The organism is Streptomyces sp. NBC_01454, from assembly GCF_036227565.1.
GTDB lineage: Bacteria > Actinomycetota > Actinomycetes > Streptomycetales > Streptomycetaceae > Streptomyces.
The window spans coordinates 1,532,944-1,646,661 of the sequence record NZ_CP109460.1 but is presented as its reverse complement, the minus strand read 5'-3'; the positions used below and the strand labels follow the sequence as shown (position 1 = coordinate 1,646,661).

The window sequence follows — 113,718 nt, the reverse complement described above, 5'->3', positions numbered from 1 at the left end:
TACGCCGTGCTGACCTACGACGATCTCCCCACCGGCGTGAAGAACTACGGCCTGGAGATCCAGGACACGCCGGTGCTCGCACACGGCAAGGTGCGCCACCACGGCGAGCCGGTGGCGCTGGTCGCCGCCGACCACCCGGAGACCGCGCGCCGCGCCGCCGCCAAGATCAGGATCGAGTACCGCGAACTGCCGGTCGTCACCGACGAGGCCTCCGCCACCGCCGAGGGCGCACCGCTGATCCACGAGAACCGCACCGACCACCACATCGGCCACGTACCGCACCCCAACATCGTGCACCGCCAGCCGATCATCCGCGGCAACGCCGACGAGGCCGCGAAGCGGGCCGATGTCATCGTCTCCGGCGAGTACGTCTTCGGCATGCAGGACCAGGCCTTCCTCGGCCCGGAGTCCGGCCTCGCGGTGCCCGGCGAGGACGGCGGCGTCGATCTGTACGTCGCCACCCAGTGGCTGCACTCCGACCTGCGCCAGATCGCCCCGGTCCTCGGCCTGCCCGAGGAGAAGGTGCGGATGACGCTCTCCGGCGTCGGGGGCGCGTTCGGCGGCCGGGAGGATCTGTCGATGCAGATCCACGCCTGCCTGCTGGCGCTGCGCACCGGCAAGCCCGTCAAGATCGTCTACAACCGGTTCGAGTCCTTCTTCGGCCACGTCCACCGGCACCCGGCCAGGCTCTGGTACGAGCACGGTGCCACCAAGGACGGCAAGCTCACGCACATGAAGTGCCGGATCGTGTTGGACGGCGGCGCCTACGCCTCCGCCTCCCCGGCCGTCGTCGGCAACGCCTCGTCCCTCTCGGTCGGCCCCTATGTCGTCGACGACGTCGACATCGAGGCCATCGCGCTGTACTCCAACAACCCGCCCTGCGGGGCGATGCGCGGCTTCGGCGCGGTCCAGGCGTGCTTCGCCTACGAGGCGCAGATGGACAAGCTCGCCGCGAAGCTGGGGCTGGACCCGGTCGCGTTCCGGCAGCTCAACGCCATGGAACAGGGCACGCTGCTGCCGACCGGCCAGCCGGTCGACTCGCCCGCGCCGGTCGCCGAACTGCTGCGCAGGGTCAAGGCGATGCCGCTGCCGCCCGAGCAGCAGTGGCTCACGGCCGGCGCGGGCGCCGATGTCCGCGCGCTGCCCGGCGGGCTGTCCAACACCACTCACGGCGAGGGCGTGGTCCGCGGGATCGGCTATGCCGTCGGCATCAAGAACGTCGGCTTCTCCGAGGGCTTCGACGACTACTCCACCGCCCGGGTGCGGATGGAGGTCATCGGCGGCGAACCGGTCGCCACCGTCCACACCGCGATGGCGGAGGTCGGCCAGGGCGGCATCACCGTGCACGCCCAGATCGCCCGTACGGAGCTGGGCGTTCAGCAGGTCACCATCCACCCGGCCGACACCCAGGTCGGCTCGGCCGGCTCCACCTCCGCCTCCCGGCAGACGTATGTGACCGGCGGCGCGGTGAAGCACTGCTGCGAGGCGGTGCGGGAGAAGGTCCTGCAGAAGGGCCGCGCCAAGTTCGGCACGTACCACCCCGCCTGGGCCACCGCCGAACTCCTGCTGGAGGGCGGCAAGGTCACCACCGACGGGGGCGAGGTCCTGGCCGATATCGCGGACGTCCTTCAGGACGAGGCGATCGACCTGGAGCTGGAGTGGCGGCACCGCCCGACCGAGGCGTTCGACCTGCACACCGGGCAGGGCAACGGCCACGTCCAGTACTCCTTCGCCGCCCACCGCGCGGTCGTCGAGGTGGACACCGAACTCGGCCTGGTCAAGGTCATCGAGCTGGCCGTCGCCCAGGACGTCGGCAAGGCGCTCAACCCGCTGTCCGTCGTCGGCCAGATCCAGGGCGGCACCACCCAGGGCCTGGGCGTGGCCGTCATGGAGGAGATCATCGTCGACCCCAAGACCGCGAAGGTGCGCAACCCGTCCTTCACGGACTACCTCATCCCCACGATCCTCGACACCCCGACCATCCCGGTCGATGTGCTCGAACTCGCCGACGAGCACGCCCCTTACGGGCTGCGCGGCATCGGCGAGGCCCCCACCCTGTCGTCCACCCCGGCCGTCCTCGCGGCGATCCGGAACGCGACCGGGCTGGAGCTCAACAAGACGCCGGTGCGCCCCGAGCACCTCACCGGCACCTAGGACTGTCTCCGGGCGGCGCGTGGCAGGGGATCCTGTCCGACTCCTGCGCGCACCGTCCGGGGCCCGCACCACGCAGTCACTGCTCCGCCCGCACGGAGTCAGTACCCGTTCGTCTCGGGCCGTCCCCCGGGTCGTGCAGCCGACGTTTCATCCCAAATCTCGCATCCGATGCGAGGGCCCCTGTGAACCTTGGGAGTAAGGCATCATGACCCAGCAGTCCACCGAGCCGCGGACCACGGCGGAAGACGCGGGCGCCGGCTCGCGCCAGCCCGCCGGCCGTTCCTGGCTCGACCGGTACTTCCACATATCCGACAGAGAATCGACGCTCGCGCGCGAGCTGCGCGGCGGCATCACCACCTTCATGGCGATGTGCTACATCCTCCTGCTCAACCCGCTGATCCTGTCGACCCCGGACGTCGAGAAGAACACCCTCGCGCACGCCGGCGTGGTCACCGCGACCGCGTTCGCCGCCGCGGTCTCCACCCTGCTGATGGGCTTCATCGGGAAGGTGCCGCTGGCGCTGGCGGCCGGCCTCAACGTCTCCGCCGCGCTGACCGCCCAGGTGGTCCCGCACATGACCTGGCCGCAGGCGATGGGCATGTGCGTGATCTACGGCGTGATCATCTGTCTGCTGGTGGTCACCGGCCTCCGCGAGATGATCATGAACGCCATCCCGCTGGCGCTCAAGCACGCGATCACCATGGGCATCGGGATGTTCGTCGCCCTGCTCGGGCTGGTGAAGGCCGGGTTCGTGGGCAAGGGCGAGGGCGGCCCGGTCACCCTCGGCCTGAACGGGCAGCTCTCCGGCTGGCCGGTCCTGTTCTTCTGTGTCACGCTGTTGTTGATCTTCATGTTGCAGGCGCGCAAGGTGTCCGGTGCCATCCTCTACGGCATCGTGGCCGGCAGCGTCCTGGCCATCGCCGCCACCAGGATCGGCGGGCTGACGGCCAAGGACTGGGGCGGGACGCCCCCGGAACTGAGCGGCAGTGCGGTGTCGATGCCCGACTTCGGCCTCTTCGGCCATGTGGAATTCGGCGGCTGGGGCTCGATCGGTGCCCTCGGCGTAGGCATGATCGTGTTCACGCTGGTGCTGGCCGGCTTCTTCGACGCGATGGCCACCATCATCGGCGTCGGCACCGAAGCCGGGCTGGCCGACGACAAGGGCCGGATGCCGGGGCTCTCCAAGGCGCTGTTCGTGGACGGCGCGGGCGGGGCGATCGGCGGTCTGGCCGGGGCCTCCGGCCAGACCGTGTTCATCGAATCGGCGAGCGGCGTCGGCGAGGGCGCACGGACCGGCCTGTCGTCCGTCGTCACCGGTCTGCTCTTCGCGGCCTGCCTGTTCTTCACCCCCGTCACCCAGCTGGTACCGGCCCAGGTGGCCTCGGCCGCCCTCGTCGTCATCGGCTCGATGATGATGAGCGCCGCCGCGCACGTGGACTGGCGCGACCGCGCGGTGTCCATCCCGGTCTTCCTGACCGTGGTCCTGATGCCGTTCACCTACAGCATCACCGCGGGTGTCGGTGGCGGCGTCCTCGCCTACACCGCCATCAAGGCCGCCCAGGGCAAGTGGCGCGAGGTCGGCGGCTTCATGTGGGTGCTGTCCGCGATCTTCCTCGGCTACTTCTCGCTCCATCCGATCGAGGAGTGGCTGGGCGTCAAGTAACCGCCCCGCCCTCCCCCCTCCGTCCGTTAGGAGACCGACATGCTGGACATCGCCGACGAGCTGCACCGGTGGGTCGAGCAGGGCCGCGACTTCGCGGTGGCCACCGTCGTGGCCACCCACGGCAGCGCGCCCCGCCAGCCCGGAGCCGCCCTCGCCGTCGACGGCGCCGGCACGGCGATCGGGTCGGTCTCCGGCGGATGCGTGGAGGGGGCGGTCTACGAACTCTGCCAGGAGGCGCTGCGGACCGGCCGGCCGGTCCTGGAGCGCTTCGGATACAGCGACGAGGACGCCTTCGCCGTGGGCCTGACCTGCGGCGGCATCATCGACATCCTCGTCGAGCCGATACGGGCTGTGCCGTCGCCGGCGGCGCACCCCGCCGGCGACGGCACAGCGGCGGGGGAGCCGGCGGACCGCACCGCCGGCACGCTCGCCACCGGGCTGGCCGCCGCCGCCGCGGGGGAGCCGGCGGCCCTCGCCCGGGTCGTCCGGGGTCCCGACGGATTCCTCGGCCGTGCCCTGCTCGTCCGGCCCGACGGCAGCCACACCGGCACCCTCGGCGGCCACCCCGCCCTGGACCGCACCGCGCTCGCCGAGGCCCGTGCCCTGCTGGACGCCGGGCGCACCACGACGGTCGCCCTCGGTACGGGGGCCGACGGCGCACCGGAGGGCGGCGGGGCGCAGCCGGCGGGCTCGCGCTGCGGCGCGACGATCGAGCTGCTCGTGGAGTCCTCCGTCCCGGCCCCCCGCCTGATCGTCTTCGGCGCCATCGACTTCGCCGCCGCGCTGGTGAAGGTCGGCAAGTTCCTCAACTACCACGTCACGGTCTGCGATGCCCGCCCCGTCTTCGCCACCCGCAGCCGCTTCCCGGACGCCGACGAGATCGTCGTCGACTGGCCGCACCGCTACCTGGACTCCCAGGAACTCGACGCCCGCACGGTGTTGTGCGTGCTGACCCATGACGCGAAGTTCGACGTGCCGCTGCTGGAGCGCGCCCTTCGGCTCCCGGTCGCCTACGTCGGCGCGATGGGCTCCCGCCGCACCCATCTGGACCGTCAGCGGCGGCTGCGCGAAGTCGGCCTGAGCGAGCTGGAGTTGAACCGGCTGCGCTCACCCATCGGGCTCGATCTCGGCGCGCGCACCCCGGAGGAGACCGCGTTGTCCATCGCGGCCGAGATCGTTGCCAACCGCCGCGGCGGCACCGGCACCCCGCTGACCGGCGCACACACCCCGATCCACCACGACACGGCCCGACGGGTGGGGCGGATCGGCTCGGTGGCCTGAGGGCGCGGGCCCGGCGGAGGGCGGCGGGGCCGGTGGAGGGCGTCGTGGGCGTACGGCGCCTTTCCACAAGCGGCGCACCATGCCGGGAGCGGCGCAGATCACACCGCGCCACGGCCCTGTTCGGCCGAAAGAATGAGGGGGCACTCCCGGGGATATGGCAGCATAGGCAAATGACGGCGCCCGTGCTGAGGGTGCCGGTATGTGTCCGCGCGAGCAAGGAGGTGATCGGGATGAGTCCCGAAGGAAGTCCTTGCCGCAGCGTTGCAGCGTACTGACCGCTGCTTTCTCCGAGCCGTTGACGGTGCGCCCGTAGGGCCTTCGTGCCGGCTTCGCGGTATGCCTTCACCCTGACACCAGGGCGCTTCCGGCTGTGCCCCAGCTGCCCTGTTCCCCTTCTTCGACGTTCCTCGAATTCCCTCGACCTCCCCTCGGAGTTTTCCGGGGTTTCCGGATTTCCCGGGTTGCTGAGTTCATCGGGTTCATCGAGTTCATCAGGTTCATCGAGTTTTTCTCATTCTTCGCGCGGAGGCCATCTCGGCCTGCCCGAAAACGGCCGGTCATTCGCCCGGCCGGAACGCTGAGACGCGCCCGCATCGCCTTTCGCCGTGCCATGCGCCGATTCCGCGTTGTCCGGTCCGCCGGTGTGCCCCTTCGCGCAGGGAGGTTTTGTCATGACCAATCTGCTCACCCCTCAAAAGCTCGCTCCGCCGGGCCGCAGGCTTCGCCGGGAGCGGCAGGCCGCCGAATCGGCGGCCCGTACCCGGCAGGTCGCCGACCAGCTGGCCGAGGCCAGTGGCCGCCCCGCCGCCCAGCTCCTCCAGGAGCTGGAGACCACCCCCGCCGGGCTGTCCTACGGCCTGGCCCAGCACCGTCTGGAGCGCGACGGCGCCAACGTCCTCACCCCGACGTCCGCCCCGCGCTGGTACACCCAGCTCGCCAAGGCCTTCTGGAACCCCTTCATCCTGGTGCTGGCGGTGCTGGTCACCGTCATGTACGCGCAGTGGCTCCAAGTGGCCGGCGAGGAGCCGTTCGACCCGAAGATCGCGATCCTGGGCGCGATGGTGCTGATCAGCGTGGGGCTGCGGTTCTGGCAGGAGTACCGCTCCAACAGCTCCGCCGCCGCCCTGCAGGCCCTGGTCACCACGACCACCGCCGTACAGCGGCTGGCCGGCAACGGGCGGCTGCCCACCACCGTCGAGATCCCGATGGACGGCGTGGTCAAGGGCGACCTCATCAAGCTGGCCGCCGGCGATCTCGTCCCCGCCGACCTGCGGCTGCTGACCGCCAAGGACCTGATGATCAGTCAGGCGGCGCTGTCCGGTGAGTCGCTGCCCGCGGCCAAGGCCGACACCCGCTTCCCCGACGACGGCCAGCGGCTGACCCGCGACCCGGTCGAGGCCGACAACCTCGCCCTCGCCGGCACCTCGGTGACCTCCGGCACCGCGACCGGCGTGGTCGTGGCGACCGGCGCGGACACCTACTTCGGCTCCATGGCGGACGTGCTGACCGGCGAGCGTCCGGAGACCGGCTTCGACACCGGCGTGAAGAAGGTCAGCATGCTGCTGATCCGCTTCATGCTGGTGATGGTCCCCATCGTCTTCCTGATCAACGGTGTGACCAAGGGTGATTGGGCCGAGGCCTTCACCTTCGCGGTGGCCGTCGCCGTCGGGCTCACACCCGAGATGCTGCCGATGGTCGTCACCACCAACCTGGCGCGCGGCGCGGTCGCACTGTCCCGCCGCAAGGTCGTCGTCAAGCGCCTGAACGCGATCCAGAATCTGGGCGCGATGGACGTGCTGTGCACGGACAAGACCGGCACCCTCACCGAGGACCGGATCGTCCTGGACAGCTACCTCGACATCCACGGCGAGCCCGACGACGAGGTGCTGGAGTACGCCTACCTCAACAGCCACTTCCAGACCGGGCTGCGCAACCTGCTGGACCAGGCCGTCATCGACCGGATGCACGAGGCCGAGGAGGTTGTCGTCGACGCCCGCTTCACGCTGGTCGACGAGATCCCCTTCGACTTCGCACGGCGACGGATGTCGGTGGTACTGCGCCGCAACGACGCGGACGGGCCGGCCGGCGAGCACATCCTGATCACCAAGGGCGCCGTCGAGGAAGTGCTCGACCGGTGCAGCCATCTGGCCGGCGGAGGCCGCCGCGCCGAGCTGACCGACACCCTGCGCCGCCAGGTCCTGCACACCGCCGCGTACCACCAGCGGCAGGGCATGCGGGTGCTGGCCGTGGCCACCCGCACCCTGCCCGGCGAGGCCGACGGCGGCCGGGGGGACGCCCGCGCCACCTACGGCGTCGAGGACGAGACCGGGCTGACCCTGATCGGCTTCCTGGCCTTCCTCGACCCGCCGAAGCAGGACGCCGCCCGGGCGCTGGCGGCCCTCGCCGACAGCGGGATCGCGGTCAAGGTCATCACCGGCGACAACGAGCTGGTCGCCGCCCGGGTCTGCGCGGACGTGGGCCTGGACGTCGGCACCGTGGTCACCGGCGCCGAGCTCGACGGCCTCGACGAGGCGCAACTGCGCGCACTCACCCGCACCACCACGGTCTTCGCCAAGGCCGACCCCACCCAGAAGGCCCGGATCGTCCGGGCGCTGCAGGCCGACGGGCACACCGTCGGATTCCTGGGCGACGGCATCAACGACGCGGCCGCGCTGCGCGACGCGGACGTCGGCATCTCCGTCGACACCGCCGTCGACATCGCCAAGGAGTCCGCCGACATCATCCTGCTGGAGAAGGACCTGATGGTTCTGGAGCAGGGGGTGCTGCGCGGCCGGCTGACCTTCGGCAACACCATCAAGTACCTCAAGATGACGGCCTCCTCGAACTTCGGGAACGTCTTCTCGGTACTGGCCGCGTCCGCGTTCCTCCCCTTCCAGCCGATGCTGGCCATGCAACTGCTCGTACAGAACCTGCTGTACGACATCTCCCAGCTGGCCACCCCGTGGGACCGGATGGACCGCGAATACGTGCGCACCCCGCGCACCTGGGACGCCCGGGGCATCGGCCGCTTCATGCTCGTCCTCGGGCCGACCAGCTCGGTCTTCGACATCACCACCTTCCTGCTGATGTGGCACGTCTTCGGGGCCAACAGCGAGGTCCACCAGGCGCTGTTCCAGTCCGGCTGGTTCGTCGAGGGCCTGCTGACCCAGACGCTGGTCGTGCACATGCTGCGCACTCGTCGGATCCCCTTCGTGCAGTCGCGGGCGACCCTCCCGGTGATGGTGATGACGGCGGCGGTGACGGCGATCGGCCTGTATCTGCCGTTCTCGCCGCTGGCCGGTGTGCTCGGGATGCAGGCGCTGCCGATGGCCTACTTCCCGTGGCTGGTCGCGACGCTGGGGGCCTACTGCCTGCTCACCCAGGGAGTGAAGACCTGGTACATCCGCCGGTTCGGCAGCTGGCTGTAACCGGACACGGGGCTCGGGGACGCCGGCCCGGCGCGCGCGATAACGGGATGAGGATCCCGGCGCGCCGGGTTAGCGTCCCCGGGTGACCCACGACGACACCCGCACCGCCCCCCACCTCGGGGACATCCCCGAAGAGGACCTCGACCAGGCCCTGGACCTCGTCTATCTCGCGTTCCACCTGACGCTCCCCGACAAGACCCGCACTTACCACCGCCAACTGCTGCGGGAGAGCACCCGCATCGGCGCCCGGCACGAGGGACGGCTGACCGGGGTGGCCGGGGCCCATCGCCTCACCCTCTCCGTCCCAGGCGGTAAACTCCCGTGCGCTGCCCTCGACTTCGTCTCCGTGGCGCCCACCCACCGGCGCCGCGGGGTGCTGACGTCGGTGATCGACGAGCTGTGGCGCCGCTGCGCCGCCGACGGACAGCCGCTGGCCTGCCTGTGGGCGTCGGAGAGCGCCATCTACGGCCGCTTCGGCTTCGCCGCGGCCACCGAGACCTGCCGCGTGGAGATCGACTCCTCCCGGCCGCTCGCGCTGCGGATCGCGGCCGACCGGCGTCCGCTGCGGCTGATCGACCCGGCCGCGGCACCCGCGCTTCTCGCCGCGCGCTACGACGCGAGCCTGGCCGACCGCGCGGGCCGGTTCACCCGCGACGAGACCTGGTGGCGCACCCAGGTGCTGGACCTCGACGGCGCCCGCAACGGCGACGACCGGGACGGCTTCGGGGCAGTGCGGGTGGTGGTGCTGGGCGCGGACGGTGAGACGCCCGGCGGCTACGCGGTCTACCGCACCCGCTCCGCGAACGACAGCCGCCCCGGCGCGGTCGCGGTGACGGAGCTGGAGGCGGAGTCCGCACCGGCCGCTGCCGCCCTGTGGTCATACCTCGCCGCGATCGACCTCACCTCGGCCGTACGGATCCACGCCCGCCCCGCCGACGACCTGCTGTTCAGCCTCGCCGCCGACCGCGACCAGGTACGCGTCACCGGCCAGGATCCCGCTCTGTGGCTCCGGCTCGTGGATGTCCGCGCCGCGCTGACCGCCCGTTCCTGGGCGGCGCCCGTCGACCTCGTCCTCGACCTGAGCGACCGCGCGCTGCCCGCCAACGCGGGCCGCTTCCGGCTGACCGCCACCCCCGCCGGTGCCACCTGGACTCCCACCACGGACGACCCCGATCTCGCCCTGGACGTACGGGAGTTGAGCGCCTGCTATCTGGGCGGCACCCCGCTCCGGCGCTTGGCGCACGCCGGTCTGGTCACCGAGCACACCCCGGGGGCGGTCCGCCGGCTGGACGCCGCCCTGGAGACCGAGTGGCTGCCGTTCACGGCGGACAACGACTGAGCTGGACGCCACCTCGGCCCTGCCTAGACGGCAATGCCGTACAGGGCTGCCGCGTTGGCCGACGAGAACTGCTTGCGTTCCGCGTCCGACGAGAAGTGCTTCAGGAAGGAATCGATGTCTTCTCTGGTTGGTCGTTGGAACGGGTAGTCGGTCGAGAAGATCAAGCGGTCGACGGAGGTGACGGACAGGGCGTGCTGCAGGAAGGCCGGATCGAGCATGCCGGAGGTCGTGACATAGAGGTTTGACCGGACGTAGTCCGATATGGATCGCTCCAACCCGGCGATACGGGCAAGGCTGTCAGCTCGGTCGAGCCAGAAGAGCAGCATCTCTCCCCAGTGGCCGAGCACCACTTGCAGGCCGGGATGACGGTCGAACGTTCCTCGCAGCATCAGCCGGAGTACCGCAATTGCGGCGTCCAGGTGCCACCCCCACCCGAAAGTGGCCAGGGCGAGGTCCGTCATGGGGTCGAATCCGCGATATGAGGCGTCTCGGACTGCGGTCGAGGGCAGCTGCGGATGGATGAACACGGGCTGGCCGAGTTCTGATGCGGCGGAGAAAGAGTCGTCATAGGCGGGGTCGTCGAGGAACAGGTCGCCCGATCGGCCATAGACCATGGTGCCTACATGCCCCATGCCCGCAGCTCTTTCCAGCTCGCCCCCGACGTCCTTTGGCGACGACATGGGAGAGTGGACAGCGATCGAAAACGGGTCGGGTGCCGGGCGACGGCCGCTGCGGCCATATCGTTCGCGGCGCGGCTCAGAGCCAGTGCCTCCCTGGGCGGCAGCGGCTGGACTCCCGGCGGTGTCAGGGCGAGGACGGACACGTCGATTCCCTGAGCATCCATGGCCGCGATGCGGCCGGCCCCCAGGTCCTCCAGACGTTCCTGGTTGTCGCCCATCTCGTGGAAGACAAGGCTTTCGTCAGGCTGCGGCACAGCTCGGAGGCCGGACGTCACGTCCGGCATGCTCCAGTGTTCTTCGATGGCGATGAGAGGCACAGCCGTCAATCCTTTGCGCTCTCCTGCGTGTTGGCCACGTCAGCCGCGGGTGAGGGGGCGTTTCGAGTGAGAAGACCGCTTGCGGTGCCTGCTGGTCGTCAGGCCACCCGCAAGGGTCGCTCGGTGGGGCTTACCAGGGCACTGTCCGACCCGAGCGGTCCAGATACGCCAGGCCGGGAGTGCCCAGTTGGGACAGCAGGACGTCCACCAGCAGCGGGGCGCTCTCTTCGACGGTGAACGGCGCGTCGGGCCCCCCGAGCGCGGTGCGGATCCAGCCCGGTGCCAGGAGGGCGAAGCCGCGCTGTGTCCCCGCCTGCCGGATCGCGAAGCTGCGCATAAACATGTTCAAGGCCGCTTTGCTTCCCCGGTAGACCTCACGGCCTGCGGTCGTGTTGTTCGTGATGCTGCCCTGCCCGGACGACATCGCTCCGATGAGGCCGGTGTGGGACACCAGGTCTTCGAGCGCCTCGATGACGCGTATGGGGCTGAGAGCGTTGGTGATCATCACCTCGACGAAATCGTCTGTCGCCACCTTGCCGATGGGTGTCTGCTCATTTTTCGTGGTGCCGGCGTTGACGAAGAGCAGGTCGAGCCGGCGTTCCGCAAGACGCTCGTGCAGGGGCGCAAGGTGGTCGGGCTCGTTGATGTCGAGATGCTCGATGGTGACGCGACCCTCGGCCCGGTCGGCGAGATCGTGCAGGGGCGTTTGCGCAGAGGTGTCGCGGACCGTGCCGATGACGTTCCATCCTCGGCCGAGGAATTCAGCCGCCATCGCGTGGCCGAGGCCGCGCGAGGCCCCGACGATGAGGGCGGTCGACATGTGCTGCCCTGTGTCAGTCGATGACATGGAGCGTCATCTCCGTTCCTTTACGTCGCAAGCTCACTTCGTGCGTCCTCGACCGAGACCGCCTTGGGGCGACACCGGAATACGCACTGCTGTGGCTCTTCATCGGTACGGAACAAGTCTGCTTGCCGTGCTGCCGCAGGCGAGATCCCGGCAGATCGATTTGTAGGATTCCCGCTATGGCAGGTGCACCCACGTATGAATCCCTCGCAATCCAGCACGACGATGTGCGAATCATTCGGGCGCTGCAGGTTGCCCCGAGAGCCTCCTTCGCCTCGATAGCGGCCGCGCTCGGCCTCACCGAAGGCACCGTCAATCGCCGATATCGACGCCTGCACGCCGACGGCGTCATCCGCGTCATCGGCGTGGTCAACCCGGGAACGTTGGGGCAAAGCAGATGGCTGGTACGACTACGCTGCCGGCCCGGCAGCGTCGGGGCGATCGCGGGCGCACTCGCCAAGCGGGACGATGTCAATTGGGTAGCTCTTGGCGCAGCGGGCTCCGAAGTCACGTGCGCGACGCAGTCACGGGATCAGGCGCAGCGCGAAGAACTGCTCGGCCAACGACTTCCGCGCACCGCGGCGGTGCTCGACATCAGTGCCTTCGCCATGCTCCGCCAGTTCATGGGAGGCCGCGGTCACTACTGGGCGGCACTCCACGGCGCGCTGTCCCCGAAGCAGGAAGCCATGCTCGGGAGCGACGGCCCCCCGTTCACGGAGTCTCCGGTGGTCACTGACGACCCCGTACACCTCACCGCCGAAGACGAGAAGATTCTTGACGCGCTCGCTGCGGACGGTCGGGCCAGTCTCGTCACCCTCGCCACAGCGGCGGATTCCACACCAGGCCGGGTATCCCGCCGCCTCCGCGTCCTGCTCGAGGAACGTGTCGTCCACATCGACGTCGAGATCGCCCCAGCAGCTTTGGGCTATCACGCGCGGGCCAACCTGTGGTTGCGAGTGCATCCGTCAGAGGTGAAGAACGTCGGACGCTCGCTGGCACGAGAACCCGAGATCGCTTTCGCGGCGGCCATCTCCGGCCCCTACAACGTCCATGCCGTTGCCCACTGCCGAGACCTCGACGAACTTTTCGAATTCACGTCGGATCGCATCGGTGCCCTGCCTGGTCTGCAAAGTATGGAAGTGTCACCCGTCCTACGGCACGTCAAGCAAGCAGGCACGCTACTGTCCGGCGATCGCCTCATCGGGACCACCACTCAAGCGTGACGTAGGCAGGCCCGCGGCGTCGCGACGCGTGACGACAACTCGCCGTCCGCTGCGAGGCGACCGTCCAGCTCGTCCTGGGCCGGTTCTTCTACGTCCTGGGGCAGCACGCCTAGCCCGCGTCCGGCCGCCGCCGCGTCCGCAGCGCCGCCATCACCAGCACGTCGTGCCACTCGCCGTCCCAGTGGAGGGCCTCGCGCAGCCGGCCTTCCACCTCGAAGCCGCACTTCTCGTAGGCCCGCCGGGCGCGCGGGTTGTAGTCGAAGACCTCCAGCTGGACGCGGTGCAGACCCACCCGGTCGAAGGCGTAGTCGAGAAGCAGCCGTATCGCCTCGCTGCCGATGCCGCGGTCGGTGGCGTGCGGGACGAGGGCGATCCGGAACATCCCGTGGGCGTTGTCCCGGTCGATCTGGCTCAGCGCGAGTTCGCCCAGGAACGCACCGCTCTCCCGGTCCTCGACCGCGAGGTCGAGCCGGTCCGCACGGTCGGCGCATCCGGCGCACCATTCCTCGATCTCCTGCCGCGTGAAGTCGTGGTGGGTACCGGTCAGCCGGCGCATCTCCGGGCGCAGACAGGCGGCGTGGAAGGCGTCCGCATGCCATGCCGACAGCGGTACGAGACGGATCCGGTCGCCCGTGAGCACGGGTTTCTCGGACAGTGCGGTGGCATCGATCATGGGGGGAGGATGTCCGGGCCGCGGACCGTGCGGCAAGGGAATTAATCCGGGCCGGACCGGGGACGGGGGAGCGGTGGAGCTTCGGCAGGTGCGGTACTTCGTCAGGGTCGCCGAGGAGCTGCATTTCGGGCGGGCGGCGGAGCGGCTGCACATCGTGCAGTCGGCGGTCAGCCAGCAGGTCCGGCGGCTGGAACGGGAGCTGACGGTCGAGCTGTTCGACCGTTCGACCGTTCGGCGCGGCAGGTGCGGCTGACGGCCGCCGGTGAACGGTTCCTTCCCGAGGCGCGGGCGCTGCTCGCCGCCGAGGAGCGTGCCCGCGCCTCCGTCGCCGAGTTGACCGCCGGCCGCACCGCCACCCTGCGTCTGGGGACGAGCACGGGCCTGGGTGCCCATCTGGACCGGGTGCTGGACGCGCTGGCCGGCCTCGCCCCCGGGACCGGGGTGGAGCTGGTGTCCGCGCGGGCCCGGGAGCGGCTCGACCGGGTGGCGTCCGGTGAGCTGGATGCCCCCGTTCGTCCGGGGCGAGCCGGACGGCGGCGGCCGTGCGGACCTGCGCTTCGTCCCGCTGTGGCAGGACCCCCTGGTGGCGGTCGTCCCGGCCCGGCACCCGCTGGCCGCCGCCCCCGGCGCCGTCGGGCTTGCCCAACTCGCCTCTGTACCCCTGGTGTTGACCGCGCGGCGCAGGAACCGGGCCCTGGTCGACCTGGTCGTCCACGCCTGCCGGGACGCCGGCTTCACCCTCGTCCCGGGCCCCGTCTTCGGCTCGCTCGACGACACCCTGACGGCCATCGGGGCCGGCGGCCCGGCGGACGGCGGCCTGTGGACCGTCGTCTACGCCGCGCACGCCCGCCGGCTGAGCGTGCCCCGTGCCGCCTTCCTGCCGTTCCACGACCCGGGCATGGAACTCACCACCTTTCTCGCGGTCCGCCGTACCGACCCGCCCGCCGGCCTGGATCTGCTGCTGCGGGCCTGCGCGGCGGGGGACGGCGGCGAGGGGTCCGATCTCGATCGGTGATCGCTGTGTGCGCATTCCGCTTCTTGGTCGCGGGGGCCGTCCGCGATGGACTGAGGGCACGCCGGGCACCACCGGGAGCCCGGGGGAAACCGGGGCCGGGCCGGGGAGATCCGGGCACCGCACCAGGTGCCGGATTCCCGGACGGCCGCCTCTGACAAGGGAGTTCCACCATGCCGATCGTCACCGTCCAGCAAGGTCCGCGCAGCGTCGAACTGAAGCGGGAGCTGGTCAAGCAGATCACCGACGCCTTCGTCGACGCGTACAAGATCCCCGCCGGCAGCGTCCAGGTCTGGATCCAGGAGGTGCCCACCGACAGCTGGGGCACGGCGGGCACCCTGACCGCCGACAAGTAGCCGACGGTCCGGGGCCGGCCCCCACGGGGGAGGGCCGGCCGCCTGACCGCTGGACCACTTGGCCCCTTGAACGCCGAACCGCTTGACCGGTGCCGCCTCCGCGGAATCTGATGTTCCCACCGCTGCCGCCGCGGCGAGACCGCTGTCGCCCGGCAACTGCCAGACTCACCTCAGCTTCCAGACGTGTTTGTCCCCGGACCCTCCGAACACAGGAGAAAGCATGCGGACACCGATGACGATCGCGGACTTCCTCGACCGCGCCGACCTGGGCTTCCGCGAGAGCACGGGCGTGATCGACGAGCCCCGTCAGCCCGCCCCGCCGGTGCCCGCCTCGACCTACGGGCGGTTCGCCGACCGGGTCCGTGCCTGGCAGGCGGGCCTGGACGCCCTCGGGGTCGGTGAGGGCGAGCGGGTGGCGGTGGTCAGCCACAACTCCGCGCGCATGCTGGAACTGCTGTTCGCGGTGCCGATGAGCGGCCGGATCTGTGTGCCGGTGAACTTCCGCCTCAAGCCGGAAGAGGTCGACTACGTGGTCCGGCAGAGCGGGGCCTCGGTCCTGCTCCTCGACCCCGAGCTGACGGACATCCTGGCCGGTGTCGAGGCGCGCCACCGTTTCGTGCTCGGTGAGCAGACCGAATCCGAGCTGATGCGGTTCGGCGTGGACCCGCGCCCGTGGTCGCGCCCCGACGAGGACGCCACCGCGACGATCAACTTCACCTCGGGCACCACCGCCCGCCCCAAGGGCGTGCAGCTGACGCACCGCAACATCTGGGTCAACGGCATGACCTTCGGCCTGCACACCCGCGCGTGGGAGCGCGATGTGTACATGCACACGCTGCCGATGTTCCACTGCAACGGCTGGGGGATGCCGTACGTGATGGCCGGACTCGGCGTCAAGCAAGTGGTGCTGCGCAAGGTCGACGGCGCGGAGATCCTGCGGCGGGTCGAGGAGCACGGCGTCAGTCTCATGTGCGGTGCGCCCGCTGTCTGGAACGCCGTGCTCCACGCTGCGGCGACCTGGCCCGGCGAGATCCCGGGGCGTGACCGGGTACGCATCGTCTGCGCGGGCGCGCCGCCGCCGACCGCGACGATCGAGCGTGTAGGGGAGGAACTGGGCTGGGAGTTCACGCAGATCTACGGGCTCACCGAGACCTCGCCCCTCCTGACCTTCAACCGGACCCTCCCCGGCGACGCGGGCCTGCCCGCCGAGGAGCGGGCACGCAAGCTGTCCCGTGCGGGTCTGCCCGCGCTCGGGGTCCAGCTGAAGGTCTCCGGCTCCGGCGAGGTCCTGGCCCGCTCGAACACGGTGCTCGACGGCTACTGGGACAAGCCGGAGGAGACCGCGGACGCGCTGGAGGACGGCTGGTTCCACACCGGCGACGGCGGCACCCTCGACCCCGCCGACGGTCACCTCACGATCTCCGACCGGAAGAAGGACGTCATCATCACCGGCGGCGAGAACGTGTCGTCCATCGAGGTGGAGGACACGATCTTCAGTCACCCGGCGGTCGCCGAGGTCGCGGTGATCGGCGTGCCGCACGAGAAATGGGGCGAGACGATCAAAGCCCTGGTGGTCCTCGCCGAGGGCGCCACGGCCGAGGAGTCCGACATCATCGCCCACTGCAAGCGGCACATGGCCGGCTTCAAGGCGCCGACATCCGTCGAATTCCGCGACGCGATCCCCCGTACGGCCACCGGCAAAATCCAGAAGTTCAAGCTCCGCCAGCCGTATTGGTCCGGGCGCGACAGGGGTGTGAACTGACGCTCGGCCCCGGTTCGGGGGGTTGGTGGCGGCGGAGAAGGTGCCGTCACCAGATTTCCACGGCCGCGGCAGGGCGCTGCCCTGCGGCGATCGCCGAACTCCTCGTGCCGGCCATCACGAGCGACGGCGTGACCTTCACCAACCGGTCGAACCGGCCCGGTACCGGCTGCGCAACGCGGGCCCGGAGCAACCGGCCGAGATTCTCGGCCGAAAGGGTAGGCGGCTGCGCGATCCTCGGCGCACGCTGGACGCCATGCTGTACACGGCGCACCTGCAGCCCATCCGGCGGCCGGAGTTCGCCGAGCTTCCCCAGCCCGTCTGCGGCAAGATCCGCCGTCTGCCGTATCGCACTGCGGGAAGGTACCGCGCAGGGCGACGGCGGCACCGAGTACCGCGAGGAGAACCACCGATGGACGAGTCGGACCAGGAACTGTCCTACGCCAGTGGCGCCGCCGGGCGGCCGCTGCTCGGCCACACCATCGGCACCGATCTGACCCGCACCCTCGCCCGGTGCGGCGACCGCGAGGCGCTGGTCGAGGTGGCGAGCGGGCGCCGCTGGACCTATACCGAGCTGGGGCGGGCGGTCGACGAGGTGGCGCTCGGGCTGCTCGCCAAGGGGGTCGGGAAGGGGGACCGGGTCGGTATCTGGGCGCCCAACTGCGCCGAGTGGGTTCTCGTGCAGTACGCGACGGCGCGGATCGGTGCGATTCTCGTCAACGTCAACCCGGCCTACCGCGTCCACGAGTTGGCCTACGTCCTGCGGCAGGCCGGCATCACGTTCCTGGTCTCCGCCACCCGGCACAAGTCGAGCGACTACCGGCGGGTGATCGAGCAGGTGCGGGCCGAGAGCCCGGCGCTGCGGGAGGTCGTGTACATCGGGGACCCTTCCTGGGACGGGCTGGTGGCCGCCGGCGCCGTCGTGCCGTCGTCCCGGCTCGCGGAGTGCGAGGCGACCCTGACCGCCGACGACCCGGTCAATATCCAGTACACCTCCGGCACCACCGGCTTCCCCAAGGGCGCCACCCTCTCCCACCACAACATCCTCAACAACGGCTACTCGGTCGCCGAGACCCTCGGCTACACCGAGCACGACCGGGTGTGTCTGCCGGTGCCCTTCTACCACTGCTTCGGCATGGTCATGGGCAACCTCGGCGCCACCTCGCACGGCGCCTGCATCGTCATCCCCGCGCCCGCGTTCGACGCCGCCACCACGCTCAAGGCCGTCCAGGACGAGCGCTGTACCTCGCTCTACGGTGTCCCCACCATGTTCATCGCCGAGCTCGACCACCCCGACTTCGGCTCCTACGACCTCACTTCGCTGCGCACCGGCGTCATGGCGGGCTCGCCGTGCCCGGAGGAGGTGATGAAGCGGGTCGTCGCCGAGATGCACATGTCCGAGATCTCCATCTGCTACGGCATGACCGAGACCTCGCCGGTCTCCACCCAGACCCGCCGCGACGACGACCTCGTCCACCGCACCGCGACCGTCGGCCGGGTGCTGCCGCACATCGAGGTGAAGGTCGCCGACCCGGCGAGCGGGGTCACCGTGCCGCGCGGCACGCCGGGCGAACTGTGCACCCGTGGCTACAGCGTGATGCTCGGCTACTGGGCGGAGCCCGAGCACACCGCCGAGGTCATCGACGCCGCCCGGTGGATGCACACCGGAGATCTCGCGGTGATGAACGACGACGGCTACGTCCGGATCGTCGGCCGCATCAAGGACATGATCATCAGGGGCGGCGAGAACGTCTCTCCGCGCGAGATCGAGGAGTTCCTCCACTCCCACCCCAAGATCGCCGATGTGCAGGTGGTGGGGGTCCCCGACGAGAAATACGGCGAGGAGATCGCGGCGTGTGTCATCCTCCGCGACCCCGACGACCCGCTCACCCTCGAGGAGCTGGCCGGCTTCTGCCGCTCCCGGCTCGCGCATTACAAGGTGCCGCGCCACCTCGACCTCGTCGACGCCTTCCCGATGACGGTGAGCGGCAAGGTCCGCAAGGTCGAACTGCGCGAGCGGCTGGCCGGGGACCTGGGGCGGGCGCCGCGACAACCGTGAGCCGCAACGACCGTGGCCGAATCCGGTTGACGCTCCGGGAGGCGCACAGTTTGCTACGGCGATGACTGATCTCCGGATCGAACGGGTGGACGGCGAGGCCGCGATCCGGGACTGGCAGCACGTCCACAACGCGATCATTCCCACGGCCGTGCTGTCCCTCGACGACGTGCGGGAGCGTGTCCGGCGCAACCAGAGACGGTGGTGCTGTCCCCCAACACCGCGGGCCTGGACAATCGCCCTGGCGCACGGCTTCGCCGAGGTGGAGAGGTATCTGCTGCCGGGCGACAGCATTCCCTGGATCACCCTGCGGCTGGCCTGAGTCGCGGGCCGCCCGGTCAGGGCCGGGGGTGTCCCGCGCCGGTCAGGGCCGGCGCTCTCCCGGCCAGTCGAGCAGCAGGCGCTGCGCGCGCGGGAGCGAGGCGACCACGAGGTCGTACGAATCCTCGATCATGTCGAGAACGAGCCGGTCGGGCAGGGCGCCGTCCAGCGACACGGTGTTCCAGTGGCGCTTGTTGAGGTGATAGCCCGGCACCACCTCCGCGTGTGCGGCACGCAGCCGCTCGGCCAGCTCGGGCTCGCACTTGAGGCTCACCGTGAGCGGTGTGTCCGTCAGCGTCGTCAGCGCGAAGATCTTGCCGCCGACCTTGAAGGTCGACACGTCCGGGTGCCGCGGGAAGGGGAACTCCTCGGCCGCCCCGTTGAAGTCCAGGCAGGTCACCCGCAGGGTGTGCGCGTCGATCATTCCGGCATTATCGCCGGGCCGCGCTCGCCGGGCTCCCGCCGCATACAGACCCGCGGCCAGCGGTCGAGCCCCAGGGCGGCCTCCCGGGCGCGGATCGCCCGCAGCCCCGGGGTGACGCCCGGACCGGACAGGACCCGGAACCCGATCCTGGCGTAGTACGGCGCGTTCCACGGCACCTCGGCGAAGGTCGTGAGGGTCACCGGGACCGGCCCGCCGTCCCGCTCCGCCCGGTCGATGAGCGCGCGGCCGATGCCACGGTGGGCATGGTCCGGCCGGACCGACACCTGCGCGACATGGGTGCATCCGTCGACCGGTTCCCACAGCAGGAACGCGACCGGCTGGTTGTCCCCGGCCGCACCGGCCCGCGCCGGATCCGGGTACGCGGCGAGCGCCCGTCCGGCGCGCCGGAACACCGTCAACTCGGCGGGCGACGGCGGCTCGTCGTCCGCCACCGAGGCCATGCCGAGTGCGTGGAACGGCTCCCCGGCGGCGCGCTCGATCTCGCGCAGCGCGGGCAGCTCGGCCGGGGACGGCAGGCGGATGATCATCCGGCCAGTGTCGCCGGTTCCGGCGGGTGCGGCGAGGGGTTTTCCGCGGGCGGCCGGGTCACCGCCCCGCCGCGCCGTACTTGATCAGCTCGTCGGCCGGGTCGTTGACCGGCTGCGGGGTGCCGGTGAGGTCCATGACGAACAGCGGCAGACGCAGCTCGTCGGCGCGCGAGCGGGCGTCACGGGCGTAGCCGGCGAGGGAGAAGAAGACCGCCAGGGCCGAGTCGTTGAGGCCGTTGAGCCAGACGCATTCGATCTCGCGCAGGGCGGTGGAGTGGGTGGTGGGGTCGACCTGGGCGACCACGCCCGTGCCGCGCAGGTCCACGCCGGAGGCGGTGCGCTCCTGGGTCCGGGCGACATCGGCGTAGCCCAGCCACTTCAGATACTGCTCGGCGGCGGTGACGCAGTCACGGGCCGTACGGATCGTCACCGGGCGAAAAGCGGGGCGCGCCAGGCCGTGCGGGGTGCGGAGGGGGAAGGCCGGGGCGGGCCGCGGCGCGGGCCGGCCGGGTGACGGGAAGTTCGGGGGCGGCAGGGCGGGGGCCGGGGCGACGGGAACCCGGACGACCGTGCCGCAGGCGCAGCCGGACTCCGGCGCCGGCCACTCGTCCTGCCGTCCACAGACCTCGCAGCGCACCTCCACCCAGGAGGACTGCCAGGTGCGGTGGAGTATCTCGACGGGCACCCCGCCGCGCAGCACGGGCAGGGTCAGCGGGGCACCGCAGGCGCACGGGAATGTGGGCGGGGTGAAGGCGTTCTCACGGCGGCACGTGGGGCACCGCACCGGCACGCTGTCGGCCATGGTGGGCTCCTGGCAGTCGGGCGGCAGACAGGTCGGATCTGCTGCTGGTTCCATGGTCTCTCCAAAACCGGCCGCCCGGGGCCGAATTGAGGGAGTGCCCCGGGCAAGGGCACGGGGCACGGCCCGCACCCGGGGCAGGCTCCGGACACGCGGCAGGGCCCGGCGTCCGTGACCGTACGGATTCCGGGCCCTGCGGTGGATCCCGCCCGACAGCGCGAGAACAGGCGCGAGGGGACATCGCGCCGCCGGACGGAGCTTTTTGGGGGGAAGAAGACGGAGCCCGTGCTCCCTTCCGTACCGGCCGGCCACCCCTCAGCCGGCCGGCCGGTACGGATGCGCGAGGATGCTGACCTCCCGTCAGTCCTCGCGCAGCTCCTGGACCCGGGCCTCGACGCGCTTGCCGTAGTCCGGGTCGGCGGCGTGGAAGTGCGCGAGGTTCTTCTCGATCACGTCGTCGCGGCCGACCTGGGAGAGACCGCCGGCGATGGTGTCCACCAGGCGCTTGCGCTCGTCCTCGGACATCAGCCGGTAGAGCTCGCCGGCCTGGAAGAAGTCGTCGTCCTTGGTGTGGGCCGGGGCCTCGTGGGTGCCGGTGTGGCCGGAGACGGCGAGCGGGGCGGAGAGCGCCTCGTTCGTCTGCACGGGGCCGCCGTAGGAGTTCGGCTCGTAGTTCTTGGCGTGCCGGTCGTAGCCGTTGGCCGCCATGAGGCCGTCCCGGCCGTAGTTGTCGGCCCGGCCGCCGGAGACGGCCTTGGGGGCGTTCACCGGCAGCTGGGTGTGGTTGACGCCCAGGCGGTAGCGGTGCGCGTCGGCGTAGGCGAACAGCCGGCCCTGGAGCATCTTGTCCGGGGACGGGCCGATGCCGGGCACGAAGTTGTTGGGGGAGAAGGCGGACTGCTCGACCTCGGCGAAGACGTTGTCGGGGTTGCGGTCCAGGACCAGCCGGCCGACCCGCTGGAGCGGGAAGTCGGCGTGCGGCCACACCTTCGTCAGGTCGAACGGGTTGAAGCGGTAGTGCGCCGCCTCCGCCGCCGGCATGATCTGCGCGTACAGCGTCCAGGAGGGGTAGATGCCCCGCTCGATGGACTGCAGCAGATCGGTCTGGTGGCTGTTGGGGTCCTTGCCGGCCAGCTCGGCGGCCTGCTCGCCGCTCAGGCAGCGGATGCCCTGGTTGGTCTTGAAGTGGTACTTGACGAAGAAGGCCTCGCCCTCGGCGTTCGTCCACTGGTAGGTGTGCGAGCCGTAGCCGTTCATGTGGCGGTAGGAGGCCGGGATGCCGCGGTCGCCCATGAGCCAGGTGATCTGGTGGGTGGCCTCGGGGGAGTGCGCCCAGAAGTCCCAGACGTTGTCCGGCTCCTGCTTGCCCGTGAAGGGGTCGCGCTTCTGCGAGTGGATGAAGTCGGGGAACTTGAGCGGGTCCTTGATGAAGAAGACCGGGGTGTTGTTGCCGACGAGGTCGTAGTTGCCCTCTTCGGTGTAGAACTTCAGGGCGAAGCCCCGCGGGTCACGGGCCGCGTCCGGGCCGCCCAGGCTGTCGGCGACGGTCGAGAAGCGGATGAACGTCTCGGTCCGCTTGCCGACGGTGTCCAGGAAGCCCGCGCGGGTGAAGGCGGTGACGTCGTCGGTCACCTCGAAGTAGCCGTACGCGCCGGAGCCGCGGGCGTGCACGACCCGCTCCGGGATGCGCTCGCGGTTGAAGCGGGCGAGCTTCTCCAGCAGATGCTGGTCCTGGAGGACGAGCGGGCCGCCGGCGCCGGCGGTGGCCGAGTTCTGGTTGTCGGCGACGGGGGCGCCAGCCTCCGTAGTGAGAAAGCGCGCCGTCAGCGTGGGCTTCGACATGGTGACCTTCCGTACGAGAGCGCGGAAGTTGGCTTCCGCTGTCGGAGCGTAAGAAGCGCTCCGACCAAACGTCAACAGTTTGTTGAAACAAACCCGGGGCGGGGGTGCGGGGCGGAATTCCGGGCGGCGGCCGCGCCTGGGCGCGACCGGACAGGTGTCGGCGCGGCCGCCGCCCGGAAGCTGAAGGGGGCCGGTGACGGGCCCCGTGGGCGCACCCGTGCACGGGTGCGAGGGCCGGGCCGGACGCCGCACGTCTCGTCCGCGCGGCGCGGCCCCGGCGACGAGGTGCCACCGTCGACGTGCGCCCGGCCCCCGGCCGGGGCCTCAGCCGGCGGTGGGCTGCCCCGAGAGGCGCTCGACGCCGCGGAGCAGGGCGGAGTGGTCGAGGCCGCCGTCGCCCTGGGCCCGCAGCGAGGCGACGAGGCTCGCGACGAGGGTGCCGACCGGGAGCGCGGCGCCGACGTTGCGGGCGGCGTCGGTGACGATGCCCATGTCCTTGTGGTGCAGGTCGATACGGAAGCCGGGCGCGAAGTCGCGGTTCTTGAAGTTGTCCTTCTTGCGGGTCAGCACGGTCGAGCCGGCCAGCCCGCCGTTGAGGACGTCGAGCGCCGCGGCCAGGTCGACGCCGGACTTCTCCAGGAAGACCACGGCCTCGGCGCAAGCCTGGATGTTGACGGCGACGATGAGCTGGTTGGCGGCCTTGACGGTCTGACCGGAGCCGTGCGGGCCGCACAGCACGATGGTCTTGCCCAGCGCCTCCAGGAGGGGGCGGGCCGCGTCGAAGTCGGCCCGGTCGCCGCCGACCATGATGGACAGCACGGCTTCGACGGCACCGGCCTCGCCGCCCGAAACGGGCGCGTCCAGGACGCGGATGCCCTTGTCGCCGGCGGCCTCGGCGAGGTCGACGGAGGTCTGCGGGGTGATCGAGGACATGTCGATCAGCAGCGCGCCGGGCCGGGCGTTCTCCAGGATGCCGTCGGGGCCGTAGGCGATGGCCTCGACCTGCGGGGAGGCCGGGACCATGGTGATGATGACGTCGGCCTCGGCGACGGCCCCGGCGATCGAGCCGGCCGCGGCGCCGCCGGCCGCGGCCAGCCGTTCCAGCTTGTCGGGCTCCAGGGTGTAGCCGGTGACCGGGTAGCCGGCCTTGAGCAGGTTCTCGGCCATCGGCGAGCCCATGATGCCCAGGCCGATCCATGCAATCGCCGGGCGGGTTGGGCGGGGGGAGTCAGCGAGGTTGCTCATGCGGGTGCCTCTTTCGGAAACGGTGCGTCGTCAGGCGGGGTGCCGCCGGGGTCCTGCGGGTCAGCCCGCCGCGCGCAGCGGGGCCGGCAGCCAGGCGAAGGCGTCCGCGCTCGGCCCGTCGCCGGGCTTGTACTCCAGGCCGGTCCAGCCGCGGTAGCCGGCCTTGGTGAGACGGCCGAGCAGGTCGGTGAAGTCGAGGCCGCCGGTGCCGGGGGCGCCGCGGCCCGGGTGGTCGGCGATCTGCACATGCGCCGTCTTCGCGGTGTAGCGGTCGATGACCTCGTGGAGGTCCTCGCCGTTCATGGACAGGTGGTAGAGGTCCATCAGGAACCGGGCGTTGTCCAGGCCGGTGGCCGCGTTCACCGCGTCCACGACCTCGATCGCCCGGGGGGCCGAGACGATCGGGCAGTGCGGCGACTCGGGTGCGTTGAGCGCCTCGATCAGCAGGGTCCCCTCGACCTCGGCGACCGCGCGGGCGGCGAAGGCCAGGTTCTCCAGGGCCAGTTCGTCCTGCTCCGCCTCGCGCACGCCCTCGACGCGGTTGCCGTACAGGGCGTTGAAGGAGGTGCAGCCCACCGAGCGGGCGAACTCGACGGCCACCGGCACATTCGCCCGGAACCGCTCCGACTCCGCGCCCGGAACCGACAGCGCGCCGCGGTCGGGACCCGGCAGCCGCCCCGCGTAGAAGTTCAGCCCCACCAGGCGGGTCCCCGCGTCGTGCAGCGCCGCACGCAGCGCGGCCGTCTCCGCCGGATCGGGAACCGGGGCGTCCACCCATGGCCACCACAGCTCCACGGCGGTGAAACCCGCCGCCCGTGCGGCCGCCGGCCGCTCCAGCAACGGAAGCTCGGTGAAAAGGATCGACAGATTGACGTCGAAGCGCGTGTCCGGGAAACCCATCAGGCCGGCACTCCTTCCGGATAGTGGAACTGTTTTTCTGCTTAATGGAACACTGCCCGGCGGTCTCGGAGGCTGTCAAGAGGGCCCCGGGGCAATTTCTGGTGGCCGGGACGAACCGCGCGTAGGTTGAGCGACGTGCGATTGCGAGTGGAGTTCACGACGGAACCGTTCGACCTGGACGAGGCGCCCGCCCATGCGGTGGTGGCGCGGGACATCGTCACCGGCGCCCACCTCGACGCCGTCGACGTCGGCCCGTTCGGCAACACGGCCGAGGGTGACGCGGACCGGGTGCTCGGCGCGGTCGGCGCCCTGCTGCGGGAGACCCTGCAGGCGGGCGCCACCCGGGTGTCCCTCCAGGTCAATGTGATCGCGGACGCCGAGCGGGGCGAGGGGGAGGCGCCGTGACGGAGCCCGCCGACCACCCGTTCGTTCAGGCCGTCAAGCCGCTGGTCGACGCGATGGGCGGCCAGCTGGTCGCACCGGGCCAGGCGCAGGGCGACGATGTCGTGCTGGCCTGGGAGGGACAGGACCGGGTGGCCGTACGCCTCCCCCATCTGTCGGAGTCCCTCGACCACATCCTCGTCGAGCTCCGGCGCCGGCACGGCAAGCCGCTGGCGGAGCTGGACCGCAAGACCAAGCAGTCGGTGGTGCGGATCCTGGAGACCCGGGGGGCCTTCTCGGTCCGCCATGGCGTCGAAACGGTCGCGACCGCCCTCGGCGTCAGCCGCTTCACCGTCTACAACTACCTGAACAGGGAGAACGCCTCGCGGGAGGGCGGGCCGCAGGCGGCAGGCGAATAGCGGGACGGTCCGGTCGGAGTTGCCGGTCGTCCGTGCTTCCCGGGTGTGCCGCCGGGGCCGCCACCCCCGGAATTCCGCCCGGAATCACCCGGCAGTGGCTTTTGTGCGGGCCAGATTTCAACAAAGTGTTGACGTGGTGTGGCCGGGGGTCTTAGCTGTTTCCAGCCAACCAGAGCTGTCCCGCACCCCCAGGCCACGGAGGCTTCCCGTGTCTTCGAGTTCACCGCGCTCGACGGGGGACACCCCCGTGCCCCCGCCGGGGCTCAGCCGGTTCAACACCGCCGACGACGAGGCGGCCCGGGCCGCCCTGCACGAGGTGTGTGCCAGCCGGACCTGGGGAGACCGGATACTCGCCCGTCGCCCCTACGCCACCACCGACGCCCTGTGCGCCGCGAGCGACGCCGCCATGGCCGAGCTGACCGCGGACGACCTGGCCGAGGCGATGGCCGGGCACCCGCCCATCGGCCGGCCGAAGCCGGGCGACCCTGCCTCGCACCGCGAGCAGAGCGGGATGGCCGGCGCCTCCGACGCGCTCAAGGCGGAGCTGCTCGCACTCAACCTCGCCTACCAGGAGAGGTTCGGGCACGTCTTCCTGATCTGCGCCACCGGCCGCACCGGTGAGCAGATGCGGGACGCCGTCCGGCACCGGATCGACAACACGCCGGAAGTGGAACGCGAGATCGTGCGGGGAGAGCTCGGCAAGATCAACCGCATTCGCCTGACCCGTATCGCGAAGCACGCAGAAGGAGACGCAGCATGAGCGGCGAGACGGCTGCACGGACGTCGGTGTCCACGCACATCCTGGACACCAGCGTGGGCCGCCCCGCGCGGGGCGTCGCCCTCACGCTCTCGGTGCGCTCCGGCAGCGACGGCGTCTGGACCGCCCACGGCGCGTCCACCACCGACCCGGACGGGCGCTGCAAGGACCTTCCGGCGCTGCCGGACGGCACCACCCATGTGCGACTCGACTTCGCCGTCGAGGAGTACTTCGTATCCAGCAAGGCACACCAGCAAGCCGAGGAACAGCAGGACGCCCCCCGCGCAAGGGACAGCGGAGTCTTCTTCCCGGAGGTGGCGATCACCTTCGCCGTCACACCGGGCGAGCACTATCACGTACCGCTGCTGCTCAACCCGTTCGGCTACTCCGTATACCGAGGGAGCTAGCACCGACATGACTGCCCATTCCCGCCCGGTGATGCTCGGCCAGAACCAGTACGGCAAAGCGGAAAACCGCGTCGTCAAGATCACCCGCGAGGGGGACACCCACCACATCAAGGACCTGAACGTCTCGGTCGCGCTCTCCGGCGACCTGGAAGAGGTCCACCTCTCCGGCTCCAACGCCCACTGCCTGCCCACCGACACGACCAAGAACACCGTCTACGCCTTCGCCAAGGAGTACGGGATCGAGTCGGCCGAGCAGTTCGGCATCCATCTGGCCCGGCACTTCGTCACCAGCCAGGAGCCGATCCACCGGGCCCGCATCCGGATCGAGGAGTACGCCTGGGAGCGGATCGCCACCTCCGACGCCAACTCCCGCTTCATCGGCTCCGACGAGGTCAACCACTCCTTCGTCCGCAAGGGCCAGGAGACCCGGCTGACCGAGGTCACCTACGACGGTGAGCGGTGGCAGGTCGTCTCCGGCCTCAAGGACCTCGTGGTGATGAACTCCACCAACTCGGAGTTCTGGGGCTACATCAAGGACAAGTACACGACCCTGAAGGAGGCCTACGACCGCATCCTGGCCACCGAGGTCTCCGCCCGCTGGCGGTTCAACTGGACCGACGACGAGCAGCGGATGCCCGGCTGGGAGCGTTCGTACGAGCAGGTCAAAAAGCATGTGCTGCAGGCCTTCGCGGAGACCTACAGCCTCTCCCTCCAGCAGACGCTGTACCAAATGGGATCGCGCGTCATCAACAACCGTTCCGAGATCGACGAGATCCGTTTCTCCCTCCCGAACAAGCACCACTTCCTGGTGGACCTGGAGCCGTTCGGGATCAAGAACGACACCCCGGACGGAGCGGTCTACTACGCGGCGGACCGCCCGTACGGCCTGATCGAGGCCACCGTCCTGCGCGACGGTGCCGAAGCCCGGATCCCCGTGGATCTGACCAACCTCTGAGCGCCCCGGCGCCACACCGTGCCCACTCCCCGTCCCGTGGCGGGGAGGGGCACGCACCCCGAGGGGAGCGAACCGTGGCACAGCAACCGCACCCGCCATCCGGCCCCGCCGTCCGTCCCCTCACTCGGCACCCGGAGCACCCCACGGGCGGCGGCCCTGGCGGCCGCCCCTCCCGGCTCCGGCACGCACCTTCCGTAGGGCCCTGCCGTGCCCTCCCCCTGCCGGAACCGAAAGAAGGAAAGCACCATGGCTGCATCGGCATCTCCTGACGGCGCGGTGACGCAGCGCCTCGTCATCGAGAACTGCGCCCTCGCGACCGTCGACGCCCAGGACACCGAGTACGCCACCGGCCATGTGGTGGTCGCCGGCAACGTCATCGAGTCGGTGGGCCCGGGCAAGGCGCCCGAGGGGCTCACGGACGTCGTCCGCCGGGTGGACGGCACCGGGCATCTGGTCACGCCCGGCCTGGTCAACACCCACCACCACTTCTACCAGTGGATCACCCGCGGGCTGGCCACCGACCACAACCTGTTCAACTGGCTGGTCGCGCTCTACCCGACCTGGGCACGGATCGACGCCCCGATGCTCGCCGCGGCCACCCAGGGCTCGCTCGGCATGATGGTCAAGGGCGGCGTCACCACCGCCTCCGACCACCACTACGTCTTCCCGCGGGGCGCCGGCGACCTCGTCGGCGCCGAACTGGCCGCCGCCGCCGAGATCGGCGCCCGCATCACCCTGGCCCGCGGCTCCATGGACCGCAGCGAGAAGGACGGCGGGCTGCCCCCGGACTTCGCCGTCGAGACCACCGAGGGCGCCCTCCTGGCGACCGAGGAGGCCATCGACACCTACCACGACGCCTCCTTCGGCTCGATGGTGCACATCGCCGCGGCCCCCTGCTCGCCGTTCTCCATCTCCACCGAACTCCTGCGGGAGGGCGCGGCGTTGGCCCGCCGCAAGGGCGTGCGGATGCACACCCACGGCTCGGAGACCGTGGAGGAGGAGAAGTTCTGCCACGAGCTGTTCGGCATGGGCCCCACCGACTACTTCGAGTCGACCGGCTGGCTCGGTGACGATGTGTGGATGGCGCACTGCGTCCACATGAACGACTCCGACATCGCCGCCTTCGCCCGCACCGGCACCGGCGTGGCACACTGCCCGTCCTCCAACGCCCGCCTCGCGGCCGGAATCGCCCGCGTCCCCGACATGCTCGCGGCCGGCGTCCCGGTCGGCCTCGGCGTGGACGGCACCGCCTCCAACGAGTCCGGCGAACTCCACACCGAGCTGCGCAACGCCCTGCTGATCAACCGCCTCGGCGCCCACCGGGAGGCCGCGCTGAACGCCCGCAAGGCGCTGCGGCTGGGCACCTACGGCGGTGCGCAGGTCCTCGGCCGGACCGCCGAGATCGGCTCGCTGGAGGCCGGCAAGCTCGCCGACCTGGTGCTGTGGAAGCTGGACGGCCTCGGCCACTCCTCCATCGCCGACCCGGTCACGGCCCTGGTCTTCGGCCCGCCCGCACCGGTCACCCTCTCCCTCGTCGGCGGCCGGCCGGTCGTCGAGGACAACCACCTCAGCAAGGTCGACGAGGACGCCCTCGCCCGCACCGCGCGGGCCGAGGCACAGCGTCTGGCCCGGATCGCCGCCGGGGACTGACCCCCACGGCGCGGTCATGCGGCCGACGCACCCTGACTCGGCCGGGAGGGACGGCTCCCGGCCGGGCGCGTGGATCCGAGCGGGATCCACGGCGCCGGACCCGGGGGTACGGGATCTGCCCGCACCCCCGGGACGGTCTGTCCCGCCGCCGTCCACGCGCCACAAGCGCACCCCCACGCAGCGCCGCTCACCAGGCGACATCTCCACCACGCACCACATGGCAAGCCCTCCGTGACAGCCTCGCGCCGCCGGCCCCGGCGGCGCAGAAAACGAAGGAGGCCCGCAGTGGCCGCAATGACCGGGCAGAAGTCGGAGGGGGACCGGAAACATCCGGTCGACGAGACCCTCCCGCCCCTGAAGATGTTCACCAGTGGCCTGCAGCACGTGGCCGCGATGTACGCGGGTGTGGTGGCCCCGCCGATGATCGTGGGACCGGCCTGCGGGCTCAGCGCCACCGAAACCGCGTTCCTGATGGGCGCCAGCCTCTTCACCGCCGGCATCGCGACGCTGCTGCAGACGCTGGGCTTCTGGAAGGTCGGCGCCAAGCTGCCGTTCGTCAACGGCGTCTCCTTCGCCGGCGTCACCCCGATGGTCGCCATCGGCAAGGCCCAGAGCCCCGGCCACGCGCTGCCGGTCATCTTCGGCGCGGTGATCGTCGCCGGTGTGCTGGGATTCCTCCTCGCCCCGTACTTCTCCAAGCTCGTACGGTTCTTCCCGCCGGTGGTCACCGGCACCGTCATCACCCTGATCGGCGTCTCGCTGCTGCCGGTGGCCTTCAACTGGTCCCAGGGCGGCAATCCGCAGGCCTCCGACTACGGTGCGCTGACCAACATCGGGATGGCCGCGCTGACCTTTGTGATCGTGCTGGTGCTGCGCCGGGTGCTGCGCGGCTTCCTCCAGCAGATCGCGATCCTGCTCGGGCTGATCGCCGGCACGCTGCTCGCGATACCCGTCGGCATCACGCACTTCTCCGCCCTGGGCGAGGCGTCCCTGTTCGGCTTCCCGACGCCGTTCCACTTCGGTGCCCCGCAGTTCGACGTCGCCGCGATCGTCTCCATGTGCATCGTGATGCTGGTCTGTATGACCGAGTCGACGGCGGACATGCTCGCCCTCGGCAGGATCGTCGGCCGCCCGGCGGACGCGCGCACCATCGAGGGCGGACTGCGCGCCGACACCCTGGGCACGGCCGTGAGCCCGCTGTTCAACGGCTTCGCCAACAGCGCCTTCGCCCAGAACATCGGCCTGGTCGCGATGACCAAGGTGCGCAGCCGCTACGTCGTGGCGACCGGCGGGCTGATCCTGATCGTGCTGGGCCTGTGTCCGGTGGCCGCCTCGGTGATCTCCCTGGTCCCGCTGCCGGTCCTCGGCGGCGCCGGCATCGTGCTCTTCGGCTCGGTGGCCGCCAGCGGTATCCAGACGCTGGCCTCGGCCGCCATGGAGAAGGGCGACAACGCCCTGATCGTCGCGGCGGCCGTCGGCATCGGGCTGATCCCGATCGCCGCCCCGGACTTCTACCACCACCTCCCCAAGGACCTGCTGGTCGTCCTGGACTCCGGCATCAGCACCGGCTGTCTGGTCGCCATCGTCCTCAACCTCGCCTTCAACCACTTCGGCAGGAAGGACGGGGATACGGCACCGGACTCCGGCGCCGTCGCCGAGGCGGCACTTCCGCCACAGCCCCGCCGCACCACCGAGGACGTCACCGGGGAGCCCGCGCCGGCCCCCGCCCACTGACGACGGCCCGCGCAACGGCCCGTACGGGAGCGGCAACTGCCCTTCCTCTGCGGGCCGTTGGGCTGCCCGCCCCCGCCCGGCGAAGGCTCAGTCCAGGAACCCTGACAACAGCTCGCGGAGCCCCGGCCCAGGGTCGAAATCCTCGTCGGGAAAGGCGAGTTGGCGGAAGACGACACCGTCCATGTAGTCGAGCAGGATCCCGCAGTGCCGCCGGGGCGCCGGCGAGCCGAAGCGCCGCAGCCACTCCGCGCCCCAGCCCGTGACGGCCTCCCGTCCGCGGGTGAGCGCCGGGCGGAGTGCGGGCCGGGCCGTGGACTCCAGGTACAGCGCGAAGCGGGCGGCGGTCCTGGCGCGCTCGGGGCCGGTCACATACCGCAGGAACCGGGCGACGGCGTCGGCGAGTTCCCCCGCGTCGGCCGGGACGGCCGCCGAGGCGAAGTCCTCCCAGTCGCGGTGCTCCCGCTCCTGGAGGTGGTCGACGATGCCGTCGATCAGGGCCGCCCGGTTGCGGAAGTAGTTGGAAGTGGTCCCGGAGGGGACCCCCGCCGCGGCGTCCACGGCCTGATAGGTCAGCCGCCGCGCGCCCTCGTCGCCCAGTACCCGGATCCCCGCGTCCAGGACCTGCTCCCGCCGTCGTGTCACCCCGTGCGCCCTTCGTGCCGTGCCCGTCCGCACCGCGTGTGCGGTGGCGAGACACTATAAACGTAGTGGCGCGGGTCGTCGGGCAGCGACGCGACGGGCCGGTACGGACCGCACCGCGGCGGTCCGTACCGGCCCTCGGGTGGGGCGGGCTCGGGGGTGTCAGCCCAGCAGTTCGTAGGCGGGCAGCGTCAGGAACTCCGTGTAGTCCGCGTCCAGGGCGACCCGCAGCAGCAGGTCATGGGCCTGCTGCCACCGGCCGGAGGTGAAGGCATCCTCGCCGACCTCGGCGCGGATCGCGGCCAGTTGCTCGGCGGCGACCCGGCGGACCAGCTCCGCGGTGGCCCGCTCCCCGTTCTCGAAGACGACACCGGCGTCGACCCACTGCCAGATCTGGGAGCGGGAGATCTCGGCGGTGGCGGCGTCCTCCATCAGGCCGAAGATGGCGACGGCGCCCAGGCCGCGCAGCCAGGCCTCGATGTAGCGGGTGCCGACCTGGACGGCGTCGATCAGGCCCTGGTAGGTGGGCTTGGCGTCGAGGGAGTCGATCGCGATCAGATCGGCGGCCTTGACGTCGACGTCCTCGCGGAGCCGGTCCTTCTGGTGCGGCCGGTCGCCGAGCACCGCGTCGAAGGAGGCGCGGGCGAGGGGGACCAGGTCGGGGTGGGCGACCCAGGAGCCGTCGAAACCGTCGCCGGCCTCGCGGTCCTTGTCGTTCTTGACCTTGGCCAGGGCCTGCTCGTTGGCCTCGGGGTCGCGGCGGTTGGGGATGAAGGCCGCCATTCCGCCGAGGGCATGGGCGCCGCGCTTGTGGCAGGTGCGGACGAGGAGTTCGGTGTAGGCGCGCATGAACGGTGCCGTCATCGTGACCGCGTTGCGGTCGGGCAGCACGAACTTGGCGCCGCCGTCCCGGAAGTTCTTGACGATGGAGAAGAGGTAGTCCCAGCGGCCGGCGTTCAGCCCCGAGGCGTGGTCGCGCAGCTCGTAGAGGATCTCCTCCATCTCGTACGCGGCGGTGATGGTCTCGATCAGGACGGTGGCGCGCACCGTGCCCTGCGGGATGCCGAGCTGGTCCTGGGCGAAGACGAAGATGTCGTTCCAGAGGCGGGCCTCCAGGTGCGACTCCGTCTTCGGCAGATAGAAGTACGGCCCCTTGCCGAGGGCCAGCAGTCGCTTGGCGTTGTGGAAGAAGTAGAGCCCGAAGTCGACCAGCGCGCCGGGGACCGGGCGGCCCTCGAACTGCAGGTGCCGCTCGTCCAGATGCCAGCCGCGCGGCCGCATCACGACGGTGGCGAGCTCCTCGGCGGGCTTGAGCGCGTAGGACTTGCCGGACGCCGGGTCGGTGAAGTCGATGCGCCGTTCGTAGGCGTCGATGAGGTTCAGCTGACCCGAGATGACGTTCTCCCAGGTCGGAGCGGAGGCGTCCTCGAAGTCGGCGAGCCAGACCTTGGCGCCCGAGTTGAGCGCGTTGATGGTCATCTTGCGGTCGGTGGGACCGGTGATCTCCACCCGGCGGTCGTTGAGCGCGGCGGGCGCCTCGGCCACCCGCCAGCTGTCATCGGCACGGATCCGCGCGGTCTGCGGCAGGAAGTCCAGCGTGCTGGTGCGGGCGATCTCGGCCCGGCGCTCGGCGCGGCGGGCGAGCAGCTCGTCACGGCGCGGGGTGAACCGTCGGTGGAGCGCGGCGACGAAGGCGAGCGCGGCGTCGGTGAGGACCTCGCCCTGCCGTTCGGGGGTGTGCGCGGGGTCGACTTCGACGATGGCCAGCGGGGACGGCGCTGGTGCGGACATGAGCTGTCACTCCATTCATCGGCGGTGCCCGGCGGCCGCGGGGACGCCTGGCGGCACGGGGTGCCGCGGGCCCCGGGGCACGGTCGCGGGCGCCGTCTGGGTTCAGGGCGCTTCTGACCAGTGGAGACTAGTTTCCTTATCGCGGAACTTCAATGGTTTGTTGATGTCGAGATTCTCCGGGTCGACACACTCATTGATCGAATGGCTCCCGGTGCCACGGCGGTCACTCTCCATTACTTCCGCATCCCCGGTCGATGTCTGGCTCCGGTGCGCGGCGTCACTCCAGACGGTGCAGATCCTCCGGGGTGTCGATGTCGTACGGCTCGGCGACATCGGCGCACTCGACCAGAGTGAGGGCGTCCGCGTGCTGCCGGAGGTAGGCGCGCGCACCGCGGTCGCCCGTTGCGGTGGCGGCGATGTCCGGCCAGCGGTCGGCGCCGAAGAGGACCGGATGGCCGCGCCGCCCGTGGTAGGCGGCGGAGGCGAGCGCACTGCCGCCGTCGTACGCCGCCACCACCCGCGCCACCGCCGCGGCGCCGATGCCCGGCTGGTCCACCAGGGACACCACCACCGCGTCCGCCCCCGAGCCGGCCAGCGCGGCCAGCCCCACCCGCAGCGACGAGCCCATGCCGTGGGCCCAGTCCGGGTTGTCCCAGAGGTGATACGCCGTCAGCTCGGCCCGCTCGCGTACCGTGTCGGCCGCCGCGCCCAGCACGATGTGGACGGGGCCGCAGCCGCCCTCCCGCAGGGCTCGTGCGGCGTGCTCGACCAGCGGCCGGCCCCGGTGGTCGAGCAGCGCCTTGGGCCGTCCCCCCAGGCGCCGCCCACCGCCCGCGGCGAGCAGCAGACCGGCCACCCGCCCTCCCGGCCGCCCGGTTGCCCCTGCCCCCTCCCTCGGGGCGTCCGGCCGGACGCGGGGCGGCTGTTCCGGATCCCTCGGGTTTGTCGGTGCTGTCGGTGCCATGGGGACTGCATACCTCATGGCGCCGTGGGGTGTGGCCCGCCGGTCAGGCGGCTCTACCTTCTTGATCGGGTTGATCGAGCCATTCGTAGGGTTGGGTCGCCCAGGGGTGCTGGGTGTGGCTGTCAGGCGGCTGCCACCTTGTGGCTTGCGAGGCTTCGCCGCCCGGCACCCCACGACGACTCGGCCGCCGATTAGGAAGTGCGAACAAGTCGCTGCGTAGAGCAATGCCGGCGAAGTCGTCCGTGGCACGAACAGTACGAACACGAACGTCAGGAGCACGATGAGCCGGATATGGGCGGGGATCGACAGCGGCAAGGGCCACCACCACGGCCTCGCCTTGGACACCGACGGCAAAACACTGCTGTCGCGGCGGGTCGCCAACGACGAGCCCGAGCTGCTGAAACTGCTCGGTGACGTCCTCGACCTGGCCGACGGGCGTCAGGTCACCTGGGCCATCGACATGACCGGCGGAGAACCCGCACTGCTGCTGGCCCTGCTGGTCAACCACGGCCAGGAGATCCTGTACATGCCCGGCCGGCTGGTGAACCGGGCCTCCGACGGCTACCGCGGCGAGGGCAAGACCGACGCCCGCGACGCCTACGTGATCGCCGACCAGGCCAGGATGCGCCGCGACCTGCGGCCCATCCGCCCCGGCGACGAAGCCGCCATCGAGCTGAAGCTGCTGACCGGACGCCGCGCCGACCTGGTCGAGGACCGCACCCGCACCGTGAACCGCCTGCGCGGCACCCTGCTGAGCATGTTCCCCGCCCTGGAACGGGCCCTGGACGTGACCAACACCGGCCCGCTCAAGCTGCTGACGGGGTACCAGAGTCCGGCCTCGATCCGCCGCGCCGGGGTCACACGGCTGACCAAGTGGCTGGCCAACCGCACCGTCCGCAACGCAAGATCCCTGGCCGAAGCAGCCGTTGAGGCAGCAGAGCGGCAGCACACCGCCATCCCCGGGGAGAAGACCATAGCCAAGCTGGTCCACACCCTGGCCGGGGAGGTGATGACCCTCAACGAGCAGATCTCCGAGATGGACAAGCTCATCGAGGGCCGGTTTCGCGAGCACGAACTCGCCGACATAGTCCAGAGCGTCCCCGGCATCGGTGCCGTGCTGGGAGCGGAATTCCTCGCCGCTGTCGGCGGCAGCCTGGACGACTTCGACTCTCCGGACGCCCTGGCGGCCTTCGCCGGCGTTGCGCCCGCGCCTCGCGACTCGGGCAAGGTCAGCGGCAACCTCCACCGGCCGGTCGCCTACCACCGAAGACTCCAGCGCGTCTTCTACACCTCCGCGCTCGTCAGCGTCCGCTGCGACCCCAACTCGCGGAAGTTCTACGACCGCAAACGCGCCGAGGGAAAGAAGCACGTCCAAGCCGTGCTCGCCCTCGCCCGCCGCCGCGTCAACGTCCTGTGGGCCCTGATCCGTGACCGACGGTGCTACGAGGTCGCACCCCCAGTGGCTACAGCGGCTTGACAACTTCATTAGGAAGCGTCGTCCGACGCGCGCGGGCGCGGGATGTGCGGCCGGAACCGCTCGCGCAGCGGGGACGTTCCCTCCTCCCCGTCCCGGTGCTCGGCGACGTAGCGGTGTATGTGCTCCAGCGTGATCTCCGAGGCGTCGGTCAGGCCGTACGCGCGGCAGATGAGCTGGACGACGCTGGCCCGACGTGGGTGAGAGCCGTTGTCGGGGCCGGAGTTGGGCTCCATGGCATTCTCCGATCCAGTGATATGCCGGATATTTCCTTGAAAGGGAGAATGCTCCATCACGTCGTGCCATACGCCTCGTCCCGGGTGTGCCCACGCCAACGGGTGCCCTGGTGAACGCATGTACTGACGCATGGTCAAGTCGAATCCGGGTACCGCGCCGCGCGCCCGTTCCGGGGCTGCCCCGGACGTCCCTCCCTGTCGCGAGCGAGGGTCCCTGCGCGGCCCCGCGGACCCGGCGGCCGTGACGGCTTTCGGCCTTCAGGTGCGGCGTAACGCGGTGCGGCCGAAGGGGGATTCCTTGAGGTCAGGGGCGTGAGCGGGCGTGCGGGCGGCGCATCCGCCGGGTACGCCGGCCGGGCCACTGCCGGGTGAATCCCGCCAGTGATCGGTTTTTTTCGCTCTCCGTATGGCGCGGGCAGCACAGGGTGGCGTTAACTGTCCCGCATCGCGGGTCGGGCAACGGCCACGGAGGACGCCGTCGTGGTGGAACAGCTGCAGAGTGACAGACGAACGACCGGGGTCGAGGGTGACCCACGGGTCCATGAGCTACGCGGGGCGGTGGCCCGGCTGCGCCGTCAACTGGCCGTCCTTCCGGGGGAGTTGCTGGACCGGGCGGCGGCAGACGACGAGCTGGCCGCCCTGGACGCGATGGTGAGCCACGGCCTGCCCGAGGTGCCCCGGCTGCGGCGCTCGCTGCTGCTGATCGCCGGGGCGGTGGGATCGGTGAGCGCGCTGTCGCCCGCGTTGACCGATGTGCGCGAGGGCATCGACCGGTTCGGCGAGCTGCCGCGCACCCGCTGACCGCGGGCGCGGGGCGGCTGGCCGCGGGCGGTTGACCGCGGGGCGGCATCCTGGCCGCCCGTCGCGCTATGCCGGCGTCTGGTTGGCCAGCGCGACCGAGAGCTGCGCCGCGACGTCCTGGAGCACCGGCACGATCTTGTCCGTCGCGGCCTCCGACACCCGGCCGGTCGGACCGGAGATGGAGATCGCCGCGGAGGTGGGGGAGTTGGGGACCGGCACCGCGAGGCAGCGGACGCCGATCTCCTGCTCGTTGTCGTCGACCGCGTAGCCCAGGCGGCGGACGTCGGCGAGCGCCTCGAGGAAGCGGTCCGGGTCGGTGAGGGTCTTCTCGGTGGCGGCGGGCATGCCCGTGCGGCCGAGCAGCGCGCGGACCTCCTCCGGCGGGTGGTCGGCCAGCAGGGCCTTGCCGACGCCGGTGGAGTGCGGCAGCACCCGCCGACCGACCTCGGTGAACATCCGTACCGCGTGCCGGGAGGGGACCTGGGCGACATAGACGACCTCGTCGCCGTCGAGCAGCGCCATGTTGGCGGTCTCGCCGGTCTCCTCGACCAGGCGGGCGAGGAACGGCCGGGCCCAGGTGCCCAGCAGCCGCGAGGCGCTCTCGCCGAGCCGGATCAGCCGGGGGCCGAGCGCATAGCGGCGGTTGGGCTGCTGGCGGACGTAGCCGCAGGAGACGAGCGTGCGCATCAGCCGGTGGATGGTGGGCAGCGGGAGTCCGCTGCTGCCGGAGAGCTCGCTCAGGCCGACCTCGCCCCCGGCGTCGGCCATCCGCTCGAGCAGGTCGAAGGCGCGCTCAAGGGACTGGACGCCGCCGCCGGCGGGCTTGGCTTCGGCGGCGGAGGTGCTGGCGCTGGACGACGGCACGTCGCGTTCCTTTCGGGGCGGGGCGGATCGGTCTCGGCAGGGCTCACGGGCGCCGGGCCCGATCGGAGCAGCCTACCGGTCCCCTTGCCCTGGCACACGGCCTCTCGCACACTCGTTCCCGCCGGTCAGGCCCCGTTCGTCCCGGGCTGCGACCCCTCGGGACGGTTCCTGGCCAGGCGCTCCCGGTGCTGCCGGTGGCCATGGCTGCGTTCTGCTGAGTGAAATCCGGTATCCATTCCATGGAATCGCCCACGGCAGTGGCGTGCTTCCGGGGGCGTGTGGCGGGTGGCGGTCGTGGGGTCTTGACGGGCCGGGGTCCGGAGTGAAGACTCATTCAACAGTCTGTTGAATCCCGTGCTCGGGGCCGGCGCGGACACGCCCTGGGGCCGTCCGGTCGGCCGCCCCGTTGGCCGTGCGCCGCACGCGCCATCGGCCAACGAGGGAAGCACGATACGAGGAGGGGACCGGGTGTCCGAACCAGAGCTGGTGCTGCGCTCCACACGCGTCGTCACCCCGCAGGGCACGCGTGCCGCGTCCGTCACCGTCCAGGGCGGCACGATCGCCGCGGTGCTGCCGTACGACGCCCCGGATCCGGCCGGAGCCCGGGTGGTGGACTGCGGCGACGACGCCCTGCTGCCCGGCCTGGTCGACACCCACGTGCACGTCAACGACCCCGGCCGCACCGAGTGGGAGGGCTTCTGGACCGCCACCCGCGCGGCCGCGGCCGGCGGGATCACCACCCTCGTCGACATGCCGCTCAACAGCCTGCCGCCCACGACCACCACGGCCCACCTCGACACCAAGCGTGCGGTGGCCCGCGGCAAGGCCCATGTCGACGTCGGCTTCTGGGGCGGCGCCATCCCCGGCAACGTCAAGGATCTGCGCCCGCTGCACGACGCCGGGGTCTTCGGCTTCAAGTGCTTTCTCTCGCCCTCCGGCGTGGACGAGTTCCCCGCCGTCGACCAGGAGCAACTGGCCGCCGCCCTGGGCGAGATCGCCGACTTCGACGGCCTGCTGATCGTGCATGCCGAGGACCCGGGCCACCTGGACGCGGCGCCCGCACCGCACGGCCCCAAGTACACCGACTTCCTCGCCTCCCGCCCCCGGATCTCCGAGAACGACGCCATCGCCGGGCTGATCGTGCTCGCCGAACGGCTCGGTGCCCGGGTGCATGTGCTGCATCTGTCCTCCGGTGACGCGCTGCCGATGATCGCCGCCGCCCGGCGCGAGGGCGTCAGGATCACCGTCGAGACCTGTCCGCACTTCCTGACCCTGACCGCGGAGGAAGTCCCGGACGGGGCCACGGAGTTCAAGTGCTGCCCGCCGATCCGCGAGGCAGGTAACCAGGACGCGCTGTGGGAGGGGCTGGCCGACGGCACCATCGACTGCGTCGTCTCCGACCATTCGCCCTCCACCGCCGACCTCAAGACCGCCGACTTCGGCGCGGCCTGGGGCGGCATCTCCTCCCTCCAACTGGGCCTGCCCGCCATCTGGACCGCGGCCCGGGCGCGCGGGCACCGTCTCGACGACGTGGTGCGCTGGATGTCCACCGCCCCGGCGGCGCTCGCCGGCCTCGGCCGGAAGGGCGCCATCGAGCCCGGCCGGGACGCGGACTTCGCGGTGCTCGCCCCCGAGGAGACCTTCACCGTCGACCCGCAGGCCCTCCAGCACCGCAACAAGATCACCGCGTACGCCGGGAAGACCCTGTACGGCGTCGTGCGGTCCACCTGGCTGCGCGGCCGGCAGATCAACGACGGCGCGACCCTCACCGAGCCCACCGGCGCGCTGCTGGAACGGCCGCGGCGCGGATAGGCGTCGGTCGCTGAACGGCCCCGCAACCCCTGCTGGGTGGCCCCGGCCCTCCGCGGTTCATCCGCAGGACGGGGTCGCTACACCCCCAGCCCGCCGACGACGGTGAGTTCCTGGCCGGTGATCTCGCCCGTCAGCAGCGGAAGGGCCTCGGTGATGGTGGCCTTCGTCTCCGGGAGGAGCAGCGAGGCGTCATGCTGCTCCTTGGTGTCCCACAGCTCGTGCACCCAGATCAGGTCCGGGTCGGTGGTGTCGGACACCCCCACCGCGTAGAGCCGGCACCCCGCGGCCCGCAGGCCGTCGACGCCGCGGAGCAGCAGGGCGATCACCTCGTCACGGTGCCCGGGCCGGGCCTTCAAGGTCGCGTGGTAACCGTAGGACACCGTGGCTCTCCTTCGGATTCCCCGGGGTGCGGGGGCGCGGGACGGATCAGTCCGCCACAGCGTCCCAGAACATGAGCTCGTACGCCTGGAGGAGGCGGCCGTAGCGGTGCGCCATGGCCGGCTGCGCCTGGCCGGTGTCGAGGCCGTGCTGCACCGCCTGGCGGGCCCGCTCCTCGACGGCCGGCGCCGGCTCGGCGAAGAACCCGAAGAAGGCCCGGGCCGACTCCGGGAAGGCGTAGTGCTCGCGCATCGCGGCCTCGACGGTCGCGCAGGTGTCGCCCCAGGCGGCGAAGTTGGCGGTCAGGGCGATCGCCACATCGGCCGGCTCGCCGCCGAGGGCGAGCCGCGCCGCGTAGGAGGGGTACGCCTGACAGCCGGGGCGCGGCCGGTAGTGCGCGATCTCCCGCTCGGTCAGCTCACACGCCTCCGCCAGCCCGGCCAGCTGTTTCAGGGCCTGCGCCTCGCCCTGGGCGAGCAGGTCGAAGAAGTCGGCCACCGGTGGGTCACCGTCCGCCCGCCGCGCCAGGTGCTGGAAGCTGAGCCGGTCGGCGGTGATCACCTGATGCTGCTCGAGGGCGAAGGTGGCGAACACCGAGCGCGGCGCCGTCCCCGCCTCGATCCGCGCGACCAGCCGGTTGGCGTCGGTGTCCGGGGCGAGCACCCGGACCGCGTCGTCGAGCACGGCGACCGCGGTCGGGCGGGGGGCGTCGGGGGCGGGTCGGGCCATGGTGTCGGTCTCCTCCGGGGCGAGGGCGGTGGCCAGAGCCTCAGATTAGGGCGCGGGAGACCGGCGGCGGGCGCGCTGACGCCGGTGCGTCCGGGGGAAGCGGGCGGCCCCCGGCACCGCCCCGGACCGACGGGGCGCGATGGTGCGGCGGGTCGCCCGGCATACCGCGTCGTCGCGGGCGTGGCCGTCCGTGCGGCCCCGCCGCTCAGTGCAGAATCACCTCATTGACCTCGGGGACCGCCCCCTGCTCCCGCCAGACCAGCCGTACGGCCTCGATCGCACCGCCGTCTGCCGCAAGCCGCGTATACGCACCGGACGAGACGCCGAGCGTGCGCCAGACACCGCCCGTACGCACCTCGATCCGCGCCGCCGGGCCGGAGGCGCCCCGCGGACGCAGCACCACCACGGACCGTGCCGTGCGGGGCGCGGCGGGGGTGAACTCCAGTGTCTCGCCGGGCTGTGGCGCCCGGGCCGCGCGGTAGGCGGTGGCCGGGTCGCCGTCGCCCGCCGACCGCAGCGTGCTGCCCCCGGCCGCCGGCGGCCCGCCGCGTACCGTCATCCGCCCGGCCCCGGCCACCGTGAACTCCCGTACCACCAGCCAGTTGTCCTGTGCCCGGGTGGCCCGCGCACGAACGTAGCGGGCGGTGGTGCCGGCCGGCGGTACGGCGGTCACCTCGGCCTTCCCGTCGAAGGCGGCCAGCTGCCGCCAGTGCTCGTGGTCCGCGGAGAACTCGACGACACCGTGGTGCAGGTAGTCGTCGGGGCTGTCGCTCTTGCCCATGGCCAGGGTGACGGTGCCCAGCGGACGCTCGGCCCCGAGATCCAGCCCGACGGAGGAACCGGCCCGCGGCGCCGCCCCGCTCCAGAAGTACGTGGCGTCCTCGCCGTCGGTCATCCGGGAGGGGGCGTTGTCCTGGTACACGGCGAGATCCGTCGACGCCCGGGGGCGGCCGGTGACCCCCAGCGCCCGGTCGTGCGCGGCCAGCGCATCCTCCACGAAGGTGTCCAGCACCCCGTCCGCCACCAGTACCGGGACCCGCTTGCCCCGCATGTCCACATAGACGAAGGACTGCGCGGTGCGCACCAACTCCGGTATCCGCTGCCGTAGTTGCCAGGCCGTCGCGCCGTCGCCCGCCCTGGTCGCCTCGATCAGCCGCAGCGCGGTACGTGCCGCGACACCCCAGGCGTGGGTGGCGTCCAGCCACGGCCCGCTGTCCCTGACGAAGCCGCGGTCGGGGAGCCGGTCGCGCAGCACGGCCGGCGCGTCCTGGAGGGTCCGCAGCACCGCGTCGAGCCGCCGGGCCGGCCCGCCGGACGTGAAGTCCTTGACGGCGGCGGCCAGTTCGGGTGCCTGCTGCGGGTTGAGCGCCGAGGAGTACCCGGCGTCGGCGAAGGCCCGTAGTGCCCGTGCCGTGAGGGCGTCGCCGCCGGACAGCTCCTCGATCGCCGCACCCCAGGAGGCCCGGGCGTCATACGCCGCGTCGTTCCAGGCGTAGTCGGCCACCGTGTGCAGGGCCAGTTTGGAGGCGGCGGGCTGGATCATCGGGTTCGCGGTGATTCCCGCCAGCTGCCCCGGCAGCCCCTTCTCCCGGCCGTTGAACGGCCCGAGCAGCAGCCGGCCGGTCACATAGTCGTTGACCGGGTAGTTGTCCCAGGTCAGGATCGGGTGCCCGAAGACTTCCCGGGCCTGCCGCGCTTGGCGGACGGTCATCGTCGGCGCGATCACCCCCACGCCCGTCCACTCCACCAGCACCTTCGCGTCCAGCTGGGTCGCCAGCGCCTTCTTGTACGGCGACGGCTGCACGTCGGCGTACTCGGTCGGCACCATCTGCAGTGGTCCGGCGCCCGGATGCGTGGCGATGAACTCCCGCTGCACACGGTTGAGCAGATGGGCCTGGGCGGCACCCGCAGCCCCGCCGCCGGTCCCGAACCGGTCCTTGTCCGCCGCGCAGTTCCAGTGTGTGTAGCTGATGTCGTCCAGCGGCACCGCGAAGCTCCGTACGCCGATGTCCCACAGCGTCTGGAACTTGGCGGTCAGCGCCTTGAGATCCGCGTCGGAGCCGTAGCAGACGGACAGCCCCGGGGAGAGGGCGTAGGTGAACTCCACATGCCGCTGCCGCGCCCGGTCCACCAGCTCCTTGAGCTGCGCGAGCCGCTCCGCCGGGTAGGGGTCACGCCACTTCTCCCGGAGGTAGGCATCGTCCTTCGGCGAGTACACAAAGAGGTTCATCTTGTGCGCGCCGTAGAAATCGAGCTGGTCGAGCCGCGCCTCGTGGGACCACGGGGTGCCGTAGAAGCCCTCGATGACCCCGCGCAGCGGCGTGGCCGGCCAGTCCCGTATGACGGTGCCCGCCACCCGGGCGCCCGGCCGGGACCGGTGCGGCAGCAGCTGCCGCAGGGTCTGCGCGGCGTAATACGTGCCGGTGGCGTCCTTGCCGGACAACGCGATCCGCCCCTCGCCGACGGCCAGCGCATAGCCTTCGGCGGGCAGCCCGCCGGGCCCCCGTGCGCCCAGCTGTGCCAGCGTCCGGGCCGCGCCCGGACCGTCCACGTACACCGTGAGCTGCCCGCCGCCCGGCGCCCGCCCGGCCCGTACGACGCGCTGCGCCCCGGCGTCGGCCAGCGCCCTCTCGACGGCCGACAGCGCGGCGGCATCGGCCTTCGGGCCCGCGACGACGGTCACGGACGGGGTGAGGGTGACCCCGCCGGGCAGGTGCCGGACGGAGTGCGGCGTGGGGGAGAGGGCAGGGGCGGCGGCCACGGGCCTGGCCCGGGCGCCGTCCCGCCCCGTGCCCTGGCCGGCGCCCGGCGGCCCCGACATGCCCGTCAGGGGGAGCACGGCCAGGCCCATGGCCAGCGCGGTGGCCGCCGCGGTGCGGGTGCGGTGCATCCTTCGGTCCTCCTCGGCACGACGAGGTGCGGGACGGGAGTGCCGCGAGCCGTGCGCCAGCAGGCTTCACCCGGCTGCCGTGTCGGGGCAATGGACTTTCGGACCGAGGAGATGGACGCCGCGCCGCCGCTCCCGGCGTCACCGTGTCACTGCGTCACCCGTCAGCGCGTCACCGTGTTTTGGCGATGACCACCAGGAGACTCATGAACGCCAGCAGCACATGTGTCGCGACCACGTAGATGAACACCCGCACATACAGCCCGCGGGGTGGCTTGTTCTCGACGTAGGTCCGGCCGGCCGCCGCCTCGGGCGGTTGCTCCGCCGACGGGGGAGTGGCAGGGGCGGTCTGATCAGGCCTCACGAATCCGGTCCTTCCGTCAGGAGCGACGCCGGGGCTCACAGCCCGCGGCGCCGCGCGTCGTCACCGAGGCAGAGTTCGGCGGCGCCGCTCTGCAGCAGGGTGTGGACGAACAGCAGCTCCACCCCGCTCTGCGAGGCGGCGGCGATCCGGTGCGGGGTCAGCGAGTCGAAGTGCGCCGCGTCCCCCGGATCCAGCACATGCACCGCCGCACCGAGCGTCAGCCGCAGCCGCCCGTCGAGGACGTAGAGCCACTCCTCGCCCGGATGCACCCGCACCAGCTCGCCCTGTGCCCGCTGCGGCACATGCACCCGCAGTGCCTGCATCGCCCGCCCGGCGCCGCCCACGGTCCAGTACGTCCAGCCGCCGGCCTGCGACGGTTCGGTGCGCCCGGCCCGCACGATCGGGTCCCGCTCCGGTGCGGTCTCGCCGAGCAGGTCGGATACCGTCGTGCCGTAGGTGCGCGCCAGCGCCAGCAGCATCGGCAGCGACGGCTGCCGCCGGCCGGTCTCCAGCCGCGACAGGTGCGCGGGCGACAGACCCACCAGCGGGGCCGCGGTCTCCAGCGTGAGTCCACTGCGTCGCCGCAGGTCACGCAGGCGCGGTGCGACGGTGGACAGCTCCTCCGGAGGAGTGCCGGAGGGCTCGTCGGGGAGCTCGGTCATGTCCCCGGTATAACGAGCTCTCGCCTCCGGGGCAAAAGATTTGCCTCTCAGGCAAAAGCTGCCGTCGCCGCCTCGTCCTCTCGTCGGGTGGCTGCCGGAGGGCCCCGGACGGGCTCACCGTCCCGCGGCCCGGCCGGTCTCACCGCCCGGCGTCCTGCGGGTACCAGCGCAGCTCGACCGTGTTTCCGTCCGGGTCCTCGACGTAGATCGACTGCGCCACGCCCCGTGCCCCGTACCGGCCGACCGGACCCTCCAGCACGGTGAACCGTCCCGAGTCGATGACCTCCTGCCAGTCCAGCGGCTCGACGACCAGGCAGATGTGGTCGACGTTGGACCCGCCGCCTGCGTTGCCGACCACCAGATCGATGATCGTGCTCGGGCTGATCCGTACCGACGGGAACGGGGCGTCGCCGGCCCGCCACTCGTCCACCCGGACCGGCTCCAGTCCGAGCGGCCCGCAGTAGAACGCCAGCGCGCGCTCCACGTCCTGCACCGCGAGCACGAGGTGATCGAAGTCCTTGACCCGCATGGGCAACCTCCAGTGATGTGAGCCGAACCGGCCCGGTCCGGCCCGGCCCGCGGCACACCGCACCCGGGCCGATCTTGTTCAACCCCTGAATTCAACCCGAAACCAGCAGGGCTGCCGTTCTTCTGACGTCGGGACGGCTCGTGACGGCCCGCCCGGCTCTGCCCTGGCCTGGGCGGGCGGTCGGCGAGGCGCCTGTTTCCCGAGAGCGAAAAGGGCTTTCCGAAAGGGCTTCTGACGCCGCATCGCATTCGCTTCAATTGCGCTGACCGTGTGAACTCCCGGAAAACTTCCGCTGTTTGGGATTGACAGGATCATGTCTACGCGCGTCATCCTGAGAGGTATGAGAATCCCCCCACGGATCACCAGGATCGGCGCCGCAGGCGCCCTCGCTTCGGCCCTTCTCATCGGCGGGACCGCGGTCGCCGCCACCCCTGCCGTCGCCACGACGCACGCGGCCACCTCGTACGCCACGACGGCGCACGCAACGGCCGCGCACGCCGCGGACATCGGCAAGGTCTGCTACTCCAAGCTGCCCTCGCAGGCCCATGACACCCTCGACCTGATCGCGAAGGGCGGGCCCTACCCCTATCCGAAGGACGGCACGGTCTTCGACAACCGGGAGCATGTCCTCCCGGACCAGAGCGCCGGCGACTACTACCACGAGTACACCGTCGTCACGCCGGGCTCGCCCGACCGCGGTGCGCGCCGCATCGTGGCCGGCGAGAAGAAGGACGAGGACTACTACACCGCCGACCACTACTCGACGTTCGAGCTCGTCGACCGCAGCTGCTGAGGCCGGTGGGCCGGTAGGCCGGAACGGACGTACGGCAGAGCGGCACCACACCACACGGCAGAAACGCCGACACCACACCACAACGCGAGTAACGGGTCCGCCGGGCCCGTTGCCCGGAGCCCGCGGCGGCCGGGGTGCATACGCACCCCGGCCGCCGCCGTGCTGTGCGCCCCCTGCGACCTGCCTCTTGTCCCCATTCTCGACAGAAGGGGCGCACGGGGCGCACCCCCGAGAGAGGATTGTCAGTGGTTCCCGGTAGCGTTTCGGCAGAAACGAGGAGTGGGCGGGCATCGGCGGAAATAGACCCTCTGTGGTCAGCTGCCGGGACACGTCCCGGAACGTGCCCTGTCCGTCGTGGGCCAGGTGCCGGACGGCATGCAGTGTCGGAGACAAGGAAGGACGGCGAACTGCCGTGTATCGCTGGGAGATCACCCGGGCCGCACTGGCGCAGCGCGTTTTCGCCATCGTCCGCAGCAGGACCTATGACGAGGCGAGCGCCACCGCCGACACCCTGCTGTCCGCCGGCATCACCAGCCTGGAGATATCTCTGACCACCCCGTTCGCGCTGGAGGCGGTCACCACGCTCTCCCGCGAGCTCGGTGACGACGCGGTCATCGGCGCGGGCACGGTCCTTGACGGCGTCTCGGCGCGGATGGCGGTCGACGCGGGCGCCCGCTACCTGGTGTCGCCCAGCCTGGACGCCGAGGTCATCAGCACCGGCCACCGCTATGGCGTGCCGGTCTTCCCCGGCGTCTCGACGCCGACCGAGATGGTCCGCGCCCTCGAACTCGGCGCGGACGCGGTCAAGCTGTTCCCCGCCTCGGCGCACGATCCGTCCTGGCTGACGGAGGTCCGGGCCGCGCTGCCGCAGGTGCCGGTGCTGCCGACGGGCGGGGTGACGGTCGACAGCGCGCCGGAGTGGATCGCCGCGGGCGCGGTCGCCGTCGGGATGGGCGCGGCCCTCTCCGAGGGGGACCGGGACACCGTCGCCAAGCGCGCCGCCGACCTCCTCGTCCGTCTCGACGAGGCCGCCCCCGGTCGTCCGACGACGAGGGGCAGCGCGGAGCTCTACGAGGACTGAAGTCCCCTCGGTTCGCCGCCGCCCGGGCCCCCGTGGCCGTTCCACCGGCCGCTCAAGGGGTGCACCGGCACCACGGCTCTGCCACGCTGAGAGCTTCGACCGAGTGCGCACGCCGCCGCGTACCGCAGTCCCAGGAGCCCTGATGAAGCGCGCCGCCATCCTCTCCGCCCTCGCCTGCCTGCTCGCCGTCAGCGCCACCGCCCCGGCGGCCTCGGGCGCTCCCGCGAGGGGCGGGGACACCGCCTCCCCGGCCGCCGGGAAGACCTCGGCCCTCGACGCCGTCCCGCGGCGCGGGGTGCTGCGGGTCTGCACCACCGGCGACTATCGGCCCTTCAGTTACCGCGACCCCAGGACGGGCAGCTACCGCGGTGTGGACATCGACATGGCCCGGGATCTCGCCAAGAGCCTCGACGCCAGGCCGCGTTATGTGGCCACCACCTGGGCACGGCTCGTCGGCGACCTGTCGGCCGGCCGCTGCGACATCGCCATGGGCGGGGTCTCCGTCACCCTCGCGCGCGCCCGCTCCGTCTACTTCAGCGCACCGACCCGCACCGACGGCAAGACGCCCCTGGTGCGCTGCAAGGACAAGGACAAGTACGCCACCCTGCGGCAGATCGACCGGCCCGGCACCCGGGTCATCGTCAACCCCGGTGGGACGAACGAGGAATTCGCCCGCTCCCATCTCCAGCACGCCGCCCTCACGGTCCATCGGGACAACACCACGATCTTCGACGAGATCATCGCGGGACGGGCGGACGTGATGATGACCGACGCCAGTGAGACCCGCTACCAGGCCAGGATCCACCCCGAACTCTGCTCGCTCCACCCGGACAAGCCCTTCACCTTCTCCGAAAAGGCCTATGCCCTGCCCCGCGGCGACAACGAGTTCAAGGCCTATGTGGACCAGTGGGTGCACCTGGCCACCCATGACGGGACGTACCGGAAGTACGAGGCCGCATGGATGACGAATTGACGAGTTGATGACGGGACGACGCGACGACGGGATCACGGGATGACGCGGCGCGGACGAGAGGCGGGAACCGGGATGGCCGGTACGGAGCAGGGGAGTGCGGCGCTCGATCTGGCGGCGGCGCAACAGGGGCTGGACGCCCAGCCGTTCAGCAGGCTGGTGCGGGCGCGGATCACCGGGTTCGGGGACGGCGGCGCGACACTGGAGATCGACATCCGCGAGGAACTCCTCCAGCAGCACGGGTTCGTGCACGGCGGCGTGCTGTCGTACGCCGCCGACAACGCCCTCACCTTCGCCGCGGCCACGGCCCTGGGCCCGGCCGTGGTCACCGGCGGCTTCACCCTCCAGTACGTGCGTCCGGCGCGGGGCCGCACGTTGCGGGCCCGCGCCGAGGTCGTCCACGCCGGGCGCCGGCAGGCGGTGTGCCGCTGCGAGCTGACGGTGATCGACGCCTCGGGCGCGGAGCGCGTGTGCGCGGTGGCGCAGGGGACGGTGCTGCCGCTCAACGGTCCCGCGGACGGCGCGGGCGCGGGCCAGGACGACCGGGCCGGCTGAGCGGAGCCCGGGTGGACCCGGCCGGCCCGCGAGCGGTCAGCCGCCGGCGCCGCTGTCACCGGCCGGCGCCCTGTGCCCGAGGAAGGTGAGCTGGGCCGTGGGCTGGGCGGGGGAGGCCAGGGTCATCACCCAGCCGTGGTTCATCACCTCCTCGAACCCCAGCAGGCCGTAGAACGTGCGGTTCTCCTCCAGGGCGTCGCACTGGAGGTCGGGGACGACGCGGCGTACGGACACCGGTGCGCTCCTTCGGGGCGGGACGGGCCGCTGCCGGGCCCCGGGGGCGGCAGCGGGGGTGCCGACCGGATTCTGCCGCGCGGCGGCCCGCACCGCCCGCACCCGCCGCCGGGCCCCCGCCCGCACGGCTCCCACCCGCCCTTGTCCGGACAATGTGACCTCCGGACTTCCCGTCATCTGCCCGGACGGATACGCTCGCGAGCGTGGGGAAACGCGAGAGTGAAGACGCCCTGGGCGCCGGGAGTACCGTCCAGTTCAGCGTGGACCGGAGCAGTCCGGTCCCGTTGTATTTCCAGCTGTCCCAGCAGCTGGAGGCCGCGATCGAGCACGGCAAGCTGGCCCCCGGCAGTCTGCTCGGCAACGAGATCGAGCTGGCCGGCCGGCTCGGGCTGTCCCGGCCGACGGTCCGGCAGGCGATCCAGTCGCTGGTCGACAAGGGCCTGCTGGTGCGCCGCCGCGGCATCGGCACCCAGGTCGTCCACAGCCAGGTCAAACGCCCGCTGGAGCTGAGCAGCCTCTACGACGACCTGGAGGCGGCCGGACAGAAGCCGGCCACCCGGGTGCTGCTCAACACCACCACCGAGGCCGATGCCGAGGTCGCCGCCGCGCTGGGGATCGCCGAGGGCGCGGAGGTCGCGCTGGTCGAGCGGCTGCGGCTGACGCACGGTGAGCCCGTCGCGCATCTGCGCAACCACCTGCCCGCGGGGCTGCTCCCGCTGGAGACCGCCGCGCTGGAGGAGACCGGCCTGTACCGCCTGATGCGGTCGGCCGGCATCACCCTGCACAGCGCCCGCCAGGCCGTCGGCGCCCGTGCCGCGACCGCGGAGGAGGGTGCCCGGCTCGACGAGCCCGAGGGCGCCCCGCTGCTCACCATGCAGCGGACGACGTTCGACGACACCGGGCGCGCGGTCGAGTTCGGCTCGCATGTCTACCGCGCGTCCCGTTACGCCTTCGAATTCCAGCTGCTGGTCCGTCCCTGAGCGGTGGGCGGGAGGGCCCCACGGCGGGTGTGCCGGAGGGGTGCTGTCCGGCTTCACGCCTCGTTCCACGGGCCGTCGGCCGGGCGATATCGCCCGTGATGCCCCACGCTGTCAGGCCACCGGCAGCCCTCCTCGTCAGAATGTTCTGACAAAGTATTGACGTGGCTCCGTGCGCGCCGTTACAAACTCCTCCAACCGCATTCCGGCGGCCGGGAGAAAAGGCGGTCCCACGATGAACGGCGTGCGTTCGGCGAGCCCCCGCACTGTCCGCGGCAGCACGGTGCGCAGGGCCGCCGCCTTACTGACCACCCTCGCGCTGGCCACCGGATGCGGCGCCGGCGCCCAGGACGGCGGCGGCGGAGCCGGCAAGGGCGGCCCGCACATGACGATCGGGATGGTCAGCCACTCCGGCGACGGCGACACCTTCTGGGACATCGTGCAGAACGGCGCGGAGCGGGCGGCCGCCAAGGACCATGTGAAGTTCCTGTACGCCCACGACAAGGAGGGCGCCCAGCAGGCCGCCCTGATCCAGTCGTACATCGACCAGAAGGTGGACGGGCTGATCGTCACCCTCGCCAAGCCGGAGGCCGTCCAGGCGGCCGTCCGCAAGGCCGTGGCGCACGGCATACCCGTCGTCACCATCAACTCCGGCGGTGAGTTCTCCCGGGCGTACGGGGCGCTGACACACATCGGCCAGGACGAGTCGGTGGCCGGCCGCGCGGTCGGTGACGAACTGAACCGGCGGCACGCCAAGAAGGTCCTGTGCGTCGTGCACGAGCAGGGCAATGTGTCCCTGGAGGACCGCTGCGCCGGTGTCCGCAAGGCGTTCCACGGGACGGTCGAGAACCTCGATGTCGACGGCACCAACGCGCCGGCCTCGCAGTCCTCGGTCGAGGCGAAGCTGCAGTCCGACAAGGCCCTCGATGCGATCGTCACGCTCGGTGCGCCGATGGCGGCGATCTCGGTCAAGGCCAAGGAGCAGGCGGGCAGCTCCGCGCAGATCGCGACCTTCGATCTGAACTCCGCCGTCGTCAAGCTGCTCAAGGCCAAGGACGTCACCTTCGCCGTCGATCAGCAGCCCTACCTCCAGGGCTACGAAGCCGTGGACCTGCTGTGGCTGCACCGGACCAACGCCGATGTGCTCGGCGGCGGCAAGCCGGTGCTCACCGGCCCCGCCCTGGTCACCGCGAAGGACGTACCGAAGCTCACCGAATACACCGGGCGGGGCACCCGGTGAGGCCCCGGCGAGGCCCCGGCGAGGAGGGGACCACCCCATGAACCGGGACAGATCACCGGTAACGGATACTTGGCCGGTTGATCCGGCCCGACCGGTGCCGTCGCACGACGTCACACCGGTACGGACCGGGCAATCCGGACAGCGAATACAACCAACGCGGCCGACACGGCAGCATCTGCGGGAAGGGCGAGTCCTCGTGGCACGGGTTCGAAGAAGGGGACGCGTCGTCAGCGCCGTGCTGGCGGCGGTGCTCGGCGCCTCCCTGGCGGGGTGCAGCAGCACCGGAGGCAAGCGCGCCGAGGACGAGCGCGCAGCTCAGGCCGCCGGCGGCAAGGCCGCGGTCAACACCCCCCGGTGGACGTTTGCGATGGTCACCCACTCGGGAGACGGCGACACCTTCTGGGACATCGTGCAGAACGGTGCCCAGCAGGCCGCCGCCAAGGACAACATCAAGTTCCTCTACGGGCACGACAAGGAGGCCCAGCGGCAGAGCGAGCTGGTGCAGTCCTACATCGATCAGAAGGTCGACGGGCTGATCGTCTCGCTGGCCAAGCCCAACGCCATGAAGGACGTGGTCGCCAAGGCCGAGAAGGCCGGCATCCCGGTGATCACGGTGAACTCCGGCGCCGAGGAGTCCAAGGCGTTCGGCGCGCTCAGCCACATCGGCCAGGACGAGACCGTCGCCGGTGAGGCGGTCGGCGAGGAGCTGAACAAGCGCGGCCGCAAGAAGGCCCTGTGCGTGCTGCACGAGCAGGGCAACGTCGGCCACGAGCAGCGCTGCGACGGCGCCAAGAAGACCTTCAAGGGCGATCTGCAGAAGCTGTACGTCGAGGGCACCAACATGCCCGATGTGCAGTCCTCCATCGAGTCCAAGCTCCAGGCGGACCGGGGCATCGACGCCGTCGTCACCCTGGGCGCCCCGTTCGCCGACACCGCCGTCAAGGCCAAGGAGCAGGCCGGCAGCAAGGCCGAGATCGACACCTTCGACCTCAACGCCCAGGTCGCGACCGGGCTCAAGGACGGCTCCCTCGGCTTCGCCGTCGACCAGCAGCCCTACCTCCAGGGTTACGAGGCCGTCGACCTGCTGTGGCTCTACAAGTACAACGCCGACGTCCTCGGCGGCGGCAAGCCGGTGCTCACCGGACCCCAGGTGATCACCAAGAAGGACGCCGCCGCACTGCAGGACTACACGAAGCGGGGGACGCGATGAGCCGGACCGAGACCTCCCCGGCGCAGCCCGCCAAGGGCGACGAACGGCTGCTGCACCGCTCCCTGGCACGCCGGCTGATGGGCCGCCCCGAACTGGGCTCGGTCGTCGGTGCCGCCGCCGTCTTCGTCTTCTTCTCGATCGTCGCCGAACCGTTCCTGCAGGCCTCCAGCCTCTCCACGGTGCTCTACGCGTCCTCGACGATCGGCATCATGGCCGTGCCGGTGGCGCTGCTGATGATCGGCGGGGAGTTCGATCTGTCGGCCGGTGTCATGGTCGTCAGCTCGGCGCTGATCTCCTCGATGTTCAGCTACCAGATGACCGCCAACACCTGGGTGGGCGTCGGGGTGTCGCTGCTGGTCACCCTCGCCATCGGGGCGTTCAACGGCCTGCTGCTGACCCGGACGAAGCTGCCCAGCTTCATCATCACGCTCGGCACCTTCTTCATGCTGACCGGCCTCAACCTCGGCTTCACCAAGCTGATCGACGGCACCGTCTCGACGAAGTCCATCGCCGACATGGAGGGCTTCGACTCGGCCCGCACGGTCTTCGCCTCGCATCTGACGCTGGGCAGCGTCGACATCCAGATCACCATCCTGTGGTGGCTCGCGCTGGTCGCCGTCGCCACCTGGATCCTGCTGCGCACCCGCGTCGGCAACTGGATCTTCGCGGTGGGCGGCAACGCCGATGCCGCGCGGGCGGTGGGCGTCCCGGTCACCAAGACCAAGATCGGCCTGTACATGGGCGTCGCGTTCGCCGCCTGGGTCTCCGGCCAGCACCTGCTGTTCTCGTACGACGCGATCCAGTCCGGCGACGGCGTGGGCAACGAATTCCTCTACATCATCGCGGCGGCGGTCGGCGGCTGTCTGATGACCGGCGGCTTCGGTTCGGCGATCGGCGCGGCCGTCGGCGCCTTCATCTTCGGCATGGCGAGCAAGGGCATCGTCTACGCGCAGTGGAACCCGGACTGGTACAAGTTCTTCCTCGGCGCGATGCTGCTGCTCGCCACACTCCTGAACGCATGGGTCCGCAAGCGGGCGGAGGAAAAGGCATGACAGCGCTGGTCGAGCTGGCCGACGTCAGCAAGTACTACGGCAACGTCCGGGCTCTGGAGGGGGTGTCCCTGGAGGTGCACGCGGGGGAGATCTCCTGTGTGCTCGGCGACAACGGCGCCGGCAAGTCCACCCTCATCAAGATCATCGCAGGGCTGCACCGGCACGACGCGGGCTCCTTCACCATCGACGGCGAGGAGACCACCCTGTCCTCCCCGCGCGAGGCCCTGGACCGCGGTATCGCCACCGTCTACCAGGACCTCGCCGTGGTTCCCCTCATGCCGGTGTGGCGGAACTTCTTCCTCGGCTCCGAGCCGACCACCGGCGTGGGCCCCTTCAAGCGGCTCGACGTCCGCACGATGCGCGAGACCACCCGCAGCGAACTGCTGCGGATGGGCATCGACCTGCGCGACGTCGACCAGCCCATCGGCACCCTCTCCGGTGGCGAGCGGCAGTGCGTCGCCATCGCCCGGGCCGTGTACTTCGGCGCGAAGGTCCTCGTGCTGGACGAGCCGACGGCGGCGCTCGGCGTCAAGCAGTCCGGCGTCGTCCTCAAGTACGTCGCGGCCGCGCGGGACGCCGGGCTCGGCGTGGTGTTGATCACCCACAACCCGCACCACGCCTACCTCGTCGGCGACCGTTTCGTGCTCCTCAAGCGCGGCACGATGGCCGGCAGCCACGCCAAATCGGAGATCACCCTGGAGGAGCTGACCCGCCAGATGGCGGGCGGCAGCGAGCTGGAACAGCTCAGCCACGAGCTGGCCCGCACCGCGACGCCGGAATTCCCAGGAGGCCACCGGCCCGACTGAGCACCCGTGGGAGATGCCACGCCCCGCACGGCCTCCGAGCTGTGCGGGGCGCATCACTGTCCGTCGCGATGCGCCGGACGCCGCCGGTGATGCACAATCGCAGCGAACCAGCACATCGAGGCCCCGGCCTCCCGAGACCCGCAGGGACGAGACGACTCTTGCGCGCACACAGCCGCCGCGACGGCGAAGAGGTGGGTCGATGAGCATGTACCGCGACCGGGTACACCGCGGATCCGCCCGCGCCACCGTGCTGCGCACGGTCGGCACCCGCGAGCGGCGCTCGCATCTGACCGCCCCCCGGGTGCCCACCGTCGGCATCGACATCGGCGGCACCAAGGTCATGGCGGGCGTGGTCGACGCCGACGGCACCATCCTGGAACGGGTGCGCACCGAGACGCCCGACAAGTCCAAGAGCCCCAAGGTCGTCGAGGACACCATCACCGAGCTGGTGCTGGACCTCTCCGACCGGCACGACGTCCACGCGGTCGGCATCGGCGCCGCCGGCTGGGTCGACGCGGACCGCAGCAAGGTCCTCTTCGCCCCGCATCTGAACTGGCGCAACGAACCGCTGCGGGACCGGCTCGCCGGCCGCCTCGCGGTGCCGGTCATGGTCGACAACGACGCCAACACCGCCGCCTGGGCGGAGTGGCGCTTCGGCGCCGGACGCGGCGAGGACCACCTCGTCATGATCACGCTCGGGACGGGCATCGGCGGCGCGATCCTGGAGGACGGCGCGGTCAAGCGCGGCAAGTACGGCGTGGCCGGTGAATTCGGCCATATGCAGGTCGTCCCCGGCGGCCACCGCTGCCCGTGCGGCAACCGCGGCTGCTGGGAGCAGTACAGCTCCGGCAACGCCCTGGTGCGCGAGGCCCGCGAGCTGGCCGCCGCCGACTCCCCGGTCGCGTACAACATCATCGAGCGGGTCGGCGGGCAGGTCGGCGACATCACCGGGCCGCTGATCACCGAGCTGGCCCGGGAGGGCGACGCGATGTGCGTCGAGCTCCTCCAGGAGATCGGCCAGTGGCTCGGCGTCGGCATCGCCAACCTCGCCGCCGCCCTCGACCCCTCCTGCTTCGTCATCGGCGGGGGCGTCAGCGCCGCCGACGACCTGCTGATCGGCCCGGCCAGGGACGCCTTCCGGCGCCAACTCACCGGCCGTGGCTACCGACCCGAAGCCACCATCGCCAAGGCCCAGTTGGGACCCGAGGCCGGCATGGTCGGCGCCGCCGACCTGGCCCGGCTGGTGGCCCGCCGCTTCCGGCGCGCCAACCGCCGCCGTGTCGAGCGGTACGAGCGCTACGAACGGACCGGCCGCCGATGACCGACACCGACCTGCACCCCCTGCACGACGACCCGCCCCCCGCCCAGCAGCCGCCCCGCGTCAAGCGCCGGCGCCCCGTGCTGATGGCACTGATCGTCTTTCTGCTGATCGCGATCCCGGCCGGCTACATCGTCATCTCCGCCGAGCAGAGCCGCAACAGCGGCGAGGGCAAGGAGTCGGAGGCCGCCGCCACCGGCCTGACCAACGCCTTCCCCTCCAAGGTCCAGCAGCGGATCTACAACGTCCCGGTCCCGATCGGCTCCACCCCGGTCTACTACTACGAGACCAACTCCTGGCAGACCAGCTCGCTGTTCGTCCAGTTCCGGACCAACGAGTGGGGGCTGGAGCACTACCTCAACGCCATCGGCACCAGCACCGCCGCGCTCAAGAAGGAGCAGCACACCATCCCGCCGGGACAGGCGTCGAAGGTCGGCTGGGCATTCGACGACGACCTGCCGTGGGCGGGCATCACCACCGCGGACCGGGCACCACGCCCCTCGCAGCGGATCATGGTCAGTTATGACGAGCCCGGGCACCCGGTCGTCTACACGGTTTCGACCGTGAAGTTCTGACCCCTTCCGGGGCGGAAGATCCCACACCGGTGGGGTACCGGTCCGTGATGGCGAGGCCGTCCGAACACGCGGGCAGGTGGTGGTGAGGATGTCCCGACGGATCCGGTCCAGCCGCAGGCTGCGTACGTAGGACATGGGTGACAGGCCGAGCCGGTCGCGGAATGCGGAGCTGATGGTCCGCGGGGCGCAGCCGGCGGCTTTGGCGATGTCGCCGAGGGTGATGCGCTCGGCGAGGTGGGCCTCGATGAGCGAGAGTCGCGCGCAAGGAGCGCGGGTGGCCAGTTTGCGGGCCGTCTCGCAACTCGCCGGTGTGCGAGTGCGGCTGGGCCAGGAGCAGCGCGGTGACGAGGCGGCGCAGTGGGCTGCGCTGGAGTTCGGCACGCTGGAACAGGGGCTCTCCCGAGTCCAGTTGCTCCAGGAGGGCGGGATCAGCAGCAGTACGGCCCGGCCCTTGGGCCTGGCCATGTCGAGCGCGAAGTCGAAGCGGACGGTGGACACAGGCGAGCGCTCGGTCAGTGCGGTGAACTCCCCTGCACTGGCCGCCCAGCGGCGTCGTGGCGATGGAGCCGCCGAACAGGCGGGCGGCGGCGTTCAAGAGGTCGACGGGGTGGGGGGCGGGTGCTCCAGGAGGCTGCTCCCACCGTGAGCCGAGGCGGTGCATGGTGGGTGGCGCTTGACGGTGCGGATGACGGGGGCGGTCTCGATGCCGTGGATCCGCGGGACCTCTGAATCGCCCGTTTCCGCGGCCCTGCGGCGTGTCTCGGATGGGTGAATCCGGGGATCCGGCCGCTCCCGGATTCCGGTAGGACCGTTGGGCCGGGAGGATAGCCGGATGATCGCTCTTCGGGTGTCCCCTGCTCATTTTCCTGTACACGTGCTTGAGGAGACGTCCCCTTGGCTACCGCTGATCTTCCTGGTCCTGATTCGCTGCTGCGCCGCACCTTGGGGGAGTGGCGGATCGGGTTGGTGGCGTGGCGGCTGCTGGTGCTGCAGACCGCGGATCCGGCGGTCGCCGCCGGTATGGCCGCCTTCTCCACCTACCGCGCGCACCCGTGGCGGCGTGTCGAGCACACCATGGACAGCGGGAAGCGGCTGTTCTTCTCCGACCGTGAAGGGCTACGCCGTGAGGTTGCCCGTCTGGAGCGCACGCACCGCCGTCTGACCGGGACCGACGAGCAGGGCAGGCAGTTCACGGCGTCGGACCCGGCGGTGCGGGTGTGGGTACTGGTCACCCTGTACGAGTGCATGACGGCGATGCGGGAACTGTCCGGACGTCCGCTGACGCCGCCTGAACTGGAGCAGATGTACGGAGAATTCCGTGCGGTGTGTGCCGAGTTCGGCCTCTGTGACGACCTGTTCCCGCCCACGGCCGCGGACGTGCCCGCGTACATGGACCGCACGATCCGCGAGCGCCTCGAATACAGCGAACCCGTGCGCTACCTGCTCTTCGACATGCTCCGTGAAGCACCCGCACCCCGCCGCCTCGGTCGCCTGAAGCCGGCCTGGCCGCTCGTGCGCACGGTGGCCGCCCACGTGATCGGTGCGCTGACCGTCGCGGACCTGCCGGAAGCCTTCCGCGAGCGCTTCCACTTGCCCCGCACCCGTCGCGCGGCCCTGCTGTCCTTCATCCTGCACCGTGGCCTGCGCGTGCTGATGAATGCGCTGCCCGAGCACCGCCGCTACCGCACCCCACCGGCGGGCAACTCCTCGACTTCGCAGCCTTCCACCGCCTCCACCGACCGTCCTTCCCCGCCGGAGGCAAGCCCCGTCCGGCTGCCCGCACCACGCCGCCGCAAGGGTGCCGATTCCCGCCCGGCGCGTCTGCGGACCTTCTTCGGCCAGGTCCTCGACCAGACCGGCGACGGCCGCATCAGCTCGGCCGATCTACAGGCCATGGCGCACAACGTGTGCTGGCCGCTCGAACTCACCCCTGAGCGCGAAGCCCGCGTCTATGCCGCCTTCGAGGCCTGGTGGCAGCACCTGCGGACCGGCATGGACGCTGACGACGACGGACAGGTGACCTGCGAGGAGTTCGTCACCGCCATGCTCACCGGGATCGACGCCGGGCCGGGCTATCTCGAGCAGGGGTTGCTTCTCGCGGTGCGGGCGATCTTCCACGCTGCGGACTCCGACGGCAGCGGACACCTGTGTGCCGATGAGTACCGCACGATCTTCGGCGGCTCCCGGGTCCACCCCGCCGAACTCAGCCACGGCTTCCGCCAGCTCGACCACGATGGAGACGGCCGCATCACCGAAGACGAATTCGTCCAGGCCTTCACCGACTACTTCACCGCCCGCACCGACAACACGGCCGGCAGCCAACTCCTCGGACGCCCATAGCGGCCGGTGCGGGCGAGGAGCCGGGGGCTGCCGCCGTCGGGTCGCGACGGCGGCAGCCCCCGCAGGTTTCAGCCCTTGCGGGGGGAGAAACCGCCGACGGCGTCGCCGTCGGCCGTGCAGTCCGTGTCGTGGTAGCGGTCGACGAAGGTGCCGGTGAGGCCGGTGAACGCGTCGTACGGGTGGTCCAGGGGCAGGTCTTTACCGACTCTGAACCGCAGCTGCACGTGGACGGACTCGCGGGGCTTCAGTGTCTTCGGGCCGGGGAGGGTGCCGCGGGCGTTTCCATCGGCCTGGCGCAGCGTCTTCCAGGCGCGCTGCGAGGTGTCCCAGTACTGCAGATCGCCGTACGGGCTCAGGTCTCGCTCGCCCTCGTTGTAGACGTAGCTGCCTAACGTGGCGCTGAGTTGGAACGACTTCAGCTCCTTCGCCGAGGCGTTGGTGAGCGTGGCGGTGTAGGTCGTCCAGTGAGTGCCGAGAGCGATCGACTTGGGTATGCCGAAGGTGCGGCCCACGAAGCTGTTGTTGGGGTATTGCCCGTTGCTGACGTCGGAGCACTTCGGGATTTCCGCGGCAGGTGCCGCCTGGGCGGCGGGCGCGGCGGCCACCGCCAAGGGGAGCAGGGCGGCCGTCGCGGCCGAGACCGACAGGGCGCGGCGCAGTTTCATGAAGTTCTCTTTCCTGAGTTCTGAGGCTGTGGATTCCTGGGTTGTCAGATTCTTGGAGGAATGGTTGGGCTTACCCGGTGACGTCCGTGGTGTCCGGACCGGCCACGCCCTTCCGGCGGCGCACGCCGATGACCGCACCCGCGCCGACCACCATCGCGGCTCCGCCGATGAGAGCGATCGCCGGGAGCGCGGACGAGGAGCCGGTCGCGGCGAGGTGGCCGCCGCCCTGCGGGCTGAGGCCACCGGTGGAATCGGAACCACCCGTACCGCCGCCGGACGCGGCGCTCTGGCCGGGCGCGGCCGCGCCGCCCGGCTTGCCCGGCTCACCCGGCTTGGCGGTCGGGGGCTGCGTCGGCTTCGCGCCCACGGGGAGGATGGTGAAGTCGTACCAGGCTTCCTTGGCCGAACCACAGGAGCCGTCGCGGCTGCGGTAGTCGCCGGCGGCGAGCGCGTACCCGGCGCCGGGCTTGGCGCCCTTGACCACGCGGGTGCGCAGTTCGAGCGTGAGGGTGCTGCGCGGACCGACGGCGAAGAAGCCGAACAGGTCCTCGGGCTCCGCGTCGTGGAAGGTCTTCCACCGCCCCGTCTTGGCGTCGCGGTACTCGGTCTCCAGCTCCCAGTATGGCCGGTCGACATTTTCGGCGGAGGACACGAGCAGGAAGGGCTGGACCTCCGCCAGGGGCTTGCCGGTGGTGTTGGCGAGCGTCATGGAGAAGGGGGTCCAGGCGCCGCCCGCGGTCAGCCGGCGCGGCAGCCCGTGGACGCCCACGTGCAACTGGTCGGACTCGAACGCGCAGGACGGACCCGCACCATCGGAATCACCGGCGTCCTTGCGTCCACCGGTGGCACCACCCGCGCCGGTGATCCCCTTGGTGGTCCCTTCGGCGGTCCCGGCGCCTTTCGGCGGCTTCCCCGGGGCGGGGCGGGCGGCCCCGTCGCGGTCCTGGGATGCCGAGCCACCGGCAGTGGCTTCGCCCGGGCGCCGCGGCTCGTCCCAGTTACCCGTTCCGCCGCCGCTCGTTGCGGAATCCGCTAACCGGTCCGCCGGTGGTGCGGCATCGGGGGAATCGGGAGAGGCGGGTGTGCGGGGACCGGCCTGGGACACCGGCTCCGTTGCGAACGCGGCGGCGGGCGCGGCCAGTACGGCGGCGGGTGCTATCACGGCAGCCGCTGCGGCGGCCGTCAGGGCGCGACGAATCTTCATCCGGCAGACCTCTCGTAGCCCAAGTGCCGCCCGGGCGGCACAGATTGACGTGCGTCATGTTCAGGCCGTGGGTGACACATGGTGTGCGTGAGTGCGCAGAACGCTTCCGTCTCCGTGGCGGTGGGGCTGACCCGCCGGAGGTGGCTGCACCGCCGCAGCCGGGCGGGTCTTCACTTGTGGGCGCTGATCACACCGCCGGCGCTGAGCACGATGTACACGCCGTTGGCGTCGACCCCCACGTCGTGCCCCTTCGTCTCCAGCGTGGCGGCCACGCCCTCGAAGCCGGTGATCTGCGCGCGGTACCGCAGCTCGCCGACCTTCGTGACCTTGGCCTGCCAGCCGCCCGCGAGCGTGAAAGTGCCCGGCCCCTGGTGCTCGCCGCCCCTCCAGGAGTGGACCTCGCCGCCCCTCGTGAGCACGACGTACATGCCGTTGGCATCGAGCCCGGCGTCGGCGTCCTGCCCCGTCGTCTCCATCGTGGCCACGACCGAACCGTCGCTGACGATCTCGGCGCGGTAGCGCTGGGAGCCGAGGTCGTAGATCTTGGCCGTGCTGCCGTCCACCAGGGTCTGAGTGCGGACCGGGGACCCCGTCTTGGCCCTGGCGGACCGCGCGCCGTCCGACTGCTTGCCCGCAGCGACCGACGTGATGCCGATCGTGGCATCGGGGCTCGCCGCGCCCTCAGAGCTCTGAATTCCGGACCAGCCCGCGGCGGTGGACGTGGCGGCGGCAGAGCTCGCGCCGGTGTGGCCCGCGGACTTCGCGTCGGCGGCGTCCGCGCCGGAGCAGGCGATCAGGATGAGGCCGGCAGCCGCAGTCAGGGCCGTGGCGGCCATGCGCAGGGTGCGGCGACGGGCGGTGCGGGCAGTGGTGCTGGAGCTCATGTCAGGTCCCCCGGGGCGGTCGGTGTCGTGGTCTTCTCGGTAGGTCACCCACTCTGGTCCGGGCCACTATCGAGAAGCTGCCGCTCCGCTAACAACCGGCTAACACGGGTGTGAGGAGGGGGAAGGAGTCCAGTCTCCGTCTCCTGCTGGGCCGCGCCGCCTGAAGCGAGCAGGAAGCCTGTCGGGACCCACAACACCGAGGAGCCGATGAACGCCGGGGCTCTTCGGCTTCGTGGGACGCGGGTTCAGAGGAAGCTGAGAGCTTCCTCTGTCAGGCTGACGCGTCCTACTGGGCGGCGCGGAGAGACCGCGCACGAGCCCGACGCCTCACGGTCGCTTTCTGGAGGAACACCTCGATGAGCCTCAACGTTGTCAACGGGCTGCCCACACACGTCCTGATCGTCCACTTCGTCGTCGTGCTCGTGCCCTTGAGCGCACTGGCGGTCGTGGTCGGCGCGATGTGGCCCAGTGCCGCCCGGCGCATGGGGATGGTGCTGCCGCTGCTGGCCCTGGTGACGCTGGCGAGCGTGCCTCTGGCCACGCAGGCCGGGGAATGGCTGGAGAAGCACGTCGACAGCAACGCCCTGGTACGCAGGCACACCGAACTCGGCGACGGGATGCTCCCCTGGGCTGCGGGCCTGGTCGTGCTGGCGACGGTGATCTGGTGGACGAACCGCGGGCCGGCCGCGGCGGAGGCCGCCCCCGGGGAACGGACCCGGTCCGCCTCCTCCCGGTCCGTGCTGGTCTTCCGCGTCGTGGCAGCGGTACTGGCCGTGGGCGTGGCATCGGGCGCCGTCGTGGAGGTGTACCGGATCGGCGACTCCGGGGCGAAGGCTGCCTGGCATGACGGCTTCTCCAAGACCGCCACGGGCGACAGGGGCGACAACGGCTGACGCACTCGGCTCCGTCGCCGGGGCAGACACGCAGGCGTCGGAAGCCGTGCAGCCACGCTCTCCTGCCATCCGGTTCGAGGGCGGAGGCCGGCCCGTCGTCGGGCGCTCGGGTGCGAGCGGCGGGCGGCCCGGTCGCTCGGGTGGCGGAGCAGGAGCGCGGCGCAGGGGTGCTGTGAGAGCTGAGACCGTGGAGCGCGTGAGTGAGATGTCGGCGCGCACCCTGCAACGCCGCTTCTCCGGGCTGGAGGGCACCTGGTCCTGGTCACGAGCGTGGCACCGCATCCGTACGAGCGGGTCATGGTGAGCTATGACGAGCCGGGCACGCGATCGTCTACGTAGTCTCCACAGTGAGGCTCTGACCTGGGCGTAGCACCGGATCGATGGTCCTGACGACGCCCCCGTCCTCGTACTGGGCGCCGCGCTCGGTACCACCTGGCACAGGTCGTAACCCGTGTCTTGGGGCGTCCAGCCGAACCAGGGAATGGTCCCCAAGGTCATGTCGGAGCCCTGAGTCCGGGGGCGTCCACCCAGTCCGTGAGACGCGTGTGAGAGCACGTGAGACGAGAAGCCCCGCCGGTCTGCGGTGGCGCAGCCCAGAGCATCGGCGAGTCGCCGCACGTTCCTGGCTTCAGGCACATACCTGCCCTCCTCCCAGTACACGACGACGCGGTACGTGACTCCCATGAGATCAGCAAGCTTCTGCGGAGTAAGCCTGGCCTGCTCGCGCAGCGCCCGGATCTTGGTGTGCTCAACGGGTAGCAGACGCCTCCGCATACTCGTAGGGAACCCAGTGAAGACTTCATGGCAACTATTCCCGCGCCGGGTGGCTATCAGCGTGGAGGTGACTTCAAGCGAGTGCGGGGGCGTGCCCGAAGCCCAGAGACCGTCACGATCGTGTCCCGGGATCGAGCCGTCGGTAGTGAGGGCGTCGATAGCGCCGTTCTCCGGGAAGCCCATTGGGGTCGAGTCATGCACCTGCGGGGCGGGCGATCGAAGGTTGACAGGGTTCGACGCCCCCAACGAGGGTGTCCTTTACCTGGACAAGCCGCTGAAGGCCCACAACCTGTTCCAGACGATCCCGCCTGAACCGCACCTGGATGTCACCGACCGGGTTCGTCAAGACCTCCGGCGTGGTCGTGGGCTACATTGGCCTGGCCGAAGAGGTCCAACGCGCGGTCGTCGACCCCGCTTCGCAGCAGCCCGACAAGGGCGGCGGCTTCGTCACCGACGTGTCGGAGTTGCTCGCCGAGTTCCGCACCACCTTCGCCCGCATCGAAGACCTCCTTGCAGACGTGGACGGCGCGGATCACACCTGCGGAGTGCATGCGCCCGATGTCGACCGGGCATCGCTTTACCGCTGCGGTGACATCGCCGCCGACCGTGTCCCACCATCATCGCCAGGGAGGTGTGGGAGCGCCGTCGGGGTCCAGTCCGTTTGGCCATCGTTGCGCAGGATTGACCAGCCAGGCGAGGCCGGCATCGGCCGCTTTGAGGTAGAGGGCTTCGGCGCCCATCCGGTCTCCTGCCTCTTCCCGTATGTGAGCGAGTGCGGCCAAGGCGAATGTGTTGCCGGCATCGGCCGCCTGGCAGTACAGAGTCTCGGCTTCCTCTCGGTCTCCGGACTCCTGGCGCCTTCGAGCGGAGTGGATGAGGGCGAATGTGTCGCCAGCGGTGGTATCGGCACGGGCAAAGAGTTCAGCTGACTCCTGACCGATTTCACAGAGGCGGAGCTGGGAGCGGCTGTCGCCGAGCTCCGCGGCCCTGCGGTAGAGGGTTTGGGCATCGGAGGGGCCTCCAGCTGTCTCCCGCATTCGGGCGAGTTCCCGCAAGGCGTACGTGTCGCCGACAGCAGCAGCTTCTTGAGCGAGCCGTTCGGCTTCTTCGCGGTCTCCTGCCTCCTCCCGCGTCCATGCGAGTTCGGCCAACGCCAGAGCATCGCCCTGGTGCGCGGCCTCCTGAGCGAGCCGTTCGGCTCCCAGGCGGTCTCCCGCCTCCTCTCGCATCTGAGCCAGTGCCCGCAAAGCAGATGTCTGGCCCGTACGGGCAGCCGCTCTTGCGAGACGCTCGACCACCTCGGGGTCTGCGGCGACTTCCCGCCCCTCGATGACGCTGGCCAGGCCCTGATTGTCCCTGACCTCAGTGACCCGACGGATCAGATGGTGGGCCCACTGCAGCCGATACCGATCGCTTGCTGCATCAGAGAGGGCATTGAGATCCTCGAGGCTGGTGAGGTGTGTGTAGCCGGCGTGCCAGAAGGAAGCTGGCGGGCAGAAAGCCTGACGGGTTCTACGGCCGAAATCCTCGAAGTAGTCCGCAAGCCGGTACGAGGCACCCGCCGTCATCACAGAGGCAGTGCCTGGGGCGGTGGGACGAGCGGCCGGGCGAGGCCGGATTCGGCGCAACGGGGCACTGCCGCTGGCAACGGGGCGGGCAAGCTCAGCGAACGCCTGCTCCGCCCAGTCGTCGGTGAGCACCTCGTAATCCGTTTCGCTGAGGTAGTCGACGGCGGCGTCGATAAGGAAAGCCTGGGGGAGGGGGCCCGTGACGCCGAGACGACAGGCGTCCATCGCCGCAGAAAGTACCGCTCTGCTGGCTGGTGTTGCCGTCTCGTAGCGGTAGACAAGTTGGTGAGCACCCGCGAGGTACTGGGTGATCCGGCCGCCCGACCTGGCGGCTTCAGCCAGGAGCGGATCGGTGACTGCGTCTGCGGAGCGCAGCGCTTCCGCGTCGAAGGTCTCCGGGATGAGGGTCGTTCGTCCGACGAGCAGTTCTCGGGCCTGTGCGTGTACGTGCGGCGAGCCGGACACGACGGGAGTTGTCATCCGGCCCAGGTATTCAGGCCAGAGAGTCCCCAGGACCAGGACCGGCCCGCGCTCGGGCTTGCTGAGCAAGCGGCGCAGTGCCTGGGCGACCTTCTCGCCGAGAGTGGGGTGCAGTAGATAGTGCTGGGACTCGTTGAGCCACAGCACGGTCCGCGGCTCGACGTGGTCGATCCCGTACAGCAGCGCGTCGGGCTGGGTCGGATTGAACGGGTGCCACAGTCGCCACTCTTGCCGGGCGAGTGGCTGGATCGCCTCCCAGCAGGACCGTGTCTTGCCCGTGCCGGAGGCTCCCACCACGATCAGGATCTGACTGTGGCCCTCAGAAGCGTCATGCACGACCTGATCCAGGAACCGGTCATGCGTACGTGGGATGTACGGCGGCAGCTCGGCGTTCGCGCTGCGTCCGGTTCCGTGGGGTCGACCTGCTGTGGGGTGGACCCCCAGTTCGATTGGACTCCACTCGCTGAGGGGCCGGCCCGGTCCCGTGGTGCGGTGGGTCGCTGTGGCCTCCGCGAGGGCCGTGAGCTCCGAGACGGGGAGGTCGAGCCGCCTGGCCAGAGCAGCCGTCACCTCCGACGGCGCCGCCTGGCTGTCAAGCAGTGCCGTCAAGGCTGAGAAGGTCTTCCCCGAGCCCATCGGGGCCGTTACAAGGGCTAGGCCCGGCTGGGATGGGGCCGCGGCGAGGGCGGTACGGAACATCCGCTCGGCCTCCGGACCGCGTTTGTCCTCTGGCAGAGCCTCAATGAGAACGGTCGCCACCTGGAGCGCGAGCACCAATGAACGATCAGGATCCGCGAAGGTGCGCTCGACGGTGGACTTCGCCAGGGGCGAGCCCATCAGGGTCAGGCGGTGGGAGATCTCCCGCAGGCTGAGGCCACCTGCCTTCTGCCGGAGTTCCGCCAGGCGGCTTGCCAGTTCCGTGACGGACAGCTGGTGTCGAGTTGATCGCAGTGCGCGCGCCTCACTTACGGCCTGCCGGTGTAGGAAGGCGAGCGTGGCGCGATCGGCGTCGCCCATGGCGAGGGCATTGGCGAGCGCCTGCACTTGGGCCTCGGAGGGAAGCCGCTCGCCGCGGAGCGCCCGTGACAATGACGCGGGGCTGGTCTGGGCGCGGTGCGCCACGTTGCGCAGGTTCGCCCCCCCTGACTTTTGGTAGGCGTCCCGCAGATGCTCCGCGAAGCGGCGGCGCGCAGGCGCCAAAGCCGAGTCCAGCGGCTCCATGCGACGAGTCCGACCGTGCTCCCTCATGCTTCCTCACCTCCTCCAACCTGCACTGTTTCCATTGTCTCAGATTCTCTGGGACAGTGGTGTCGGCGAAGTGAAAAATACACCCCGCCATCTCGGCTTGCCCGAAAAGCGCCAGCATCCCAGGGGGTTCTGTGTCCAATGTCATCCAGCTCTTCTTGGGATGCACTGCGCTCGCCGTCAGCATCACGGCCCGCATCGCGTTTCGCCTCGCGCTCAGCGACGGCGCCACCCGCCCTCAAGCCTGGGCCACCGCTGGCGCCACCGCACTCGCCACCGCCTTTAACGTGTGCACAGTCGCCAACGCTCTGAACCTCGCCCACGGAACCCCCGCTGGCACTCGCACGGCGCTGACGGTCGGAACCACCGCCGTGGCCCTGGCCCTTGCATACGTCGCATACGACCTCACCGGCCCAGCCGCCGCGCCCGCCGGCACCACACCCCTACCAGGGCTGGCCCGGCCCCGACGCCTGGCGGCCGCCGCAAGCGCCTTCACCGGCGCCTTTGCCACCCTCGCGCTCATCCTGCCGCTGTTGCATTGACCATAAGCAGCCTGCGCAGGTTCGGGAGATGAGCGAGCAGGGCGGCGACACCAAGATCGACTTGGGTAGACGGAAGTCCGAAACCCTCCGGTTCTGGTGCGCCATGGGCATGAGGATCGGCGCTGTCAACTGCATCTGGAGCGGTCGATTTGGCCGATGCGTTCGTCCATGGGTGCCTCTCGGTGCCGAGATCCTTCCACCTGCACCGTCCGGCAGGTATGGCTCCGCACCGCCAGATCACCACGCATTGAATCAGTGCTGCGCTCCGAGTGATCGCAAGCCGCGGGGCCTGGGTATACCGGTTGACGTACCCCCGCGTCGGTCTCTGGCTCGTGAGAAATCGGACTTGGTTGTCCAGCCCTACCTTCGTCGATCACCAGTGCGGGGTGTACTGCTGCCGGGCTGTCGAGGCGTGTCCCAAGGGTTTGCGTGCCGTGAGCTGGGCATTGTCTCACCGCTGACCGCCTCGACGGCCTGGTGGCGAGGACCGTCAGGCTCAAAGATCAGGAGGTGCGCCCTGACGAGTGCCCCAAGTCCTGCAAAACGTACGCCTGTTGTCGGTGAGGTCGTCCTTGGTGTGGACACGCACCGGGATGTTCATGTGGCCGCCGCGCTCTCCACGCTAGGGGCGGTCATTGACACTGCGTCCTTTCCCGCCACGGCGGTGGGCTATCGCGAACTCTGGGAGTGGGCCAGCTGGCTGGGTACGGTGCACAAGGCCGGGGTGGAAGGGTCCGGAAGCTACGGAGCTGCCCTCTCCCGCTACTTACTGGCTCGCCGGGTCGAGGTGTTCGAGGTGAACCGGCCTGATCGGTCGGCTCGTCGACGGCGAGGTAAGTCCGATCCGGTGGATGCGCAGGAGCGGCCCGGGCGGTCCTCAGCGGGCGCGCCCGCTCCCGGGCCAAGGCTGGGGATGGGCCGGTGCAGTGCGCTCGTCTCTTCAAACTGGCCAAGGACTCCGCTGTCAAGGCCCGCACACAGGCAATCAATCAGCTCAAGGCGGTCCTGGTTACCACCGATCCGGACCTCCGCGAGCAACTGGCCAGCCTGAAGACTCCGGCCTTGGTCCGGACTTGCGCGCAGTTCGACGATCGTGAGGATGACGACGGCGCGAAGGGTGCCGTCGGGCAGGCCACCCGCATCGCCCTGTGCCTGTTGGCCCAGCGGATCGATCAGCTGACCGGGCAGATTCGTGATCTGGAGCGGCACCTGGCTGGGCTGGTGCAGCGGCACTTTCCGCAGCTGCTTGTCCCGGTGGGAATCGGCCCGGACAGTGCCGCCACCTTGCTGATCACGATGGGGGACAACCCAGAACGCCTGCGTAGTGAGGCGTCGTTCGCGGCGCTTTGCGGGGTCAGCCCCGTCGAGCACTCCTCCGGCCGTCAGCGTCACCACCGGCTCAACCGCGGCGGCGACCGAAGAGCCAATGCTGCCCTGTATCGGATTGTGCAGTCACGGCTCCGGTTCGATGCACGTACCCGCAACTACTACGAGCGGCGCATCGCGGAGGGCAAGACCCGGCGCGAGATCATCCGCTGCCTCAAACGCTTCGCTGCCCGAGAAGTGTTCAACCTGGTCCGGTCTGGCATCGGGCCCCGCGAAGTGGCTTAAGACGCCGTCTCATTTGGTGAGTCTGCGGTAGCAGATGAGGCTGCAGGCGATGGCGGTGAAGGCCAGGAAGTGCTCAGCCTTGCGTTCGTAGCGGCGGTGCAAACGGCGGCAGCCGCCCAGCCAGGACATCGTGCGCTCGATGGTCCAGCGGTGCCGGCCCAGCCGGGTGGAGGACTCGATGCCCTTGCGGGCGATGCGGTGCCGGATGCCTCGCTTGCGGAGCCATCGGCGCAGGTGGTCGTAGTCGTAGCCTTTGTCCGCGTGCAGCTTGGCGGGCTGTCGTCTGCGCGGGCCGCGGCGGGATGCCGCGCACGAGCGGCTCGAGTGCCTGGCTGTCGTGCAGGTTCGCGCCGGAGATCCCGACCGAGAGGGGTAAACCGGTCCGCTCGGTGATCGAATGGATCTTCGAGCCCTTTTGCCCCGGTCCATAGGATTCGGACCTGTCAGGTCCCCCCTCCAGGGCCCGCATGTTCACCGAGTCGATCGCGCAGCGCGACCAGTCCAAGGCTCCGCGCGAGCCCAGCTCGTCGAGGATGATGCGGTGCAACTTCGCCCGGGCCCGGGCAGCGGCCACTCAGTGAAGCGACGGTGCGCGGTTGGCCCCGATGGACCGAAGACCGGCGGCAACTGCCGCCAGGTGCAGCCCGTCGTGGCCACGAAGATGATCGCGCCAGCACCACGCGATCCCCATATCGGCGCCGACCACCCCCCTGCGGCCGTGATGGAGCAGGTGGAACCACCCGCTGGAACAGCTCCTGATAGGGCTCTTTGAAATTCCCCACCCCTCGCTATGGGTGCGGACAGACCTGCTCGCCCAACTTCCCCACCCACCACCTGCAGGCTGACTTGCGGATGGGCCCGTAAGGGCTCGCGCGTGCCGCCCGTCCGGATGATGAGGTGGCACGGTGACCAATCATGATGAGGCGGCGACTGTCCGACCGTTGACACTGGCCTGGGTGCGCCGGCACCTGGAGGCCGGCGAGCGGATCGTCGGAGCGGAGGCGCTGCACGGCGGCGCCACCGCCGACATGCGGAGGCTGACCATCGGCATGCGGGACGGAGGCACCCGGCACCTGGTGCTGCGCTCCTTCGTCGGCCCGACCCGGCAGGGGCCTGCCGAGGACCTCCTGCATAGGGAGGCCGACGCCCTGACCACGCTCACCGGCACCGGCGTGCCGGCTCCCCGACTCGTCGCCGTTGATCCGACCGCCGCGCACTGTGAGTACCCCTCGCTCCTTATGACCCACCTGCCGGGCCGGACGGTCCTCGATGACGAGGGGCTGGAGACGCGCCTGCCCCTGCTGGCCCGTCAACTCGTGGCGGTCCACGCGGTGCGGCCGGCCGGCCCCGGGAGTACGTGGCGCTGACGACCGCCGACACGGTCGTGACCCCCGAGGGCGCCGACGCCGCGGTCTGGGCCGCCGCGATCCACGTGATCCGCAAGCCCGCGCCGCGCTACGAAGGGCGGTTCCTGCACCGGGACTTCCAGCCCGGCAACGTGCTGTTTGGCCTGCCGCCCGAGGGCCCGGCCGGTGCCGTCGGTGCCCGGATCACCGGCGTCGTCGACTGGGCGGCGGCCTCCTGGGGCCCGGCGGACCTCGACGTGGCGCACTGCTCCACCAATCTTGCGCTGCTGCACGGCCCGGCGTGGGGCGTGCGCTTCACCGAGGTGTACCAGGAGGTCGGCGGGATGCTGGCCGCGGCCGCGGACGAGCGGCTGTACTGGCAGGTGCGGGAGCCACTGGCGTTCTCGGAGGAAGTGCAGTCGGTGGCGCAACCGTGGCGGGAGGTAGGACGGACCGAGCTGACGACACGAGCCGTGGAGGAGCGGCTGGATGCCTATGTCACCTCCCTGATGGACGCGCTGGGCTGAGCCAATGTGATCCGGGCGCGGGCCTCAACCTCATCATTTACCGCTCAACCAAGTGGGGAATAAAGCCGACCCTGGGGAATTTCGGACATCCCCATCACTCCCACAACTCGTCCGGCACCATGTGCTCAACCATCACCACACGGTGCAGATTACCCAGCACTCCAAATGAGACGACGTCTTAAGCCAGCCGAACGTTTGCACCAGGACGAGCGCTTGCGAGATCCCCCGCGCCAGTGGTCGCATGCACCCTTGCCGTCCTTGCCCCACACGCCGACCAGACAGCACCAAGGCGCTGCGCTCTGTGTGCTCGGCGAGGCCACCCTCGACTTGGCGAAAGCGCCTCCCGAGAAGTCTTCCACCTGGTCGGATCCGATTTCCAAGCTGCGTAATAGGGGCATCTGTGCACGGAGCTTACGGCGGTGCGCACAGGCCGGCGGGGGAAGTGTTGTACTCAGGCTCTCCGCTTTCGAGTACGCGTAGCAAGGATGCAGTGACGACGCGCGTTCTGCGGCCCATGCGCAGGACTCGACAGGGAAACTCCCCGCGTCGAACCAGGTCGTAGCCTTTGGCTCGCGAGAGCCCGAATGCGCGGGAGGCGTCCTCCACGCTGCCTGTTCCGCCCCAGGTCGCGCGGATCTTGGTAGGGCTAAGCCAGGCTTCCTGAGCCTCGTCAGTGGGTTCGTGCATTTCGGGTTCTCCGATTCCTTGAAACTCGCTCTAAGGGGCTTTCTTGACTTACCTCGACATGTCACTGACGTCATCAGGGCGCAGATGCGGTCTTCATGACTGGGGCGCGCACGCCGTCAGAACGCGCGAGGTAAGAGGCGTCTAGGCGGGTGAGCGGTAAAGGACGTGGCTAGGCTCTTCGATCTGGGGCCCGGGTGGAGGCGGGCTATTAATCATCCGTGGGATCGCCGGTTTGGCCAACCGGCGATCCCACGCTATGTTCCCTCGCTCGGAAGGGGTCCTAGAAGGCTGGCCCCGATCCCTCGCTGATGTGCCCGGGCGTCGTCAATCCGGCAGGGGGATTTGAATTCGGCCAGTACGGTGTGGATGGCATCCTGCGGCACGCGACGTGCAACGCAGAGTGCGCGGTGAGCATGGGAAGAATGGGCGGAGGACCGTCGGGGCGGTCGGCTCACCTCCGCCCACGCGGCATGGGGTCGTCCATTACCACGTCGTACACGGCCGGTTCACCTCCGCCTGCGCGGAGAGCACAGGCGTCCGAACATCCCCATCAGCTCTGGCCCTGGCCCACCTCCGCCTGCGCGGAGAGCACGGGAGGTACGGCTTAAGGCGGGCGAAGATCTCCGGCCCACCTCCGCCCAGGCGGAGGTGAGCCGTGTCGGGCCTGGGCAGGCAGGGACGCCAGGCCGTCCGCTCCGCGCAGGCGGAGGTGAGCCGTCGCCCTGGGCGGCACGGTGACCGACCTTGCGGGTGATGACCACCATGTCGAGATCTACCGGAACCATTACGCCCACGGCACTACTGCCCACGTCATGGCAGGCCGGGCCGTCAACCGCGCACAGCAATGGGTATTCGAGCGTGTTTCCCAGAGGCCGCTGTTCATCGAGGAAGAGGCCGAACAACGGCTCGAAGAGCCCGAGGTGGCTGAGGCAGTCGGCATGGACCCTGACCAGGCCCACAACATGCGCATGGGGCAGCTGGACATGGGCCTGACGCACTGCCGCAATCCCTACGATTCCCCTCACACACCAGGGGCTCAACTGTGTCATGTCGCCCCGGCGATGTGCATGCTCTGCCGCAATGCGGTGATCTTCACCTCGCAGCTGCCCCGACTGCTGTTGTTCGCCGACCACATCGAGCGGATGCGTGCGGTCCTGGACCCGGCCCGCTGGCAAGCGGTGTGGGGCAAGCAGGCAGCCGCGCTGAAGGGGCTGTTCGCCGAGTGCGCAGATCAGTTGCCCGCCGCGCGGCAGGAGATCACGGACCGTGGGCTTCACCTTGATCTGCCACTCGGACTGCGGACGGAGTACGACCGATGATGGCAAGTCCCGCTCCCGTGTCGCTGCCCTCGCAGGTCTTCCGCGACGACTAACCGGTCTTCGGAACGGCACATGCCCTCCTTCCCGAGGTGGACATCCCGGTCTTTGGGCAGACCCGAGCCTGGTCAGGGGAGTGCATTCGCCGCCCCAGCAACCGGTCTCGGGCCAGCTGGTCGGTCCGGTTCTGCGAGGAAGATGCTTTGTGGAATCTGCGGGTGAGGGAGGTTTCCTTCGCCGTACTCAACCCGGCCCACCGTGTCCTGCGCGAGGCCACCATCTTCCGCCCCCGTCCGACGGCGCTGGGAACGGCCGCGACAGATGCCTATCTGCTCGGTGAGCTGGGCAGATGGGCTCGCAAACACCATATGCCCGACGACCTCAGCAGCTGGCCATCCGACGCATGGTGGGGCTTCTTGCACGAACAGGCCGGCGAGGAGGGCGCAACGGGCCTTGGAAAACACGTTCACGCCGTCCGCCGCATGCAGTCCGTATCCCGCATCCTTACCGGCACAGCCCTCTTTGACGACCCGTGGCCGGGGCAAACCGGTAAGGAAGTCAGCGACAGCGTGCTGGGAGGTTCCGTTACGGCCTCCGACGACGGTATTGCCATACCGTCCATCCCGCCTTCGACCTGGTGGCCTCTCCTGCGGGCTGCCTGGACCTACATCCACACCTTCGCACCCGACATTCTCGATCTCCGAGACAAGCTGTCCGACGAGCGGGGTGAGGGCGAGGCACTGCCGGATTTGCCCGGGCCGATGAGTAGGGAGGATGCGGACCGACTGGTGCACGAATGGCTCGCAGACTCGGCGCATCTGGTTCCGGTCCACGACCGTGACTTCCGCGGCGCGAAGGCCGGCACTCCGGTCTGGACGACACTGAGCCTGCAGATAACCGGCGGCAGGAGCAAGAACCTGTTCACCGAGAAGGGTACGAACCGGGGTGAGCGCCACCGGGCTCGGCGGGCGAGCGCGCTCCGCGCAGTTGCTGAGGGAAGAACCCAGCTGGTCAACAGCACGCGGGGTGTTGCTGCTGTTGGCGCCACGGCTTACGCCCCGAGGCGGACAATTCGCAAACAGGCCGACATAGATGCTGCCATCGAGGCGTGGTTGGCGGACCCCAGTCATCGAGTGCCGGTGCGGGCGAAGAGCGGTCGCAGCGGCGGCGGGGGAACCCCGAGCTTCAAGGTTCTGCACCGTCTGATCTTCGAGAATGCGGCGTCGGGGAATGTGTTCCTGGGCACCTCTGCCCATCGCCGACGTCGTCGACAACGGATTGAGCAGGCAGTGGCCTCTGGTCAGGCGGTGGAACTGGGCGGGGAGGCCACGTATCGCGACGTGCCGATAGCTTGCCCGGAATTTGCAGTGGTGAGAAGGCCGGACGGGCACCACAGGCCATGGCGTTCGGAGATCACCCTGACCAGCCTCGACGATGAGCTGCGGATGGTCAGAGCCGCCTGCTACATATTCGCGGCTGGGCTAAGCCTGACGCGTGACAGTGAGATTCAGGAGATCGAGCGGGGCGCTTTGGGCAGCCATTATGGCTCGCCCGCCGTGGTTTCACGGAAGATCAAGAAGGATCCGGAACAGCCGTCTCGCCACTGGTGGATCATCGAACCCGTCGCCGAGGCGCTGGCGGTGCTTGAGCGGCTGTCCTGGCACCCGACGCACCTGTTCGCCTCCCTTGACCCGCCGAAGTCTACGGAGGGAAAGCGCGCCTACGGACGGCGGGGCATTCTCCCTGCCAGCGACATCGACTTCTTCATCGAGAAGATCAACGCCGATCGGGACCGGACCGGTCTACAGGAAATCCCGATGGCACACGTGAGACCTCACATGTTTCGCAAGACCATGGCGATCATCACGGGACAGCAGCCAGACTCGGAGATCGCCCTGGGCATGCAGCTCAAGCACGCCGCACGGCGAGCGCTGGCAAACTCGCTCACCCCGGCCTACGCAAAGATGGACGCGAACTGGGCCAAGGAATTCAACCAGGAGCTGGAATCCGCCGCCGCACGGCGGCTGGTGGGACTGCTCAAGGACCGGCGAAGCGGGGAAGCAGTGGCGGTCGGGCCGGGGGCGGCTCGCCTCCATGCCGGCCTGGACAAGGTGATCGACATGATGGACAGCGACCCGTCACTGCGGGCCCAGATCGCCGACGAACGCCTCCAAGCCTCGCTGCTGACAGCGGAATTCCCCGACCTGCACCTGGGCACCCTGAACCATTGCATGTTCGATGCCCCGCAGGCCGAGTGCCAGAACCAGCTCCCAGAAGCACAGCGCGGCCAGGCCCCGCTGATCGGCGCCTGCCAGCCCGCACGCTGCCGCAACTCTGTGGTCACCCGCAAGCATGCGCCCATCTGGACTGCCGAGGAGGAAGACCTGACAGCCATGGTCAAGGACCGCAGCCTGGCACCATCGCGCCGCGAAGCCGTGCTGATCCGGCTCGCCGACGTCCAGCGCATCACCCGAGCACTGAGAGAACAAGAAGAAGGAGGAGCCGCCTGATGCCGGTGTCCGCTGCGACCGAGACCAAGCTGCGGGAGGCCATGGCCCGGCTGCTGGCCGGAGAGCCCCTGCACACCGACGGGTCCCTGACCAAGGAAAACCTCGCCCGCGAGGCCAAGGTCAGCCACGCGACCGTCCACCGGGCCGAGGACATACTTGCCGAGTGGGACGCAAAGGTCGCCCGCCCGGTCCTCCGCACCCCCGGCGAAGTCCAGCGGGACGAGACCATAGCCGAGCTCCGCAAGCAGTTGCGGGAGGCCAAGGCCCAGGTCACCGAGGTCCAGGGCAAGCTCGACGCCCTCGCTTCGGTGACCGCGAACCTCTACCACGAGAACCTCGCGCTGAAGAAGAAGCTCGGCAACAGCCGACGGCTGGCCTCGATCCCGGCACAGGAATGATGCCGCCTGGCATCAGGCACGAAGCCGTACGCGGTTGAGCACGTTCGTCTGTACTTCCTCGAGGGGGAAAGTAGCCGCGGCGTCTATGCGGCGGGGTGGAGGTCGTCGCGGGAGGCGACGGCCTTCACCTCGTCGGCCAGGGCAGCGGGGCCGAGCGCCATGAGGGGGGTGATGGCGCTGTCCCTGTGGCCCGCGGCCCAGATCCCCAGCGGCGGCGGGGTGAAGGGGGTGACGGTGATCGAGCGGGTGGTGAACAGCTGCGGCTGGAGGTATTTCATGCCGCCGGTCCCGCACAGATACGCGCGGGCGCCGGTCGCGGCGGCCAGGTCGGCGAGCCGCTGCGAGCGTCCGGGCCGGGCGGGCAGTCGGCTGCTGGACAGGATCTGCCCCCGCCAGCCGAGCAGGTCCAGCAGGACGCGGGTGGAGGTCTCGGCGACGGCCGCGGTCCGGCCGGTGTCGAACGTGGCCAGCACCTGCTCAAGGGCCTCCTCGAACGCGGACCAGTGGGGGCTGGAGCGATAGGTCTGCCGCAGTATCCCCGCAGTCCTTCGCCGGGCCAGGCCGGCATCGACGATCAGAGCTTCACAGATGGCCGTCCGGCGGCCGTGGGGAAGATGGGTGGGGTGGTCAGCCATCGGCGCCCCTCCGGCTCTCCAGGGCCCGGGAGGAGGGCCCGGTGCTGGTAGTCGCGGCGGGTGAACTGCACGTCGTCCAGGACGATCCAGTAGTCCGTCGCGACTAGCTTCGCCAGCGTGGTCAGCCGGGGCAGGAAGTTGGGCTGGTGGATGGCACACAGCCCGCCCGGGGGCGGCAGGTCAGGGGGCGAGGAGTCGGCTGGTGAAGCCGTCGCGGATGAGGGATTCGTACGCGCCATGCACGTCCTCCGGGACCTCCTGCTCGATGGCGAATCCGAGCTTCGGATACTCGATCACCCTCTGGAGGTCGCCGACGAGCTGGTCAACGACGTGCTTGTCGTCGCCGATCGTCTTGACGTAGTCGTCGAACTCCAGTGGCGCCGAGGCGCAGATGACCTCGACCTCGGGCCACACTTTGCGGGCGGTGGCGAATGCGCGTCGCTCCATATAGGGCATGGAGGCCAGCAGCACGGTCTGGGGGATGATCCCGGCGGCGGCCAGGACGTCGCGGGAGAAGGTGAGGTTCTGGCCTGTGTTGCGGGCCGTGGGCTCCAGCAGGATTGCTTCGGCGGGGACGCCGAGGTCGATGGCGTGCTCGCGGAAGTGCACGGCCTCGCCGCGGGGGAATCGTTCCGGGGCGGTGGGGTTGGGACCGCCGGTGAAGACCAGCGTTGGGAACAGTCCGGCTCGATACAGCTCGGAGCAGAAGGCGGGGACGCCGAGGTCGTGGCTGCCCAGGCCGATCGCGGCGTCGACCGGCCGCACGTCGTGGCTCATCTGGTGGTAGTCCCAGATCAGCTTGGCCCGCTGGCGCTGGTCGTCGGTGATGGCCCGTTGGTTGTCCGTCACTCGCTTCTCTCCCTGGTCACCGTCGCCGGGGACGCGGTGTCCCCTGGATCGTGGTCCGGATGCCCTCGATGCTGCGGAGTTGGTGGCTCATGCCGTATTGCGCGGCCGTCTTCGCGGCGTGGTCGAGGACGTGCAGTCCATCATCCCGGGTGGCCGGGTCGGAGAGCAGGATGTGTCCGTGGGCGGTGTCCAGGCGAACGCGTTGCATCGGTGAGTCGGGCGTGCCGGTGGTTCGGGCGATGTCGATGAAGTGGAGGGCTTTGGTGAGGTCGCCGGCGCCGCGGTGGGCGAGGGCGAGTTTCTGGTGGGCGACGGACCAGTCTTCGGGCTCGGACAGGTCCTCGAAGTCGCGGGTCGCGGCGAGCATGACGCGGACGGCATAGTCGTGGTTGCCGTCCTTGCTCAGCGCGGTTCCCACCCACAGGCGGGCCCTGGCCCGGTCTCGGCGGGAGAGCCGGTCGTCCACGGCGAGGGTTTCGTAGTGGCGGGCGGCGACTTCCAGCTTGCCGGACATCTCGGCGACCACGGCTAGTGACAGGTCGAGCTGGGCGATGCGGCGGGGGATGTCGAGCTGGGTGAACGCTGAGCGGGCGCCGACATACGCGTGCTGGGCTGACAGCGGTCCCAGCACGGCGCCCTGGTCGCGCTGGAGATCGCCGAGCAGGGCTGTTGAGCGGGCGAACAGATCCAGGCCCTTGTCGTCCAGCTCGGCTGGCTTGAAACGGGCCAGCCAGCGGCCCAGCAGGTTGTCGGCGAACGCGAAGCTCTGGCGGGACAGCGCGACCACGACCCGGTCCAGGTCATCGGTCCAGGACTCATACTCCCAGGACCTCGGGCCGGACGCCGTCACCCGCCGTCCCGGCCCGGCCGCCGGGCGGCCAGCCTCGGACAGCAGTGTCTCGAACCGCAGATGCACCGCGGCGTCCGCACGGGCCAGTGCGGTGTCCAAGATCGCCTGGGTGTCGGGTCTCGGCTCGGTGGACTCACGGAGCTGGTCCCACTTGGCAACAGTGCGCTGAGCGACTCCGAGGTGCTGGGCGAAGCCCCTGACGCTCATCCGCAGCGCGAGCCGCAGGGCATGGGCCTCCAGGCCGGTCCAGTGGTGCACGGTCGCCACGCGTCGCTCACTTCCGCACAGCATCGAAGCACGCTGCAGGCGGGCGGGGGCACGCAAGCGCAACGGAAGTACAACAGTGGGTCATTTCCCGGGGGTTGGAGCAGGGCCACTCTCGAAGCGTCGGCCTGGATCCTGTCGGGCCACGTCTTCCGCCCCTTTTGATCCTTTGGACGGACCTGCATATGGAACCCCTCACGGAGCATCGCCCGGTGAACGGCCCGGTCGTCTATGGCTTCCTCCGGCTCGCCAAGAACTCCGCCGCTCGGCAGACGGCCCTGGTCGGGGTCTTGGCGGAATACTGCCGCAGCCACGAGCTGGTGCTGGGTGCGGTCTTCATCGAGCGAGGAAGCACCACGTGCGCCCACAGTGCGGCGTTCACCGGGCTGCTGGACGTGCTCGACATGCCGGATGTCTACGGAGTGGTCCTGCCCTCCGACTCCCACCTGGGACCCAAGTCGATAGCCGCCGAGCGGCGACGGCATATCACCGGTTCCGGAGGGCGGCTGATGCTCGTCCGCGGCAGCAAGACGACTCGCCGGCCGCCCGAACGCTCTCGTCGCCGCATTCCCAGCTCTGCCCCTGCCCTGGACGCCGAGACATGAGGCTCGCCATGCCCGATGCCATCAAGAGATTCTTTGACCCTGTCCCCGAATCCGTGGGTCAGGCCCGTGACTTCGTCCTGCGCACCCTGGCCGCTTGGGACCTGGAGGGACGGGCCGACGACGTCCGCATCTGTGTCTCCGAGCTGGCCACCAACGCCCTCGCACATGGCACACGATGCGGCCACGGCTTCCACGTCACGATGAACGCTGAGGACGACGTCGTCCGCGTCGAGGTCCACGACTCCAGCCCCCGCCGCCCCCGGCGCCGTCGCCCCACCAACGACGACGTCTCCGGCCGCGGGCTGCACATCGTCGCCATGCTCTCCGATGACTGGGGCATCGAGGACCGCGGAGTGACGGGCAAGGTCGTCTGGTCACGCTTCAAGACCGCCCCGGCCACCCAGGGGGCACCATGCTGACCGCCCGCACCCCGCTGGCCGCCGCGGGCCCAGGCCCCGGCCTGCTGGCCGCCCTGGGCGCCTGGACCTGGCTCGGCGTCGACCCGGACGACACCGACATCGCGCACGTCCTCCTCACCCACCCACCTGGTCACACCAAACACGACACCGCCGATGCCATAGAGGCCCGCATGCGGCGTCTCTCCGCATCCCTGGGCGGCTTGGCCGAACCGCAGGCCCTTGTTCCTGACCTCGGGGAACGTCTGCTGATCGTGGGCACCACCACGGTGCTGCTGCGGTTTCACGGCAGCCGCTTCGGCACCCGGCAGCCGCTTCGGCACCCGGCTGCCGGTCCGCCCCGGCTGGACCCAGCACGTCCGCGCCCACGGGCAGGCCGTCATCGTGGTCGGCCTGGACCCTCTGCCGCGAAGCGCCGACCTCGCCCGCGTCGACGCCTACCTCGATGCCGGCCTCGCCACCGGCCGCCTCCTGCTCGGCCTCGCCCGCCCTGCCTGAACGCCCCCAGCCACCCATGCACTGCCCTGACTCATCGACGAGAGGGAACGGCCATGGAAACCTTCGAACGCGCCCGATTGGACGCCTACTTCGCCAAGATCGCCGCCCAGTTCGCCCCCATCGACCAGGTCACCTCGTTCCTCGTGACCCACCTACTGCCCGAGCGGCCCGGCTTCGTCCGCGCGGTCGCCGCGCTGAGCCGCCTGCGGGCGGTGCTGCCCAAGCCGAAGTCCATCACCCCCGCCGCCCAGCGCGAGGTCGAGCAAACCATCCCGGTCGATACGCTCTCCCGTGAGTTGTTCGCCGACCCCGACGCCGCGATGGACTACTTCGAGTCCCGCGCTGGCGGCGAGCCCGTCGTGCTGCTGGACGTCGGCGGCTACTTCGCCCCCGCCCTCGCCGAGCTGCACAACCGCTTCTCAGGGCAGATCCTCGGAGTGATCGAGGACACCGAGAACGGCCACCGCCGCTACGAGGACCTCGACAAGCTGCCCTGCCCGGTCATCTCGGTCGCCCGCTTACCGCTCAAGGACCCCGAGGACTTCCTGGTCGGGCAGTCCGTGGTCTTCTCCACCGAGGCCGTCATGCGCGGACGCGGCGACATCCTCCACGGCCGCCCCGCGCTGGTGATCGGCTTCGGCAAACTCGGCAGCTCCATCGCCCGCCTTCTGCACGCCAAGGGAGTCCAGGTCACCGTCCACGACATCGACCCCGTCCGCCGCACCCAGGCCCTGTCCCAGGGCTTCACCGTCGCCCGCGACCGCGAGGACGCACTCAAGGGGGCCGGCCTGGTGCTCTGCGCGACCGGCGCGGTCTCCCTGCACGGCGAGGACTTCCCCCCACCTGCGCAACGGCGCCTACGTCGCCACCGTCACCTCAAGCGAGGACGAACTGGAACTGGGCAGCCTGCTGGACGTCTACACCCGCACCACCGTCGGGGACCACGTCACCCGCTACCAGACCACCGGCCACTACTTCTATCTGGCGAACGGCGGCAACGCCGTGAACTTCCTGCATGGCGCCAGCGTTGGGCCGTTCATCTTCCTGGTCCAGGCCGAGATCCTCGCCGCGATCAGGATGCTCACCCGCGGGGACCTGGCCCCCGGCCTGCACGAGGCCCCCGCGGCCGACCGAGCCGCTATTGCGGCGACCTGGCTGTCCTACTTCAACAGGTGATCACCATGGCCATCACGGCAGACCACATCCGAACCACCACCACCGCCTACCTCGACCAGCACCCCGAGAACAAGGGCGAACTCGCCGTCGTCCTCGGCCTCCTCGACGACGGTGACGACCTCACCAGCCGCAAGACCCTGCCCGGACATGTCACCGTCGGCGCGATCCTCGTCGGAGCCGACGGTCGTGTCCTGCACATCCACCACCTCGCCACCGGCAGATGGCTGCTGCCCGGAGGCCACTTGGAGCCCTCCGACAGCACACTTCTGCAGGCCGCCGGCCGCGAGCTCGCCGAGGAAACCGGCATCCCGCCTCACGTAGTCACCCCGCACGGCGAGACCCCGCTCCACGTTGACGTTCACCCCATCGACGCCAACCCCGCCAAGAAAGAGCCCGCCCACCAGCACGTCGACTTCCGTTTCCTCTTCCGCACCACCGCTGACATCGGCGAACTGCAGACCGAAGAGGTCTCCGACGCCGCTTGGCGCGAGATCGACTACATCGGTGACGAACGCCTTCGCCAGCGGATCATCCAGGCTCTTCGCTGACGCCCCCAAGCAGCGCGTCGGCCGGGCAAGTGCCCGGCCGACGCGCAAAAGCGGATTGCTGGGATGGTCAGTTCTATTTGGGCAGGAGTTCGCTCACCAGCCCCTGGACGCGTGTTTCGATCCGGTTTGGATCGGGTGGACGGCTTCGACGCCCGCATTCTGCCCGTTCCGGAGACATTGTCAGTGGGCTACCTCACACTCATGGGATGAAGCACTAACAAGCTCTTCAGCATTGGCGAACTTCGCACCTTGAGCATCGCCTGCGCGGCATCACGGCCTCCGCCGCAAAGTGGAACGAGGACCGCCTGCTCATCACCCCTGAGCCCTGCGGCCGGGCTTGACGGGCATCACATGGATCATCGGCGGGTGGGTGCCGTCGGTGCTCCAGGTGAACTTCATCCAGTAGTGGTGGCCGAGGGAATTCTCCAGCATGCCGATGAGTTTCGGGTCGGCCCCGTTGGCGGCCCTTCAAGACACTTCGACCCACTCGCCGTGTTCGCTTGGGGCATTCGCTGTGACTCTGCTGCTGGGAGCCTGCCCCTCAGGGGCAGTGGTGCTGGTGGGGGTTGGGGGTTCTGGAACGGTCGCGGCGTGGGGGATTGTGGCGGCGCAGGCGTTGCAAGTGTCGGCGAGGTGCCAGGTCCGGCCGTGGTCCGCTCGGATAAGTAGCAGCCGAAGGGTGCCAGAGCACGGCCCTTGCCGCCGGTGCCATACGCAGGACTGCTCGCGACAGTGGCACACCCGAAGGTGTGCCGGCAGTTGGCACTCGGCCAAGTGGCGTGCAAGGTGCCGACGGATCTAGGGCCCCCCGGCGGCGCCCGTCACGTGTGTGGGTGAGGGGCAAGCGCTGCACGTCAGTACGGGTCGCCCCACCTGACTGCTGATCGTGGCGCTCCACGCACGTGAGGGCAGGGCAGTGGGCATTCGGTCCCTCCAGGGTGCGATCGGGCAGACCTCGGTCCACCTCATGGACCGGTTCCGGGCGCGGACACCGTAGTGCAGACCTGTGCCCTGGTGGAGATGTCTCAGTGGGCATGTAAATAGGGCAGAAGTCTGCACTGCCAGGGCAGGGGTGTGCACCGTCGGATAGTCGGGTGACGATCTTCCCGCCGCCGGAACCCGACCCGACGGCGCTGCGGCAGTCCCTCGCTCGCCTGCGCGCGGAGCGTGGCTGGAGCTATGACCAGCTCGCCGCCAATAGCGGCCTGTCCCGCCGCACCCTCATCGAGATCGAGCAGGGTCGCACCATCGGCACGCTGGGCACCTGGCACGCCCTCGCTCACGCCTTCAGCGTCCCCCTGGGCGAGCTCCTCGACCCGCTGTGCGCCGGCCACGAACCCCCACGCCCGGAACGCTAAGCCAGCCTTCCCCTGATCCCCCGAAGGGGATGCCGTTGGCGAACTCTTGCCCGAAAGGTGCACATCTGTGTGCTTCTTGGTACCCGATCGAAGGGACCCCACGGCGTGCACATAAGCCGTGGGCGTGTCTGCTGGCACTTTCTACTCCGGCATCTGCCCCAAGAAACAGGCCCCCTTTCGCCCGTCCAGAGCGTGGTGTGGGCCGTCAGGCTTCCGGAGGCCTCTTCACATGTCCTTCGCCCCCACCGATGAACAGGTTGCCGCCCTTGAGGCGTTCGGTAAGAGCGAGCATCTCGTCATTCAGGCCGGTGCCGGCACCGGCAAGACGTCCACCCTTGCCTTTCTCGCCGAGCAGATGCCCGCCCGCCGCGGCCGCTACCTCGCTTTCAACCGCGCCATCGCTCTGGACGCAGCCACCCGTTTCCCCGCATCGGTGCAGTGCAAGACCGCTCACTCCTTGGCGTACGCCGCCCTCGGCCACCGGTATCGCGATCGCCTCAATAGCCCCCGCAGACCGGGCTGGAGGGTCGGACAGGACCTGGGCCTGAACACCCCCGCCCGGATCAACGGGCGTGATCTCATGCCTGCCACCCTGTCCAATGCGGTGCTGCGGACGGTCACCCGCTACTGCCAGTCCGCCGACACCGAACTCGCCCCGCACCACGTCCCGCCCCTGCGCGGCATCGACACTGAAGATGCACAGGCGGAGCTTGCCGATCTTCTGCTGCCGTATGCCGCAAAGGCATGGGACGACCTGCAGGGCCCCAACGCGGGCACGGTGCGCTTCGAGCACGACCACTACCTGAAGATGTGGGCCCTGACCGAACCCGTACTGCACGGCGACTTCCTGCTGTTGGACGAGGCCCAGGACACCAACCCCGTCCTGGAACAGATCGTCCTGGCCCAAAGGGACCACACCCAGATCGTCATGGTCGGCGACTCCGCGCAGGCCATCTACGGCTGGCGAGGAGCCCGCGACGTCATGACCGGCTTCACCGGCCACCACCTCACCCTCACCCGCTCCTTCCGCTTTGGTCCCAAACTCGCTGCCGAAGCCAACCGCTGGCTCACCCTCAGCGGGGCCCCCATCCAACTCACCGGAACTCCCGACCTCCCCACCACCGTCGGTCCCCGCACGGAGCGCCCAGACGCGGTCCTGTGCCGTACCAACATCGGAGCCGTCACTGAGATCCTCGCGCTCCTTAACGTCGGCACTGCAACGGCACTGGTCGGCGGAGGGGACGCACTACGTGCCCTGGCTCAGGCTGCCCGCGACCTCATCGGTGGACGACGCACCCACCATCCCGAACTCCTGCTGTTCACCACCTGGAACGAACTGCGCGACTACGCCGAACTCGACCCCGCGGCGCAGACCTGCAGCCCTTCGCGAACCTCGTAGACGAACACGGCCCCGACGCCATCCTCCACGCCGTCGACCGCCTCGTCCCGGAAGACAAGGCACAGGTCACCGTATCCACCGCCCACAAAGCCAAAGGCCGGGAATGGGCCCATGTCCGCATCGCGCCCGACTTCACGCCGCCCCCCGACACCGACGAAGTTGACGCCACCGGCAGCCCCGTACCCAGCCCCATCAATGAATCAGAGGCCCGCCTTGCCTACGTGGCCGTCACTCGTGCCCGCCAACACCTTGACCCCGCGGGACTGGACTGGATCGATCAGCACCCCGACAACCCCACGGGGCTTTGCCCCTGAGGGCACCGATCCCGTGGCACGACCCGGTCACGGCCACGGGGGGCTTCCTTAGGGAACGATGGACAGGCTGTGCGTCGCAGCAGCGGGGCCTGGACGGGCTGATCCTGGTCGGCGCCTGCAGTAAGAGCGCGCCGCTGCAGGTTCGTCTACTGCGCAGTTGGTGCCCGAGGCCGTACTGCGCGGCCACCTTCGGGGCCCCACCGCCAAAGATCGCTGGACGCTATCCGGGATGCGATCAACGGTCGGTGGAGGTCCCATGGAAGTGCGGCAATCGAGGTCTGGGTTCACTGAGTTACCCGTGTCACCACACTCAGGTGCTACAGAAGTATCCACAATATCGCAGATGAGGTATTGCGATCATGGTTACTAGCAGCACAGATAGAGGTGCCAAGGCGCTTTGCTGAGCTCCTCGAACCGTTACCTGCCGCGCTTCCGGAGGATTGGGATGAACGAGACCATTCTCTTTGACAACGAAGCAGGGCACGGTTTGAGGCGTGGCATTGACGAACTCGCGGACACCGTAAAACTCTCGTTGGGCCCGAAGGTGAGGCGCGTAGCGCAGGTCCGCGGTGTATCCCATGAGCCAAAAGTGAAGCTTGCTCTGGCTAGTCCCGCCGCGCGCCCCCAGGAGTTCGAACTCACCGACCCGTACGAGAGGATCGGCGCCGAGGACGAGAGCTTTCCCCTTGATGCCGGCCGGATCAGCCCCGATCTCTGGAGCGACTACTACGAGAAAGAGATCGACGTAATACAGCTCGCGAGTGCGCTCACCACCCCGTGGGGAAAGATCTTCAAGCTGGTCGGCATGCAGACCCACTACAACGACTACTTCCACGGACCGCTCGATCGGGCCTGGATCAGGCTAACGTTCACCCGCCGATCTTCAGATGGTCGACCTGAAGTCATTGCACCGGTTCACTTTTACGGTCGATCCGGTCGCCGACGTACCGGACGACCATTTCGACGCCAAGACCAAAATCATCCGTTTGGCGCTCGTCGGAGCGGCGCATCCCGACAATGTGGTCTCCTGCGAGATACGCCACGACGGCGAATATCAACAGCGGTGGCCCGACAAGAGCGTGACGACCCAGTGGTTGCTGCCCAAGGTCAGCACCCGCGACGCTAAGACGACGCCGCTGCTGCCGCCCGAGGAAGGATTCGGCGATGACCCACCCCTTACCGCCCCCACATCGCTGGCGTTCTGGGGACGAGGCGTCGGCGGAAGCTGGCAGGTGACAATCCCGCAACAGCAGTTCGACACAGGACTGAACCTGAACGGACTCACCCGGATCCAAGTGTGGATCGGATACCAGTTTCTCCACGGTTGACCGACCGCGGCACGATCGGCGAGATGACCGGTGGGCGACTGCCTGGAGGTCTCGACGGCGATCGATGGGCCGGACGCTACGCGCCAACAAGGGCATGGGTTTCTACCAGCTGAGAAACGCGAGATTGGAGATGCGCAATGACAGAGATCGACGTGGGTGTAGTGGACTCGAGCGCGTCCAGCACTACGATCCAGGCAACGATATTCAACAAATCAAGTCGTACTATCGCCACGGGCGGCACGGTGCGACTTACGGCAGCTCCCTTTGGGACCGGTAATTTTGCTGAGGGGACTTTCGGCTCGATCGCGCCAGGGGGGCAAGAGACGCAGCTTATCAATTGGGATTTGGAGCAAGACGATGAGGGACATACCCCATTTCCGACGGCCGCCCGCTATTCCCTTTCAGCGGAAGGGGGCGGGTTCGCCTCAGGCGGAACCGGTCAAAATCCAGAAGGAATCGCAGGAGTCCGATTCTCCATATTTGACTCTGACTGGTCATAACTGCGCCGATCCTGGATAGAGGGGCACTGGCTCCCCGAAACAGGCGAATAACGTTCGATGCTCTTCGCACCGCAGACGGCCGCGCAAGCACACATCAGCAAGATCGCCGTCAGCGAGTACCACCGGCCCCGGCGTGAGCGCGGATCCGGAACCGATTCGAGGTAGGGGCCCAGGCCAGCGATCCGGTCCGCATCCAGCGGCCCCAACTTCTCCAGCACGGCAGGGACAGGGGAAGCTGCAACAGCAGGCACGGGACGTCCTCGTGATCATCTGGCTTCGACACCACAATGATCACGAACCCCCGTGCCTGCTCTGCCATCCGCCCCTACCGGCCTGATCGTCAACCCTCCACGCAAGCACGGAACTTGACGGAGCCCTGGGCCAGTGGCGGTCCGGTTGAGGTTGATCTTGTCGCGGGTGATGGCGTCCGGCGGTCGCACTTCACCCTCGGTCGGGCCCGGCCCACCAGAACCGCTGGTCTTCCAGGTCGTGGAAGCGCGTGACGAATTGGAAGCCGGGCAACTTGTATAGGCCGAAGGCCATGTAGGGGTGCGACGCATTGTCGGGCGGCGACTGTCTCCACGCACGCCGCCGTCGAGGCCCGGTTCCCCTACGACCTCGCGGTGACGTAGAGGCATCGAATTATCACGTTCAGATAACACTCCTCGACGATTCGTGAGACATCTGGGGCACGAACTGGGCGCGTCGAGCAAGCCTCATTTGGCCCGTCTTCGCTGAGACAGCAAGCAGCCTGAGACACCCGAACTGTTCCTAATGTCGGCACCGAGTCCGGCCGGCTGCGTACCCGTAGGTACGGGCAGGCCGAGGCGGAGATCTACCGCGCGACGATGATCGAGATGTCGATGGGGGGGCCAGTTCCAGCATGCAATCGGTGGATGGAACCACGGCTACCCGCCCTACCCCTATGTTGCGGTGGTCGACGAGGATGCCCCGGTTCGGGGGCAGGGCCGGTTCGGGGAGATGCGGCCGAAGAAGAAGCTCGTTCCGCACCCCGACGAACGCCGGTTCGACGCCGCCCGGGAGCTGTGCCGCCTCCGGCGCGAGGAGCATCTGAAGGGCGCGGACATCGTCGCGATCCTCCAGGCGGAGCCCGACCGGTACCCGATCGAGGGTGAGTGGGCCTACAACAGGGTCGAGGGGCTGGTCGCGAACCCGAAGCTCAGCGGCTATCAGGTGTACAACCGCAAGTCGAGCAGGACGGGCCGCGCCGGGCTCTCGGGGCGCAACCCCATTTCCCAGTGGGTGTGGTCGCCGAAGGTCGTGCACAAGCCGGTAGTGAGGCTGGAGGAGTGGATGCAGGCCCAGGAGGTTACCGCGGGACTGCGCGCGGGCGTCGAAGGTGGCCCGCTGCTGCGGATCCGGGCCGTAGCCTCCCGGCTCGGGCTCACCGTCACCGCGGTCAGCAGCAGCGCTACGCACACGCTGTACCGGATCGGGAACCGGCAGATCGTCCTGCCCTCCCCGGTGCCGGACACGCTCGTCCAGCAGGTCATCGAGGACTTGGGGAGCGCGGCGTGAGCGAGACCATCGAGGGCCAGGCCCACCGGCGCGGCCGGACCTGGGTGACGCACCTTGTCGAGCACGGGGTGTACGCACACGGGCGGACGCTACGGGCGACGGAGGCGAACGCCGTGGAGGGGCTCGAACTCGTCGGCGTGAGGGCAGAGGTCACGCTCACCCCGGTGACACCGGAACTGGAGACGCTCCGGGCCGCCGACGACGCCCGCGAACAGGCTCTGCGTGCCGCGGTGCACTCCCTGGCCCTGCGCCGTACCACGCGGCGCGACATCGTCCTGGCAACACGGGCACCGGCCTGGCTGGTGAAACAGATCCTCGCCGAGCAGGCGAAGAAGGACGACTCACAGCCTCCTGCGGAATCAGCCACGACAGCCGAGGGCACCGTATGACTCACGGACGCCCGTACGGGTTCCTGCGGCCCGTCGCTCAGGGTTCCTGGAACGTGCGCGTCTTTCCGTGCCAGCACTGGGTCGAGGCGAACTCCAAGCCCGAGTACTCGATCCTCTACGTCAGAGCAGGGCTTGCCGAGCAACTCGAAGTGCAGCAGCCGGGTGCCGATACCTGGTGCCAGCGCTGGAACCACCGGCCGTCGACGTCGAGACCGACCCGGTACGGTGGTTTCGATCCGGAGGCCCACCGTGTCGTCCGGACCTCCGAGGCTCCGGCCATTGTAGTGCCGGGCGCATGAGCGGCTACCGGGAGATCGTGAAGCTGCTGGCGGCGAACACCGGCGCGAAGCGGATGAGCGAAATCTTCGACAACTTCGTCGAGATGGCGGCGCTGGCTCTGCGCAACGCCGTGGACGTCCGCGGGAGCGAGTCCTGGGAAGCGCGCGAAGGGCAGTACCTCCAGATCGCCGGCGGCTACAGCAGAACAGAGTTGGACCGCTTCGCGCACGCCCTGGCGCTGGTGACCACGGAGATGGAGCGCGAGCCCTGCGACGTGCTTGGCCGCCTCTATATGGAGTTGGAGCTCGGCAACGAGCGGCTCGGCCAGTACTACACAACGATGCCGTTGTTGTGGCGGTCCAAGCGGTCGGTCACAAGCCCTCCGAGCCACGACGGCAGCGGGTGACGCACCGGTGTCCCTGGCGGACACCGCCCGGCGCCACCGCGCACCCACCATCGCTGTGGTCATACAAGAAGATCGGGTCGCAGGCACCATATCGCCGTAGCCGTGGCCTTTTGGCGTCCTGCCAGGTCCTTTAACGCCAGTGACGCGCGCCGGCACCGCCGGCATCGCCGGGCGCTCCGGCCGCCGAGGCGATCAGCGGGGTGCCCGCCCGCAGCTCAACCCGGTTCGTGCTGGCGCGGGCTCGGATTGCGGGGGGCTTGCGGGCGGGAGACGATGGCCTTGTTTGCTACCTGAAGCGACGAGCACTACGCATCGATGAGCACTGGGCTCGGCAGCGGACGACGGCAGCGCATCCGCGCCCTTCGGCGGCAAGGGACACCTGGTCTGGACCGACTAGCATCGCCGGCACGGTCACTCACGTCCCCATGAAGGGCTACCCAGGGCTCGATTCGGAATCACGCATTGCGTCGAGTGCACACAATCCGAGTGCACACAAGGAATTGCCGAGCGCATAGAAGAATTCTCGGAATTTCCGGGATGCGGAATACAAGCCCGGGGATTCCAAGGAGGGTCACGTGAGCGACGAAAATCTGGACGGTGGTTTGCCGGGCGGAGCACCGGCTCAGGTTCCGTGCGATTGCGGACCGTGTCCCGTCTGCAGCGTTGAGCGGCAACAGTCAAGTCCATGTGCGCTTTTGCTGGGTCATGACGGTGATCACCAATGCGCCTTTCAAGATGCATGGACGCAAGCCGGCCCCTCTGACATTCCCATCCCCAAACCGCCACCGCTACCGAAGTGCCGAATGGTGTGCCCAACGGACGGTGTTGAATGCCTGCTGGTGCTAGGGCACCAGGGAAGTCACCAGTGCGGGCACAGCTTCTGATGAATCGGCACGGGTAGCGGGGGTGGCGAACCAGCGCGATGATGGCTGAGAGGGACCCCGAGTGGCGGTAACGCCGGCACGGCGGTGAGTATGAACGGTACGTGGACATGCGGAAACTGCGGCAGTGAGGAACCGGCCGAGAATTGGCGGTGCAGCCGCTGCGGCAATGCGGTCCGGCCCGACCACCCTGGTGGCTGGTCCACAAAGCCGCCACCTCAGGAACCACCGCCTCCGCCTCCTCCACCACCTCCGCCTCCTCCTCCGACCCGGCCCCAACCCAAAACGCACTTGGTCTGGGCCATTCTGTCGATCTTCCTCTTCTGGCCATTGGGCCTGCCCGCGCTGTACTTCTCCGCACAGGTGAAGAGCAAGTACACGGTCGGCGACTATGCCGGAGCACTCGATTCATCGACCAAGGCGCGGTTGTTCTCGCTCGTCGCCACCATCCTCTTCGTGGTCGCCTTCGTGATCGGCATCATCCTCGTCGTCGTGATGTTGCACAACATCCCTTCCAACGACTACTAGGACCCGGCTATTGACGGCCGTGTGATCTCCTAGCGGCGACGCGGAATAGGCACCCGAAGGTCCACCATCTGGTAATCGCCCGCCGCGAAGGGCTGCACCACCGCGAGCGGAGCGTAGTGGTAGGCGACGCCGCGCGGGGGCCGCGACCGTGGCTGCCCGTTCTGGTCGGTCGGCCACTCCACGTCACCCGTGAGCACCCTGGCCGGGATCAGCCAGTAGGCGCCGCGCCGATAGGTGCGGGGCCGCTCGGTACTCGGTTCGAAGCGGATCTCGATCCCGTCCTCCAGGAACAGCCACTCACCCTCCCGCAGCGGGCGCGGTGCCCCGTCGCCCCTGGCGTCGTCGCCGCTCGTCCACGCGGTCGCGCCGTGGTCCCAGCGCCGCAGGAGCGGGTGGAGTCCGGGCACCCGGCCACCCGTGGGGTGGTGCGGGTCATCGGCCGGGTCGGCGTCCAGCACCACCTGGTACGCCGCGTGGTCGATCTCCTGGACGGTGTACAGCCGCGGAGCCGGTTCGTCGAGCCGGTCCGACGCGCCCCGGTGCACGGAGGCATCGTCGACGAGCTCCACGCTGGCCCCGACCTCGATGCCGAGCTTGTCGTCGCGCCCCAGCGTCTCCAGCTCCACCGCGGGACCGTGCACCGCCCGGATCGGCAAGGTGACCGAGCCGTTCTCCCGGGACCACTTGAAGGTCGCGGTCTGCGCGGTGCCGCCCTGGTGCACCTCCACCCGGTACAGCTGGTTCTCCGGCCCCCGGTAGCCGGAGGACGGCGAGAGGTGGCTGGGCGAGGTGTCGTCCTCCGGGCGCCGGACCCGTGCCGCGAGCAGCCCGCGGGGCTCGAACGTCTTGCTGATGCGGTCCCGCAGATAGCGGGTGCCGGTCTTCATGTCGGGCATGTACGCGTTCTCCTCCAGCGGAAGCCAGCACACCTGCCACATCACCCGGGTCCGCGCGGTGGTGTCCGGGCTGTGCGGCCCGAGGGCGACCTCCCGGATACGGGGTGCCTCCACGGAGGTGACCAGCCGCTCCCACACCCGCAGGTATGCCAGGAACGGCTGCTGCGGCAGCCGGTCGCCGTCGTGGTCGGGGTCGAGGTAGTCGTAGGGCTGGTTCAAGTAGTCGGTGCCGTCGCACTCGCACAGGATCCCGTCGACGTACATCCGGCCGGAGCCCAGCGTGAAGTTCTTCCCGTCGAACGCGTCCAGGCCGAACCCGCCGGGGCGTCCCTCGTCCTCGTCCGGCGGGTACGTGGCGGGCCCGAACATGTCCACGACCAGGGTGCGCAGGAAGTACTGGAGGATGGCCGCCTGTTCGTTGATGTCGGCGTCGAGCTGGACCCGGCCCTGCTGGGCCAGGACCGCCGAGAACCGCTGGGCGGGGTCGAAGGTGACGCGTGAGAAGTCGCCGTGCATGGTGCGCTCCGGGAGAGGAAGACAAGCGGGTCAGGTGGCGAAGAACAGTGCCGCGTCGCACCCCGCAGGGGTGTACTCGGCCAGGCGGGTGCGCAGGTTGTCCTCCCGCTGGGACCGGAAGAGGTGGTGCAGCGCGCCGGGTTCGGAGCCGTCGTCGGCGCCCCGGCGGATCTCCTCGGCGCAGTCGTCCGCGAGCTCGACGTAGTGCGGCATCCCGTACCGCCGGCCGGCGAAGCGCAGGGCCACGCGCGCGGGGTCGCCGGACTGCTCGGGCTGGCAGTGCGACCGGGCCGGTGTGCGGGAGCCGGGTGGCAGCCAGCAGAACCGCACCGCGCCCTCGGTCGTGTGGGCGACCCGGACCGCCCCGTCCAGCAGGCAGTTGTCCAGCACGTCCACCTCCTGCACGTGCACCGTTCCGATGACGGTGGTCCGGCACGCCGTGAGGCGGACGGCTGCGGGGCCGTCGTCGTCGCCGCGCAGCGCCGCCACGTCCCGGTGGGTCGCGTCCAGCACGCTGTCGTACAGCAGGACGGGGTTCGGCCCGCCCGTGCCGTCCGGATTCGACACCGCGACCGTGCCGAGGATGCTGCGGTGCACCTCGGTACGGACCGGGCTGTCGACGATCTCCAGGCTCGGCATCCCGGGCGCCAACGGGACGCATCCCGGGCCGAGTTGACGGCCGGGAACGAAGGTGCAGTGCCGCACGAGGAGCCGTCCCACGGGGCCTTGGACCTGGACGCCTCCGCCGGTGACCAGGAAGCCGTCCAGGACGATCCGCGGCAGTGGGGCGTTGCCGGAGCCCTCGCCCGTGCCCGTGATCCGCAGGGTCCGTGTCTCGTCGTGGAACGGGGTGCCCAGCCGGAGGACCGGGCGGACCCCGTCCATGGCCCGGAGGGTGAGGCGATCGCCCCGGTCGAGGAGGACGTCCGTCAGATCCTCGGTGACGCCGTTGCCGGAGACCTCGATGACCGCTGCGGCCTTGCCGGGGTGGGCGCGTTTCTCCGCGCGCCAGCGGTCGAGCGCCTCGCCGATCGACCGGTCCTCCCGCCCCGGGCCGACCCGGTAGTGGACCTCCGCACCGGTCGGGGCGGAGTGCGGCCGGGCGTACTCGCCGCCGCCGAGATCGCCGGCGAAGGAGTGGTGATAGCTCACCCACACCCGGCCGTCCCGCGCGTCACCGGGCGGCAGGACGAGCCGGCCCAGGACGGGATCGACGGCCGCCCGGCCCGCTCCGGGACGGTAGTGCCAGTCCGACAGGTCGGCGGCGACGATCCGGTCCAGCGCCACCGGCTCGCGGCGGTCCGCCGGCCCGGTCCACAGGCACAGGCTCTTGCCCGGCCCGTAGTAGTCGAAGAGCCGCTCGGCCAGTGCCCGGCGCCGGATCGGCGCCGGCACGTTGGTCTCGTCCGCGGTGTGGCAGGGCGACGGCTCGGGCACGGGCTTGGTGACCAGGTGGGTGTCGATGCCCAGCACGTGGAAGGCGTAGCAGCCCCGGTCCGGATCCAGGCAGAACGCCGGGGCCTGGGTCACCGCGTACGTCCGCGCCCGCCACACATGCAGCCCGACCCCGCCGAGGCCGTATCTGCCCGGACGCCGGTCGGATCCGGTGCCCGACACCTCCGCCGTGTGCGCCAGTTCGTCGAAGGGGCCTCCCAGGCGGTCCAGGACGTCGACCCGGCGCACGTTCACCAGCCCGCCGTTGCCGAGCCGGCGCCCGTCGACCCGGCTGTTCGACGCGTAGCGGCGCACCGGCTGGGTGATGCCGAGCAGCCGGCGGGATTCGACGGCGCGCGCGGGCCAGTCCGCCACCTGTGCCGCCAGGTCCTCCAGCAGGGCGAGCGTGCCCTTGCGGCGGCGGTTGACCACGGTCTCCGCGACGTCGCGCCGGGGAACGGAGGTGGTCCCCGGCAGCACTTGGTAGCCGACGAGATCGCCGAGGTAGAAGACGACCCAGTCGTCACACGTCTCGATGAACCAGTTGTCGTAGAGGCGCTCGGTGTCCGCCCGGACGACCTCCGCCTGCTCGGCGAGGACGTCCAGCAGCGCGTACAGGCGGCGGCCGTTCTCCGCGTCGAGTCTGCGGTACAGCGCGGGCAGCAGCTCGTACAGCTCGTCGGGTGTCATGGGATCCTCCGCAGGACCAGGGTCTCGGGTACGGCCGGGTCCAGCAGCGCGAGTTGGGCGGGGCGCAACGCGTAGCGTGCGGCCTGCGGTGTCGTCTGCGGGCCGCCCGCCGGTGGCGCGTCGCGCACCGCGCGGTACCCGGCGGGGAGGGCCGGGACGCAAGTGGCCACCGAGGGATGCCTGGCGAACCGGACGATCTCGGATGCCTCGACGCTCTCCGGAAACCCTCCGAAGGCGTCCACGGTGACGAAGTCGACGCCGGACACCGCCTGCGCGGCGGCCACGGCCGTGCTGAGGAAGGCCGGTTCGGCCAGTTCCGCCGCGGCGAAGCCCAGAGCGGCCGTCAGCGCGTCCCGGACCCGCTGCTCGACCTTGTCCGGGCGGTGCCCGGGTGCCGTACGGACACCGAGCGCCAGCACCAGGCGTACCCGTTCGCAGTGCTCGACCCGCACCGCCAGCGCGGGGTCACCGTAGCGGGCGATGGCCGTGCGCAGGGCCGTCAGCAGCGGCGCGGCGGCGTCCGGCGCGGCGGCGGCGACGGTGACGTGCACGACGGGGCGGGAGTCGGCCGCGCACCGGCGCGCCACGGCCTTGTCGACCCCGGCGAACCCCCGGGCGAAGTCCTCGTGGTCGCGCACGGACACCAACCGGTCGAGTGCGGCCGGCCGCACGAGGTTCGGCTGCCACAGCTCATCGGACCCGTCGGCATCCGCGCCACCGGTGGCGGGCAGCGGGTTGGTGACGCCGGTGACCCCCAACGGCCGGTCGACCAGCTGGTCGATCTCCCCGGCCGCGACATTTCCCGCCCGGCCGCCCCCGACCCGGTAGCGGGCCGTCACATTCTCCCTGCCGGTGGGCAGCCGCGCGCCGTGGCGGCCGTCGCCGAACTCGACGGCCGCCGCGCCGTCCACGCCCGTGCGCAGCTGGTACGCCGGGGCGGCCGGCCCCTCGTCGGCGAGGTCGGCGGACGCCCGCCACACCACGTCGTCGACCCGGACGGTGAGCACCTCCCGACCCCCGTCGGGCGTCGCCGACGGCATCCAGGCCAGCGGGCCCCGCCGCAACGGGAAGATCTGGCCGGCCCGGCCGGCGTCGCCGCTGCCGAGGACCTCCTCGCAGGTCTCCCCGGCCGTCGCGGGGACCACGTTGCCGTGGATGACGAGCGTGTCGCGCCGGTAGGCGTGCGTCAGCGGCGCCTCCAGCAGGAGCGTCGTGCTGACGCGGTCGTCGAAGGGCGTGCCGTCGAAGCCGTGCCGCACGCCCACCAGCACCGCCAGTTCGGCGCCCGGCACCCCCGCGCTGCGGCCGCCCGCCGAGGCGTCCTCGACCGCGATGTCGGTGCGTTCCCCGGACACGATCAGCGGGCGGCCGGGCGTCAGCCCCTCGTGGACCCCGTCGAGGCGAATCGTGTCGCCCGTCACGGCGGACGGGTCGGGAGAGGGTGCGGGGACCAGCGGCTGACCGGCGGCCCACACCGTGGTCGCGCGGCGCGCCGTGATGTCCCCGGGGTTGTCGGCCCACGGCCCGTCCAGGCGCAGCCGGGTCACCCGCAGCGCGTACTGCTCGTCGGCGACGGCGAGTTGGGCGACCTCGGTGACCTTCAGCACGCGGGTGCGGGAGTCGTCCGCCCGCCGGACGGCGATCCAACTGCCGGGCAGGATCTCGTCGTGGACGGCGTCGAGCAGCAGCACGTCACCGGAGAGCTGTTCGGCTGCCTCCGCCCGGTGCGGCGCGGCCGCGTGCAGCAGCCGCCGCACGCGCGCGTCGTCAGGAAGGGTGGCGCCCATCGGCGTGGCCTTCACGCGGAAACACCACACGCCCGGCGGTGGGGCGGCCGACACCGAGACGACGCCGAGCGCGCGGCCCAGGGACGCGGTCACCTCGGTGCCGCTGCCGGCCAGCAGCCGGGGGAGGGTGTCGGACCCCGCGCCGAGGACGTCGGTCACGCCGGCGGCCCCGCCCGCACGGCCGTCGTGCCGCTCGATCGCGCGCAGCAGGGGATCGAGGGCGTTCAGGATGTGCCGGCCGGCGCCGGCCCGGTCCTGGAGCAGGGCCGCGCGCTCGGCCGAGCCGTCGGGTGAAGCCGGGGCGGCCCCGTCCGGTGGCGCGGCGAGCTGCCGGGCGGCGGACTTGATCGTGGCGATCCGGACGGCCGCCCGCTCGATGAGGGCCTCGGCCTCGGGCGGCCGGGGCGCACCGGCCGGCCACTCCCGCAGCGCGCGGAGCTTGCGGTCGAGCGAAGCGGCCAGGGCGTCCGGGTCGCGCAACTCCCTGGCCCGGTGCCGCACTTCGCGCATGAGCTGGAGCAGGTCCTCCAGCGGACCGCCCGACGGCAGGCGGGCCGCGGCCTCCTCCCCGTCCTCGCGCAGCGCCTCGACCGCGTGGTCCAACTGCCGGGCCGCGTCGGGCACCTTCAGCGCAACCGTGGTTCGCCCGTTTGCGGGGTCGGGCCGGGCGGTGTCCACCAGGCGGGTCAGGTTCAGGCGCGGGTCGTCGTACGTGAACAGCAGCCGGTCGCCGGGGCGCAGGGTGTGCTGGACCCCGGCGATGTCGAGGGACGGCATACGGGCGGCGACGTCGGCGGTCAGGGACGGCGGCCGGGTGGTGCGCACGGGAAGCCGGTTCCACTCCGCACGGGCGACGAGGTCCTCGCTGGTCTCGTAGGTCTGGGGCAGGCCGCCGGGGACCGGCCGGCTGGTGACCCGCGACCCCGCCGGGACGACCGTGCGGACGCCCGCGTCGAGGGTGTAGGCGAGGTGGGTGGTCGCGGCGAGGGAGGGCCGGCGCCGGTGGCCGACCAGGCGTCCCAGCCACCCGAGCGAGACCTGCTCGGTGGCGGTGCGCAGGTAGCCCTCGTTGGCGATCCGCTCCTGATAGAAGGTCAGCACGTCGGCGAGGACGGCGAAGGCGTCCAGCAGCGCGATCGAGGGGTCGTCCGGTTCACGGGTGGTGAGTCCGGCCAGGGCGGCGTGTCCCGCCCGGGGCAGCCGGGCGAGCATCGCAGCGAGGAACGTGTCGTACGTGCCCACGCGGTAGCGCAGCTCGGGCAGCCCGGGCCGGTTCCACACCGGAGCCGGACGGGGGGCGCGGCCGCCGGTGCGGGGGCCGTGGCCTTCGGGGAAGCCGGTCATCGTCCTCCTCTCACACGCAGCGCGAGGCGCCCGTTCTCCGGGTGGGCGGCGTCGGCGTCGAGCCGGGCGATCTCCAGCGGGCGCAGCCGCAGCTCCCCCGTCGGCGGCACGTCCAGGGCGGCCGTCGCGCCCTCGCCCGGCGCATGGAGTCTGCGCAGCCGGGTCACCTCGGCGTGCCGGACACCGGGCACGCTCATGCACAGGGCGATCAGCGCGCCGGCCCGGACCGGGGTGCCGAACGTCAGCGCGTCGGGATCGAAGAACCCCGGCCCGCCGTCTGGCCCGCGCCCCGGCAGCAGCCTGCGCAGCAGCTCCGCGCGCAGGTGATCGGCGATGCAGTGCGGGCCGACCAGCACATCGAGGGCGACGTCGAGCGGCACCTGGAGGGCGGGACGCGTCACCACGTCGTGCCCGACGCGGCGGAAGCGGTGCAGGGAGGCGCGCACCTCCTCCAGGAGGCGGGGCGACGGATCGGGGGCCCCGAGGGGGTCGACGGCCACCTCGGCCTCGTACCAACTCCCGTTCCAGCGCAGCGTGGCGGCGGCCCGCTGCACGTCGGAGCGGCTCGCCGCCAGGGTGGCGTAGTCCTCCGCAGTGACGGCGCGCAGCAGCCCGCGGAACGGTTCGCGGGGCGCGGCGAGCCGTGCCTCGGCGACCGGTTCCGGGTCGGTTCCGCCGGTGGCGGGCAGCGGGTTGCGCACCCCCGTGACGTGTGCCAGGGCACCGGGGACCCGGGAGGCGATCCGGTTGACGGCCTCCGCCCCGATGTTGCCCTCCTGCCCGTTGCCGATGCGGTACTCGGCGCACAGCCGCGCACCCGGGCGGGGGGCGGCTCCGCTGCGGCCGTCGCCGAAACGGAGCGCGAGCACGCCGTCGTCGTCGGTCTCGCCGACCACGTGCCGGTCGCCCGGTCCGCTCGCGAGCAGGTCCCGCCGGGGCGTCCAGGGCGGCCCGGCGTCATCCTCGTCGACCCCGTCCCTCGGCGGGTGCAGGCGCAGGACGGGCACGGCCTCGCGGGGGTCGGGCCGCAGGGCGCCGCGCACCGAGCCGTGCAGGGCGGGGTTGTCCGGGTGGACCGCCCATGCGGCCGCCCGGCCCCAGGTCTGGGCCAGTTCCCAGCCGGTGTCCTCGGGGTCGAGCACACATCCCGACCGGGCGCGCCGGTCCAGGGCCTCCAGGCGGCGCAGCTTCGGTTCGAGCAACTCGTCGAAACGGGACAGCAGTCGGCCCAGGACCCTGCCGGGGTCGGCGTCGTCGGACAGGCCGAGCAACTGCCTTTCACCGAAGAGAAGTTGAAGGAAATCCCGGTCCTCGTCGGACAGCGCCGTCACCGAGTGGTGGAGGTCGCGCAGCCGGTTCCGGGCCCGGGTGGCCAGGTCCGTCAGCTGCCGGGCCTGTGCGGCGGCCAGGTCCGCCGGCCGGGGATGGGGCGGCGACCAGGTGACGCCGCGGCCGCTCAGGGCCGTCACGAAGGGCCGGAAACGGCGGGCGGCCGCGGCCGTGAGCGCACTGCCGTCGGCGTCGCGGGACGATACGGCAGCATCCAGCCCGAGGGCGTCGCCGGGCGCCGGGACGGCATCCTCCCCCTCGGCCTCCTCCCTCTCGGCCCGCCCGGGGACCTGGATGATCTCCTCCCCGGCATCGCCGGACAGCCAGGTGTTCTCGATGCCGTGCTCGACCAGCAGGGCGTTGCCGCAGGCGACGGAGGCGGGGCGCGGGCGGCCGGGGCCGTCGGCCGGGCCGACGCGCAGCGGAAAGGTGAGGGCGTCCTCGGCGGCCCACTCCACGTCGACGAGCAGCGTGCCGGAATCCGGGTCGACGTCCGGTGTGATGCGGGTGAGCCGGACGGCCTGCCGCCGGGCGGGGTCGGGGCCGGCGGCGCGGTCATCTTGCGAACCGGCCGTCTCCTCCAGGACGAGCAGGTCACCGGGGGTCAACCGCAGGGCGCGGTGGATGCCGTAGCCGTCCCGGAGGGTGGCGCGGGTGGCGCCGGCCGGCAGGTGGGTCTCCGCCCGGCTCCCCGGGAACAGCGGGATGCGGTTGTGTTCCGGGCGCAACACCATCTCCCGGCGCTCCAGCGGCCGGTACACCGGGCGCCGGCTGGTGACCAGCAGGGCAAGGGGCAGCACCGGCCCGGCCGTCTCCGGGGTGCCGTCCACCGGGAACGCCGTGAAGGCGAGGTCGGCGGTCCGTACCGGCACCGGGGCGTCGGTCTGTACGCAGACGACCGTGCGGGCCGCGCAGCCCTCGTGCATGGGGTAGCCCACGAGGCGGGCGTGGCGCCGCACCGAGGTGCGCAGCCGCGCGGTGTCGAGGTAGGCCTCGGTGGCCACGGCGTCCTGCTGGTAGCTGAGCTGGTCCCCGACGTACGCCAGGAGTTCCACCAGGGTGACCCAGACATCGGGCGCCCGCCGCTCGGTCCACTTCGGCAGCGTGAGCGCGAGCCGTTCCAGCAGCAGGCGCCGGAAGCTCGCGTAGTCCTTGGCCAGGTAGTCGATGGCCGGGGCGGGTCCGGCTGATGGACGAGGCACCGGCTCGGCGGCGGACGGCGCGGGGGCCGGCTCGCGGCCGGTGGGGTGGAAGCGGAACGCAGCCCGGTCGCGGCCGCGACGGAAGCCGCTGCCGAGGGCGCGCAGCCGGTAGGTGGACTCGTCTCCGGGCCGGTCCAACGTCAACGTCAGATGGTTCGTCAGACGGTTTGCCGGACCAGCGCCCGCCTCTTCCGAGGTGTGCCGTACGACGCGCAGGACGCGGATCTCGGTGACCCGCTGCCCGCCCTCGATCCGGAAGCTGTTGCGGTCCAGGCGGGCCGGGAGCGTGCCGGAGAAGGTGACGGTCAGCGTGCGCCGCCCGGCGTCCACCCGCACCTGCTCGATCCCGGCCATCTCCTCGTACTCCGCCGCGCTGCCGGGTTCGCTCGTGACGGTCATGACGGCGTCCCTCCGCGGACCGTCAGGCTGCGGCTCTGCCCGGTGGCCGTCAGGGCGTAGGTGACGTGCACGACCAGGGCGGACTCCTCGCTGCTGACCGTCAAGGACTCCACCGTGAGCAGGTCGCCGAGCCAGCGCTGGAGCGCGGACTGGGCCGTCATCTCCACGGTCGCCGCCAGTTCCGGGCTGTTCCCGGCGAAGACCAGGTCGAGCAGGCCGCAGCCGAAGTCGGGGCGGTTGACCCGCTCCCCGGGGGTGGTGAAGAGCACTTGCTTGACCATGTCGCGTACGTGTCCGTCGTGCTCGACCTGTGCGGTGCGGCCGCGGCTGTCGACGCGGTACGGGAAGCTGATGTCCATGCGGTCACATCCCCGAGACCCTGCACTGCATGGCCATCACCATCGGAGGGTTGGGCGGCGGCGTGCCGACGCCCAGCGCCGGGGCGAGGCTCGGCGGCGGCGTCGGCTGGAGCAGGACGGGCAGGCCCTGCACGAAGACCCGGCTGGAGGTCTGGAGCCAGGTGATGCTGGTACAGGGCGGAGCCCCCAGCGACATGGCCGGGAACGCGCACCCGGCCACCAGAAACGTGTCGGCGACGGTCGCGACGGGCAACGAGCCCACCAGCACCCGCTGCTGGGCAGGCGCCGGGATGGTGACCTGGCCGGGGGGATGGGCGCACATCATCGTGGCGCCGTAGTGAAGCAGCAGTCCGGGCATCCGTTTCCTCGCTCTTCCTCACTGCACCATCAGAGCGCCGCCGTTGATGATGACTTGCGTGCCCATGAGCTTGATGCTGGCTCCTTCGGGCCCGCCGCAGGACATCTCGATGAACGTTTCGTTGATGGTGATGAACGGCCCGTTCTTGCCGTGCAGTTGCAGCCTGATCCCGCCCGCGGGCCCCGGCTGGTCGCTGATGACCAGGGCGCTCTGTGCGGGCGTGGCGAGGACGATCTGCGGCGTGCCCAGATCCGCCGACTGGGCGGCCGACGGCACATCCCCGGGCCCGCCCCGCCAGAAACCGACCCACACCGGCCGGTCGGGGTCCCCGTCGAGGAACTGCACCCACACCCCCGCCCCGGTCGGCGGCACCACGTACATGCCGCAGTCCGCCCCGGCCAGCGGGGTCAACGGAGCCGCCCACACGCAGACGTCCGCACCCAGCACCTCCGGAACGCGGACCTGCAGCAGTCCCGCTCTTGACTCGTCCATGGCGGAGACCACGATGCCCTGGTACAGGCCGTGCCACTGCCGCACCGTCTCCACGGTCACGGGCTCACCACCTGGGTGTCGGAGACCAGGCCGTCGCGCGCCAGGGTGAAGTGCTGCCGGTATGTGCTCCTGGTGAGGTCGTGGGTGACACCGCGTACGAGGTAGGTCCCGTCGTAGGCGGGCCCGGCCCCGCGCACGCCCACCAGGTGGTGGGCGCTGAGCACATGGCCGTAGCGCAGCACGTCCAGCGTCCCCTGGGCGGTGACCGGGTCGCCGGTCACCGCCCGGCCCAGCCCGGCCAGCTGGGCCTGGGTGAGTGACCGCCCGGTCTGGCCGGTCAACGGCCGCTCGCACAGGTCAGGGGCCGGACGCGCGGCCAGACTCCGGCGCAGCACCTGCGGTCGGGGCGGGACGACCTCCGAGACGGTCCGCGAGACGGGGTCCACATGGTGGGTGCCGTACCGCGTGGCGGACAGCCCGTCGAAGGCGAAGCTCAGCTCCTCGACGTTGTCCGCGGCGCCGCAGTCCGTGGTGAGGGCCGGCTGTGCGTCACCCTCGCGTTTCTGCGGGCCCCAGTAGGCGGTGCTCAGCCCCGGCGCCGGCCCCGGTTCGAGGTGGAAGACGTGTCCGACGTCGGCGGCCGTCGCGCGAAGGTAGGCCAAGTCGGTCGCCACCTGCACGGGGATCGCCACCGCCGGGTCGCTCTGGTCGGTGCGGACCGGCGGCACGGCCAGCGGGGTGATCCCGTACTGCGCGTACCGGGCGCACACCGTCACCGCGCGCAGGTGGGGCGGCAGCCCGGGATAGGCGCGCCGCACGTGCTGAAGGTCCATCAGCAGCGACAGGTCCTCGCCCGTGACCGTGAGGAACGACGAACCGGGCGCCTGCCCCGCGTGCACCTCCTGCCGGGTGATCAGCCCGTCCATGAGCACTTGGCAGCGGCCCCCGAGGACCACGGCCACGACGATGCGCTTCTTCACCCCGAGCGCTCCGCCGGGCGTCACCGCCTGCCGCAGCTGGGACCGGGGGCTCAGAGCCAAGGTCAGCTGGAAGCCGTTCGTGACGCCGGAGGCGGAGGTGACCCGCACATGGTGCAGGGCGTCCATGAGCGCGGCCGGGGCGGGCTCGGGCACCGTGTCACCGGTGAGCAGCATCAGGTGCAGACCGGTCGTCATGGCCGCCCGGCTCCGTCGGAGGCGCGGCCTCCCGGCACACCGGCGGGCAGGGTGAGGCGCAACCGCCGGCCGGGCACCGCGGTCAACGTCCCTGGCCACAGCGCCCGGTTGGCGTCGGCGATGCGCCAGTACTGCTCCGGGTCGCCGTAGTGGCGGGCCGCGATCCGGTCGAGGCGGTCCCCGGCCGCCACGACGTGCACGCCGACCGTCGCCAGCTCCTCCGGCTGCGGCAGGAACCGGCGCCGCAGATGGCTGACCCGCCGGCCGTCCGGGTTGGTGTGCACCGTCGTGGCAATCCCGTGGTACCTGCTGCCGGGCTCGAACATGTTGTCCTCCTCGGGGTCATACCGCTCCGCTCACCGGCCCGGGTAGCCGACCGCTCCGGGGCCGTAGCCGACCAGTGCCGCGAACCGTTCCCTGCCTTGCTGGTAGCGCAGGTACAGCCCGCCCGCCTTGTGGGCGAACCCGACATCGTCGACGGTGAGCACCCGCACCGTCAGCGACACCCGGGCCCGGACCGGGTTCAACTGCCCGTCGTAGGCCTCCTCGGTGACGGTGAAGTCCATGATCCGCACGGGCAGGACCCGGCGCGGGCCGAGCACCATCACCGGCATCGGGGCCTGCACCGGCGCGATCTCCAGCAGACCTCGGGAAGCCAGCTCGTGCTGCTGCGTGAGTTGCGCGCTCGTGGGGCAGATCGCCAACTCCAGTGCCGACAGCGCCCCGAACAGGCCGGTGTCCGCGGGGGGTTCGGGACCGGCCGTCGAGGCCCACTGGTCGGCCGCGTCGAATTCCGCGTCGACGTGGAAGGTCTCCCGAGGCGGGCCGTGCAGCCGCAGCGGCTCCAGCCGATCCCCGGGGTCGTCACCGATGCCCTGCGGTCGCAGCGTGCGGGTGAGCTGGTCGGGGTTGTACTGGAAGGGCACGACCCGCAGCACCCGTCCCTGCTCGGGGTCGAGGAAGACGAAGCCGCCGCGGTGCGGCGCGGGGGTGGTCATGCTGCTCGATCACCTGCTGTCGGTCGTGTCCTCATCGCGGGTCTCCCGGTCCTCGTCGCGGACCTCCCGGCTCTCCGGCGTACAGGGCGTGGTGGACAGCACGGGCGATGCGGCGGCCCAGGGCGGCGGGGTCGGCCTCGGCCCCGGCCCACGCGGCGGCGCGGTGGACCTGCCGGTCGCGCGCCCCGTCCACGTGCGTCTGTGAGAGCAGCTCGGCGAGTTCCGCCTCCAGGGCCGCGCGCACCGCCGCGGCCTGCGCCGGGCCGTTCGCCGTGTGCAGCACCAGCCGCCGGATGCGCAGCTCGACGCGGGGCGCGGTCATGTGATCACCACCGCCGTGTCCGCGTTGAACCGCTCGGTCCGCGCGTCGACGAGCGGGCTGTCCACCCCGTCGACGCGCAAGCGGAGCGCGTACCGCCCGGGTGCGCCCTGGGCCATCCTGAACCGTAGCGTCCCGGTGGGCTCGGTGAAGGGCTCGGCGGGCACGGGCAGATCGCCCACGAGCAGCTCGACTCGCTGCCCGGGATGGACCCTGGGCGCGCACTCCACCGTGAGGTCCATCGCGCCGCCGGCGTCCAGAGCGGTGGTCAACGGCAGCCGGCTGGCGAGGCGCGGGGCGACGTCCACCAACCGGGTACCGGTGGTGCGGTGGCTGCCGTCGGCGGCGGTGAGGACCAAGGCCACCCACCAGCGGCCGGCGCCGTGGTCCTCACCGAGCACGGCGCGCACGGTCCCGGCACCGGTCACCCGCGCCGGCAGCACCACGGGCCCGCCGAGCACGGGGTGCGTCAGGTGGACGCTCACCGCCGCGGCCTCCAGGCCACTACAGGTCAGCACCAGTTCGGTGTTCGGGGCGGCGACCGTCGGGTGGACGGCAAGGAGGGCGGGCCAGGGGGCGGCGAGCGACGCAGCGGCCTCGGGGCCACGGCCGAGTTCCCCGCGGCGCAGCACGGGCAGCGGGGTCCGGCCCGGCACCGTGCTGTCGATCAGAACGATCCGCGCCTCATAAGCGACCGTGAGCCGGTCACCGATGCCCAGAGCCCGCCACAGCCGTGTCAGCTCCTCCGTGCTCATGACGGCCGGGGTGATCCGCACCGGTTCCTGCTGTAGGTGCAGGTCGCTGAAGTCGGCCGCTGCCCTCAGCTCGTCGGGCGGCAGGACGGGCCGATCGTGCAGCGCCAACATGGCCGCGCCGAGCAGCAGTTGAGGGACAGTCGCCGCGGCGTCGGCGGGCGCGCGGCAGCTGAGCAGATAGTGCAGGACCAGGGGCAGCGGCGGGCGGCGGGTCTCACCGGGCCGGGCACCCACCGGGTCGGTGTTCCGCCAGGTGCCGTCGACGGTCGTCCGGTAGAGGAACACGTTCAGCTCGGCAGCGGTGGGCTCGTCGTCAGCTTCGCGAGGCGCGCTGGCTGTCACCACGGCGTCGGGAACCGTACCGCTCACGGCGTCCTGGAGCAGGGCACGCAGGGTCTCCGTCGCCGCCGCCACGGACCGGCAGTCGCTCACGACTGCCTCCCCGAGAGGTACGCGTCGAGGCTCAGGCGGGGCAGGCGTCGGGGGCCGGGCCGCTCGGTGCTCGGCGGGGCGACGGTGCGCACATCGAGCCGGTCGATGGTGATCCGTACGACCGTCCCGGCCGTGCCGCTGTCTACCGCCCGCTCTACGACCGGACGCGCGACGGACGAGGGCGCGTCCGGGGGAGGGGGCGGGCCGGCGGGGTCAGGCGGCGTGGGAGCCGGCCAGGCCGGGGACGCCGGTGACCGAGGACGGAGGGAGGCGGCACCGGCCTCCGGGGGCGCGACCGGCCGCCCGGAGGGAGGGGTGGGCTCGGGTGTGGCGGCGGGCCGCCGGGGCGCTGGGGACGGCTCGGCGGCGGTGGACCGGTGGGCCGCGGCCGCCGGCCCGCGTCCTGTGAAACCACCGTCGCCGCTCGATGGGATTGCCGCGTGCGGGCTCCGGCCGCCCGGTCGGAGGCCCGCGGGCGTGGGAAGTGTGGTGCCGGCCCCGGGGCGCCCCGGGGTGCCCGCGGGGGTGACGGGGGACTGGTCGGTGCCCGGCGTTTCGTGGCCGGCGTCTGCCGTGCGGGCCGAGCACCGGATTCCGGGACTCGCAGAGGGCGCGTGGTCCGCGCCGGTCCGGCCGACGGCCGGGGACGTGGAGAACGATGCAGTGGCGGGGAGGGGCGGGGAGGCCGGGCGAGCCGGCAACGAAGGGGATACCGCGGGCACCACGGGAGCGACGGCTTCCGGAGCCGCTGCGTCATCGACCGGGTCGCCTGCCGCCGGCCGCCTCTGCGGACCGGTCCGCGCAGCCCGCTGAGCGCGGTGCCCGCGACCGTCCGGCCGGCGACCGAGGTGGCCGCCAGCGGAGTCGTTCGAAGGCTGGACGGTGCGCGGAACGCCCTGGCCGACCGGCGGGTGTACGGCCGCAGCGGACGGCCGAGCAGGGCTGCCGGAGTCAGCAGGGCCGCCGTCCCGGGGCGGGGCGTTGACGGCCTGGCCGCACCCCTCGCCGCCGCGGCGGGCCGCTGCCTGTCCACGGTCCGGTGCCCGGCTCGGCTCCCCGGTCGTCGTAGGGCCGTTGGTCCCGGGCCCGACCGGAGCGGCATCGGCACGCCGGCGGCGCCCGGCGGTCCGCGGATACGCGGCCGACCGGTCGCCGTCCCCGTCAGTTGTCCGGGCGGTCGCCTCGCCCTCCCCGGTCGCCACACCCGGCGCCTGCTCCCCCTGACGCAGTGAGCCCGTTGCGGAGTGGTGGGCAGAGGCTGCGGGGCCCGGATCCGGGGCTGTTGTCGTCGGGGCGGCCGCGGTGCCGGACCGGCGCCTCTCGCGGGGCGTGCGGTAACCCCGCAGGCGTGGGGCGGCCGGATCGAACACGTGGGGCGGCACGGGCCGCAGCCTGGGTCCCGGCTCCCGTAGCAACCGGGCCACGAAGTCGGTCATCGCGCGGCGACCTCCAGATAGAACTGCCGCCGTACCGGACTCACCGACAGCACCTCGGCCTCCGACCAGCCGTAGGCCTGCGCCAGCGCATGGACCTCGTACAACAGGCGGCGCGCGCAGCCGTCGATGTCGGCCCACAGGTGCTCGGCGATGTCGAGGGCCGCCGCCCACTGGTGGTGGCACCGCGGACACGCCAGAGCGACCGTGGTGTCCGCGCCGGGGTCGAGGTCGGCCAGCCGCTGCCCCACCTCCTCCAGCACCGTGTCGGGCACCGGGTCCTGCGCCGGGCTGACACTCACCACGCAGCGGCGCAGCAGGGCGCAGTAAGCGTCCGGACCGTCCGGGTCGACGGCCAGCAGATCACCGCCCGTCAGGGCGCGGTACGTGATGTCGAGCCCCTGCGCCACCAGCGTCGCCGTCCCGGCTTCGGCCGGCACACCACCCGCTTCCACCCCCGGGGGCCGCAGTTCCCGCGTGCTGACCGTGACGTCCAGGCTCTCGCCGCAGCCCGGACAGTCGGCCGTACAGGTGAGGGTGTCGCCGAAGGCCTCGGAACGCAGGTCCAACAGAAGGGAGTTGAGCGCGGCCAGCGAAAGGCGGGTGACCTCCACTCCCGTGTCTGCCGCGAGCGTAGCCAGGAGTGGTGCCCGCGTGGTCGGCGGCTGCCGGAGCCCGTGCTCCCACACCTCAAGGACGCGTTCCTCCGTCAGTTCCCCCGGCACCCGCCTCACCCCGCGGTGTCGGTGAACTGCGGTTCCTGCGGCGGGTTGGTGTGCTCCCGTACCCAGCCGTGGTGCTCCACCTTGATGTGCTCGAAGGCGACCCCGTTGGCATTGGCGTTCAGTTCGGGCAGGCTCTGGTACTCCGAGACCCAGCATTCGTGCACGGAGTAGGACAGCACCTGCTTACCGCCCTCGTCGTACACGTCGATGACGAGGTCCCGCCGGAAGTCCTTCAGCGACGTCTCCAGGCCGCCCGAGGAATTGCGCAGGCTCCAGGCCCGGTTCGCCCACTCCTCGAAGGCCGTGTCCACCGTGCAGCCGCGCTCCAGGGTGATCGGCTCGTACTCGGTACGGCCGGGAAGCTTGCGGCTGGTTCCGGGGTCACCCCCGCACCGGTGCCAGACGACCTCGGTTTTCCGCTTCAGCCCGCTGACCCGGCTGATTCCCGCGATGTACTCGGTCGCGCCGCTGAATTTCACCCGGAACCGGAAGTTCTTGAACGGGTCCCGGCGTGTCACCTCTGCCATCGGCCGTCCTCCTAGACCTGAATCTGCCCGGCGAGCTGCTGAATGTGAACGATCACGAACTCCGACGGTTTGAGGGGAGCGAAGCCGACCTGGATGTTGACGATGCCGCGGTCGATGTCGTTCTGCGGGTTGTTCTCCTTGTCGCACTTGACCAGGTACGCCTCCTGGGGCGTGCGGCCCTGGAACGCTCCGGCGCGGAACAGGGTGTTCATAAAGGCGCCGATGTTGAGCCGGATCGACGCCCACAGCGGCTCGTCGTTGGGCTCGAACACCACCCACTGGGTGCCGCGGAACAGGCTCTCCTCGAGGAACAGCGCCAGGCGCCGCACGGGGAGGTACTTCCACTCGTCGGCGAGCCGGTCGTCCCCGCGCAGGGTCCGCGCTCCCCATGCGACGGGACCGGCGGCCGGCAGCCGTCGCAGGCAGTTGACGCCGACCGGATTGAGCAACCCGATGTTTCCGTCGGTCAGCGGCACTTCGAGGTCGACCACGCCGTTGAGGGAGGCGTCCGTGCCTGCCGGGGCCTTCCACACGCCCCGCTGCACGTCGGTTCGGGCGAGGAGGCCGGCCATGACGCCCGAGGGCGGGAACGGCCGTAGCGTCCCACCGCGCAGCGGGTCCGGCGCGAGCACACGGGGGAAGTAGACCGCGGCGTTCTTCGCCAAGTCGCCCTGCAGCACCGGGCTGTTCTTCACCTGGTCGACCAGCTGGGGCACCGACACGGGAGCCCCGTTCGGGGGCGCGGTCCAGGAGGCTGGGGGGTCGACCAGAAGGATGGCACGGCGATCGGCGCACAGGCCTGCCGCCTGGGTCAGCAGATCACTGATGTTTCCGTCGCCCAGCTGCTCCTGGAGCCATTCGCAGTCGGGCAGGCAGAGCACGTTGAAGATGTCGGTCTTCAGCAGCTGATGGAGGCCCGTCTTCTCCGCTTCGCTGCCCGTGTAGTCGGTGATCGACGTCGGTCGGTCGTCGGCGCTTCCTCCCAGGGGCCGGGCCTGGCTGGTACCCGCCGGGGGCAGCACATCCGCGAGGCGGTTGGCCTGGTCGGGGTCGAGCCGGACGAGCTGGGAGGAGGCCAGCACGTGGTCGAGGCTGCGGGGGCTGTCCGGGTCGGTGGTGACGTTGCGGTACGTCTCCGTCAGGCCGTTGCCGAAGTCCGTGATGAAGAGGTTGAACACCGGCTTGTCGGAGGACGGGGCTGCGCTCGTGCCGGCCCCGTCGGGCATCACCACGTCCCGGTCGATCGTCACCTCAAGGCGCTCCGCCCAGCGGCCCGGCGAGGCGGCCAGGAGCTCGAAGGGCTGCCCGGCTGCCTGGGCCGGCTTGGCAGCTGGAGGTGGAGCGGGAGCAGGAGCGGGACCGGTAGCGGCCGCGTCCGGGGTACTGGCCTCTCCTCCCTCCTCACCCTCGGGCGTGCCCTTGGCCTCCCCTTCGGCGGTGCGCTTGCCCCGGCCCGTGCTCGCGCTCTTCGGTGGTGGCGGGGAGGAGCCGCCGGGCAGTTGCTGCCGCTGCGAGCCGGTGATCGGGAACCGGACCGTGTTCCGCTGCTGCGGATCCGCCTTCACCACCCGGACGATCTCCGCGTCGCTCCCTCCGTTCAGGAAGAAGTGGTAGACGGCGTAACTCATGGGGCTGGCCATCTGCAGGCCGCCGAACACGGTCTCGTAGTCGGCCCAGCTCGTGACGTGCACCGGCCGGTCGACCGGCCCCCGGGGCGCGTAGCCCACGAACGCGGCGACCGACGTGGGCACGCCCGTGATCGTCCTGACGGAGCCTTTGACTTCGTCGATGTAGACGCCCGGGTAGGTGAGGTTCACCGGCATGCAAGGTCCCTTCGTTCCACCCTGGGTGCGCCCTCTTCCCCGGTGGGCCGGGGGAGCCTGCGCGGACGGGCGGGGCCGCAGGCTCGAGCAGACAGGGACGGCGCTCGTGATCACGGGCCACGCTAGGCAGAAGCGGCATATGGCGCCATACGGCGCCGGTACCTCTTCTTCGATCAGGTGACGCGGCGTGCGCTGTTTGGCCCCGGAAGGGCCTCGGCGAATGCTCGCGCTAGATGGTGAACACGGTCACAGAGACGTCGTCGCCCGAGGTCGTGAGGGAGTATTCGCATTCGCCTGTCTCGGTCACCTGATCGGCTTGGCGCGGGAAACCCGTGAATTCGATCCATGCCGCACCGTCGTCGCCGTCGTCCCAGCTGAGGGACCCCTGACCGAGGAACCCGTTGCTGCCGGAGGGGTCGGTCACGGTGGCCGTCACCGTGTTGGCTCCTCCGCGGGAGTTCGTGACTTTGATGTCCACGGTCAGCATCTCCCCCGGGCTGGCCAGTGCCGTTCCGGTCACGGGCGCGATGCTTCCGGCGTTGAAGCTGCTGCCGAGTTTGCTGGACTGCGTGCCCGACACCTGCTGGACGACCACATTGAAGGTCTGCGGGCTGGCGTTCACTGTGGACATGGTGTTGTCCTCTCCTCGCCTCGGGTTAGCCGGCTTCGCAGAGGCCGCTCGCCACACTGAACCCGGCGGGGAAGCCGTTTTCCTGGGCCGTCCGGTTCAGGAGCCCCACAAAGACAGCGGCCACGTCCGCGGCTTCCTCGGGACTGGGTGCGGCGAGGACGACCGACCACCACCGGCGACCGTTGTAGAGGATGCAGAACGGCCACTGGAGGTTCTGCACCGCGGTGGAGAACGACTCGGACGGAACCAGGACGGCCTGGGCGCTGTGGCCGGTCTCGTTGTTGTGCTGTTGACCGGCCCCGATCGCTTCCTCTTCACCGGCCAGATCGCGGACGACCTGGCCCTGCTCCTCGGGGCACCAGGCTCCCCACGTCGCCGTGAGATCCGGGGACGCGGCGCCGAGTTCGTCGAATGTCGGAGCTTCGTTCCCCACGGACTTCCTCCCGCCCATCCGTTCGACTACAGGACCCTTAACCCATTTAACCCATGTGGCTCATATGACACAAAGGCGTGGTAACCATGCTTTCGCGGTTGGGTACGGGCCGCAACCGGCGCCGCCCCGGACCGGTCGCAGCCCACGAACGCAGCTTGGATGAGGCGATCCACCGCAACCAGTCCGGCCTTCTGGCGGGAGGCATACGTCCTGCTCGACAAGATGGAGAAGGGGATGGCCGTCGGCGAGGACACGTTCACCAACAGGCCGGACGTCCTCGGGCCCGCGCATGAACTGTCCGACTGGCTCGACGAGAACCCCGTCAAGTAGCCGAAGCGAACGAGCAACGACGCCGCCCTCGGCCTGGCTCGGGGGCGGGCGCCGGGCGGGCTCCCGTCAGCGTCCGCAGTGCGGGCAGCGGCGACTGCGTACTCCACGGGTTCCGATGTCTATCCCGTCCTCCCGCATCCGCGTCAGGTGGAGGCTTGCGGTGGACGGGGAGACGCCGACAGCCTCTGCGAGTTCACGCACGGATGGCTCCTCGCCGTACTCGGCGATCCATGCACGCTGCGTGCGCAGGAGGTCATTGCGCCGCTCAGCGGCAGGCTTCCATACGGCGCGCTTCACGAGACCCAGCAGGTGGTGGACCGGCACCTGGACGCCATGGTCTGCCAAGGCTCGCCGGCCGCGCGCAGGCGGAGTCGACGGGCGGGGGATTGTGCCGGGCACGACTCCCCGAGCCAGGCGTGCGCCCTCTTCCCGGGGCGCGGCCGAACGCGTCAGGGCCGAACGCATCAAGGCGGCAGCGGCGCTCCGCCTTCACGCCACCGCGTGAACTGGGCGGGTGCGATGCAACTCACAACAAAAGCAGGTAAAACCCCCTAGACGCCAGACGACGCTCCTCTACCGTGGACGACATAGCACGCAAAACGGACTCTCCGTATTCGACTCCCCCCGCGGAGTGAGCGAGCGGGAGCGGGCCAGGCGACGCCCCTTCGGGCCCGGCCGTTGGCCTGCGAGCCCACCAGCGCCGGACGGCCGACGAGCTGCCCGTCCCGCGATTGTCACGAAGCGTGCACAACAGATCACCATAAGTTCGACCCAGGCGCCTGTCCAGGTGCTGCTGGAGGTACCGCTGTGGCATTGGCCCGCGCGAAGAAGAAGACGACAGCCGCCGTGGTGGCGCTCTCCGGTGCCGCCCTGGCCACCTGCGGGGCGTACGCCCACGCAGCGAGTTCCTCCGCCTCCGCTGCGTCCACTCCCCCCGCTGCCGCCACCCGTTCCGCCACGAACCCGGCTCCGACCGCCTCCTCGGCGGTCCCGTCGACCACGCGGCCCGGCACCCCGGCGCCCTCTTCCAGCGGCTCGTCCACGCCCTCCCCGTCCGGTCCCGTCAACACGGCGTCGCACGGACCGTCCACCGCGTCCCAGGGCTCCGGCAGCACGCTGGAGCGCGGTGTCCCGGCCGCCTCCGGCGGTGGACCGCTCGGCATCGACAGTATCCAGCACACCACCGAGGCGGGCGGCAGGTCGGTGGCCCTGACCTTCGACGACGGCCCCGACCCGAGCTGGACCCCGCAGGTGCTGGCGCTGCTCGCGCAGCACCACGCCAAGGCCACCTTCTGCGAGATAGGCCCCAACGCGGCGCGGTACCCGTACCTGGCCAAGGAGATCACCGCGGCCGGGCACCGGCTGTGCGACCACTCGGTGCACCACAACGAGCAGCAGAGCCGCAAGCCGCTGGCCTACAACACCAACGAGATCGTCCAGGCGCAGCAGGACATCGCCAACGCGGCCGGTCCCGGCGCGAAGCTCTGGTACTACCGCGCCCCCGGCGGCGACTTCAGCCCGGCCATCCGGAACATCGCCGGTCAGCGCGGACTGCGCCCGCTCGGTTGGACCATCGATTCCGAGGACTGGAAGCGGCCTGGCGCGGCGACCATCCTGCAGAACATCAACAAGGAGCTGAAGCCCGGCGGCGTCATCCTGATGCACGACGCCGGCGGCAACCGCTCGCAGACCGTCCAGGCACTCGCGAAGTTGCTGGACCAGCTCGACACCCAGGGGTACACGTACAACTTCCCGGCGCGGTAGCCACCCGGGGCACCCACGACGGTGTCCGCATGCCGCGACGCCGCGGCCGGGCACCGGCTGCGCGGCGTCGTCGCGCTGAGGCACCGTGTCAGCCAACGCCCACGCGGGCCATCTAGAGTAGTCAGCCATCCCGCGCCTCACACCTGGTCGGCGTTCTGCAGTTGCTCGCACAGTTGAGGAAGCCGCCCAAAGCCAGCTGAGAGCTTCAAGACGTCGGCGTAATCCTGCACGTGGACGATCTCTCCTCCGCGAGCCCGTAGGAAGAGTACGAATCCGGATGTGAACGTCTCTCCTGTCGCGTGGTTGACAGCGTCAAACTCGTGCTCGGCGATGATCAGCTCCGGGTCCGCTGTGCCGTGCACCCGCACGTCGCGGAACCCGACCACTGGCGACGGGTACGGCGAGGCCCAGGCACGGGTGAAACCCGCTCGGATGTGCTCGCGCCCCTCGTAGCGGGATGCCTCCCGCTGGGGGGCGAGGAAGGGAAACTCATAGACGGCGTCCTCGGCGAACAGGTCAGCCAGCGCATCTGGAGAGAAGTCCAGCATCGCCTGCTGAAAGCGTTCGAGTAACTGCCTCGGTGTCTGCGGCACGATTCCTCCATCCTGGGCTCTGGTGAGTGGGTGAAACAGTACGGCCCAGCCGATCCCGACGCAGGCGAATCCATCGCCGCCGCACCCAGCCGGTTCCGTGCCGCACTCGCGCTCCCCCGCGTGAAGACCCTCGATCTCTTCGCCCGCCTTGGGGACGGCTGGACCCTCGCCCAGTGCGCCGGCGACGCCGACGAGCAGGTATGGCTGGTCGAGCACGACCGCACCGTCCACGGCCTGGTCCGCCGCTATCACCGTAAGGACGGCACTGGTCCAAGGGCTGGGAGGCCCTGCTTGCCGACCGCGACCACTTCGTCCGTCACTCCGCCACCGACGCCGGTGCCTGGAACGACCACTCCAGCTTCCTGTGGCGCAGCCGCGACCTCGCTGCCTGGGGCATCGCCCACCAACCCGACTTCCATGCGCCCAACCCCACCGGGGCCACCCGACGCCGGACGACCGCATGACCACGCCGCCGCACCTGCCCGTCCCTGGCCCCATCGATCTCGCCCTGCGGGAACAGAGTTCGACGACGACGTGCTGGCCAAGCTCGCCGAGCTGGAGCAGCGCTCCGCTCAGCACGAACAGGACCTCCGCCGGCACTGGTCCGCCCCTCGACGCTCCAACGTCACCCTGACGAGCCGAAGTCAGTAAGGACTGACACGATGTGATTCTCTTCCCGGCCTCGGTCCCGCCCCAATGGGCGATCGTCAGCAAGGCTAGCGGAGAAACCGGGCGGGGGAGGGGGTGCCAGCGGGAGTCAAAGCGGCCCGCACGCCGTTTTCTGGCGTGCGGCCGCCGTCGTTTACGCCTGAGTGCCGGCGCTACTCGCATATCGATGTCATCGCGGGCGCGGGGATCGGGATGAAGCCGAGGTCGGTGCAGAGGGGGAGCCCGTCCGGGGAGGCGTCGAGACTCTTTCACCCCCGACGTTGATGCTCACCCAAGACGCCGTCTGCCGGGGATGAGCCAGAGCTGGGGGTCATGGCGGTGCAGTACCGCTCAGCGCGCGGCCTCTCCGTCGAGAGGTCGCGCGCTGAACGGCATGATCATTTTTCGTTGTGCCGTCTGCTGCCGTCTGCTGCCGTCTGCTGCCGTCTGCTGCCGTCGTCTGGCT

General features: G+C 70.5%; 104 protein-coding genes and 8 pseudogenes (1 of these 112 only partly in view). 56 read left to right on the top strand and 56 right to left on the bottom strand.

What is annotated here, in order from left to right; all coding sequences use genetic code 11:
- The 5 genes from OIU81_RS07080 to OIU81_RS07060 form a co-directional block, all read left to right on the top strand.
- Positions 1-2,154, top strand: partial view of a xanthine dehydrogenase family protein molybdopterin-binding subunit gene (locus OIU81_RS07080; RefSeq protein WP_329144968.1) — the 3' portion only. It extends 234 nt beyond the left edge of the window; the window shows 2,154 of its 2,388 coding nt (coding positions 235-2,388); its start codon lies beyond the left edge, outside the window; its stop codon occupies positions 2,152-2,154.
- Positions 2,155-2,359: 205 nt separating this feature from the next.
- Positions 2,360-3,817: an NCS2 family permease gene (locus OIU81_RS07075; RefSeq protein WP_329144966.1), complete on the top strand. Its 1,458-nt coding sequence runs from the start codon at positions 2,360-2,362 to the stop codon at positions 3,815-3,817.
- Between the two features lie 39 nt (positions 3,818-3,856).
- Positions 3,857-5,098, top strand: a complete 1,242-nt coding sequence (locus OIU81_RS07070) for an XdhC/CoxI family protein (RefSeq protein WP_329144965.1) — start codon at positions 3,857-3,859, stop codon at positions 5,096-5,098.
- A gap of 671 nt (positions 5,099-5,769) precedes the next feature.
- On the top strand, positions 5,770-8,526 hold the full coding sequence (mgtA, locus tag OIU81_RS07065) for a magnesium-translocating P-type ATPase (protein ID WP_329144963.1): 2,757 nt from the start codon (positions 5,770-5,772) through the stop codon (positions 8,524-8,526).
- A gap of 82 nt (positions 8,527-8,608) precedes the next feature.
- On the top strand, positions 8,609-9,865 hold the full coding sequence (locus OIU81_RS07060) for a GNAT family N-acetyltransferase (protein ID WP_329144962.1): 1,257 nt from the start codon (positions 8,609-8,611) through the stop codon (positions 9,863-9,865).
- 23 nt (positions 9,866-9,888) lie between these two features.
- On the opposite strand, the gene OIU81_RS07055 is transcribed toward OIU81_RS07060, so the two are convergent.
- The 3 genes from OIU81_RS07055 to OIU81_RS07045 form a co-directional block, all read right to left on the bottom strand.
- Positions 9,889-10,545: an amidohydrolase family protein gene (locus OIU81_RS07055; protein ID WP_329144960.1), complete on the bottom strand. Its 657-nt coding sequence runs from the start codon at positions 10,543-10,545 to the stop codon at positions 9,889-9,891.
- Complete coding sequence (locus OIU81_RS07050) at positions 10,485-10,862, bottom strand: hypothetical protein (RefSeq protein WP_329144958.1); 378 nt, start codon at positions 10,860-10,862, stop codon at positions 10,485-10,487. The genes OIU81_RS07055 and OIU81_RS07050 overlap by 61 nt, the downstream gene beginning before the upstream one ends.
- Before the next feature lie 130 nt (positions 10,863-10,992).
- Complete coding sequence (locus OIU81_RS07045) at positions 10,993-11,709, bottom strand: SDR family NAD(P)-dependent oxidoreductase (protein WP_329144956.1); 717 nt, start codon at positions 11,707-11,709, stop codon at positions 10,993-10,995.
- Positions 11,710-11,885: 176 nt separating this feature from the next.
- Here OIU81_RS07045 and OIU81_RS07040 point away from each other — a divergent pair, with 176 nt between their 5' ends.
- On the top strand, positions 11,886-12,929 hold the full coding sequence (locus tag OIU81_RS07040; protein WP_329144954.1) for an Lrp/AsnC family transcriptional regulator: 1,044 nt from the start codon (positions 11,886-11,888) through the stop codon (positions 12,927-12,929).
- Positions 12,930-13,038: 109 nt separating this feature from the next.
- Here OIU81_RS07040 and OIU81_RS07035 read toward each other — a convergent pair whose 3' ends face one another.
- Positions 13,039-13,602 carry a GNAT family N-acetyltransferase gene (locus OIU81_RS07035; protein ID WP_329144952.1) on the bottom strand — a complete coding sequence of 188 codons (564 nt, stop codon included), beginning with the start codon at positions 13,600-13,602 and terminating at the stop codon, positions 13,039-13,041.
- Between the two features lie 73 nt (positions 13,603-13,675).
- Between OIU81_RS07035 and OIU81_RS07030 the strand changes: the two genes are divergently transcribed.
- The 6 genes from OIU81_RS07030 (at position 13,676) to OIU81_RS07005 (ending at position 19,107) form a co-directional block, all read left to right on the top strand.
- Positions 13,676-13,855, top strand: coding sequence for a LysR family transcriptional regulator (locus OIU81_RS07030; protein WP_329144950.1), 180 nt, complete (start codon positions 13,676-13,678; stop codon positions 13,853-13,855).
- A 249-nt stretch (positions 13,856-14,104) separates the two neighbouring features.
- Positions 14,105-14,617 carry a LysR substrate-binding domain-containing protein gene (locus OIU81_RS07025; protein WP_329154943.1) on the top strand — a complete coding sequence of 171 codons (513 nt, stop codon included), beginning with the start codon at positions 14,105-14,107 and terminating at the stop codon, positions 14,615-14,617.
- Positions 14,618-14,787: 170 nt separating this feature from the next.
- Positions 14,788-14,970 carry a 4-oxalocrotonate tautomerase DmpI gene (dmpI, locus tag OIU81_RS07020; RefSeq protein WP_329144949.1) on the top strand — a complete coding sequence of 61 codons (183 nt, stop codon included), beginning with the start codon at positions 14,788-14,790 and terminating at the stop codon, positions 14,968-14,970.
- A 220-nt stretch (positions 14,971-15,190) separates the two neighbouring features.
- Positions 15,191-16,732 (top strand): AMP-binding protein, encoded by a 1,542-nt coding sequence (locus OIU81_RS07015; protein ID WP_329144947.1) that lies wholly within the window; start codon positions 15,191-15,193, stop codon positions 16,730-16,732.
- A gap of 409 nt (positions 16,733-17,141) precedes the next feature.
- Positions 17,142-18,788 (top strand): AMP-binding protein, encoded by a 1,647-nt coding sequence (locus OIU81_RS07010; protein ID WP_329144945.1) that lies wholly within the window; start codon positions 17,142-17,144, stop codon positions 18,786-18,788.
- A 61-nt stretch (positions 18,789-18,849) separates the two neighbouring features.
- Entirely contained in the window at positions 18,850-19,107 is a 258-nt protein-coding gene (locus tag OIU81_RS07005; RefSeq protein ID WP_329144943.1) for a hypothetical protein, read from the top strand.
- A 42-nt stretch (positions 19,108-19,149) separates the two neighbouring features.
- Here OIU81_RS07005 and OIU81_RS07000 read toward each other — a convergent pair whose 3' ends face one another.
- The 6 genes from OIU81_RS07000 to OIU81_RS06975 form a co-directional block, all read right to left on the bottom strand.
- Positions 19,150-19,530, bottom strand: a complete 381-nt coding sequence (locus OIU81_RS07000) for an MmcQ/YjbR family DNA-binding protein (protein ID WP_329144941.1) — start codon at positions 19,528-19,530, stop codon at positions 19,150-19,152.
- A complete protein-coding gene (locus OIU81_RS06995; RefSeq protein ID WP_329144939.1) occupies positions 19,527-20,078 on the bottom strand; it encodes a GNAT family N-acetyltransferase in 552 nt (183 codons plus the stop codon). Before OIU81_RS06995 ends, OIU81_RS07000 begins: the two co-directional genes overlap by 4 nt.
- A 58-nt stretch (positions 20,079-20,136) precedes the next feature.
- Positions 20,137-20,880 carry a hypothetical protein gene (locus OIU81_RS06990; RefSeq protein WP_329154942.1) on the bottom strand — a complete coding sequence of 248 codons (744 nt, stop codon included), beginning with the start codon at positions 20,878-20,880 and terminating at the stop codon, positions 20,137-20,139.
- Between the two features lie 357 nt (positions 20,881-21,237).
- Complete coding sequence (locus OIU81_RS06985) at positions 21,238-22,704, bottom strand: catalase (RefSeq protein WP_329154940.1); 1,467 nt, start codon at positions 22,702-22,704, stop codon at positions 21,238-21,240.
- 339 nt (positions 22,705-23,043) lie between these two features.
- The gene (locus tag OIU81_RS06980) at positions 23,044-23,964 is read right to left on the bottom strand and encodes a 2-hydroxy-3-oxopropionate reductase (protein ID WP_329144937.1); all 921 of its coding nucleotides are present in this window, start codon (positions 23,962-23,964) and stop codon (positions 23,044-23,046) included.
- A 60-nt stretch (positions 23,965-24,024) separates the two neighbouring features.
- The gene (locus OIU81_RS06975; protein ID WP_329144935.1) at positions 24,025-24,864 is read right to left on the bottom strand and encodes a TIM barrel protein; all 840 of its coding nucleotides are present in this window, start codon (positions 24,862-24,864) and stop codon (positions 24,025-24,027) included.
- Between the two features lie 135 nt (positions 24,865-24,999).
- Here OIU81_RS06975 and OIU81_RS06970 point away from each other — a divergent pair, with 135 nt between their 5' ends.
- The 7 genes from OIU81_RS06970 (at position 25,000) to OIU81_RS06940 (ending at position 31,167) form a co-directional block, all read left to right on the top strand.
- Positions 25,000-25,269 carry a hypothetical protein gene (locus OIU81_RS06970; protein WP_329144933.1) on the top strand — a complete coding sequence of 90 codons (270 nt, stop codon included), beginning with the start codon at positions 25,000-25,002 and terminating at the stop codon, positions 25,267-25,269.
- Positions 25,266-25,664, top strand: coding sequence for a helix-turn-helix domain-containing protein (locus tag OIU81_RS06965; RefSeq protein ID WP_329144932.1), 399 nt, complete (start codon positions 25,266-25,268; stop codon positions 25,662-25,664). Before OIU81_RS06970 ends, OIU81_RS06965 begins: the two co-directional genes overlap by 4 nt.
- Before the next feature lie 247 nt (positions 25,665-25,911).
- Positions 25,912-26,424 (top strand): 2-oxo-4-hydroxy-4-carboxy-5-ureidoimidazoline decarboxylase, encoded by a 513-nt coding sequence (gene uraD, locus OIU81_RS06960; protein ID WP_329154938.1) that lies wholly within the window; start codon positions 25,912-25,914, stop codon positions 26,422-26,424.
- On the top strand, positions 26,421-26,828 hold the full coding sequence (uraH, locus tag OIU81_RS06955) for a hydroxyisourate hydrolase (RefSeq protein ID WP_329144929.1): 408 nt from the start codon (positions 26,421-26,423) through the stop codon (positions 26,826-26,828). The genes uraD and uraH overlap by 4 nt, the downstream gene beginning before the upstream one ends.
- 7 nt (positions 26,829-26,835) lie before the next feature.
- Entirely contained in the window at positions 26,836-27,783 is a 948-nt protein-coding gene (pucL, locus tag OIU81_RS06950) for a factor-independent urate hydroxylase (protein ID WP_329144927.1), read from the top strand.
- Between the two features lie 246 nt (positions 27,784-28,029).
- A complete protein-coding gene (locus OIU81_RS06945; RefSeq protein WP_329144925.1) occupies positions 28,030-29,433 on the top strand; it encodes an 8-oxoguanine deaminase in 1,404 nt (467 codons plus the stop codon).
- Between the two features lie 294 nt (positions 29,434-29,727).
- Positions 29,728-31,167: a nucleobase:cation symporter-2 family protein gene (locus tag OIU81_RS06940; RefSeq protein ID WP_329154937.1), complete on the top strand. Its 1,440-nt coding sequence runs from the start codon at positions 29,728-29,730 to the stop codon at positions 31,165-31,167.
- Positions 31,168-31,254: 87 nt separating this feature from the next.
- Here OIU81_RS06940 and OIU81_RS06935 read toward each other — a convergent pair whose 3' ends face one another.
- The 3 genes from OIU81_RS06935 to OIU81_RS06925 all read right to left on the bottom strand — a co-directional run bounded on the left by OIU81_RS06935 (position 31,255) and on the right by OIU81_RS06925 (position 34,453).
- Positions 31,255-31,809, bottom strand: coding sequence for a TetR/AcrR family transcriptional regulator (locus OIU81_RS06935; RefSeq protein ID WP_329144923.1), 555 nt, complete (start codon positions 31,807-31,809; stop codon positions 31,255-31,257).
- Between the two features lie 159 nt (positions 31,810-31,968).
- Complete coding sequence (gene aceB, locus OIU81_RS06930; RefSeq protein WP_329144921.1) at positions 31,969-33,597, bottom strand: malate synthase A; 1,629 nt, start codon at positions 33,595-33,597, stop codon at positions 31,969-31,971.
- 277 nt (positions 33,598-33,874) lie between these two features.
- A complete protein-coding gene (locus OIU81_RS06925; RefSeq protein WP_329144919.1) occupies positions 33,875-34,453 on the bottom strand; it encodes a nucleotidyltransferase family protein in 579 nt (192 codons plus the stop codon).
- Between the two features lie 388 nt (positions 34,454-34,841).
- Here OIU81_RS06925 and OIU81_RS06920 point away from each other — a divergent pair, with 388 nt between their 5' ends.
- Positions 34,842-36,038 carry an IS110 family transposase gene (locus OIU81_RS06920; RefSeq protein WP_329142155.1) on the top strand — a complete coding sequence of 399 codons (1,197 nt, stop codon included), beginning with the start codon at positions 34,842-34,844 and terminating at the stop codon, positions 36,036-36,038.
- A gap of 8 nt (positions 36,039-36,046) precedes the next feature.
- Here the strand turns inward: OIU81_RS06920 and OIU81_RS06915 are convergent, their stop codons facing one another.
- A complete protein-coding gene (locus OIU81_RS06915; protein WP_329144918.1) occupies positions 36,047-36,271 on the bottom strand; it encodes a hypothetical protein in 225 nt (74 codons plus the stop codon).
- Positions 36,272-36,751: 480 nt separating this feature from the next.
- On the opposite strand from OIU81_RS06915, the gene OIU81_RS06910 reads away from it, so the two are divergent.
- A complete protein-coding gene (locus OIU81_RS06910) occupies positions 36,752-37,072 on the top strand; it encodes a DUF5955 family protein (protein WP_329144916.1) in 321 nt (106 codons plus the stop codon).
- A 66-nt stretch (positions 37,073-37,138) separates the two neighbouring features.
- On the opposite strand, the gene OIU81_RS06905 is transcribed toward OIU81_RS06910, so the two are convergent.
- Positions 37,139-37,936: an IclR family transcriptional regulator gene (locus OIU81_RS06905; RefSeq protein WP_329144914.1), complete on the bottom strand. Its 798-nt coding sequence runs from the start codon at positions 37,934-37,936 to the stop codon at positions 37,139-37,141.
- Between the two features lie 468 nt (positions 37,937-38,404).
- Here OIU81_RS06905 and allB point away from each other — a divergent pair, with 468 nt between their 5' ends.
- Positions 38,405-39,748 (top strand): allantoinase AllB, encoded by a 1,344-nt coding sequence (allB, locus tag OIU81_RS06900; protein WP_329144912.1) that lies wholly within the window; start codon positions 38,405-38,407, stop codon positions 39,746-39,748.
- Positions 39,749-39,825: 77 nt separating this feature from the next.
- On the opposite strand, the gene OIU81_RS06895 is transcribed toward allB, so the two are convergent.
- From OIU81_RS06895 to OIU81_RS06870, 6 genes are all read right to left on the bottom strand, one after another.
- A complete protein-coding gene (locus tag OIU81_RS06895) occupies positions 39,826-40,128 on the bottom strand; it encodes a putative quinol monooxygenase (protein WP_329144910.1) in 303 nt (100 codons plus the stop codon).
- A gap of 46 nt (positions 40,129-40,174) precedes the next feature.
- The gene (locus OIU81_RS06890) at positions 40,175-40,855 is read right to left on the bottom strand and encodes a transcriptional regulator (protein ID WP_329144908.1); all 681 of its coding nucleotides are present in this window, start codon (positions 40,853-40,855) and stop codon (positions 40,175-40,177) included.
- A gap of 205 nt (positions 40,856-41,060) precedes the next feature.
- Complete coding sequence (locus OIU81_RS06885; RefSeq protein ID WP_329144906.1) at positions 41,061-43,745, bottom strand: beta-N-acetylglucosaminidase domain-containing protein; 2,685 nt, start codon at positions 43,743-43,745, stop codon at positions 41,061-41,063.
- Between the two features lie 169 nt (positions 43,746-43,914).
- A complete protein-coding gene (locus OIU81_RS06880; protein ID WP_329144904.1) occupies positions 43,915-44,106 on the bottom strand; it encodes a DUF6126 family protein in 192 nt (63 codons plus the stop codon).
- A 35-nt stretch (positions 44,107-44,141) separates the two neighbouring features.
- The gene (locus OIU81_RS06875; RefSeq protein ID WP_329144902.1) at positions 44,142-44,768 is read right to left on the bottom strand and encodes a helix-turn-helix domain-containing protein; all 627 of its coding nucleotides are present in this window, start codon (positions 44,766-44,768) and stop codon (positions 44,142-44,144) included.
- 139 nt (positions 44,769-44,907) lie between these two features.
- Positions 44,908-45,297 carry a VOC family protein gene (locus OIU81_RS06870; protein ID WP_329144900.1) on the bottom strand — a complete coding sequence of 130 codons (390 nt, stop codon included), beginning with the start codon at positions 45,295-45,297 and terminating at the stop codon, positions 44,908-44,910.
- Between the two features lie 340 nt (positions 45,298-45,637).
- Here OIU81_RS06870 and OIU81_RS06865 point away from each other — a divergent pair, with 340 nt between their 5' ends.
- The 4 genes from OIU81_RS06865 (at position 45,638) to OIU81_RS06850 (ending at position 48,696) form a co-directional block, all read left to right on the top strand.
- Complete coding sequence (locus OIU81_RS06865) at positions 45,638-46,090, top strand: ribonuclease domain-containing protein (protein ID WP_329144898.1); 453 nt, start codon at positions 45,638-45,640, stop codon at positions 46,088-46,090.
- A 412-nt stretch (positions 46,091-46,502) separates the two neighbouring features.
- Entirely contained in the window at positions 46,503-47,171 is a 669-nt protein-coding gene (locus tag OIU81_RS06860; protein WP_329144895.1) for a bifunctional 4-hydroxy-2-oxoglutarate aldolase/2-dehydro-3-deoxy-phosphogluconate aldolase, read from the top strand.
- Positions 47,172-47,313: 142 nt separating this feature from the next.
- A complete protein-coding gene (locus tag OIU81_RS06855) occupies positions 47,314-48,144 on the top strand; it encodes a transporter substrate-binding domain-containing protein (RefSeq protein ID WP_329144893.1) in 831 nt (276 codons plus the stop codon).
- Positions 48,145-48,216: 72 nt separating this feature from the next.
- A complete protein-coding gene (locus OIU81_RS06850) occupies positions 48,217-48,696 on the top strand; it encodes a PaaI family thioesterase (protein WP_329144891.1) in 480 nt (159 codons plus the stop codon).
- A 78-nt stretch (positions 48,697-48,774) separates the two neighbouring features.
- On the opposite strand, the pseudogene OIU81_RS06845 reads toward OIU81_RS06850, so the two are convergent.
- A pseudogene (locus OIU81_RS06845) lies at positions 48,775-48,930 on the bottom strand (VOC family protein); the annotation flags it as partial.
- A 260-nt stretch (positions 48,931-49,190) separates the two neighbouring features.
- Here OIU81_RS06845 and OIU81_RS06840 point away from each other — a divergent pair.
- From OIU81_RS06840 to OIU81_RS06800, 9 genes are all read left to right on the top strand, one after another.
- On the top strand, positions 49,191-49,910 hold the full coding sequence (locus OIU81_RS06840) for a GntR family transcriptional regulator (RefSeq protein WP_329154936.1): 720 nt from the start codon (positions 49,191-49,193) through the stop codon (positions 49,908-49,910).
- A 232-nt stretch (positions 49,911-50,142) separates the two neighbouring features.
- Entirely contained in the window at positions 50,143-51,147 is a 1,005-nt protein-coding gene (locus OIU81_RS06835) for a substrate-binding domain-containing protein (protein ID WP_329144889.1), read from the top strand.
- A gap of 196 nt (positions 51,148-51,343) precedes the next feature.
- Positions 51,344-52,357 carry a sugar ABC transporter substrate-binding protein gene (locus OIU81_RS06830; protein WP_443073938.1) on the top strand — a complete coding sequence of 338 codons (1,014 nt, stop codon included), beginning with the start codon at positions 51,344-51,346 and terminating at the stop codon, positions 52,355-52,357.
- A complete protein-coding gene (locus OIU81_RS06825) occupies positions 52,354-53,409 on the top strand; it encodes an ABC transporter permease (RefSeq protein ID WP_329144887.1) in 1,056 nt (351 codons plus the stop codon). Before OIU81_RS06830 ends, OIU81_RS06825 begins: the two co-directional genes overlap by 4 nt.
- Positions 53,406-54,215: an ATP-binding cassette domain-containing protein gene (locus tag OIU81_RS06820; RefSeq protein ID WP_189097711.1), complete on the top strand. Its 810-nt coding sequence runs from the start codon at positions 53,406-53,408 to the stop codon at positions 54,213-54,215. Before OIU81_RS06825 ends, OIU81_RS06820 begins: the two co-directional genes overlap by 4 nt.
- 199 nt (positions 54,216-54,414) lie before the next feature.
- Positions 54,415-55,536: an ROK family glucokinase gene (locus OIU81_RS06815; protein WP_329144882.1), complete on the top strand. Its 1,122-nt coding sequence runs from the start codon at positions 54,415-54,417 to the stop codon at positions 55,534-55,536.
- The gene (locus OIU81_RS06810; protein ID WP_329144880.1) at positions 55,533-56,108 is read left to right on the top strand and encodes a hypothetical protein; all 576 of its coding nucleotides are present in this window, start codon (positions 55,533-55,535) and stop codon (positions 56,106-56,108) included. Before OIU81_RS06815 ends, OIU81_RS06810 begins: the two co-directional genes overlap by 4 nt.
- Before the next feature lie 274 nt (positions 56,109-56,382).
- On the top strand, positions 56,383-56,754 hold the full coding sequence (locus OIU81_RS06805) for a hypothetical protein (protein WP_329144878.1): 372 nt from the start codon (positions 56,383-56,385) through the stop codon (positions 56,752-56,754).
- Between the two features lie 248 nt (positions 56,755-57,002).
- A complete protein-coding gene (locus OIU81_RS06800) occupies positions 57,003-58,448 on the top strand; it encodes an oxygenase MpaB family protein (protein WP_329144876.1) in 1,446 nt (481 codons plus the stop codon).
- Positions 58,449-58,516: 68 nt separating this feature from the next.
- Here the strand turns inward: OIU81_RS06800 and OIU81_RS06795 are convergent, their stop codons facing one another.
- The 3 genes from OIU81_RS06795 to OIU81_RS06785 form a co-directional block, all read right to left on the bottom strand.
- Complete coding sequence (locus OIU81_RS06795; RefSeq protein WP_329144874.1) at positions 58,517-59,113, bottom strand: hypothetical protein; 597 nt, start codon at positions 59,111-59,113, stop codon at positions 58,517-58,519.
- A 70-nt stretch (positions 59,114-59,183) separates the two neighbouring features.
- The gene (locus OIU81_RS06790; RefSeq protein WP_329144872.1) at positions 59,184-60,317 is read right to left on the bottom strand and encodes an LPXTG cell wall anchor domain-containing protein; all 1,134 of its coding nucleotides are present in this window, start codon (positions 60,315-60,317) and stop codon (positions 59,184-59,186) included.
- 170 nt (positions 60,318-60,487) lie between these two features.
- Positions 60,488-61,201: a hypothetical protein gene (locus OIU81_RS06785; RefSeq protein ID WP_329144871.1), complete on the bottom strand. Its 714-nt coding sequence runs from the start codon at positions 61,199-61,201 to the stop codon at positions 60,488-60,490.
- A 356-nt stretch (positions 61,202-61,557) separates the two neighbouring features.
- On the opposite strand from OIU81_RS06785, the gene OIU81_RS06780 reads away from it, so the two are divergent.
- Both OIU81_RS06780 and OIU81_RS42275 read left to right on the top strand, forming a co-directional pair.
- Positions 61,558-62,094 carry a DUF2231 domain-containing protein gene (locus OIU81_RS06780; RefSeq protein WP_329144869.1) on the top strand — a complete coding sequence of 179 codons (537 nt, stop codon included), beginning with the start codon at positions 61,558-61,560 and terminating at the stop codon, positions 62,092-62,094.
- A gap of 376 nt (positions 62,095-62,470) precedes the next feature.
- Positions 62,471-62,533: pseudogene (locus OIU81_RS42275) on the top strand (3-oxoadipate enol-lactone hydrolase); the annotation flags it as partial.
- A gap of 143 nt (positions 62,534-62,676) precedes the next feature.
- On the opposite strand, the pseudogene OIU81_RS42270 reads toward OIU81_RS42275, so the two are convergent.
- The 3 genes and pseudogenes from OIU81_RS42270 to OIU81_RS06770 form a co-directional block, all read right to left on the bottom strand.
- Positions 62,677-62,868 (bottom strand): annotated as a pseudogene (locus OIU81_RS42270) (helix-turn-helix transcriptional regulator); the annotation flags it as partial.
- A gap of 326 nt (positions 62,869-63,194) precedes the next feature.
- Complete coding sequence (locus OIU81_RS06775) at positions 63,195-63,419, bottom strand: hypothetical protein (protein ID WP_329144867.1); 225 nt, start codon at positions 63,417-63,419, stop codon at positions 63,195-63,197.
- Between the two features lie 66 nt (positions 63,420-63,485).
- Positions 63,486-66,137: a hypothetical protein gene (locus tag OIU81_RS06770; RefSeq protein WP_329144865.1), complete on the bottom strand. Its 2,652-nt coding sequence runs from the start codon at positions 66,135-66,137 to the stop codon at positions 63,486-63,488.
- 158 nt (positions 66,138-66,295) lie between these two features.
- Between OIU81_RS06770 and OIU81_RS06765 the strand changes: the two genes are divergently transcribed.
- Together OIU81_RS06765 and OIU81_RS42265 are read left to right on the top strand one after the other, a co-directional pair.
- Positions 66,296-66,703: a hypothetical protein gene (locus OIU81_RS06765; RefSeq protein WP_329144863.1), complete on the top strand. Its 408-nt coding sequence runs from the start codon at positions 66,296-66,298 to the stop codon at positions 66,701-66,703.
- Between the two features lie 517 nt (positions 66,704-67,220).
- Positions 67,221-68,314 (top strand): annotated as a pseudogene (locus tag OIU81_RS42265) (IS110 family transposase).
- A gap of 9 nt (positions 68,315-68,323) precedes the next feature.
- Here the strand turns inward: OIU81_RS42265 and OIU81_RS42260 are convergent.
- The 3 genes and pseudogenes from OIU81_RS42260 to OIU81_RS42250 form a co-directional block, all read right to left on the bottom strand.
- Entirely contained in the window at positions 68,324-68,548 is a 225-nt protein-coding gene (locus tag OIU81_RS42260) for a transposase (RefSeq protein ID WP_443074125.1), read from the bottom strand.
- 121 nt (positions 68,549-68,669) lie between these two features.
- Positions 68,670-68,783, bottom strand: a pseudogene (locus OIU81_RS42255) (IS5/IS1182 family transposase); the annotation flags it as partial.
- A gap of 2 nt (positions 68,784-68,785) precedes the next feature.
- Positions 68,786-68,971 (bottom strand): hypothetical protein, encoded by a 186-nt coding sequence (locus OIU81_RS42250; protein ID WP_443073937.1) that lies wholly within the window; start codon positions 68,969-68,971, stop codon positions 68,786-68,788.
- A gap of 371 nt (positions 68,972-69,342) precedes the next feature.
- Here OIU81_RS42250 and OIU81_RS06745 point away from each other — a divergent pair.
- Positions 69,343-70,187 (top strand): annotated as a pseudogene (locus OIU81_RS06745) (phosphotransferase family protein).
- Between the two features lie 411 nt (positions 70,188-70,598).
- Here OIU81_RS06745 and OIU81_RS06740 read toward each other — a convergent pair.
- The gene (locus tag OIU81_RS06740; protein WP_329144859.1) at positions 70,599-70,874 is read right to left on the bottom strand and encodes a helix-turn-helix domain-containing protein; all 276 of its coding nucleotides are present in this window, start codon (positions 70,872-70,874) and stop codon (positions 70,599-70,601) included.
- Between the two features lie 734 nt (positions 70,875-71,608).
- Between OIU81_RS06740 and OIU81_RS06735 the strand changes: the two genes are divergently transcribed.
- The 3 genes from OIU81_RS06735 to OIU81_RS06725 all read left to right on the top strand — a co-directional run bounded on the left by OIU81_RS06735 (position 71,609) and on the right by OIU81_RS06725 (position 75,098).
- Entirely contained in the window at positions 71,609-72,193 is a 585-nt protein-coding gene (locus OIU81_RS06735) for a hypothetical protein (protein WP_329144857.1), read from the top strand.
- An 89-nt stretch (positions 72,194-72,282) separates the two neighbouring features.
- Entirely contained in the window at positions 72,283-74,700 is a 2,418-nt protein-coding gene (locus OIU81_RS06730) for a hypothetical protein (protein WP_329144855.1), read from the top strand.
- The gene (locus OIU81_RS06725) at positions 74,700-75,098 is read left to right on the top strand and encodes a hypothetical protein (RefSeq protein ID WP_329144853.1); all 399 of its coding nucleotides are present in this window, start codon (positions 74,700-74,702) and stop codon (positions 75,096-75,098) included. The genes OIU81_RS06730 and OIU81_RS06725 overlap by 1 nt, the downstream gene beginning before the upstream one ends.
- Before the next feature lie 83 nt (positions 75,099-75,181).
- Here OIU81_RS06725 and OIU81_RS06720 read toward each other — a convergent pair whose 3' ends face one another.
- The 4 genes from OIU81_RS06720 to OIU81_RS06705 are packed head-to-tail and all read right to left on the bottom strand — an operon-like array spanning position 75,182 to position 77,699.
- Positions 75,182-75,733 (bottom strand): WbqC family protein, encoded by a 552-nt coding sequence (locus OIU81_RS06720; protein ID WP_329144851.1) that lies wholly within the window; start codon positions 75,731-75,733, stop codon positions 75,182-75,184.
- Positions 75,673-75,972 (bottom strand): WbqC family protein, encoded by a 300-nt coding sequence (locus OIU81_RS06715; protein ID WP_329144849.1) that lies wholly within the window; start codon positions 75,970-75,972, stop codon positions 75,673-75,675. The genes OIU81_RS06720 and OIU81_RS06715 overlap by 61 nt, the downstream gene beginning before the upstream one ends.
- Positions 75,914-76,582 carry a YdcF family protein gene (locus OIU81_RS06710; RefSeq protein WP_329144846.1) on the bottom strand — a complete coding sequence of 223 codons (669 nt, stop codon included), beginning with the start codon at positions 76,580-76,582 and terminating at the stop codon, positions 75,914-75,916. Before OIU81_RS06710 ends, OIU81_RS06715 begins: the two co-directional genes overlap by 59 nt.
- Positions 76,583-76,598: 16 nt before the next feature.
- Complete coding sequence (locus OIU81_RS06705) at positions 76,599-77,699, bottom strand: helix-turn-helix domain-containing protein (RefSeq protein WP_329144845.1); 1,101 nt, start codon at positions 77,697-77,699, stop codon at positions 76,599-76,601.
- Between the two features lie 182 nt (positions 77,700-77,881).
- Between OIU81_RS06705 and OIU81_RS06700 the strand changes: the two genes are divergently transcribed.
- The 7 genes and pseudogenes from OIU81_RS06700 (at position 77,882) to OIU81_RS06670 (ending at position 85,338) form a co-directional block, all read left to right on the top strand.
- Positions 77,882-78,301 carry a hypothetical protein gene (locus OIU81_RS06700; protein WP_329144843.1) on the top strand — a complete coding sequence of 140 codons (420 nt, stop codon included), beginning with the start codon at positions 77,882-77,884 and terminating at the stop codon, positions 78,299-78,301.
- 53 nt (positions 78,302-78,354) lie between these two features.
- Entirely contained in the window at positions 78,355-78,720 is a 366-nt protein-coding gene (locus OIU81_RS06695; RefSeq protein WP_329330947.1) for an ATP-binding protein, read from the top strand.
- A gap of 548 nt (positions 78,721-79,268) precedes the next feature.
- Positions 79,269-80,391 (top strand): annotated as a pseudogene (locus tag OIU81_RS06690) (adenosylhomocysteinase).
- Between the two features lie 5 nt (positions 80,392-80,396).
- Positions 80,397-80,939: an NUDIX hydrolase gene (locus OIU81_RS06685; protein ID WP_329144839.1), complete on the top strand. Its 543-nt coding sequence runs from the start codon at positions 80,397-80,399 to the stop codon at positions 80,937-80,939.
- A 1,094-nt stretch (positions 80,940-82,033) separates the two neighbouring features.
- The gene (locus OIU81_RS06680) at positions 82,034-82,297 is read left to right on the top strand and encodes a helix-turn-helix transcriptional regulator (RefSeq protein ID WP_329144837.1); all 264 of its coding nucleotides are present in this window, start codon (positions 82,034-82,036) and stop codon (positions 82,295-82,297) included.
- 229 nt (positions 82,298-82,526) lie between these two features.
- Positions 82,527-84,010, top strand: a pseudogene (locus tag OIU81_RS06675) (UvrD-helicase domain-containing protein).
- Between the two features lie 887 nt (positions 84,011-84,897).
- Positions 84,898-85,338, top strand: coding sequence for a hypothetical protein (locus OIU81_RS06670; protein ID WP_329144835.1), 441 nt, complete (start codon positions 84,898-84,900; stop codon positions 85,336-85,338).
- Between the two features lie 439 nt (positions 85,339-85,777).
- Here OIU81_RS06670 and OIU81_RS06665 read toward each other — a convergent pair whose 3' ends face one another.
- Entirely contained in the window at positions 85,778-86,056 is a 279-nt protein-coding gene (locus OIU81_RS06665) for a transposase family protein (RefSeq protein WP_329144831.1), read from the bottom strand.
- Positions 86,057-86,771: 715 nt separating this feature from the next.
- On the opposite strand from OIU81_RS06665, the gene OIU81_RS06660 reads away from it, so the two are divergent.
- The 4 genes from OIU81_RS06660 to OIU81_RS06645 all read left to right on the top strand — a co-directional run bounded on the left by OIU81_RS06660 (position 86,772) and on the right by OIU81_RS06645 (position 89,860).
- On the top strand, positions 86,772-87,377 hold the full coding sequence (locus tag OIU81_RS06660) for a recombinase family protein (RefSeq protein ID WP_329144829.1): 606 nt from the start codon (positions 86,772-86,774) through the stop codon (positions 87,375-87,377).
- Positions 87,374-87,766, top strand: a complete 393-nt coding sequence (locus OIU81_RS06655) for a hypothetical protein (protein ID WP_329144827.1) — start codon at positions 87,374-87,376, stop codon at positions 87,764-87,766. Before OIU81_RS06660 ends, OIU81_RS06655 begins: the two co-directional genes overlap by 4 nt.
- A gap of 295 nt (positions 87,767-88,061) precedes the next feature.
- A complete protein-coding gene (locus OIU81_RS06650) occupies positions 88,062-88,451 on the top strand; it encodes a hypothetical protein (protein ID WP_329144825.1) in 390 nt (129 codons plus the stop codon).
- 974 nt (positions 88,452-89,425) lie between these two features.
- On the top strand, positions 89,426-89,860 hold the full coding sequence (locus OIU81_RS06645) for a CD225/dispanin family protein (protein WP_329144823.1): 435 nt from the start codon (positions 89,426-89,428) through the stop codon (positions 89,858-89,860).
- Positions 89,861-89,889: 29 nt separating this feature from the next.
- Here the strand turns inward: OIU81_RS06645 and OIU81_RS06640 are convergent, their stop codons facing one another.
- The 17 genes from OIU81_RS06640 to OIU81_RS06560 all read right to left on the bottom strand — a co-directional run bounded on the left by OIU81_RS06640 (position 89,890) and on the right by OIU81_RS06560 (position 109,917).
- Entirely contained in the window at positions 89,890-91,272 is a 1,383-nt protein-coding gene (locus OIU81_RS06640) for a DUF6519 domain-containing protein (protein WP_329144821.1), read from the bottom strand.
- Between the two features lie 30 nt (positions 91,273-91,302).
- Positions 91,303-93,396, bottom strand: coding sequence for a hypothetical protein (locus tag OIU81_RS06635; RefSeq protein ID WP_329144819.1), 2,094 nt, complete (start codon positions 93,394-93,396; stop codon positions 91,303-91,305).
- The gene (locus OIU81_RS06630; protein WP_329144817.1) at positions 93,393-96,527 is read right to left on the bottom strand and encodes a putative baseplate assembly protein; all 3,135 of its coding nucleotides are present in this window, start codon (positions 96,525-96,527) and stop codon (positions 93,393-93,395) included. Before OIU81_RS06630 ends, OIU81_RS06635 begins: the two co-directional genes overlap by 4 nt.
- Positions 96,524-99,457, bottom strand: a complete 2,934-nt coding sequence (locus OIU81_RS06625; RefSeq protein ID WP_329144815.1) for a putative baseplate assembly protein — start codon at positions 99,455-99,457, stop codon at positions 96,524-96,526. Before OIU81_RS06625 ends, OIU81_RS06630 begins: the two co-directional genes overlap by 4 nt.
- Positions 99,454-99,816, bottom strand: coding sequence for a GPW/gp25 family protein (locus tag OIU81_RS06620; protein ID WP_329144813.1), 363 nt, complete (start codon positions 99,814-99,816; stop codon positions 99,454-99,456). Before OIU81_RS06620 ends, OIU81_RS06625 begins: the two co-directional genes overlap by 4 nt.
- A 4-nt stretch (positions 99,817-99,820) precedes the next feature.
- Positions 99,821-100,174 carry a hypothetical protein gene (locus OIU81_RS06615; protein WP_329144811.1) on the bottom strand — a complete coding sequence of 118 codons (354 nt, stop codon included), beginning with the start codon at positions 100,172-100,174 and terminating at the stop codon, positions 99,821-99,823.
- 18 nt (positions 100,175-100,192) lie between these two features.
- Entirely contained in the window at positions 100,193-100,726 is a 534-nt protein-coding gene (locus tag OIU81_RS06610) for a phage baseplate assembly protein V (protein WP_329144809.1), read from the bottom strand.
- Positions 100,723-101,841, bottom strand: a complete 1,119-nt coding sequence (locus tag OIU81_RS06605; protein ID WP_329144807.1) for a hypothetical protein — start codon at positions 101,839-101,841, stop codon at positions 100,723-100,725. Before OIU81_RS06605 ends, OIU81_RS06610 begins: the two co-directional genes overlap by 4 nt.
- Positions 101,838-102,167: a LysM peptidoglycan-binding domain-containing protein gene (locus OIU81_RS06600; protein WP_329144805.1), complete on the bottom strand. Its 330-nt coding sequence runs from the start codon at positions 102,165-102,167 to the stop codon at positions 101,838-101,840. Before OIU81_RS06600 ends, OIU81_RS06605 begins: the two co-directional genes overlap by 4 nt.
- Before the next feature lie 30 nt (positions 102,168-102,197).
- Positions 102,198-102,839: a hypothetical protein gene (locus tag OIU81_RS06595; RefSeq protein WP_329144803.1), complete on the bottom strand. Its 642-nt coding sequence runs from the start codon at positions 102,837-102,839 to the stop codon at positions 102,198-102,200.
- Positions 102,840-102,870: 31 nt separating this feature from the next.
- The gene (locus OIU81_RS06590; protein ID WP_329144800.1) at positions 102,871-103,161 is read right to left on the bottom strand and encodes a hypothetical protein; all 291 of its coding nucleotides are present in this window, start codon (positions 103,159-103,161) and stop codon (positions 102,871-102,873) included.
- Positions 103,158-104,345, bottom strand: coding sequence for a DUF4255 domain-containing protein (locus OIU81_RS06585; protein WP_329144798.1), 1,188 nt, complete (start codon positions 104,343-104,345; stop codon positions 103,158-103,160). Before OIU81_RS06585 ends, OIU81_RS06590 begins: the two co-directional genes overlap by 4 nt.
- A 1,432-nt stretch (positions 104,346-105,777) precedes the next feature.
- On the bottom strand, positions 105,778-106,503 hold the full coding sequence (locus OIU81_RS06580) for a hypothetical protein (protein WP_329144796.1): 726 nt from the start codon (positions 106,501-106,503) through the stop codon (positions 105,778-105,780).
- A gap of 5 nt (positions 106,504-106,508) precedes the next feature.
- A complete protein-coding gene (locus OIU81_RS06575) occupies positions 106,509-107,030 on the bottom strand; it encodes a phage tail protein (protein WP_329144794.1) in 522 nt (173 codons plus the stop codon).
- A gap of 11 nt (positions 107,031-107,041) precedes the next feature.
- The gene (locus tag OIU81_RS06570; protein ID WP_329144792.1) at positions 107,042-108,853 is read right to left on the bottom strand and encodes a phage tail sheath family protein; all 1,812 of its coding nucleotides are present in this window, start codon (positions 108,851-108,853) and stop codon (positions 107,042-107,044) included.
- Between the two features lie 229 nt (positions 108,854-109,082).
- Entirely contained in the window at positions 109,083-109,475 is a 393-nt protein-coding gene (locus OIU81_RS06565) for a hypothetical protein (protein WP_329330942.1), read from the bottom strand.
- 34 nt (positions 109,476-109,509) lie between these two features.
- Positions 109,510-109,917 carry a hypothetical protein gene (locus tag OIU81_RS06560; RefSeq protein ID WP_329144788.1) on the bottom strand — a complete coding sequence of 136 codons (408 nt, stop codon included), beginning with the start codon at positions 109,915-109,917 and terminating at the stop codon, positions 109,510-109,512.
- Between the two features lie 159 nt (positions 109,918-110,076).
- On the opposite strand from OIU81_RS06560, the gene OIU81_RS06555 reads away from it, so the two are divergent.
- Entirely contained in the window at positions 110,077-110,247 is a 171-nt protein-coding gene (locus tag OIU81_RS06555) for a hypothetical protein (protein ID WP_329144786.1), read from the top strand.
- 66 nt (positions 110,248-110,313) lie between these two features.
- Here OIU81_RS06555 and OIU81_RS42245 read toward each other — a convergent pair whose 3' ends face one another.
- Complete coding sequence (locus OIU81_RS42245; RefSeq protein WP_443073936.1) at positions 110,314-110,712, bottom strand: winged helix-turn-helix transcriptional regulator; 399 nt, start codon at positions 110,710-110,712, stop codon at positions 110,314-110,316.
- 342 nt (positions 110,713-111,054) lie between these two features.
- Here OIU81_RS42245 and OIU81_RS06550 point away from each other — a divergent pair, with 342 nt between their 5' ends.
- Entirely contained in the window at positions 111,055-112,011 is a 957-nt protein-coding gene (locus tag OIU81_RS06550) for a polysaccharide deacetylase family protein (RefSeq protein WP_329144784.1), read from the top strand.
- A 137-nt stretch (positions 112,012-112,148) separates the two neighbouring features.
- Here the strand turns inward: OIU81_RS06550 and OIU81_RS06545 are convergent, their stop codons facing one another.
- On the bottom strand, positions 112,149-112,856 hold the full coding sequence (locus OIU81_RS06545) for a nuclear transport factor 2 family protein (protein ID WP_329144782.1): 708 nt from the start codon (positions 112,854-112,856) through the stop codon (positions 112,149-112,151).
- Between the last annotated feature and the right edge of the window lie 862 nt (positions 112,857-113,718).

Excerpts from the sequence above, each read along its gene's own strand:
- OIU81_RS06640 (WP_329144821.1), bottom strand. The coding sequence starts at position 91,272 with ATGCACGGCGACTTCTCACGCGTCACCTTCGACCCCGCCCAGCGGTTC.
- OIU81_RS06855 (WP_329144893.1), top strand. The coding sequence starts at position 47,314 with ATGAAGCGCGCCGCCATCCTCTCCGCCCTCGCCTGCCTGCTCGCCGTC.
- OIU81_RS06785 (WP_329144871.1), bottom strand. The coding sequence starts at position 61,201 with ATGAGCTCCAGCACCACTGCCCGCACCGCCCGTCGCCGCACCCTGCGC.
- OIU81_RS07040 (WP_329144954.1), top strand. The coding sequence starts at position 11,886 with ATGGCAGGTGCACCCACGTATGAATCCCTCGCAATCCAGCACGACGAT.
- OIU81_RS07015 (WP_329144947.1), top strand. The coding sequence starts at position 15,191 with ATGCGGACACCGATGACGATCGCGGACTTCCTCGACCGCGCCGACCTG.
- OIU81_RS06870 (WP_329144900.1), bottom strand. The coding sequence starts at position 45,297 with ATGCGGGTCAAGGACTTCGATCACCTCGTGCTCGCGGTGCAGGACGTG.
- OIU81_RS06975 (WP_329144935.1), bottom strand. The coding sequence starts at position 24,864 with ATGGGTTTCCCGGACACGCGCTTCGACGTCAATCTGTCGATCCTTTTC.
- OIU81_RS06990 (WP_329154942.1), bottom strand. The coding sequence starts at position 20,880 with ATGGCCGACAGCGTGCCGGTGCGGTGCCCCACGTGCCGCCGTGAGAAC.
- dmpI (WP_329144949.1), top strand. The coding sequence starts at position 14,788 with ATGCCGATCGTCACCGTCCAGCAAGGTCCGCGCAGCGTCGAACTGAAG.
- OIU81_RS06835 (WP_329144889.1), top strand. The coding sequence starts at position 50,143 with ATGAACGGCGTGCGTTCGGCGAGCCCCCGCACTGTCCGCGGCAGCACG.
- OIU81_RS06600 (WP_329144805.1), bottom strand. The coding sequence starts at position 102,167 with ATGTTCGAGCCCGGCAGCAGGTACCACGGGATTGCCACGACGGTGCAC.
- OIU81_RS06825 (WP_329144887.1), top strand. The coding sequence starts at position 52,354 with ATGAGCCGGACCGAGACCTCCCCGGCGCAGCCCGCCAAGGGCGACGAA.
- OIU81_RS06635 (WP_329144819.1), bottom strand. The coding sequence starts at position 93,396 with ATGACACCCGACGAGCTGTACGAGCTGCTGCCCGCGCTGTACCGCAGA.
- uraH (WP_329144929.1), top strand. The coding sequence starts at position 26,421 with ATGAGCGGCGAGACGGCTGCACGGACGTCGGTGTCCACGCACATCCTG.
- OIU81_RS06670 (WP_329144835.1), top strand. The coding sequence starts at position 84,898 with ATGGTCGACCTGAAGTCATTGCACCGGTTCACTTTTACGGTCGATCCG.
- OIU81_RS06625 (WP_329144815.1), bottom strand. The coding sequence starts at position 99,457 with ATGACCGTCACGAGCGAACCCGGCAGCGCGGCGGAGTACGAGGAGATG.
- OIU81_RS06820 (WP_189097711.1), top strand. The coding sequence starts at position 53,406 with ATGACAGCGCTGGTCGAGCTGGCCGACGTCAGCAAGTACTACGGCAAC.
- OIU81_RS06685 (WP_329144839.1), top strand. The coding sequence starts at position 80,397 with ATGGCCATCACGGCAGACCACATCCGAACCACCACCACCGCCTACCTC.
- OIU81_RS06790 (WP_329144872.1), bottom strand. The coding sequence starts at position 60,317 with ATGAAGATTCGTCGCGCCCTGACGGCCGCCGCAGCGGCTGCCGTGATA.
- OIU81_RS06915 (WP_329144918.1), bottom strand. The coding sequence starts at position 36,271 with ATGGAGCCCAACTCCGGCCCCGACAACGGCTCTCACCCACGTCGGGCC.
- OIU81_RS06945 (WP_329144925.1), top strand. The coding sequence starts at position 28,030 with ATGGCTGCATCGGCATCTCCTGACGGCGCGGTGACGCAGCGCCTCGTC.
- OIU81_RS06570 (WP_329144792.1), bottom strand. The coding sequence starts at position 108,853 with ATGCCGGTGAACCTCACCTACCCGGGCGTCTACATCGACGAAGTCAAA.
- OIU81_RS07005 (WP_329144943.1), top strand. The coding sequence starts at position 18,850 with ATGACTGATCTCCGGATCGAACGGGTGGACGGCGAGGCCGCGATCCGG.
- OIU81_RS06795 (WP_329144874.1), bottom strand. The coding sequence starts at position 59,113 with ATGAAACTGCGCCGCGCCCTGTCGGTCTCGGCCGCGACGGCCGCCCTG.
- aceB (WP_329144921.1), bottom strand. The coding sequence starts at position 33,597 with ATGTCCGCACCAGCGCCGTCCCCGCTGGCCATCGTCGAAGTCGACCCC.
- OIU81_RS07025 (WP_329154943.1), top strand. The coding sequence starts at position 14,105 with ATGCCCCCGTTCGTCCGGGGCGAGCCGGACGGCGGCGGCCGTGCGGAC.
- OIU81_RS06740 (WP_329144859.1), bottom strand. The coding sequence starts at position 70,874 with ATGCACGAACCCACTGACGAGGCTCAGGAAGCCTGGCTTAGCCCTACC.
- OIU81_RS06770 (WP_329144865.1), bottom strand. The coding sequence starts at position 66,137 with ATGGAGCCGCTGGACTCGGCTTTGGCGCCTGCGCGCCGCCGCTTCGCG.
- OIU81_RS06920 (WP_329142155.1), top strand. The coding sequence starts at position 34,842 with ATGAGCCGGATATGGGCGGGGATCGACAGCGGCAAGGGCCACCACCAC.
- OIU81_RS06605 (WP_329144807.1), bottom strand. The coding sequence starts at position 101,841 with ATGACGACCGGTCTGCACCTGATGCTGCTCACCGGTGACACGGTGCCC.
- OIU81_RS07055 (WP_329144960.1), bottom strand. The coding sequence starts at position 10,545 with ATGTCGTCGCCAAAGGACGTCGGGGGCGAGCTGGAAAGAGCTGCGGGC.
- OIU81_RS06780 (WP_329144869.1), top strand. The coding sequence starts at position 61,558 with ATGAGCCTCAACGTTGTCAACGGGCTGCCCACACACGTCCTGATCGTC.
- OIU81_RS06555 (WP_329144786.1), top strand. The coding sequence starts at position 110,077 with ATGAGGCGATCCACCGCAACCAGTCCGGCCTTCTGGCGGGAGGCATAC.
- mgtA (WP_329144963.1), top strand. The coding sequence starts at position 5,770 with ATGACCAATCTGCTCACCCCTCAAAAGCTCGCTCCGCCGGGCCGCAGG.
- OIU81_RS07010 (WP_329144945.1), top strand. The coding sequence starts at position 17,142 with ATGGACGAGTCGGACCAGGAACTGTCCTACGCCAGTGGCGCCGCCGGG.
- pucL (WP_329144927.1), top strand. The coding sequence starts at position 26,836 with ATGACTGCCCATTCCCGCCCGGTGATGCTCGGCCAGAACCAGTACGGC.
- OIU81_RS06875 (WP_329144902.1), bottom strand. The coding sequence starts at position 44,768 with ATGACCGAGCTCCCCGACGAGCCCTCCGGCACTCCTCCGGAGGAGCTG.
- OIU81_RS06940 (WP_329154937.1), top strand. The coding sequence starts at position 29,728 with ATGACCGGGCAGAAGTCGGAGGGGGACCGGAAACATCCGGTCGACGAG.
- OIU81_RS42245 (WP_443073936.1), bottom strand. The coding sequence starts at position 110,712 with ATGCGTTCGGCCCTGACGCGTTCGGCCGCGCCCCGGGAAGAGGGCGCA.
- OIU81_RS06890 (WP_329144908.1), bottom strand. The coding sequence starts at position 40,855 with ATGGCCCGACCCGCCCCCGACGCCCCCCGCCCGACCGCGGTCGCCGTG.
- OIU81_RS06725 (WP_329144853.1), top strand. The coding sequence starts at position 74,700 with ATGCCGGTGTCCGCTGCGACCGAGACCAAGCTGCGGGAGGCCATGGCC.
- OIU81_RS06850 (WP_329144891.1), top strand. The coding sequence starts at position 48,217 with ATGGCCGGTACGGAGCAGGGGAGTGCGGCGCTCGATCTGGCGGCGGCG.
- OIU81_RS06720 (WP_329144851.1), bottom strand. The coding sequence starts at position 75,733 with ATGGCTGACCACCCCACCCATCTTCCCCACGGCCGCCGGACGGCCATC.
- OIU81_RS06980 (WP_329144937.1), bottom strand. The coding sequence starts at position 23,964 with ATGAGCAACCTCGCTGACTCCCCCCGCCCAACCCGCCCGGCGATTGCA.
- OIU81_RS06590 (WP_329144800.1), bottom strand. The coding sequence starts at position 103,161 with ATGACCGCGCCCCGCGTCGAGCTGCGCATCCGGCGGCTGGTGCTGCAC.
- OIU81_RS06615 (WP_329144811.1), bottom strand. The coding sequence starts at position 100,174 with ATGCCCGGACTGCTGCTTCACTACGGCGCCACGATGATGTGCGCCCAT.
- OIU81_RS07000 (WP_329144941.1), bottom strand. The coding sequence starts at position 19,530 with ATGATCGACGCGCACACCCTGCGGGTGACCTGCCTGGACTTCAACGGG.
- OIU81_RS06815 (WP_329144882.1), top strand. The coding sequence starts at position 54,415 with ATGAGCATGTACCGCGACCGGGTACACCGCGGATCCGCCCGCGCCACC.
- OIU81_RS07070 (WP_329144965.1), top strand. The coding sequence starts at position 3,857 with ATGCTGGACATCGCCGACGAGCTGCACCGGTGGGTCGAGCAGGGCCGC.
- OIU81_RS06575 (WP_329144794.1), bottom strand. The coding sequence starts at position 107,030 with ATGGCAGAGGTGACACGCCGGGACCCGTTCAAGAACTTCCGGTTCCGG.
- OIU81_RS06595 (WP_329144803.1), bottom strand. The coding sequence starts at position 102,839 with ATGACCACCCCCGCGCCGCACCGCGGCGGCTTCGTCTTCCTCGACCCC.
- OIU81_RS07045 (WP_329144956.1), bottom strand. The coding sequence starts at position 11,709 with ATGTCATCGACTGACACAGGGCAGCACATGTCGACCGCCCTCATCGTC.
- OIU81_RS06700 (WP_329144843.1), top strand. The coding sequence starts at position 77,882 with ATGGAACCCCTCACGGAGCATCGCCCGGTGAACGGCCCGGTCGTCTAT.
- OIU81_RS07035 (WP_329144952.1), bottom strand. The coding sequence starts at position 13,602 with ATGATCGATGCCACCGCACTGTCCGAGAAACCCGTGCTCACGGGCGAC.
- OIU81_RS06995 (WP_329144939.1), bottom strand. The coding sequence starts at position 20,078 with ATGATCATCCGCCTGCCGTCCCCGGCCGAGCTGCCCGCGCTGCGCGAG.
- OIU81_RS06810 (WP_329144880.1), top strand. The coding sequence starts at position 55,533 with ATGACCGACACCGACCTGCACCCCCTGCACGACGACCCGCCCCCCGCC.
- OIU81_RS06630 (WP_329144817.1), bottom strand. The coding sequence starts at position 96,527 with ATGACCGGCTTCCCCGAAGGCCACGGCCCCCGCACCGGCGGCCGCGCC.
- OIU81_RS06650 (WP_329144825.1), top strand. The coding sequence starts at position 88,062 with ATGAGCGGCTACCGGGAGATCGTGAAGCTGCTGGCGGCGAACACCGGC.
- OIU81_RS06645 (WP_329144823.1), top strand. The coding sequence starts at position 89,426 with ATGAACGGTACGTGGACATGCGGAAACTGCGGCAGTGAGGAACCGGCC.
- OIU81_RS06620 (WP_329144813.1), bottom strand. The coding sequence starts at position 99,816 with ATGGACATCAGCTTCCCGTACCGCGTCGACAGCCGCGGCCGCACCGCA.
- OIU81_RS06885 (WP_329144906.1), bottom strand. The coding sequence starts at position 43,745 with ATGCACCGCACCCGCACCGCGGCGGCCACCGCGCTGGCCATGGGCCTG.
- OIU81_RS06715 (WP_329144849.1), bottom strand. The coding sequence starts at position 75,972 with ATGGCGCGTACGAATCCCTCATCCGCGACGGCTTCACCAGCCGACTCC.
- OIU81_RS07075 (WP_329144966.1), top strand. The coding sequence starts at position 2,360 with ATGACCCAGCAGTCCACCGAGCCGCGGACCACGGCGGAAGACGCGGGC.
- OIU81_RS06865 (WP_329144898.1), top strand. The coding sequence starts at position 45,638 with ATGAGAATCCCCCCACGGATCACCAGGATCGGCGCCGCAGGCGCCCTC.
- OIU81_RS06775 (WP_329144867.1), bottom strand. The coding sequence starts at position 63,419 with ATGCACTCCGCAGGTGTGATCCGCGCCGTCCACGTCTGCAAGGAGGTC.